This is a genomic window from Variovorax sp. CF313, from assembly GCF_000282635.1.
Taxonomy (GTDB): domain Bacteria; phylum Pseudomonadota; class Gammaproteobacteria; order Burkholderiales; family Burkholderiaceae_C; genus Variovorax.
Genome location: NZ_AKIW01000053.1, coordinates 1 through 112063, shown reverse-complemented (window position 1 = coordinate 112063; position 112063 = coordinate 1). Strand labels below are relative to the sequence as shown.

The 112063-nt window shown below is 68.0% G+C and carries 103 protein-coding genes (1 of these 103 cut by a window edge); 39 read left to right on the top strand and 64 right to left on the bottom strand.

Annotated elements, in window-relative coordinates; translation table 11 throughout:
- Both PMI12_RS14890 and PMI12_RS14885 read left to right on the top strand, forming a co-directional pair.
- Positions 1-215 carry the 3' portion of a nuclear transport factor 2 family protein gene (locus PMI12_RS14890; RefSeq protein ID WP_007833859.1) on the top strand. The gene continues 214 nt to the left of window position 1, outside the view, so only the last 215 of its 429 coding nucleotides appear in the window; its start codon lies beyond the left edge, outside the window; its stop codon occupies positions 213-215.
- On the top strand, positions 205-651 hold the full coding sequence (locus PMI12_RS14885) for a MerR family transcriptional regulator (RefSeq protein WP_007833858.1): 447 nt from the start codon (positions 205-207) through the stop codon (positions 649-651). Before PMI12_RS14890 ends, PMI12_RS14885 begins: the two co-directional genes overlap by 11 nt.
- 6 nt (positions 652-657) lie before the next feature.
- Here the strand turns inward: PMI12_RS14885 and PMI12_RS14880 are convergent, their stop codons facing one another.
- From PMI12_RS14880 to PMI12_RS14870, 3 genes are all read right to left on the bottom strand, one after another.
- Positions 658-1017 (bottom strand): HPF/RaiA family ribosome-associated protein, encoded by a 360-nt coding sequence (locus PMI12_RS14880; protein ID WP_007833857.1) that lies wholly within the window; start codon positions 1015-1017, stop codon positions 658-660.
- A gap of 124 nt (positions 1018-1141) precedes the next feature.
- On the bottom strand, positions 1142-1570 hold the full coding sequence (locus PMI12_RS14875; RefSeq protein WP_007833856.1) for a CBS domain-containing protein: 429 nt from the start codon (positions 1568-1570) through the stop codon (positions 1142-1144).
- Between the two features lie 145 nt (positions 1571-1715).
- Complete coding sequence (locus PMI12_RS14870) at positions 1716-2330, bottom strand: SmpA / OmlA family (RefSeq protein ID WP_007833854.1); 615 nt, start codon at positions 2328-2330, stop codon at positions 1716-1718.
- Positions 2331-2538: 208 nt separating this feature from the next.
- Between PMI12_RS14870 and ylqF the strand changes: the two genes are divergently transcribed.
- Together ylqF and PMI12_RS14860 are read left to right on the top strand one after the other, a co-directional pair.
- Complete coding sequence (gene ylqF, locus PMI12_RS14865) at positions 2539-3507, top strand: ribosome biogenesis GTPase YlqF (RefSeq protein ID WP_007833851.1); 969 nt, start codon at positions 2539-2541, stop codon at positions 3505-3507.
- Positions 3508-3673: 166 nt separating this feature from the next.
- The gene (locus PMI12_RS14860) at positions 3674-4108 is read left to right on the top strand and encodes a PaaI family thioesterase (RefSeq protein ID WP_007833850.1); all 435 of its coding nucleotides are present in this window, start codon (positions 3674-3676) and stop codon (positions 4106-4108) included.
- Here the strand turns inward: PMI12_RS14860 and PMI12_RS14855 are convergent.
- Positions 4038-5258: an acyltransferase family protein gene (locus tag PMI12_RS14855; protein ID WP_007833849.1), complete on the bottom strand. Its 1221-nt coding sequence runs from the start codon at positions 5256-5258 to the stop codon at positions 4038-4040. The genes PMI12_RS14860 and PMI12_RS14855 overlap by 71 nt on opposite strands.
- A gap of 157 nt (positions 5259-5415) precedes the next feature.
- Here PMI12_RS14855 and PMI12_RS14850 point away from each other — a divergent pair, with 157 nt between their 5' ends.
- The 4 genes from PMI12_RS14850 to PMI12_RS14835 all read left to right on the top strand — a co-directional run bounded on the left by PMI12_RS14850 (position 5416) and on the right by PMI12_RS14835 (position 9770).
- The gene (locus PMI12_RS14850; protein WP_007833848.1) at positions 5416-6321 is read left to right on the top strand and encodes a LytTR family DNA-binding domain-containing protein; all 906 of its coding nucleotides are present in this window, start codon (positions 5416-5418) and stop codon (positions 6319-6321) included.
- A gap of 151 nt (positions 6322-6472) precedes the next feature.
- Complete coding sequence (locus tag PMI12_RS14845) at positions 6473-7675, top strand: ammonium transporter (protein WP_007833846.1); 1203 nt, start codon at positions 6473-6475, stop codon at positions 7673-7675.
- A 76-nt stretch (positions 7676-7751) separates the two neighbouring features.
- Complete coding sequence (locus tag PMI12_RS14840) at positions 7752-8723, top strand: MBL fold metallo-hydrolase (RefSeq protein WP_007833844.1); 972 nt, start codon at positions 7752-7754, stop codon at positions 8721-8723.
- Between the two features lie 111 nt (positions 8724-8834).
- Positions 8835-9770 (top strand): succinylglutamate desuccinylase/aspartoacylase domain-containing protein, encoded by a 936-nt coding sequence (locus PMI12_RS14835; RefSeq protein ID WP_007833842.1) that lies wholly within the window; start codon positions 8835-8837, stop codon positions 9768-9770.
- An 84-nt stretch (positions 9771-9854) separates the two neighbouring features.
- Here PMI12_RS14835 and PMI12_RS14830 read toward each other — a convergent pair whose 3' ends face one another.
- From PMI12_RS14830 to PMI12_RS14820, 3 genes are read right to left on the bottom strand one after another with little or no spacing between them, the layout of a single operon-like run.
- Entirely contained in the window at positions 9855-10097 is a 243-nt protein-coding gene (locus PMI12_RS14830) for a nucleotidyltransferase family protein (protein WP_443260408.1), read from the bottom strand.
- 51 nt (positions 10098-10148) lie between these two features.
- Positions 10149-11054, bottom strand: coding sequence for a M23 family metallopeptidase (locus tag PMI12_RS14825; RefSeq protein ID WP_007833829.1), 906 nt, complete (start codon positions 11052-11054; stop codon positions 10149-10151).
- 37 nt (positions 11055-11091) lie between these two features.
- The gene (locus PMI12_RS14820) at positions 11092-11640 is read right to left on the bottom strand and encodes a pseudouridine synthase (RefSeq protein ID WP_157632203.1); all 549 of its coding nucleotides are present in this window, start codon (positions 11638-11640) and stop codon (positions 11092-11094) included.
- 86 nt (positions 11641-11726) lie between these two features.
- Between PMI12_RS14820 and PMI12_RS14815 the strand changes: the two genes are divergently transcribed.
- Positions 11727-12029 (top strand): hypothetical protein, encoded by a 303-nt coding sequence (locus PMI12_RS14815; RefSeq protein ID WP_007833827.1) that lies wholly within the window; start codon positions 11727-11729, stop codon positions 12027-12029.
- A gap of 11 nt (positions 12030-12040) precedes the next feature.
- On the opposite strand, the gene PMI12_RS14810 is transcribed toward PMI12_RS14815, so the two are convergent.
- Positions 12041-13855 (bottom strand): glutamine--tRNA ligase/YqeY domain fusion protein, encoded by a 1815-nt coding sequence (locus PMI12_RS14810; protein WP_007833826.1) that lies wholly within the window; start codon positions 13853-13855, stop codon positions 12041-12043.
- Positions 13856-14004: 149 nt separating this feature from the next.
- On the opposite strand from PMI12_RS14810, the gene PMI12_RS14805 reads away from it, so the two are divergent.
- Entirely contained in the window at positions 14005-14346 is a 342-nt protein-coding gene (locus PMI12_RS14805; protein ID WP_007833825.1) for a hypothetical protein, read from the top strand.
- 78 nt (positions 14347-14424) lie between these two features.
- Here the strand turns inward: PMI12_RS14805 and PMI12_RS14800 are convergent, their stop codons facing one another.
- From PMI12_RS14800 to PMI12_RS14780, 5 genes are read right to left on the bottom strand one after another with little or no spacing between them, the layout of a single operon-like run.
- Positions 14425-15255 (bottom strand): LytR/AlgR family response regulator transcription factor, encoded by an 831-nt coding sequence (locus PMI12_RS14800; RefSeq protein WP_007833823.1) that lies wholly within the window; start codon positions 15253-15255, stop codon positions 14425-14427.
- A gap of 26 nt (positions 15256-15281) precedes the next feature.
- Positions 15282-16295, bottom strand: a complete 1014-nt coding sequence (locus tag PMI12_RS14795; RefSeq protein ID WP_007833821.1) for a sensor histidine kinase — start codon at positions 16293-16295, stop codon at positions 15282-15284.
- Positions 16296-16348: 53 nt separating this feature from the next.
- On the bottom strand, positions 16349-16642 hold the full coding sequence (locus PMI12_RS14790; protein ID WP_007833819.1) for a 2TM domain-containing protein: 294 nt from the start codon (positions 16640-16642) through the stop codon (positions 16349-16351).
- On the bottom strand, positions 16639-17592 hold the full coding sequence (locus tag PMI12_RS14785) for a sterol desaturase family protein (protein ID WP_007833817.1): 954 nt from the start codon (positions 17590-17592) through the stop codon (positions 16639-16641). The genes PMI12_RS14790 and PMI12_RS14785 overlap by 4 nt, the downstream gene beginning before the upstream one ends.
- A gap of 35 nt (positions 17593-17627) precedes the next feature.
- A complete protein-coding gene (locus tag PMI12_RS14780; protein ID WP_007833815.1) occupies positions 17628-18149 on the bottom strand; it encodes a DUF6622 family protein in 522 nt (173 codons plus the stop codon).
- Between the two features lie 258 nt (positions 18150-18407).
- Between PMI12_RS14780 and PMI12_RS14775 the strand changes: the two genes are divergently transcribed.
- From PMI12_RS14775 to PMI12_RS14760, 4 genes are all read left to right on the top strand, one after another.
- Entirely contained in the window at positions 18408-20036 is a 1629-nt protein-coding gene (locus tag PMI12_RS14775) for an efflux RND transporter periplasmic adaptor subunit (protein ID WP_007833813.1), read from the top strand.
- 34 nt (positions 20037-20070) lie between these two features.
- Entirely contained in the window at positions 20071-23268 is a 3198-nt protein-coding gene (locus PMI12_RS14770; RefSeq protein ID WP_007833811.1) for an efflux RND transporter permease subunit, read from the top strand.
- Positions 23269-23344: 76 nt separating this feature from the next.
- Positions 23345-26617: an efflux RND transporter permease subunit gene (locus PMI12_RS14765; protein WP_007833809.1), complete on the top strand. Its 3273-nt coding sequence runs from the start codon at positions 23345-23347 to the stop codon at positions 26615-26617.
- 13 nt (positions 26618-26630) lie between these two features.
- A complete protein-coding gene (locus PMI12_RS14760; RefSeq protein WP_007833807.1) occupies positions 26631-28112 on the top strand; it encodes an efflux transporter outer membrane subunit in 1482 nt (493 codons plus the stop codon).
- Between the two features lie 100 nt (positions 28113-28212).
- Here the strand turns inward: PMI12_RS14760 and PMI12_RS14755 are convergent, their stop codons facing one another.
- Positions 28213-28578 carry an SPW repeat protein gene (locus PMI12_RS14755; RefSeq protein WP_007833805.1) on the bottom strand — a complete coding sequence of 122 codons (366 nt, stop codon included), beginning with the start codon at positions 28576-28578 and terminating at the stop codon, positions 28213-28215.
- 79 nt (positions 28579-28657) lie between these two features.
- A complete protein-coding gene (locus tag PMI12_RS14750) occupies positions 28658-29524 on the bottom strand; it encodes a MurR/RpiR family transcriptional regulator (RefSeq protein WP_007833803.1) in 867 nt (288 codons plus the stop codon).
- A gap of 192 nt (positions 29525-29716) precedes the next feature.
- Here PMI12_RS14750 and PMI12_RS14745 point away from each other — a divergent pair, with 192 nt between their 5' ends.
- The 3 genes from PMI12_RS14745 to PMI12_RS14735 are packed head-to-tail and all read left to right on the top strand — an operon-like array spanning position 29717 to position 32699.
- Complete coding sequence (locus PMI12_RS14745) at positions 29717-31060, top strand: aspartate aminotransferase family protein (protein ID WP_007833792.1); 1344 nt, start codon at positions 29717-29719, stop codon at positions 31058-31060.
- Positions 31061-31113: 53 nt separating this feature from the next.
- Entirely contained in the window at positions 31114-32028 is a 915-nt protein-coding gene (locus tag PMI12_RS14740; RefSeq protein WP_007833790.1) for a transporter substrate-binding domain-containing protein, read from the top strand.
- Positions 32029-32042: 14 nt separating this feature from the next.
- Entirely contained in the window at positions 32043-32699 is a 657-nt protein-coding gene (locus PMI12_RS14735; protein ID WP_007833783.1) for an aspartate/glutamate racemase family protein, read from the top strand.
- Here the strand turns inward: PMI12_RS14735 and PMI12_RS14730 are convergent.
- A complete protein-coding gene (locus PMI12_RS14730) occupies positions 32691-33572 on the bottom strand; it encodes a hypothetical protein (RefSeq protein WP_007833781.1) in 882 nt (293 codons plus the stop codon). The two genes, PMI12_RS14735 and PMI12_RS14730, sit on opposite strands and share 9 nt — an antisense overlap.
- Positions 33573-33719: 147 nt before the next feature.
- Between PMI12_RS14730 and PMI12_RS14725 the strand changes: the two genes are divergently transcribed.
- Complete coding sequence (locus PMI12_RS14725) at positions 33720-34544, top strand: undecaprenyl-diphosphate phosphatase (RefSeq protein ID WP_007833779.1); 825 nt, start codon at positions 33720-33722, stop codon at positions 34542-34544.
- A gap of 13 nt (positions 34545-34557) precedes the next feature.
- Here the strand turns inward: PMI12_RS14725 and PMI12_RS14720 are convergent, their stop codons facing one another.
- Positions 34558-36444 carry a sensor histidine kinase gene (locus tag PMI12_RS14720; RefSeq protein WP_007833777.1) on the bottom strand — a complete coding sequence of 629 codons (1887 nt, stop codon included), beginning with the start codon at positions 36442-36444 and terminating at the stop codon, positions 34558-34560.
- Between the two features lie 105 nt (positions 36445-36549).
- On the opposite strand from PMI12_RS14720, the gene PMI12_RS14715 reads away from it, so the two are divergent.
- The gene (locus PMI12_RS14715) at positions 36550-38526 is read left to right on the top strand and encodes a YadA family autotransporter adhesin (RefSeq protein ID WP_007833776.1); all 1977 of its coding nucleotides are present in this window, start codon (positions 36550-36552) and stop codon (positions 38524-38526) included.
- A 31-nt stretch (positions 38527-38557) separates the two neighbouring features.
- Here PMI12_RS14715 and PMI12_RS14710 read toward each other — a convergent pair whose 3' ends face one another.
- The 5 genes from PMI12_RS14710 to PMI12_RS14690 form a co-directional block, all read right to left on the bottom strand.
- Entirely contained in the window at positions 38558-39262 is a 705-nt protein-coding gene (locus PMI12_RS14710) for a response regulator transcription factor (RefSeq protein ID WP_007833775.1), read from the bottom strand.
- Between the two features lie 72 nt (positions 39263-39334).
- Entirely contained in the window at positions 39335-39931 is a 597-nt protein-coding gene (locus PMI12_RS14705; protein ID WP_007833774.1) for a GNAT family N-acetyltransferase, read from the bottom strand.
- Positions 39932-39993: 62 nt separating this feature from the next.
- Positions 39994-40797, bottom strand: a complete 804-nt coding sequence (locus PMI12_RS14700) for an SDR family NAD(P)-dependent oxidoreductase (protein WP_007833773.1) — start codon at positions 40795-40797, stop codon at positions 39994-39996.
- Positions 40798-40891: 94 nt separating this feature from the next.
- On the bottom strand, positions 40892-41272 hold the full coding sequence (locus tag PMI12_RS14695) for a YciI family protein (RefSeq protein WP_007833772.1): 381 nt from the start codon (positions 41270-41272) through the stop codon (positions 40892-40894).
- Positions 41273-41319: 47 nt separating this feature from the next.
- Complete coding sequence (locus tag PMI12_RS14690) at positions 41320-42573, bottom strand: RNA polymerase sigma factor (protein WP_007833771.1); 1254 nt, start codon at positions 42571-42573, stop codon at positions 41320-41322.
- 122 nt (positions 42574-42695) lie between these two features.
- On the opposite strand from PMI12_RS14690, the gene PMI12_RS14685 reads away from it, so the two are divergent.
- Positions 42696-44168 carry an amidase gene (locus tag PMI12_RS14685; RefSeq protein ID WP_042673446.1) on the top strand — a complete coding sequence of 491 codons (1473 nt, stop codon included), beginning with the start codon at positions 42696-42698 and terminating at the stop codon, positions 44166-44168.
- Between the two features lie 15 nt (positions 44169-44183).
- Here PMI12_RS14685 and PMI12_RS14680 read toward each other — a convergent pair whose 3' ends face one another.
- The 3 genes from PMI12_RS14680 to mutS are packed head-to-tail and all read right to left on the bottom strand — an operon-like array spanning position 44184 to position 48521.
- Positions 44184-44984: an alpha/beta fold hydrolase gene (locus PMI12_RS14680; RefSeq protein ID WP_007833765.1), complete on the bottom strand. Its 801-nt coding sequence runs from the start codon at positions 44982-44984 to the stop codon at positions 44184-44186.
- Positions 44985-45004: 20 nt separating this feature from the next.
- Positions 45005-45844: a proteasome-type protease gene (locus tag PMI12_RS14675; RefSeq protein ID WP_042673444.1), complete on the bottom strand. Its 840-nt coding sequence runs from the start codon at positions 45842-45844 to the stop codon at positions 45005-45007.
- Between the two features lie 28 nt (positions 45845-45872).
- On the bottom strand, positions 45873-48521 hold the full coding sequence (mutS, locus tag PMI12_RS14670) for a DNA mismatch repair protein MutS (RefSeq protein ID WP_007833760.1): 2649 nt from the start codon (positions 48519-48521) through the stop codon (positions 45873-45875).
- 18 nt (positions 48522-48539) lie between these two features.
- Here mutS and PMI12_RS28760 point away from each other — a divergent pair, with 18 nt between their 5' ends.
- Entirely contained in the window at positions 48540-48872 is a 333-nt protein-coding gene (locus PMI12_RS28760; protein ID WP_157632202.1) for a hypothetical protein, read from the top strand.
- A gap of 22 nt (positions 48873-48894) precedes the next feature.
- Complete coding sequence (locus PMI12_RS14665; protein WP_007833758.1) at positions 48895-49872, top strand: magnesium and cobalt transport protein CorA; 978 nt, start codon at positions 48895-48897, stop codon at positions 49870-49872.
- A 54-nt stretch (positions 49873-49926) separates the two neighbouring features.
- Here the strand turns inward: PMI12_RS14665 and PMI12_RS14660 are convergent, their stop codons facing one another.
- From PMI12_RS14660 to PMI12_RS14620, 9 genes are all read right to left on the bottom strand, one after another.
- Positions 49927-50760: a siderophore-interacting protein gene (locus PMI12_RS14660; protein ID WP_007833757.1), complete on the bottom strand. Its 834-nt coding sequence runs from the start codon at positions 50758-50760 to the stop codon at positions 49927-49929.
- 54 nt (positions 50761-50814) lie between these two features.
- The gene (locus PMI12_RS14655; RefSeq protein WP_007833756.1) at positions 50815-51390 is read right to left on the bottom strand and encodes a PadR family transcriptional regulator; all 576 of its coding nucleotides are present in this window, start codon (positions 51388-51390) and stop codon (positions 50815-50817) included.
- A gap of 107 nt (positions 51391-51497) precedes the next feature.
- Positions 51498-52388: a 2OG-Fe(II) oxygenase gene (locus tag PMI12_RS14650; protein WP_007833755.1), complete on the bottom strand. Its 891-nt coding sequence runs from the start codon at positions 52386-52388 to the stop codon at positions 51498-51500.
- 4 nt (positions 52389-52392) lie between these two features.
- A complete protein-coding gene (locus PMI12_RS14645; RefSeq protein WP_007833751.1) occupies positions 52393-53016 on the bottom strand; it encodes a hypothetical protein in 624 nt (207 codons plus the stop codon).
- A gap of 11 nt (positions 53017-53027) precedes the next feature.
- Entirely contained in the window at positions 53028-54464 is a 1437-nt protein-coding gene (locus tag PMI12_RS14640) for a cytochrome-c peroxidase (protein ID WP_007833750.1), read from the bottom strand.
- Entirely contained in the window at positions 54461-56764 is a 2304-nt protein-coding gene (locus PMI12_RS14635; RefSeq protein WP_007833749.1) for an alkaline phosphatase family protein, read from the bottom strand. The genes PMI12_RS14640 and PMI12_RS14635 overlap by 4 nt, the downstream gene beginning before the upstream one ends.
- A gap of 371 nt (positions 56765-57135) precedes the next feature.
- A complete protein-coding gene (locus PMI12_RS14630; protein ID WP_007833747.1) occupies positions 57136-57561 on the bottom strand; it encodes a DUF1801 domain-containing protein in 426 nt (141 codons plus the stop codon).
- The gene (locus PMI12_RS14625) at positions 57558-58745 is read right to left on the bottom strand and encodes a PrsW family intramembrane metalloprotease (RefSeq protein WP_007833745.1); all 1188 of its coding nucleotides are present in this window, start codon (positions 58743-58745) and stop codon (positions 57558-57560) included. Before PMI12_RS14625 ends, PMI12_RS14630 begins: the two co-directional genes overlap by 4 nt.
- Positions 58742-59302 carry a hypothetical protein gene (locus PMI12_RS14620; protein WP_007833740.1) on the bottom strand — a complete coding sequence of 187 codons (561 nt, stop codon included), beginning with the start codon at positions 59300-59302 and terminating at the stop codon, positions 58742-58744. Before PMI12_RS14620 ends, PMI12_RS14625 begins: the two co-directional genes overlap by 4 nt.
- A 94-nt stretch (positions 59303-59396) precedes the next feature.
- On the opposite strand from PMI12_RS14620, the gene PMI12_RS14615 reads away from it, so the two are divergent.
- The 3 genes from PMI12_RS14615 to arr all read left to right on the top strand — a co-directional run bounded on the left by PMI12_RS14615 (position 59397) and on the right by arr (position 61402).
- Positions 59397-60323, top strand: a complete 927-nt coding sequence (locus tag PMI12_RS14615) for a protein NO VEIN domain-containing protein (protein WP_007833737.1) — start codon at positions 59397-59399, stop codon at positions 60321-60323.
- 63 nt (positions 60324-60386) lie between these two features.
- Complete coding sequence (locus tag PMI12_RS14610; RefSeq protein WP_237726095.1) at positions 60387-60797, top strand: hypothetical protein; 411 nt, start codon at positions 60387-60389, stop codon at positions 60795-60797.
- 209 nt (positions 60798-61006) lie between these two features.
- Positions 61007-61402 carry an NAD(+)--rifampin ADP-ribosyltransferase gene (gene arr / locus PMI12_RS14605; protein WP_007833735.1) on the top strand — a complete coding sequence of 132 codons (396 nt, stop codon included), beginning with the start codon at positions 61007-61009 and terminating at the stop codon, positions 61400-61402.
- Between the two features lie 306 nt (positions 61403-61708).
- On the opposite strand, the gene PMI12_RS14600 is transcribed toward arr, so the two are convergent.
- The 3 genes from PMI12_RS14600 to PMI12_RS14590 are packed head-to-tail and all read right to left on the bottom strand — an operon-like array spanning position 61709 to position 65109.
- The gene (locus PMI12_RS14600) at positions 61709-63025 is read right to left on the bottom strand and encodes a sulfatase family protein (protein ID WP_007833734.1); all 1317 of its coding nucleotides are present in this window, start codon (positions 63023-63025) and stop codon (positions 61709-61711) included.
- Positions 63026-63078: 53 nt separating this feature from the next.
- Positions 63079-64071 (bottom strand): Bug family tripartite tricarboxylate transporter substrate binding protein, encoded by a 993-nt coding sequence (locus tag PMI12_RS14595; RefSeq protein WP_007833733.1) that lies wholly within the window; start codon positions 64069-64071, stop codon positions 63079-63081.
- Between the two features lie 39 nt (positions 64072-64110).
- Positions 64111-65109: a Bug family tripartite tricarboxylate transporter substrate binding protein gene (locus PMI12_RS14590; RefSeq protein ID WP_007833732.1), complete on the bottom strand. Its 999-nt coding sequence runs from the start codon at positions 65107-65109 to the stop codon at positions 64111-64113.
- Between the two features lie 105 nt (positions 65110-65214).
- On the opposite strand from PMI12_RS14590, the gene PMI12_RS14585 reads away from it, so the two are divergent.
- The gene (locus PMI12_RS14585; RefSeq protein WP_007833731.1) at positions 65215-65739 is read left to right on the top strand and encodes a MarR family winged helix-turn-helix transcriptional regulator; all 525 of its coding nucleotides are present in this window, start codon (positions 65215-65217) and stop codon (positions 65737-65739) included.
- An 82-nt stretch (positions 65740-65821) separates the two neighbouring features.
- Here the strand turns inward: PMI12_RS14585 and PMI12_RS14580 are convergent, their stop codons facing one another.
- From PMI12_RS14580 to PMI12_RS14570, 3 genes are read right to left on the bottom strand one after another with little or no spacing between them, the layout of a single operon-like run.
- Positions 65822-66901, bottom strand: a complete 1080-nt coding sequence (locus PMI12_RS14580; protein ID WP_007833730.1) for a mechanosensitive ion channel family protein — start codon at positions 66899-66901, stop codon at positions 65822-65824.
- Entirely contained in the window at positions 66901-69153 is a 2253-nt protein-coding gene (locus PMI12_RS14575; protein WP_007833729.1) for an FUSC family protein, read from the bottom strand. Before PMI12_RS14575 ends, PMI12_RS14580 begins: the two co-directional genes overlap by 1 nt.
- A 2-nt stretch (positions 69154-69155) precedes the next feature.
- Positions 69156-70211, bottom strand: coding sequence for an inositol monophosphatase family protein (locus PMI12_RS14570; protein WP_007833728.1), 1056 nt, complete (start codon positions 70209-70211; stop codon positions 69156-69158).
- Between the two features lie 109 nt (positions 70212-70320).
- Between PMI12_RS14570 and PMI12_RS14565 the strand changes: the two genes are divergently transcribed.
- Positions 70321-71061, top strand: a complete 741-nt coding sequence (locus PMI12_RS14565) for an RNA methyltransferase (RefSeq protein WP_007833727.1) — start codon at positions 70321-70323, stop codon at positions 71059-71061.
- An 89-nt stretch (positions 71062-71150) separates the two neighbouring features.
- Positions 71151-71921 carry a serine O-acetyltransferase gene (gene cysE / locus PMI12_RS14560; RefSeq protein ID WP_007833726.1) on the top strand — a complete coding sequence of 257 codons (771 nt, stop codon included), beginning with the start codon at positions 71151-71153 and terminating at the stop codon, positions 71919-71921.
- A gap of 9 nt (positions 71922-71930) precedes the next feature.
- Here cysE and cadR read toward each other — a convergent pair whose 3' ends face one another.
- Positions 71931-72401, bottom strand: a complete 471-nt coding sequence (cadR, locus tag PMI12_RS14555) for a Cd(II)/Pb(II)-responsive transcriptional regulator (protein WP_007833725.1) — start codon at positions 72399-72401, stop codon at positions 71931-71933.
- A gap of 70 nt (positions 72402-72471) precedes the next feature.
- On the opposite strand from cadR, the gene PMI12_RS14550 reads away from it, so the two are divergent.
- A complete protein-coding gene (locus tag PMI12_RS14550) occupies positions 72472-74763 on the top strand; it encodes a heavy metal translocating P-type ATPase (protein WP_007833724.1) in 2292 nt (763 codons plus the stop codon).
- 21 nt (positions 74764-74784) lie between these two features.
- Here PMI12_RS14550 and PMI12_RS14545 read toward each other — a convergent pair whose 3' ends face one another.
- The gene (locus PMI12_RS14545) at positions 74785-75357 is read right to left on the bottom strand and encodes a carboxymuconolactone decarboxylase family protein (protein WP_007833721.1); all 573 of its coding nucleotides are present in this window, start codon (positions 75355-75357) and stop codon (positions 74785-74787) included.
- Positions 75358-75487: 130 nt separating this feature from the next.
- Between PMI12_RS14545 and PMI12_RS14540 the strand changes: the two genes are divergently transcribed.
- Both PMI12_RS14540 and PMI12_RS14535 read left to right on the top strand, forming a co-directional pair.
- Positions 75488-75805 (top strand): winged helix-turn-helix transcriptional regulator, encoded by a 318-nt coding sequence (locus PMI12_RS14540; protein ID WP_007833720.1) that lies wholly within the window; start codon positions 75488-75490, stop codon positions 75803-75805.
- Positions 75806-75841: 36 nt separating this feature from the next.
- The gene (locus PMI12_RS14535) at positions 75842-77095 is read left to right on the top strand and encodes a cation:proton antiporter (protein WP_007833718.1); all 1254 of its coding nucleotides are present in this window, start codon (positions 75842-75844) and stop codon (positions 77093-77095) included.
- A gap of 7 nt (positions 77096-77102) precedes the next feature.
- Here PMI12_RS14535 and PMI12_RS14530 read toward each other — a convergent pair whose 3' ends face one another.
- Both PMI12_RS14530 and PMI12_RS14525 read right to left on the bottom strand, forming a co-directional pair.
- On the bottom strand, positions 77103-78431 hold the full coding sequence (locus PMI12_RS14530) for a heavy metal sensor histidine kinase (protein WP_007833717.1): 1329 nt from the start codon (positions 78429-78431) through the stop codon (positions 77103-77105).
- Positions 78428-79105, bottom strand: a complete 678-nt coding sequence (locus PMI12_RS14525) for a heavy metal response regulator transcription factor (protein ID WP_007833715.1) — start codon at positions 79103-79105, stop codon at positions 78428-78430. Before PMI12_RS14525 ends, PMI12_RS14530 begins: the two co-directional genes overlap by 4 nt.
- A gap of 159 nt (positions 79106-79264) precedes the next feature.
- Here PMI12_RS14525 and czcI point away from each other — a divergent pair, with 159 nt between their 5' ends.
- The 4 genes from czcI to PMI12_RS14505 all read left to right on the top strand — a co-directional run bounded on the left by czcI (position 79265) and on the right by PMI12_RS14505 (position 85633).
- Positions 79265-79639 (top strand): cation efflux protein, CzcI family, encoded by a 375-nt coding sequence (czcI, locus tag PMI12_RS14520; protein ID WP_007833713.1) that lies wholly within the window; start codon positions 79265-79267, stop codon positions 79637-79639.
- A 94-nt stretch (positions 79640-79733) separates the two neighbouring features.
- Positions 79734-81071 (top strand): TolC family protein, encoded by a 1338-nt coding sequence (locus tag PMI12_RS14515; protein ID WP_007833712.1) that lies wholly within the window; start codon positions 79734-79736, stop codon positions 81069-81071.
- Between the two features lie 22 nt (positions 81072-81093).
- Complete coding sequence (locus PMI12_RS14510) at positions 81094-82458, top strand: efflux RND transporter periplasmic adaptor subunit (protein ID WP_007833709.1); 1365 nt, start codon at positions 81094-81096, stop codon at positions 82456-82458.
- A 10-nt stretch (positions 82459-82468) separates the two neighbouring features.
- Positions 82469-85633 carry a CusA/CzcA family heavy metal efflux RND transporter gene (locus PMI12_RS14505; RefSeq protein ID WP_007833708.1) on the top strand — a complete coding sequence of 1055 codons (3165 nt, stop codon included), beginning with the start codon at positions 82469-82471 and terminating at the stop codon, positions 85631-85633.
- Here the strand turns inward: PMI12_RS14505 and mog are convergent.
- Both mog and yjgA read right to left on the bottom strand, forming a co-directional pair.
- Positions 85623-86207 carry a molybdopterin adenylyltransferase gene (gene mog, locus PMI12_RS14500; RefSeq protein ID WP_007833706.1) on the bottom strand — a complete coding sequence of 195 codons (585 nt, stop codon included), beginning with the start codon at positions 86205-86207 and terminating at the stop codon, positions 85623-85625. The two genes, PMI12_RS14505 and mog, sit on opposite strands and share 11 nt — an antisense overlap.
- Before the next feature lie 43 nt (positions 86208-86250).
- Entirely contained in the window at positions 86251-86907 is a 657-nt protein-coding gene (yjgA, locus tag PMI12_RS14495) for a ribosome biogenesis factor YjgA (RefSeq protein ID WP_007833704.1), read from the bottom strand.
- Between the two features lie 106 nt (positions 86908-87013).
- Here yjgA and pmbA point away from each other — a divergent pair, with 106 nt between their 5' ends.
- Positions 87014-88384 carry a metalloprotease PmbA gene (pmbA, locus tag PMI12_RS14490; RefSeq protein WP_007833703.1) on the top strand — a complete coding sequence of 457 codons (1371 nt, stop codon included), beginning with the start codon at positions 87014-87016 and terminating at the stop codon, positions 88382-88384.
- Between the two features lie 27 nt (positions 88385-88411).
- Here the strand turns inward: pmbA and PMI12_RS14485 are convergent, their stop codons facing one another.
- Positions 88412-89317, bottom strand: coding sequence for a LysR family transcriptional regulator (locus tag PMI12_RS14485; RefSeq protein WP_007833695.1), 906 nt, complete (start codon positions 89315-89317; stop codon positions 88412-88414).
- A gap of 101 nt (positions 89318-89418) precedes the next feature.
- Between PMI12_RS14485 and PMI12_RS14480 the strand changes: the two genes are divergently transcribed.
- Positions 89419-90174: a sulfite exporter TauE/SafE family protein gene (locus PMI12_RS14480; RefSeq protein WP_007833694.1), complete on the top strand. Its 756-nt coding sequence runs from the start codon at positions 89419-89421 to the stop codon at positions 90172-90174.
- Between the two features lie 6 nt (positions 90175-90180).
- Here PMI12_RS14480 and PMI12_RS14475 read toward each other — a convergent pair whose 3' ends face one another.
- The 16 genes from PMI12_RS14475 to nirB all read right to left on the bottom strand — a co-directional run bounded on the left by PMI12_RS14475 (position 90181) and on the right by nirB (position 107389).
- A complete protein-coding gene (locus PMI12_RS14475) occupies positions 90181-90651 on the bottom strand; it encodes an NUDIX domain-containing protein (RefSeq protein WP_007833693.1) in 471 nt (156 codons plus the stop codon).
- Positions 90651-91100, bottom strand: coding sequence for a GatB/YqeY domain-containing protein (locus tag PMI12_RS14470; protein WP_007833692.1), 450 nt, complete (start codon positions 91098-91100; stop codon positions 90651-90653). The genes PMI12_RS14475 and PMI12_RS14470 overlap by 1 nt, the downstream gene beginning before the upstream one ends.
- Before the next feature lie 109 nt (positions 91101-91209).
- Positions 91210-91422, bottom strand: a complete 213-nt coding sequence (gene rpsU / locus PMI12_RS14465) for a 30S ribosomal protein S21 (RefSeq protein ID WP_007833691.1) — start codon at positions 91420-91422, stop codon at positions 91210-91212.
- Between the two features lie 110 nt (positions 91423-91532).
- A complete protein-coding gene (locus PMI12_RS14460) occupies positions 91533-92750 on the bottom strand; it encodes an NAD(P)/FAD-dependent oxidoreductase (protein ID WP_007833686.1) in 1218 nt (405 codons plus the stop codon).
- The gene (locus PMI12_RS14455; RefSeq protein WP_007833685.1) at positions 92747-93535 is read right to left on the bottom strand and encodes a YaeF family permuted papain-like enzyme; all 789 of its coding nucleotides are present in this window, start codon (positions 93533-93535) and stop codon (positions 92747-92749) included. Before PMI12_RS14455 ends, PMI12_RS14460 begins: the two co-directional genes overlap by 4 nt.
- Positions 93535-94659 (bottom strand): sterol desaturase family protein, encoded by a 1125-nt coding sequence (locus PMI12_RS14450; protein ID WP_007833683.1) that lies wholly within the window; start codon positions 94657-94659, stop codon positions 93535-93537. Before PMI12_RS14450 ends, PMI12_RS14455 begins: the two co-directional genes overlap by 1 nt.
- Before the next feature lie 63 nt (positions 94660-94722).
- Positions 94723-95613 (bottom strand): ABC transporter permease, encoded by an 891-nt coding sequence (locus PMI12_RS14445; RefSeq protein WP_007833679.1) that lies wholly within the window; start codon positions 95611-95613, stop codon positions 94723-94725.
- 1 nt (position 95614) lies between these two features.
- Entirely contained in the window at positions 95615-96532 is a 918-nt protein-coding gene (locus PMI12_RS14440) for an ABC transporter permease (RefSeq protein WP_042673424.1), read from the bottom strand.
- Between the two features lie 4 nt (positions 96533-96536).
- The gene (locus tag PMI12_RS14435; protein ID WP_007833675.1) at positions 96537-97805 is read right to left on the bottom strand and encodes an ABC transporter substrate-binding protein; all 1269 of its coding nucleotides are present in this window, start codon (positions 97803-97805) and stop codon (positions 96537-96539) included.
- Positions 97806-97875: 70 nt separating this feature from the next.
- On the bottom strand, positions 97876-98991 hold the full coding sequence (locus PMI12_RS14430) for an ABC transporter ATP-binding protein (protein ID WP_007833674.1): 1116 nt from the start codon (positions 98989-98991) through the stop codon (positions 97876-97878).
- An 86-nt stretch (positions 98992-99077) separates the two neighbouring features.
- Entirely contained in the window at positions 99078-99881 is an 804-nt protein-coding gene (cobA, locus tag PMI12_RS14425) for a uroporphyrinogen-III C-methyltransferase (RefSeq protein WP_007833673.1), read from the bottom strand.
- Positions 99878-100783, bottom strand: a complete 906-nt coding sequence (gene ybiB, locus PMI12_RS14420) for a DNA-binding protein YbiB (protein WP_007833672.1) — start codon at positions 100781-100783, stop codon at positions 99878-99880. Before ybiB ends, cobA begins: the two co-directional genes overlap by 4 nt.
- A 100-nt stretch (positions 100784-100883) precedes the next feature.
- Positions 100884-103679 carry a nitrate reductase gene (locus PMI12_RS14415; protein WP_007833671.1) on the bottom strand — a complete coding sequence of 932 codons (2796 nt, stop codon included), beginning with the start codon at positions 103677-103679 and terminating at the stop codon, positions 100884-100886.
- 75 nt (positions 103680-103754) lie between these two features.
- Complete coding sequence (gene nirD, locus PMI12_RS14410; RefSeq protein ID WP_007833669.1) at positions 103755-104150, bottom strand: nitrite reductase small subunit NirD; 396 nt, start codon at positions 104148-104150, stop codon at positions 103755-103757.
- Between the two features lie 18 nt (positions 104151-104168).
- On the bottom strand, positions 104169-104960 hold the full coding sequence (locus tag PMI12_RS14405; RefSeq protein ID WP_007833667.1) for a type IV pili methyl-accepting chemotaxis transducer N-terminal domain-containing protein: 792 nt from the start codon (positions 104958-104960) through the stop codon (positions 104169-104171).
- Positions 104957-107389 carry a nitrite reductase large subunit NirB gene (nirB, locus tag PMI12_RS14400; RefSeq protein WP_007833664.1) on the bottom strand — a complete coding sequence of 811 codons (2433 nt, stop codon included), beginning with the start codon at positions 107387-107389 and terminating at the stop codon, positions 104957-104959. Before nirB ends, PMI12_RS14405 begins: the two co-directional genes overlap by 4 nt.
- A 63-nt stretch (positions 107390-107452) precedes the next feature.
- On the opposite strand from nirB, the gene PMI12_RS14395 reads away from it, so the two are divergent.
- Entirely contained in the window at positions 107453-109165 is a 1713-nt protein-coding gene (locus PMI12_RS14395; protein WP_007833663.1) for a bifunctional protein-serine/threonine kinase/phosphatase, read from the top strand.
- 20 nt (positions 109166-109185) lie between these two features.
- On the opposite strand, the gene PMI12_RS14390 is transcribed toward PMI12_RS14395, so the two are convergent.
- Positions 109186-110454 carry an MFS transporter gene (locus tag PMI12_RS14390; RefSeq protein WP_007833661.1) on the bottom strand — a complete coding sequence of 423 codons (1269 nt, stop codon included), beginning with the start codon at positions 110452-110454 and terminating at the stop codon, positions 109186-109188.
- Between the two features lie 263 nt (positions 110455-110717).
- Between PMI12_RS14390 and PMI12_RS14385 the strand changes: the two genes are divergently transcribed.
- Entirely contained in the window at positions 110718-111995 is a 1278-nt protein-coding gene (locus PMI12_RS14385; RefSeq protein ID WP_042673442.1) for an ANTAR domain-containing protein, read from the top strand.
- Positions 111996-112063 lie beyond the last annotated feature (68 nt).

Below are 112063 nucleotides of genomic sequence, written 5' to 3'. Positions count from 1 at the left end.
GGACCGAGCGCATCATCGCCGAGGGGGACCGCGTGGTGGTGCTGTTCAGCGGCGACGTGCCCACCAAGGCCGGCAAGCGCTACAACAACCACTATTGCTACGTCTACCGACTCGAAGGAGGCAAGGTGAAAGAGCTGACCGAGTACTTCGACACCGCACTGGTCCAGGAAGCGCTGCAGGCGCCCCCGGCCGCCGTTGCCGCCCATGCCGGCTGACGGCGGCACGCCTTTCCACATCGGCGAGCTGGCCACGCGCACCGGCCGCACGGTGCACGCCATCCGCTGGTACGAGACGCAGGGCCTGGTGCCCGGCGTGGCGCGCGACGAGGGCGGCCGGCGCCTCTACGTCGAGCTGCACGTCGGATGGCTCGACCTGATGGAGCGCCTGCGCCGCACCGGCATGTCGATTGCCGAGATGCGCGAATACACCGCGCTGGCAGTGCAGGGCAAGGTCACGCTGCGCCAGCGGCGCGACATGCTCGCCGCGCACCGGGAGCGCGTGACGCAGACCATTGCCGAGTGGAAGCGGGCGCTGTCGCTGGTCGACCGCAAGATCGGCTTCTACGACGAATGGATGGCCAGCGGCCGCCGCCCGCCGCTCGTTCCCGCCGAAACGCCCGGCCTGAAGCCGCCGAAGCGCAAGGGCAGGTGAGCGGACCTACTCGGCGATGAAGCCCGGGTCCGTGCGGATCGAGCCGCGGTCGCGGTGGTTGTGCAGGCGCCCCAGCGTGTTGTCCAGCAAGCGCTTGAGCTTGTCGGCCGCGCCGCGGAAGGCCTCGTCGAGGCTGGTAGCGTGCTGCGTCACCGCCAGCGGCTGGTGGTGCGCCAGGCGTGCCTCCATCACGCAGCACTTGTCGCCGCCGCCGGTCTTGTCGTGGTTCTCGTCGCTCAAGTGCACTTCGACGCGCGTCACGTCGTCGACGAAACGGCTCAGGTGCTGCTTGATCTCGGTGTCGGCCCAACGCTCCAGCGCGTCCTTGTTCGTGATGCCGTTGCTCGTGTTGACCTGGATCTGCATGCAATATTCCTGCTGGATAGATGGATGAACGAAGGCCCACTGTGCGCCCCCCTGTGCCCCGGCGTGCGTAGGCCTGTTCCCTACCCATGCGCCGGGCAGGGTCCGCAAAGCGGGCAACAGGGGTTCAGCTCTGGATGTACGTGGTCAGCTGCTCGATGGTGGCCTCGTGGTCCGAGATGATGTCGTCCATCAGGTCCTGGATGGAGATCATGCCGATCACCTTGTCGCCGTCGACCACCGGCAGGTGGCGGAACTTGCGCTGGCTCATCAGCGTCATGCAGGCGCGCGTGCGGGTCTGCGGGGTGACGGTCATCACGTCGGGCGTCATGATGTCGCGTACCTTCACTTCCTTCGAGTTCTTGCCCTGCAAGGCGACCTTGCGGGTGTAGTCGCGTTCGGACAGGAAGCCCACCAGCTTCTCGCCGTCCATCACCATCAGCGCGCCCACCTCGAAGCGCGCCAGGGTGGACAGCGCATCGAACACGCTGGTGTCGGGGGAGGTGCGCCATGCTGCGGAATCATGGCGCTTGAGCAGTTCGGAGACGGGTTTCATCGCAGGTAACTCCATCAAAGGGTTTCGATTCGACCGACGCTCGGGCGCCGCACTCGGTCAAATCATAGGGGCGATGACTGCCCCCGCGATGCAAACCCACTAGGGGATTGCGCGTGTTTGCAACGCACGCGCAATGCGAGAGGACTTAAGGCTGGGCGGGCGCTGCGGCCAGCACGCGGCTCAACGCCACGGGATCGCCCACCACCGTCTTCACGAGGCCCTTCTCGTCGAACTGCACCTGGAACTCCGACCAGCTGTCGCGCCAGTAGCGCCACACCGGTGCGTCGAGGCTGGGGTTCTCGCTGGCAACCGGATAGCCGATGGCCATCAGCACCTGCTCGCGCGTCATGCCGGGCATCACCTTCACGGCGAGGATGGCGTTGCGCACGGCGGGCGGGAAGGCCGCCATCTTCTGCTTCGGGTCTTCGGTCACCACATAGCGCTGCGCGAACGCAGGCAACGGGATGTTGCGGCTGTAGTCGTTCTTGATGCGCTGCGGCTTGCCGGCCAGATCCAGGTTGAACCAGCGGAAGTCGTACGCGGTGATGCGCGCCGGCGTGCCCACCGCGACGATGCTCGTGCCCTGCTCGTCGTAGTTGATGTCGCTGATCGAGTCGCCGTAGGTGCGCATGTTGCAGCACAGGTAGCCGTTGATCATGGGGCCGGGGGGAGGAGAAGGCCGCTGGGCATGGGCGACGGTGACGGTCGCGGGCACGACGATGGCTGCCAGCAAGGCGGCAGCGGCAAGGCGCTTGAACATGGATTTCCCTCGAAGTTGTTGGAGTGGCTGCGCGGGGCAGCGCGCGGATTCTAGGATCGAACAGGCCCGAAGCGAAGGCAGAATGCCCGCATCCAGCTATCGAAAGCGTAGCAACAAGGTCCCGTTCAGGTTCCCGGTTCACAATGCGCACCCGGCCCCCTTTCGGTGGCCACCCATTCCCAGACAGCGCGAAAGAAAGAGCCAACCGATGGCGATCCAGTGGTTCCCCGGTCACATGTATGCGACCCAGAAGGCCATCACCGAGCGGGTGAAGGACATCGACGTGGTCATCGAACTGCTCGATGCGCGCCTGCCCGGTTCCAGCGCCAACCCGATGCTGGCCGAGCTCACGGCCGGGCGGCCCACGCTGAAGGTGCTCAACAAGCAGGACCTGGCCGACCCCGTGCGCACCGCACTCTGGCTGGCGCACTACAACGCGCTGCCTGCCACGCGCGCCATCGGGCTCGATGCGAGCCAGACCACGCCCGCGCAACAACTGGTGAAGGCCTGCCATGAGCTTTCACCGAACCGCGGCGGCATGGCCAAGCCGATGCGCGTGCTGATCTGCGGCATTCCCAACGTGGGCAAGTCCACCCTCATCAACACGCTCACCGGCGGACGCAAGGCCAAGACCGGCGACGAGGCCGGCATCACCAAGCTCGAACAGCGCATCACGCTGGCCGACGACTTCTATCTGTGGGACACGCCCGGCATGCTGTGGCCGCGCATCATCGTGCCCAAGAGCGGCTACAACCTAGCGGCCAGCGGCGCGGTGGGGCGCAACGCCTTCGACGAGGAAGAGGTGGCGCTGGAGCTGCTCAACTACCTCAAGACGCACTACGCCGCGGGCGTGGCCGCGCGCTTCAAGCTCGTGGAGCTCGACACCGAGACCATGGCCGGCATGAAGGACGAGGCGCTGCTCGACACCATCGGCCGCAAGCGCGGCGCGCTGCTGGGCAAGGGCCGCGTCAACCTTCAGAAGGCAGCGGAGATCGTGATGCACGAGTTTCGCGCGGGCAACCTGGGGCGCATCACGCTCGAAACGCCGGAAGAGTTCACGCTGTGGCTGGCCGATGGCCAGCGTGCCGATGCCGAGCGCGCGGCGAAGAAGGCCGCGCGCAAGCACAAGCACAAGGGCAAGCCGAAGCCCGAGATCGCGCCCGAACAGGACGCCTGAGAGGCGCCCGACGCCCCGAGACTCGCCACTCCGGCGCGAAGAGCGCCGCTGTCGCCAATGCAATTGTTCACTGCCCCGCCCGTCACGCGCGTGACGGCGCCTGTCCTGCGTGGTTCGTAGAGTGGCCTGAACCGCTTCTCACACCCGCCCCCGCAAAGGACACGCCATGCTCGAAACCTTCAAGGCTCTCAACGAAACCGCATCCTTCAATCGCTGGGCCGGCATTGAGGCCACCCAGGCCGGCAACGGCGAGGCCGAGCTGCGCATGAAATGGCGCAAGGAAGACATGGGGCAGTACGCCGGCTTCCTCCACGCGGGGATGATCTCCGCACTGCTCGATACCGTGAGCGGCTACGCAGCCGCCTCGCTGGCCGGCCGCGTGATGACGTCGCACTTCTCGGTGAACTTCATGTCACCGGCCGTGGGTCAAGCCTTCGTGGCACGCGCGCGTGTGGCGAAGGCCGGGCGCAAGCAGGTGTTCGTTGCGTCCGAGCTTTATGCGCAACCCGAAGGCGGAGGCGACGATGCGCTCAAGCTCGTGGCGACGGGGAACGCCATCCTGGTTCCGGTGGAAGAGGCTGCGGCGAAGCCGGCTGCCTGAGCTTCAGCCCGAACAGCGGCCGAAGCCAGTTCACGCGGCGGATCAGACCGTCGGTCAGCGCCCAGCAGCCGAGCACCGTGAGCGCCACCAGCAGCGCGGGCTCCAGCACCGGGCCGAGCGCAAGCGGTGCCAGCGCGCTCGCGGCAGCGATGATCAGCGTCTGGTGCAGCACGTACCACGGGTACACCGACTCGTTGGCCCAGCGAAGCCAGGGCCATGGGCGGTTCAGGTGGCGGTGGGCATGGCCGAGGATGGCCGCGACGGCCAGCCACAGGTAGAGCATGCGCAGCGTGTCCATCGGCAGGCCGGACGCCGGGCCCTTCGCGCCGGCCCGCAGCGCGATGAAGGCGGCGATCACCGCGACCGCAAGCGTGAGCGACACCCGGCGCAGCCGCTCCAGTTCCCTCCACACGCCGGTGTCCACGCCCATCCAGTAGCCGTAGAGGAACATCGTGAAGTACAGGCTGTGCAGGTGGAAGTCGCGCACAAGGTTGTGCGTGGGGGGAAAGCGCGAGGCCAGCAGCGTGGTGAAGACGAGCAGCGGCACGGCAGGCAGCAACAGCAGTTTCCAGCCGCGCAGGCCGTTGAAGCCGCGTCGCAGCCACTGGCCGGCGGCGGAATTCCACAGCGGCAGTGTCAGCGCGACCAGCGCCGTGTAGGTGAACAGATAGGGCAGGTACCAGAGGTGGTTCCAGGTGATGCCGAACTCCGCGCCGTCGAAGGCCCGCTTCGGCCACGGTTCGGCCATCGACAGGTAGCGCAGCACGAAGGCACCGAAGCCCGGCGCGACCAGCCCGTTGGCCACCCCCTGCGCATAGGCCTGGTACGGCACGATCACCGCCATGCCGAAGGCCAGTGGCAGCATCAGCCGCAGCCCCCGGCTGCGCAGCAGGCCCCAGGTGCCCTGGCCCCGGCTCAGGAAGCCGAGCGACACGCCCGAGACCAGGAAGACGAGGTCCATGCGCCAGAGGTTCAGGACGCGCATCGGCCACTGCAGCCATTCGGCCGCGTGCGGGCTCTTCAGGTGCCAGGGCCAGTCGGCCACGTAGTACATGCCCACGTGATAGAGGATGACGAACAGGAAGGCCAGCGCGCGCAGGGCGTCGATGTCGTGGCGGCGATGGGCGGACGGGTCGGCGGCGGTGTTCATCGCAAGCTCCTCGAAGCAAAGAAGCCGCGATGCTCGGGCCCGTGTTCCCCGCGCGGCGCATCCGGGGGACGGATGCCCCCCGCTTTGTGACGAGCGGTGGTCTCGAGGGACGAAATTCACCGCCCCCAAAGGCCCGTTTTCGGGAGAATTCCGCCCCATGGGAGACCCACGCAGGAACCTCTACGAGCGCTACGAGCCGATCCGCCGTCCCGTGGAGGTGGCCTTCTGGATCGTGTTGATGACGCTGCAGGCCGTGTTCAGCACGATGGTCGCGATCGTCGACATGCGCGCGCGCGCCCTGCCGCGCGCCAACTGGGAGGTCGCGACCTGGGAAGGATCGAGCCACCTGGTGCTGTTGCTGCTGATCCCGGCGCTGGTCGCCGTCGAGCGCCGGCTGTCGCCGCTGGTGCGCGGGCACTGGGTGCGCTTCCTGGCCTGGCATGCGGTGGCGAGCGTGGCGTTCAGCGTGGTCCACGTGGTGGGCATGTTCGGGTTGCGCGCAGTCGTCTACGCGTTGGCCGGCGAACGCTACGAATTCGGCGGCTGGATCGACCAATGGGGCTACGAGTACCTGAAGGACGTGCGTGTGTACGCAAGCATCGTCTTCGGCATCTGGGCTTACCGGCTGTTCATGCTGCGGCTGCAGGGCGAGGCGCGGGTGCTCGATGCGCCGGAGGCTCCGGCGGAACAGGAGGGCGCCGCACCCGCCGAGCCCGAAGCCTTGTCGCCGCCCGTGCGCCCCGAGCGTTTCCTGGTGCGCAAGCTGCGCCGCGAATTCCTCATCGCCGCCACCGACATCGACTGGCTCCAGGCCGAGGGCAACTACGTCGGCCTGCACGTCAACGGCCATGACTACCTGCTGCGCGCCACGCTGACCGACTTCCTGGCGCAGCTCGACCCCGTCCGCTTCGTTCGGGTGCACCGAAGCCATGCGGTGAACCTGGGCCGCATCAAGGAAATCGAGCCGCTGGACGGCGGCGATGCCCGGCTGCACATGCACGACGGCACCACCGTGCCCTGCAGCCGCCGCCACCGGGACGCGTTGCGCGCCGGCGCGGGCTGATCCGGTGCGTGGCGGGCTCGTGGAAGTCCGTTTTGGTTCATTGCGCACCATCGAAGAGCCTTCGGGCACCATTTTTGCTTCATCGATCGACCGCTCCAGGTCATTCAGGTGCGACGCACCAATTCGAATCAAAAATCAGCAAGAAGCTTCAATGGACGCACTCAAACAGGGCGCAGATGCGCTGTTCATCCTTCTCGGCGCCATCATGGTCCTGGCCATGCACGCCGGTTTTGCCTTTCTCGAACTGGGCACCGTACGCAAGAAGAACCAGGTCAATGCGCTGGTGAAGATCCTGGTCGACTTCTCGGTGTCGACCATCGTGTATTTCCTCGTGGGTTACGGCGTGGCCTACGGCACGCACTTCTTCGTCGGTGCCACCGAGCTGGCGGAAAAGAGCGGCTACGAGCTGGTGAAGTTCTTCTTCCTGCTCACCTTCGCGGCAGCCATCCCGGCCATCATCTCGGGCGGTATTGCCGAGCGCGCCAAGTTCTGGCCGCAGCTGATCGCGACTGCGGTGATCGTCGGCTTCGTCTACCCGCTGTACGAGGGCATCGCATGGAACAAGCACTTCGGCATCCAGGGCTGGATCGCCTCGCTCACGGGCCACGAGTTCCATGACTTCGCGGGCTCGGTGGTGGTGCACGCGGTGGGCGGCTGGCTCGCGCTGCCGGCGGTGCTGCTGCTGGGCGCGCGGCGCAACCGCTACAGGGGCGACGGCTCGCTGAGCGCGCATCCGCCATCGAACATCCCGTTCCTCGCGCTCGGTGCGTGGGTGCTGTGCGTGGGCTGGTTCGGCTTCAACGTGATGAGCGCGCAGAGCATCGACAAGATCTCGGGCCTCGTGGCCGTCAACTCGCTGATGGCGATGGTCGGCGGCACGCTGGTCGCACTGGCCATGGGCAAAAACGACCCCGGCTTCGTCTACAACGGCCCGCTCGCCGGCCTGGTGGCCGTGTGCGCCGGCTCCGACCTGATGCATCCGCTGGGCGCGCTGGTGGTGGGCGGCGTGGCGGGCGCGATCTTCGTCTACATGTTCACGCTGGTGCAGAACAAATGGAAGATCGACGACGTGCTCGGCGTGTGGCCGCTGCACGGCCTGTGCGGCACCTGGGGCGGCATCGCGGCGGGCATCTTCGGCACGCAGGCGCTGGGAGGCATCGGCGGGGTGAACGTGTGGGCGCAGCTCATCGGCACCGTCATCGGCGTGGCCTGGGCCGCGCTGGCGGGTGCGGCGGTGTATGGCGCGCTCAAGGCTTCGGTGGGGCTGCGGCTGTCGCAGGAGGAGGAGTACGACGGCGCCGACCTGTCGATCCATCACATCTCGGCCACGCCGGAGCGCGAGGTCAACTGGTAATCGCCAGCCATCGCAGCAGGATGGGCCTGCTTGGGCTATTCTCGGCGCCCCTTACAACCGCCGAGGAGTAGAACCCATGACAAGAACACCCGCCCGCTGGCTGCGCCGCGGCATCGCCGCACTGGCCGGCAGCCTGTTGATGCTTTCGTTCGCGGCGCAGGCCGGCGCCCCTCAGGTCAAGACCCAGGCGCCCGGCTTCTACCGGATGATGCTCGGCGACTTCGAGGTGACTGCGCTGTTCGACGGCACTCTCGACCTCGAACCCAAGAAGCTGCTCACCAACACCACGCAGGCGCAGGTCGGCAAGCTGCTTGATCGCGGTTTCGAGAAGGATGCCGTGCCCACCTCGGTGAACGGCTACCTCATCAACACCGGCAGCAAGCTGGTGCTGGTCGACACCGGCGCCGGCGGCCTGTTCGGCCCCACCCTCGGCAGCCTGCAGGCCAACCTCAAGGCCGCGGGCTACCAGCCCGACCAGGTCGACGACGTGCTCATCACCCACATGCACGGCGACCACGTCGGCGGCCTCGTGCAGGACGGCAAGCTGGTGTTTCCCAACGCCACCATCCACGCCGGGCAGGAAGACGCCGACTTCTGGCTGAGCAAGGCCAACCTGGAGAAGGCCCCTGCCGAGATGAAGGACTTCTTCCGGGGCGCGATGGCGTCGCTGAACCCGTACGTGGAAGCCGGCAAGTTCAAGGGCATGAAGGGCGGCACCGACCTGCTGCCCGGCATCAGGGCCGTGCCCGCCCATGGCCACACGCCGGGCCACAACATCTACGTCGTCGAGTCCAAGGGCCAGAAGCTGGTGCTGTGGGGCGACCTGATGCACGTTGCCGCCGTGCAGTTCGCGCAGCCGCAGGTCACGATCTCGTTCGACGTCGACTCGAAGCCTGCCGCCGTGGAGCGCAAGAAGGCGTACGCCGACGCGGCCAAGGGGCGCTACCTCGTGGGCAGTGCCCACCTGCCGTTCCCGGGGCTGGGGCACCTGCGGGCCGAGGGCAAGGGCTACGTGTGGGTGCCGGTGGACTACCAGCAGGTGCGATAGCCGGCTGAATGGATGAAGCCCGAGCGGCACGGCCCGGTGTTGCTGCGCCCTCGGCGCGAATGCGCGTCCTGTAGCAAACTGGCCGACCGCTTCGCCTTAACCATTCGCCCCATGACCCAATCTCCCCCCGCCCTCGAAGTCCTCCCCCGCGACCTTTCTGCGTACCGCAAGGGCAACGTCGGCATCGACTACGTGCACCGCTTCGAGTCCGGCAAGCCCGGCCCGCACGTGCTGATCAACGCGCTGACGCATGGCAACGAGATCTGCGGCATGACGGCGGCCACGCACCTGCTCGACAACAACGTGCGCCCGAAGATCGGCACGCTTACCGTGAGTTTTGCCAACGTGGCCGCGTACGAGTCCTTCAACGAGGCGCTCCCCTTCGACAGCCGCCAGCTCGTGCACAACCTCAACCGCATCTGGTCGCCCGAGTGGCTGGACGGCAGCGAAGACAGCCCCGAGCTGAGCCGTGCGCGCATCCTGCGCCCAGTGGTCGATGCGGCCGACCACATCCTCGACATCCACTCGACCAGCCAGCCCGTCGTGCCGTTCTGGGTCTACCCGGCGTTCGAGCGCAACGCCAAGGTCGCGCTGGCCATCGGCCGTCCCTCGGTGCACCTCGTGATGCCCGACGGCCTGGGCTCGGGCACCCCGCTGATCCAGTACGGCAGCCACGGCGGGCCGGACGGCAAGGGCGTGGCGATGGTGGTCGAGTGCGGCCAGCACTTTCTGCGTTCGGCATCGGAACTGGCGACGGCCGTCACGTACGACTTCCTCGCGTACTTCGGCCTCGTCGACAAGGACCCGGCGAGCCCGCCGCCCGAGCCACAACGGCGCTTCCAGCTGCTGCAGACCTACGTCATCAAGTCGCCCGACTTCGCCTTCGTGCGCCCGCTCATCGGTTTCGAGACATTCGCCAAGGGCGAGCTGATCGCGACCAACGGCGACGAGGAAATCCGCGCGCTGTGCGACGACTGCACGATCTTCATGCCGGCGCAGCGCGTGATCGTCGGGCGCGAGGCGGTTTATCTGACCAAGCCGATCTGAGGCACTGAGGTTCAGGTCTCCAATAGCTTCGCGGCTTCACCGATTACTTCGAGGTTGCGCACCACGGCATCTTGCGTTTTCCGGTCATACCGGCACATCCTCGCGTAGTACTTGATCGCGAAACTTCGGAGGCAAACCGTTGGGCGTCAGCACGTCAACCTCCAAGCCAAGCAGGCTCTTCAATTCGAACCTGATCGCTCCAACGTTCATGAGGGTGGTTTGCGCGGTGGGTTCGACCAGCAGATCGAGGTCGCTGTCAGGCCCGTCCTCGCCGCGCGATCCAGAGCCGAACACCCACACGCCATTGACGTGGTGACTCAGTGCAATCTCGCGAATGCCGGCGCGATGTTGGAGTGTGGTGCGGCTGCTCGCTCGATCTCAAACCGCAATGAACAACGCCGGGTCCACCATCGCCCGGTTCAGCATCACCGACCAGTGCAGATGCGGCCCCGTCACGCGACCAGTCGCTCCGACGGCGGCCAATGGTTCGCCGGTCTTCATCACGTCGCCGACCTTCACGTCGACGCGGCTCAGGTGGCAGTACATGGTCAGCAGGCCGCCGCCGTGGTCGAGCCAGACGGTGCCGCCGTTGAAGAAATAGTCTCCCGTGTCGATCACCTTGCCGGGCAGGGGCGCGAGCACCGGCGTGCCGGTGCCGGCCGCGATGTCCATGCCGCTGTGCGGATTGCGCGACTGGCCGTTGAACACGCGGCGCAGGCCGAAGGAACTGGAGCGGCGGCCGGGGACGGGCACGCGCATCTGCAGAACGGTGTCGGGGCGCATGTCGGTGAGGGTGGCCATCACGCCGGTGAGGTGGTCGCGTTCCTTGACGTAGCGCGCCTCGTCCTCGGGCGACAGGTCGACGGTGCGCGGGGCCACGGTGAGGCGCTGTTCGCGGTATTGCTTCGGGGCCACGGTGTAGGCGATCTGGCGCTCGGGCTTGCCTTCGGCGCGCACGGTGATGCTCGCCTCGCCGGGTTCGGTCGCGAGGGGGATGCCGACGATCGCAGTCCATTCGATGGTGTCGCCCACCACGAGCAAGGGGATGTCGCCCGCGAAGGCCTGCGGCCGCTTGGCCGACGGGCCCAGCGACAGGCGGGCGATGCCACCGGGCACCTGCGAGGCGCGCGGCCATACGCCGGGTGCTGCGGCTGGCTGCTTCTTTGCCGCCGACTTGGTCGCGGCGTCGGCGTGCATCGTGGCGATGAGGCCGATGGTGCCGAGCACGGCGCTGCGGCGGTTGAGGGCGGTAGGGGCGGGGAAGGAAGAGGGCGTTTGCTTCATGTGAAGAGAAGGTGGGGAATGCGTTGGATGGAGGGCGCTATCCGCTCCAGGTTCCGGGCGCGAGGCCTTCGAGCGTGTGGGGCCCGATGGCAGCGCGGATCAGCCGCAGCGTCGGCAGCCCCACGGCCGCCGTCATGCGCCGCACCTGGCGGTTGCGGCCCTCGCGGATCGCCAGTTCGATCCACGCGGTGGGAATGCTCTTGCGCTCGCGGATGGGCGGTTGCCGCTCCCACACCTCGGGCGGCGGATCGAGCAGCCGGGCACGCGCGGGGCGCGTGGGGCCGTCGTTGAGCTGCACGCCCGAGCGCAGGGCGGTGAGCGCCGCTTCGGTCGGCTCGCCTTCCACCTGCACCCAGTAGATCTTCTCCATCTTGAAGCGCGGATCGGCGATGTGTGCCTGGAGCTTGCCGTCGTCGGTGAGCAGCAGCAGGCCCTCGCTGTCGGCATCGAGCCGGCCGGCGACGTAGACGCCGGGGATGTCGATGAAGTCTTTCAGGCCGCGCCAGCGGCCCTCGGGCGTGAACTGGCTGAGGACGCCGTAAGGTTTGTTGAAGCGGATCAGGCGGGAAGAGCTCGGAAAAGTCATGAGCGCACAGGATAGCCCGGGTCTGTCCTGCAGCATTCGGGCCGCCTTGGAGATTCCAATCGGCTTATCACACAGGAGAACCCGGCATGACGATGCGAAGCCACATCCATCTCGCGTGCGTGGCGGCGGCAGGCCTTTCGATGGCCGCCTGCAGCAGCTCATCCTTGCGCGTCGGCGGCGCGCCCGAGGCGAGCGTCAAGAACTGCGTCGCTGCGGCCGCGCGCGAACTGCGTGTGCCCCCGGGCAGCATCGTGGTGGACAGCGGCACGACGCCGCGCGACGGCGTCTACACGATCAACCTGAAGGTCGGGCCGCAGGGACGGTCCGCCGTTTGCACCACCGACGAGAACAGTGCGGTGCTGGGCGTGGTCTACAAGCGGCCCGAATAGCGGCGCAGGGCTTACTTGCCCCAGCTGTCCCGCATCCCCGCCGCGCGGTTGAACACGGGCTTGCCGTCCGCGCTGGCCTTCGCGTCGAGCACGAAGTACCCATGCCGCTCGAACTGAATGCCGACACCCGCTTCGGCCTTGGCCAGCGAAGGCTCGACGAACGCCGAGCACACCTCCAGGCTCGCCTTGTTCAGTTCCTCCAGCAGTTCGCCGCTGCCCGGATGGGCCGCGGCAAACAGCCGCTCGTACAGCCGCACCTCGGCCTGCACCGCATCCGCGGCCGCCACCCAGGTGATGTTGCCCTTTACCTTGATCGCATCCGCGCCGGGCGTACCGCTCTTGGTGTCCGGAACCAGCGTGGCCTGCACTTCGACGAGCTTGCCGCTCGCATCCTTGGTGCCGCCGGTGCATTCGATGACGTGGCCGTACTTGAGCCGCACCTTGTTGCCCGGGAACAGGCGGAAGAAGCCCTTGGGTTGCACTTCTTCGTAGTCGGTGCGTTCGATCCATACCTCGCGGCCGAGCTTGAACTCGCGATGGCCCATTTCCGGGTGATGGGGGTGAACCGGCGCCGAGCAGTCGTCGAGCGTGCCGTCGCCGCCCATCAGTTCGCCCCAGTTGGTGATTACGAGCTTGACCGGGTCGAGCACGGCCATCGCGCGCGGGGCGATCGGGTCCAAGGTGTCGCGCAGCGCGGCCTCGAGGCTGGCGTAATCGATCCAGCCGCCCGACTTGGTCGTGCCGCTGCGTTCGCAGAACAGCCGCAGCGCCTCGGGCGTGTAGCCGCGGCGGCGCAGGCCGGCGATGGTGGGCATGCGCGGATCGTCCCAGCCGTCGACGTATTTCTCTTCGACCAGCTGGCGCAGCTTGCGCTTGCTGGTGAGCACGTGGGTCACGTTGAGGCGGGCGAATTCGTACTGGCGCGGGTGCGGGCTGGCGACAAGGCCGCCTTCGGCGAGGCGATCGAGCAGCCAGTCGTAGAAGGGACGCTGGTCTTCGAACTCCAGCGTGCAGATGCTGTGGGTGATCTGTTCCAGCGCGTCCTCGATGGGGTGCGCGTAGGTGTACATCGGATAGATGCACCACTTGTCGCCGGTGTTGTGGTGGGTGGCCCGGCGCACGCGGTACAGCGCGGGGTCGCGCATGTTGATGTTGGTGCTGGCCATGTCGATCTTCGCGCGCAGGATGGCGGCGCCATCGGCGACCTGGCCGTCGCGCATGGCGCGAAAGCGCGCGAGGTTTTCCTCGGGCGTGCGGGTGCGGAAGGGGCTGTCGGTGCCGGGCGTGTTGAAGTCGCCGCGGTTCGCGCGCACCTCTTCGGCGGTCTGTTCGTCGACGTAGGCGAGGCCGGCGCCGATCAGGTATTCGGCCGCCTCGTACATGAAGTCGAAGTAGTTGCTCGCGAAGTACTCGTGCGGCTGCAGCGTGCCGGGGGCGCTGGGGCGGTCGGCCAGGTAGGTTTCGTAGCCGAGCCAGTTCACCGCGTCGCGGATCGAGTCGACGTATTCCTGGTCTTCTTTCTCGGGGTTGGTGTCGTCGAAGCGCAGGTGGCTCACGCCGCCGTATTCCTTGGCCAGCTCGAAGTTGAGCCAGATGCTCTTGGCATGGCCGATGTGCAGGTAGCCGTTGGGCTCGGGCGGAAAGCGCATGCGCACCCTGGCCGGGTCGGCCATGCCCTGGGCGTGGTGGGTGGCGTTGCCGGGCGATCCGCCCCATTTGCGGCCAGAATAAGCACCCTGTGCGAGATCGTTCTCGATCACGTGGCGCAGGAAATTGCTTGGTGCAGCGGTCGTTTTGGCGCCGTTTTTGTCGGTCGGGGAGGTCATTGCCTCATTCTAGAGGGCACCCCTTATAGGTTACCTTTGGCAACGTTCTTCACAATGCCCGGTGCACCCCCTTTGCATTTGCCGCGTTCAATACATCCATGGGCGGTTCAGATCCGAACGCAGCCCACCGAAACAAGGAGTCCAGGATCATGAGCCTCACACGTTCAACTTTCTTCAAATGGGCCACCGCAGGCGTGGTGGCAGCCGGTGCATTGTTTGCCGCCACTTCAGCCAGCGCCCGTAGCGACGTGAGCTGGTCGGTCGGTGTCGGCCTTCCCGGCGTGGCAGTGGGCGTGGGCGCTCCGGCCTACTACCCGGCGCCGGTCTATGCGCCGCCGGCACCCGTGTACTACGCACCCCCGGCCCCGGTCTACTACAACCCGCCGCCCGTGTACTACCGTCCGGCCCCTGTCTACTACGGCCCGCCGGCCTACTACGGCCCGCGCTACTACGGTCGAGGCTACTACCGCGGCCATGGCCACTGGCGCTAAATTGCAACGCCATTCGTGACTGAATGAAAAAGCCGGCCCCCGAAGGGCCGGCTTTTTCTTTGGGCGCGCCAGCCGATTTCACATGGCGCGAAAAAGATGGGCGTACAGGCGGCTGACCGGGATCTTCTCGGCCCTGCCGCGCAGCATCAGGTGCAGCTTGCCGGCCTCGTCGCGGTGCACCGATTCGATGGCCGAACTGCGCACCACCACCGCCCTATGCACCTGCCAGAAAGTGTCGGCGTCGAGCTGGGTCAGCAATTGCTTGAGCGGCGTGCGGATCAGGTATTCGTGCGAGGCGGTCAGCACGCGCAGGTATTTGTCGGCGGCTTCGAAGTACAGCACTTCATCGATGGGCACCATGCGCACGGTGCTGCCGCCGGCGTCGCTGGCGGCGATCATGCGCAGCGGGGTGGTGGCCGCTGCTGCCGCGCCGGCTCCAGCGGCCGTCAGCACCTGGCGCCACTGGGCGAGCGTTCGTTCGAGCGCTTCGTTGGCCACGGCCGATGTGGGCGCAGGTTGCCGTGCGGACAGCGCCTGCTGCAGCCGGCCTACGGTCTTGCGCAGGCGCCCGGGCTGCACGGGCTTGAGCACGTAGTCGAGGGCCTGGGCCTCGAAGGCGCGGGTGGCGTATTCGTCGTAGGCCGTCACGAACACCAGCTGGGGCATCGGCGCCTCGTCGATGGGCCAGCTGTCGGCCAGTTCGGCGGCGGCGCCCAGGCCGTCGAGGCCGGGCATGCGGATGTCGAAGAACAGCACCTGCGGCAGCAGGCGCAGCGCCTCGCGCACGGCGCTGCGGCCGTCGCCTGCCGTGGCGACGATCTGCAGTTCGGGCCATGCGGCGGCCAGTTCGGCCTTGAGGGCCTGAGCGAGCAGGGCTTCGTCTTCGGCAATGAGGGCGGTCGGGGTCATCTGGTTGTTGTTGTGGGTGAGGTTGTTCAGACGGGCGTGGGGAAGCTCAGCGTGGCGCAGGTGCCGCCGGCGGGCGAGGGCGAGAGGCTCATGCGGCCCTGGGCGCCGTATACCGTGGCCAGCCGCTCGCGCACCTGCTCGAGCCCGAAGCCGCTGCCTTCAGAAGGCGGTGCGGCATCGAGGCCCACGCCGGTGTCGCTCACCTCGACCACCAGCAGGCCGGCCTGCCTGCGGGCGCGCACGACGATCTCGCCGCCTTCCACCTTCGGCTCCAGTCCGTGGCGGATGCTGTTTTCCACCAGCGGCTGCAGCAGCAGCGGCGGCACCGGCGCATCGCGCAGATCCTGCGGCAGGTCGAGCCTGTAGTGCAGCCGGTCGCCCATGCGGACCGACATCAGTTCCAGGTAGTCGCCCAGCCGCTCGAACTCGGCCGACAACGGATGCGACAGCGCGCGCGAGCCGCTCAAGGTCATGCGCAGGTAGCTGTTGAGCCGGTCGAGCATGGCCACGGCGCGCGGCGGGTCGACGGTGATCAGCACGCGCAGATTGGCCAGCGTGTTGAACAGCATGTGCGGCTCGAGCTGCGTCTCGAGCAGCTTGAGCCGTGCCTCCGTGGCATTGCGCTGTGCCAGCTCGATCTGGCCTTGCATGTGCTTGCTTCTGCCGAGGCTGTAGAAGAAGAAGCACATGCCGACCGTCGCGATGATGGTGATCGTGGCGGCAGTGGCCAGCTTGTGGCCCTTGAGTTCGAGGAAGTCGAATCGGGGTGCGCCGAACCAGGCGTCACCGATGAGGTTGCCGACGAAGAAGCCGACGACCATGCCCATCGCGATCAGGAGAAAACCCGCCGGCCATCCTGGCCAGAGGGTTTCGCGGTGTCCGCTGATCAGCAGCCGGCCGAAGTCGATGAACAGCCAGCTCACGGTGCCGATCGCCAGCGAATAGACCAGGTGGCCGGCCCAGTTGCCACCGCCGGTGAGGGTCATCGCGGTGGCGATGAGGCAGCAGAAGACGGCGGTGATCAGGCCATGCCGCAGCATGCTCCTCAGGTTCTCGGGCGTGAACCTGTTGTTTGCAGCAGGCAGGCCTGGATTCACCCGCGGTCCCCGGCACCCAGTGCGCGGCGTTCGCGCTCCACGAGCCTGTCGTAGAAGCCGCCGCCGGCCACGAACCAGACCACGGCGCCATGGATCAGCAGGCCCAGGCCCCAGCCCATGAGCGGGTACATCGCCCAGTTGCGGCCATGGGCAGCCGAGAGCGCGACGAGGCCGAGGTTGACCAGCACGTAGACAAAAGCGTGGATGTACCAGCCCATCTTGGCGCCGGCGCGGCGGCGGGCGAGGCGCTCGACGTCGGAGCGGGTGGGATTCGATGCAATGTGGTTCATGACAACTCCTTGTATTGAACAGGAATGAAATCTGAGGCGGCCAGCGATGGCGGCGATGTCGCCTGCAAGGCCGCGCGCTCCCGCAGCTCCTCGGTCGTCTCGCCCGGCCCGTCGGGCTTCCAGCCCGGCGGCTTCACGAGGTAGCCGACGAAGGCGCGCACCGAGCGGGCCGAGGCCAGGTCGCGGAACAGCGCGCGCCAGTGCATGAACTCGATCTCGAAAAGGTTGTACGAGGTGACCGGGTTCACCAGCCCGTAGCGGCAGGGGATGTCGGCGCGCTCGGGAATGTAGGTGCCGAACAGGCGGTCGAACACGATCAGCACGCCGCCGTAGTTGCCGTCCAGGTATTCCAGGTTGGAGGCGTGGTGCACGCGGTGGGCCGAGGGGGTGTTCAGCACCCATTCGAGCGGCCCGAGGCGCGGGATCCAGGTCGCGTGGATCCAGAACTGGTACAGCAGGTTCAGCGTGAGCATCAGCAGGATCACCCGCGGCGGCATGCCCAGCAGCGGCGCCAGCATGAAGAACGCCAGTGTGCCGGTGAGGCGGCCGGTCCAGCCGAAGCGGTAGGCGGCCGACAGGTTCAGCTGGTTCGGCGAATGGTGGATGGCGTGGGTGCACCAGAACCAGCGCACCCGGTGCGCCGCGCGGTGGTACCAGTAGTAGCAGAACTCCTGGCCGATGAAGCAGGCGGCCCAGCCGGTCCAGTGGTCCATCGGCAGGGTGAAGAGGCGGTGGGCGTAGAACCAGTCCATCGCGCCGCTCCAGAAGGCCAGCGGCAGCAGCCAGCGCATTGGGTATTCGCGCACCAGGAAGTCGACCACCGAGATGCCGGACGCCTTCCAGTCGTAGCTGCGCCAGCCGTTGCGCCAGGACAGCACGAGCGCCTCGGCGATGGAGGCGGCGAGCACCACCGTGACGGAGATCTTGAGGATCAGCAGGAGTACGTTCATGGCGGTGCTTTCCTGGGGGGCTGCGGCTCGGGATCTTAGGCGGCGCCGACCGTGGCTGTCATGGCGTCAGTACGGATGGCCAGCTTCCACAGGCGCACCGCACGGGCCGCGAAGACACCGCTGAAGGCACCGTACAGCACCGGGATCACGAGGCCGAAGGCTGCCTGCTGGCGCAGTTCGGGGTGCATGGCCAGGGCCGCACCCACCACGTACTTGGTCAGGAAGATGCCCATCATGAGCATCAGTGGCACCGGGCTGCCGGCCACGTGGAAGCGGCGCGCTGCCGCGTCGTAGCGGGTGGTGGCGGGCAGCTGGCGCTGCAGCACCAGCGCCATCATCGCCACCGCCGCGGCGGCCCAGCCGAGCAGGGCGCCGAAGGAATCGCCGAAGACGGAAACCACGCCATAGACCGACAGCGCGCCCATCGCCACGGGCATCAGCGTGACGCGCGTCAGGCTCACGTTGTTGGCGAGCAGCTGCCTGGCGCCGAGCCACAGCAGCAGGAAGAACACGGCGAAGACCCACTTGGGCGTGTGAAGGATGATTTGCATCAGCATGGTTGCGCTCCGTTGAAAGTGGAAGGTCGAATCGATGCAGCGGACTGTGCCGACGCTCGCCCATTCCTGCCACGGGCGTGCGACGAAATGCATGCGGGCGGCGCGAACTGCGGCCCGAAGGCGTGAATTGCGCTTGATCGCGGATGTCGGCGGGCAGCTTTACCGTCGCTTTACGGCATAGCAAACAGCCGGACTACCATTCCGCGCTGTACTACGCTGGTCCGCACTCCTGCCCTGCATTTCCTGCACGCACCGTCCATGGAACAAGAAAAACCACCCGAGCCCCTGCCTCCCACCGTCTCGCCCACACATCCGACGGTGCGCAGGCGCCGCTGGGTCGGCGGGCTGCTGACGTTGCTGCTGCTCGTGGCACTGGGCGGGGGCGCCTGGTATCTGATCCAGCGGTCGAAGACGCCCGTTCCCGGTCCCGGTGGCGGCCCCGGTGCCGGCCGGCAGGGCGGGCCCGGTGGTCCGGGCGGCCCGGGTGGCCCGGGTGGGCGCGGCGGCGGTGGCGGGGCCTCCAGCACGGTGGGCGTCGCCACGGCCAGGCAGGCCGACATCCCCGTGCAACTCGAAGCGCTGGGCACCGTCACGCCGCTGGCCAACGTGATCGTCCAGCCGCAGGTGTCGGGCGTGCTCACGGCCGTGCTCTTCCAGGAAGGGCAGATGGTCAAGAAGGGCGACGTGCTCGCCACCATCGATCCGCAGCCGTTCCAGAACGCGCTGGCGCAGGCCTCCGGGGCGCGCCAGCGCGACGAGGCGCAGCTGGCGGCGGCGCGCGTCACGCTGCAGCGCTACCAGACTCTGCTGGGGCAGGACTCCATCGCCCGGCAGGACGTGGACACGCAGGCCGCGCTGGTCAAGCAGCTCGAAGGCACTGTGGCCATCGACCGCGCCAACGAGAACACGGCCAAGCTCAACCTTGCCTGGAGCCGCATCACCGCGCCGGCGAGCGGGCGCATCGGCCTGCGGCCGGTGGACGCGGGCAACTACATCTCGACCGGCAGTACCAACGGCGTGGCGACCATCACGCAGATCGCACCCATCGACGTCGAGTTCGCCATTCCGCAAGACCGCGTGCCCGAAGTGCAGGAGCGCCTCGCGCAGGGCGCCAAGCTCGATGCCACCGCCTTCGACCGCACGCGCACGCGCCGGCTCGCGAACGGTACCTTCGCCACCCTCGACAACCTGGTCGACACCGCGACCGGCACCGTCAAGGCCAAGGCCCGTTTCTCCAATGCCGACGATGCGCTGTTCCCGAACCAGTTCGTCAACCTGCGGCTGCTGCTGCGCACCGTGAGCAGCGCGGTGGTGGTGCCGGTCACGGCGCTGCGCCACGGCCCCAACGGCGACTATGTGTATGTGCTGAACGACGACAGCACGGTGTCGCAGCGGCCGGTGACGCGCGGTGAATCGAGCGTGGACAACGTGGCGGTCATGTCGGGCCTGAAGGCCGGCGAACAGGTCGTGACCGAAGGCGGCGACCGGCTGAAGGATGGCGCGCGGGTGCAGACCCAGGCCGAGCGCCCGGCCGGCGCGGCATCGGCGCCCGCGGGCGGCACGGCTCGTGGCGGGCGCCGCCAGGGTGGTGCCGGCGGCGGCGGCGCGGCGGCACCGAAGGGTGCCGCATCGGGCCCGGCCGCAGCGGTTCCTGCTACCCCTGCGGCCCCCGCCGCCCCCGCGGCGGAATCCGCGCCTCCCGCCAAGCTCCCGACCGCCGAGCAGCGCCAGCGCATGCTCGATTCGGTCAAGGACAACCCGGAACAGCTGGAGCGCCGCAAGCGCTTCCTCGAGGCGCTGGACCGCGGCGACCCGGCGGCGCTGGAGCGCTGGCAGCGCATGTCCGAAGGCCGCGGCGAGGGCGGACAGGGCAGGCGCGGCCCATGACAGGCAATAGCCGCTGCAGCGCGGAGACCTCCCGGTGAGCCCCTCACGCCCGTTCATTCTCCGGCCGGTGGCGACCTCGCTGCTGATGGTCGCCATCGTGCTGGCCGGCCTGGTGGCGTTCCGCTTCCTGCCGCTGTCGGCCTTGCCGCAGGTCGACTACCCGACCATCCAGGTGCAGACGCTTTACCCCGGGGGCAGCCCCGAGGTGATGAGCAACACCGTCACTGCGCCGCTGGAGCGCCAGTTCGGCCAGATGTCGGGGCTCGACCGCATGAGCTCGACCAGCGCCGCGGGTGTGTCGATCATCACGCTGCAGTTCTCGCTCGGCCAGACGCTCGACGTCGCTGAGCAGGAAGTGCAGGCCGCCATCAATGCCGGCGGCTCGCTGCTGCCGGCCGACCTGCCCGCGCCGCCGGTGTATGCCAAGGTCAATCCGGCCGATGCGCCGGTGCTCACGCTGGCCGTCACGTCCGACACGCTGCCGCTCACCGAGGTGCAGAACCTCGTCAACACGCGACTCGCACAGAAGATCAGCCAGGTCTCGGGCGTTGGGCTGGTGTCGCTCAGCGGGGGGCAGCGCCCGGCCGTGCGCATCCAGGCCAACACGCAGGCCCTCGCCGCCAACGGCATCGGGCTGGACACGCTGCGTACCGCCATCAGCGCGGCCAACTCGAACGGCGCCAAGGGCAGCTTCGACGGCCCCAAGCGCGCCTACACCATCAACTCGAACGACCAGCTGCTCACGGTCGAGGACTACAAGAACCTCATCGTCAGCTACAAGAAGGGCGCGCCGATCCGCATGGTCGACGTGGCGCAGGTGGTCAACAGCGCCGAGAACACGCAGCTCGGCGCATGGGCCGGGACAAAGTGCCCCCCCGAAGTTGCTTCGCAACCTCCCCCCAAGGGGGGCGACTGCCTTGGGACGGCCCGGCTCCAGCCCGGGACCGCCGAGGCCGGCGAGGGCAAGCTCACGCCGGCCATCATCCTGAACGTGCAGCGCCAGCCGGGCGCGAACGTGATCGCCACCGTCAACGCCATCAAGAAGCTGCTGCCCGAGCTGCAGGCCGGCTTTCCCGCGGGCCTGAAGATCGAAGTGCTCAGCGACCGCACCGCGGGCATCCGCGCTTCGGTGCAGCACGTGGAGATGGAACTGGTGCTGGCCGTGGTGCTGGTGGTGCTGGTGATCTTCGCCTTTCTCGGCAGCCTGCGCGCCACCGTCATTGCCAGTGTCGCGGTGCCCATCTCGCTCATCGGCACCTTCGGCCTGATGTACATGCTGGGCTACAGCCTGAACAACCTGAGCCTGATGGCGCTGACCATCGCCACCGGCTTCGTGGTGGACGACGCGATCGTGATGATCGAGAACATCGCGCGCTACATCGAGGAGGGCGAGAAGCCCCTGCAGGCGGCCTTCAAGGGCGCGACGCAGATCGGCTTCACCATCATCTCGCTGACGGTGTCGCTTATTGCCGTGCTGATCCCGCTGCTCTTCATGGGCGACGTGGTGGGGCGGCTGTTTCGCGAGTTCGCGGTGACGCTGGCCATCACCATCCTGATCTCGGCCGTGGTCTCGCTCACGCTCGTGCCGATGATGTCGGCGCGCTGGCTCAAGCACCAGCCGAAGAAAGAAGGCGGCACGGGCTTCGGCGCGCGTGCCCAGCGTTTCTTCGAAGGCGTGATGCTGCGCTACGACCGCTCGCTGCATTGGGTGATCGATCACCAGCCGCTCACGCTGCTGGTCGCCTTGCTCACCATGGTGCTGACCGTGGTGCTGTACCTCACGATCCCGAAGGGCCTGTTCCCCACGCAGGACACCGGCCAGCTGCAGGGCCGCATCCAGGCGGCGCAGGACGTGTCGTTCGACCGCATGTCGCAGCTGCAGCAGCAGGCGGCCCGCGCGATTCTGGACGACCCCGACGTGGAGAACCTCAGCTCCTTTGTCGGCGTGGACGCCGCCAACAACACCATGCTGCACACGGGCAGCATGCTCATCAACCTGAAGTCCGGCCACGACAGCCAGCAGAAGGTGATGGACCGGCTGCGCGAACGCGCGCGGCAGGTGGCCGGCGTCACGCTGTACCTGCAGCCCACGCAAGACCTGACCATCGACGCCGAGACCGGGCCGACCGAATACCGCGTCTCGCTCGAAGGCGTGGACAGCGCGACGATCACCGGGTGGATGAAGAAGCTCGTGGCGAAGCTGCAGGACTCCGACAAGGTGCGCAACGTGAGCAGCGATGCCGGGGCGCAAGGGCTGGCCGCCTTCGTGAACGTGAACCGCGATACGGCGGCCCGGCTGTCGATCACCGCGAGCACGGTGGACGATGCGCTCTACAGCGCCTTCGGCCAGCGCATCGTGTCGACGATCTTCACCGAGACGAACCAGTACCGCGTGATCCTCGAGGCGCAGCCCGGGATGGTGAACACGCCGCAGACGCTCGGGCAGCTGAGCCTGATCGCGGGCTCCGGCACCGCGACGCCGCTGTCCGCCATCGCCGACATCACCGAGCAGCAGGCACCGCTGCAGATCACGCACGTGGCGCAGTACCCGGCGAGCACGCTGAACTTCGATACCGCACCTGGGGTTTCGCTTGGCGCCTCGGTCGATGCGATTCGCGCGGCGGCCAAGGAGATCGGGCTGCCGGGCAGCGTGACGATGACTTTCCTGGGCGCTTCAGGGGCCTACGAGAGGTCGCTGTCGAACCAGCTGTGGCTGATTCTTGCCGCCGTGGTCTGCGTGTACATCGTGCTGGGGGTGCTGTACGAGAGCTACGTGCATCCGCTGACGATCCTGTCCACGCTGCCTTCTGCCGGGGTCGGTGCGTTGCTCGCGTTGATGATCACGGGCAACGACCTGGGGGTGATCGGGATCATCGGGATCATCCTGCTGATCGGCATCGTGAAGAAGAACGCGATCATGATGATCGACTTCGCTATCGATGCGGAGCGTACCCAGGGCAAGTCTGCGCGCGAAGCCATTCATCAGGCTGCCTTGCTGCGCTTCCGGCCCATCTTGATGACGACGCTGGCCGCCTTGTTTGCTGCCATTCCTTTGATGTTGAGTTTTGGGGAAGGCGCCGAGTTGCGCAGGCCTCTGGGCTTGGCGATCTTCGGCGGGCTGATCGTCAGCCAGTTGCTGACGCTGTTCACTACGCCTGTGATCTACCTGGCGTTTGACCGGCTGGGTGGGGGGAGCTCTCGACGGGTCGTGATCGAGGAGGAGGCGGTTTGATGCTGTCTGACTCCTGGTGCCTGGTTTGCTATCCGGGGCCGAGACCTGGCCTGCGCCCCGAGCAGGGGGCACAGCGATGAATCTCTCGCTGCCCTTCGTCCGCCGCCCCATAGGCACAGTCCTGCTGACCATCGGCGTCGCCCTCGCAGGCATCGCCGCGTTCTTCGTCCTCCCCGTCTCACCACTACCCCAGGTCGACTACCCGGTCATCTCGGTAAGAGCATCCATCCCGGGAGCAAGCCCCGAGACGATGGCAACCAGCGTGGCAACCCCGCTGGAGCGCCACCTGGGCACCATCGCTGGCGTCAACGAAATGACGTCCACCAGCTCGGTAGGCTCCTCAAGAGTCACCCTGCAGTTCGACCTGAGCCGCAACATCGACGGCGCGGCCCGCGAAGTGCAGGCCGCCATCAACGCCAGCCGCGTGGACCTTCCCGCCACGCTGCGCAGCAACCCGACCTACCGCAAGGCCAACCCGGCGGCCTCGCCGGTCATCATCCTGGCCCTCACGTCCAAGACCAAGACCCCGGGCCAGATCTACGACGCCGTCTCGAACATCGTGAGCCAGCGACTGTCGCAGGTGGACGGGGTGGGCGACGTGGAGATCGGCGGCGGCTCGCTTCCCGCGGTGCGCGTGGAACTGCTGCCTTTCGCGCTCAACCGCTACGGCATCAGCACCGAGGACGTGCGTGCCGCCATCCAGGCCTCCAACGCCAACCGCCCCAAGGGTATCGTGCAGGGCGAAGGCCGCAAGCTCCAGATCTACACGCAGACGCCGGCCCTGCGCGCCAGCGACTACGCCTCGATGGTGGTGGCCTGGCGAAACGGCGCGGCGGTGCGGCTGCAGGACGTGGCGGAGGTGCTCGACGGCGTGGAAGACACGCGCACGCTGGGCCTCTTCAATGGCCAGCCGGCGATCGTCATCCTCATCACGCGGCAGCCCTCGGCCAACATCATCGAAACCGTCGACAGCGTGCGCGCGCTGCTGCCCGAACTGCAGGCGCAACTGCCGCCCGACGTCACGCTGCAGGTCGCGTCGGACAGCACCAACTCCATCCGCGCCTCGTTGCGCGAGGTCGAGTTCACGCTGATCGCCGCGGTGCTGCTCGTGGTGCTGGTGGTCAGCCTGTTCCTGCGCAGCGTTCGCGCCACCATCGTGCCGGCGGTGGCCACGGTGGCGGCCCTGCTCGGCACCTTCGGGGTGATGTACCTGCTGGGCTTCAGCCTCAACAACCTGAGCCTGATGGCGCTCACGGTGGCGACGGGCTTCGTGGTGGACGACGCCATCGTCGTGCTCGAGAACACCAGCCGGCACATCGAGTCGGGCATGACGCGCATGAAGGCGGCGCTGCTGGGCGCGAAGGAAGTGGGCTTCACCGTGCTGTCGATCAGCGTGTCGCTGGTGGCGGTGTTCATTCCGCTGCTGTTCATGGGCGGGCAGGTGGGGCGGCTGTTCCGCGAGTTCGCGATCACGCTGTCGGCGGCGGTGATGATCTCGCTGGTCATCTCGCTCACCACCACGCCGATGATGTGCGCATGGCTCCTGAAGCCCGGCGGCGAGCACGACAAGAACAAGCCGCAGGGACGCCTCGGCCGCATGGCGGCGCGCAGCTACGACTGGGTGCTCAAGCGCTACGAGAACAGCCTCGACTGGGCGCTCGACAGCAAGGCGCTCGTCATGCTCATTCTGGTGGCAGTAGTCGGGCTCAACGTCTACCTGTTCAGCGCCGCGCCCAAGGGTTTCTTTCCGCAGCAGGACAGCGGCCAGCTCAATGGCGGGCTGCGCGCCGACCAGAGCATTTCGTCGCAGGCGCTGGCCGACAAGCTGCGGCAAGTGATCGATATCGTCCGCAAGGACCCCGCGGTTGACACGGTGATCGGCTTCACCGGCGGATCGCGTGCGGGTGGCGGCTTCATGTTCGTCAACCTGAAGCCGGCCAACCAGCGCACGGAAAGCGGCCTGGCCGTGATCGCGCGGCTGCGGCCGCAGCTCAACGAGGTGACCGGCCTGCGCGTTTTCCTCGGCCCCGTGCAGGACGTGCGCTCGGGCGGCCGCGCCAGCAATTCCACCTACCAGTACTCGCTCAAGAGCGACAGCCTGGCCGACCTGCGCACCTGGGCCGTCAAGCTGTCCGACGAACTGAAGCTGCAGCCGGTGCTGACCGACATCGACACCGACCAGGACCAGAACGGCGTGGAGACGGTGGCCAAGGTCGACCCGGACAGCGCGCGCCGGCTCGGCCTGACTTCCACCGCCATCGACAACGCGCTCTACAACGCCTTCGGCCAGCGGCAGGTGGCAACCATCTACACCGAGCTCAACCAGTACCACGTGGTGATGGAGTGGGCGCCGCGCTACACGCGCAGCCCCAATTCGCTGAGCGATGTGTACGTGCCGGCGACCAAGACCTCGGTGATCGGCGGGCAGACGGTGACCACGCAGGTGGCGGCGGCGACGGGTACCACGTCGTCCTCCGGCAGTTCGGCGGCATCGGCCACGGCCGCGAGCGCGACGGTGCCGGTCTCGGCCAACGCGGGCCTGCGCGGCGCGTCGACCGGCAACGTGCTCAGCAACACGCCCACCGCCCTGGTGCCGCTGTCGGCGGTGGCGAAGTTCGAGGAGCAATCCGTCGCAACCTCGGTAAGCCATGAAGACGGCGAGTTGGCGACCACGATCTCGTTCAACCTTGCCGAGGGCGCGAACCTCGGCGACGCGCGCGAGGCCATCGCCAAGGCCGAGGCCAACATCGCCATGCCCACCAACGTGCGCGGCGCGTTCGCCGGCACGGCAGCCAGTGCGCAGCAGTCGCAGGGGCAGCAGTTGATGCTGATCCTGGCGGCGCTGGTCGTGATCTACATCGTGCTGGGCATCCTCTATGAAAGCCTGGTGCATCCGATCACCGTGCTGTCGACGCTGCCGTCGGCCGGCGTGGGCGCGGTGCTGGCGCTGCTGATGTTCCGCATGGAGTTCTCGATCATTGCGCTGATCGGCGTGTTCCTGCTGATCGGCATCGTGAAGAAGAACGCCATCCTGATCATCGACTTTGCGCTGGAGGCGGAGCGCTCGCGCGGGCTCACGCCGCTCGAGGCGGTCCGCGAGGCCTGCCTGCTGCGCTTCCGACCGATCCTGATGACCACGCTGGCAGCCGCGTTGGGCGCGCTGCCGCTGGCCATCGGCTTCGGGGAGGGCGCCGAGCTGCGCCGGCCGCTGGGCGTGGCCATCATCGGCGGGCTGATCGCGAGCCAGCTGTTGACCCTGTTGACGACGCCAGTGGTCTACCTGTTGCTGGACAAGCTGCGCCGCCGAAGCAAACATGAACACGAATTGAGCCGTGCCACGCCCGTCTGAGAACAACACCGCCATGAACGCACTGCTTTCCACTTCGCGCTTTTCGCTCTCGGCGCTCGCGCTCGCCGCGGCCCTCGCCGGCTGCGCCGTCGGCCCGCGCTACGTGCAGCCCACCACCGCCGCGTCCATCGACTGGAAAGAGCAGAAAACCGCCGAAGGCTGGCTGCCCGCCGCGCCGGCCGATGCGCTCGACCGCGGCGAGTGGTGGAAGCTGTTCGCTGACCCCGCGCTCGACGAACTGGCTGGCCGCGTGCAGGTGTCGAACCAGAACATCGCCGCGGCGGTGGCCAACTACACGCAGGCCCAGGCGCTGGTGCGCGGCGAGCGGGCGGCACTGTTCCCGTCGGTGTCGCTCGACGGTTCGGGCAAGCGCTCCGGCACGGTGGGTGGCAGCAGCACGTCGAGCCCGGCGAACACTTTCTCGGTCACGCTCGGCGCGAGCTGGACGCCCGATGTGTGGGGCCGCCTGCGCGAAGCCGTGAGCAGCGCGCAGGCCAACGCGCAGGCGAGCGAGGCCGATCTTGCGGCCGCGCGGCTCTCGGCCATTGGCAGCCTCGCGACCAACTATTTTTCCCTGCGCGAGGCCGATGCCGAGATCGTGCTGCTCGACGAGACCATCCAGGGCTATCAGCGCGCCTTCGAGATCACGAGCAACCGCTATGCGGCCGGCATCGCCGCGCAGACCGATGTGCTGCAGGCGCAGACGCAGCTCGTCAATGCCAAGGCCGAGCGCGTGGGCCTGCAGCGCACGCGCTCCACCTACGAGCACGCCATTGCAATGCTGCTGGGCGTGGCGCCCGCCGACTTCAGCCTGCCGGCCGCGCAATGGACGCCCATGGTGCCCGGCGTGCCGCTCGGCGTGCCTTCCACGCTGCTGCAGCGCCGGCCCGACATCGCGGCGGCCGAGCGCTCGGTGGCGGCGGCCAATGCGCAGATCGGCATTGCGCGCGCGGCGTACTTCCCGAACATCGGCCTCACGGCCTCGGTGGGCAGCAACGCAAGCCGCGTGAAGGATCTGTTCGGTTCGGCCAACACACTGTGGGGGCTCGGGCTGTCGGTGGCACAGGTGATATTCGACGCGGGCGCGATTGCGGCCAATGTCGATTCCGCCAAGGCCGGCTACGAGTCCAGCGTGGCGCGCTACCGCCAGACAGTGCTCACCGCCTTCCAGGCCGTGGAAGACCAGCTCACCGCCAGCGCAACGCTCGCGCAGCAAGAGGGCCTGCGCCGCGAGGCATCCGCGGCGGCCGACAAGACCGAGCAGCAGCTGCTCAACCGCTACCGCGCCGCACAGGTGAGCTACACCGACGTGGTCACGGCACAGGCTGCCGCGCTCAGCGCGCGGCGCACGCTGGTGCAACTGCAGGTCAATCGCCAGAACACTGCCGTCGCGCTGATCCAGGCGATGGGTGGCGGATGGCAGGCCGGGTGGATGGAGGGCAACGCCAAGGCGGATGCGGCAGCACCGCACCCCGCCGCTTCCCGCACGCAGTAGAGCGGCGATGCCGGGGATGGGCGCGAGGCCCATCCGCAAGCCCGCGGGTCAGCGCAGGCGCTTCGCCGGGCCTGATTGCAATGTCACGACGTCCGGGCGGTCAATGCGCCGTACGGTCGATGGTGTGGCCCAGGTAGTCCTTGTCGGTCACCAGCACCCACAGCGCCAGCACCAGGATCACCGCGGCCACGAGCACCGCGTTGACCATGGCCATCTCGATGCCGCGGAAACCGAGCACCCAGGGCGAAACCGCGAGCCAGGCTGCCAGGCCCACCTCGGTCCATTCTTCCCACTGCCGGGGCACGAAGGTCGCACCGAGCGCCACCGCGCCGAGCAGGATGCCGGTCGCAACCATCGTCCACATGGCGGCCGTCGTGCCCGAAAAGCCCAGAACCCAGGGCGAGACGATCAGCCAGGCGCCGGCGACGGCGTTGACAGGGTCTTGCCAATGCTTCACTTGCTTCATGGTCATTACCTCCTGTCGCGACAAGGCGCCGCGACAACGGTTGGATACACCATCGCGGGCAGGGTTCCGCTGGAGGAAGCTAGCTGCCCCGCGCCGCCGGGGCCGTGAGGTAAGCCCCCGATTCGAACAGTTGCGCCTCCGCCTGGTCGATGCGCCGGATCACGGGCTTGCCGGCGCGGCTGGCCAGCAGCTCGACCAGCGCTTCCGTTACCGCCACCCCGGCCGCGACCGAGGGGAAGAACGAGGGGCTGTTGATCGTGAAGAGCAGGGTTTCGTCCGCCAGCAGCGACAGCGGCGAGGCCGCGCTGTCGGTGATGGCAACGATGCGGCAGCCCGCCGCCCGGGCCGCCTGCGCCACCTGCAGCGCCTCGCGCGAGTAGGGCGCAAAGCTCGCCACCACCAGCGCGTCGCCCTTGGCGAAAGCGCGCTGCTGCATCTCCAGCGAGCCGCCCTGGCCGTCGACCAGGTGCACGCTGGCGCGGAAGAGCCGGTACACGTAGACGAATGAAAAGGCGATCGGAAAGCACGCCCTGAAACCCGCGGCGTGCACGGCCGGCGCCTTCTCGATCAGCACGCAGGCCTTCTGCAGCGCCTGCTCGCTTTGCTGGTGGGTGGCCTCGAGGTTGCGGCGCTGCACCTCGAACATTTCGCCCGTCAGCGTCTGATCTTTCGCGCGGCCGACGAGCTGCTTGGCGCGCCCGCCGTAGGTTTCGGAGCCCAGGCCCATGTCGGCGGCAAATGCTTCCTTGAGCTGCGGCCAGCCTCCGAACCCCAGATGCTGGGCGAACCGCACGAGCGTGGCGGGCGTGCTCTGCGAACGCGTGCCGACGTTGCGCATCGAGCCCGTGACCACCTCGTTCGGATGGTCGAGCACGTAGCGCGCCACCTGCTGCAGTGCGGGGCTCAGTTCGTTGAAACGCTGGCGGATCTGCTCTCTGGTGTTCATTGGATGACCTCCGTGCTTCGCACTGCGGTGCGCGCTTGCTTGGGACGGCCCGGCGGCGGCGCTCATGGCTCCGTCTCTCTTCGGCTGCGGTTGGAACAAATGTACCGGAGGTGGAAGACGGGAACAGTTGACGAAACAAATGTTCCAAACAATAATCCGGGCGAAACGTTGGTTCCAAGCATCCGAAACACCATGACGCACGTCTTCCACCGCCACCTTCGCCAGACCCCGCCCGTAGCCGCCGGCTCCCACGGCATGTTCATCCGTGACGCCGAAGGCCGCGAATACCTCGACGCCTCGGGCGGCGCCGCGGTGTCGTCGCTGGGCCATGCGCACCCCGAGGTGCTGGCCGCCATGCACGCCCAGCTCGACAAGCTGGCCTATGCGCACACCAGCTTCTTCACGAGCGAGGTGGCCGAACAGCTGGCCGACGAGATGATCGGCTCCGCTCCCGAAGGCATGAGCCACGTTTACCTGGTGAGCGGTGGTTCGGAGGCGGTGGAGTCGGCGCTGAAGATGGCGCGGCAGTACTTCGTCGAAATTGGCCAGCCGCAGCGCACGCACTTCATCGCGCGCCGCCAGAGCTATCACGGCAATACGCTCGGCGCGCTGGCGGTGGGCGGCAACGCGTGGCGGCGCGAGCCCTTCGCGCCGATTCTCGTGCCGGCCACGCATGTGGCGCCGTGCTATCCGTACCGCGAGCAGCGCGCCGACGAAAGCGCCGAACAGTACGGCCTGCGCCTCGCTGCCGAACTCGAGGCGGCCATCCTCGCGCAGGGTGCCGATCGGGTGATCGCCTTCGTGGCCGAGACCGTCGGCGGTGCCACGGCCGGCGTGCTCACGCCCGTGCCGGGCTACTTCAAGGCGGTGCGCGCGGTGTGCGACAAGTACGGCGTGCTGCTGATCCTCGACGAGGTGATGTGCGGCATGGGCCGCACCGGCTCGCTGCACGCCTGCGAGCAGGAGGGCGTGGTGCCCGACCTGATGACCGTCGCCAAGGGCTTGGGCGGCGGCTACCAGCCCATCGGCGCGGTGCTGGCGCAGCGCAGCATCGTCGATGCCATGTCGAAGGGCAGCGGCTTCTTCCAGCACGGCCACACCTACCTCGGCCATCCGATGGCCTGTGCCGCCGCGCTCGCGGTGCAGCGGGTGATCCGGCGCGACGGGCTGGTGGCCAAGGTGCGCGAAGGCGGCATTGCGTTCGGCGCGATGCTGGCCGAGGCGCTGGGCGCGCACCCGCACGTGGGCGACATCCGTGGCCGCGGCTTCTTCTGGGGCATCGAGTTGGTGGCCGATCGTGCGAGCAAGGCGCCGTTCGATCCGGCGCTGAAGCTCAACGCCACCGTCAAGAAGGACGCTATGGCGCGTGGCCTGCTGTGCTACCCCTTCGGCGGCACGGTCGATGGCCGGCAGGGCGACCACGTGCTGCTGGCACCGCCCTTCATCGCCACGCGGCAGGACCTGCAGGAGATCACCGCGCGGCTCGCGGCCTCCATCGACGCTGTCACGCGCGCCGCTGCGGCAGCTGCGCGCTGAGCACCACTTTTTCAGTTCTCTTTTCCTTCAACCGTCCTTCCGAGGAGCGTTCCATGCCCAAGCTTCGTCTGCCGTTTCCCTTCGGTGCCACCGCGCTCGCGATGCTCTTCGCGGCCCTCATGCCGCTCACGGCCGCACAGGCCCAGGACAACGACACGCTTGCCAAGATCAAGGCCAGCGGCGCCATCACCTTCGGCTACCGGGAGTCGTCGTTCGGCTTCTCGTACCTCGACGGCAACCTCAAGCCCGTGGGCTACAGCATCGAGATCTGCAACCGCATCGTCGAGGCGGTGAAGGCCGAGCTGAAGCTGCCCGCCATCGAGATCAAGTACCAGGCTGTCACCTCCGCCAACCGCATGCCGCTGGTGCAGAACGGCACGGTCGACATCGAGTGCGGCTCCACCACCAACCTGGTCGAGCGCCAGAAGCAGGTGGCGTTCTCGCCGGACATCTTCCGCTACAACGTGCGCATGCTGGTGAAGGCCGATTCGGGCATCAAGGGCATCGCCGACCTGCAGGGCAAGACCGTGGCCACCACCACCGGCACCACCTCGTTCCGCCTGCTGCGCGAGGCCGACCGGGGCCGCAGCCTCGACGTGACCAACCTCGCGGGCAAGGACCACAGCGACTCCTTCCTGCTGGTGGAAAGCGGCCGCGCCCAGGCCTTCGTGCTCGACGACATCCTGCTGGCCGGGCGGATCGCGAATGCGCGCAACCCGAAGGACTTCCTCATCACCGGCGAGAGCCTTCGCACCGAGAACCAGTCGCTGATGTTCCGCAAGGACGACCCGGCCTTCAAGGCGCTGGTCGACCGCGTGGTGTCGGGCATGATGAAGTCGGGCGAGATGGAAAAGCTCTATGCCAAGTGGTTCATGTCGCCCATCCCGCCGAAGGGCATCAACATCAACTACCCGCTCAACGCCGAGACGAAGGACGCCTTCGCGAACCCCTCGTCGAAAGGCATCTGAACCCCCGTGACCCCATGACTCGCATTGCCCTGATCCACGCCCTGTCGCATTCGGTCGCGCCCATCAACGACGCCTTCGCGCGCGACTGGCCCGAGGCTCGGCGCATGAACCTGCTCGACGACAGCCTGTCGGCCGACCTCGCGCGCAACGGCAGCAAGGGGCTCGACGGCGCCATGCACGAGCGCTTCCAGCGGCTCGCGCAGTACGCGGTCGACACGGGCGCGCAGGGCATTCTCTTCACCTGCTCGGCCTTCGGGCCGTGCATCGAGGCGGTGGCGCGGCGCCATGCGGGCATTCCGGTGCTCAAGCCCAACGAGGCCATGATCGACGAGGTGGCGCAAGGGCAGGGGCGGCTCGGGCTGATCGCCACCTTCGCGCCGACGCTGGCCTCCATGCCGCCCGAGTTTCCGCGGGGTACGGCAATCGAACCCGCGCTGGCCGAAGGCGCGCTCGACGCATTGAATGCCGGCGACACGCAGCAGCACGACGCCCTGATCGCCGCGCAGGCCGTGGCCCTGAGCAAGCGCGGCTGCACGCGCATTGCCTTGGCCCAGTTCAGCATGGCGCAGGCGCGCGCCGCCTGCGAAACGGCCAGCGGCCTGCCGGTGCTGACTACGGTCGACAGCGCAGTGCGCGCACTGCGCCGGCGCATCGGGCCCGGGTCAGCGTGAGCGCGAGCCTTCGATGACCGAGAACAGCACCGTCATCGCGATCTGCGCCGCGTCGCTGCGCCCCAGGTAGCGGGGGATGCCGGTTTCGCGGTCGGTTGCGTCCAGGCCTTGCGACAGCCGCCGGTAGATGTCCGCCGAGGGCATGCACGCCGAGGTGCCCAACGCATCGCAATAGGTGTCGATGAGCACGCCCGCGAGCTGCTCGCTCTGCGCGTTCGACAGCTTCATCGGGGTGCCCGCGAACACGGCGGCGATGCAGTGCATCAGGTAGGCCTGCGTTTCGAGCGAGAACGACTGCTGCCGCACGTAGCACTCGACGGCTGCCCAGAACAGCGGCTCGGAGGTGCGGCGCCAGCTTTCCAGCACCTTGCGCGCCTTGGCCACCAGGTCGGCGTGCGCATCGCCGGGCTCGGTGGGGCGCAGCGCCAGGCCCTGCAGCGTGAGCGCGGCCTCGGGGCCGGCCGCACCGAGGATGAAGCTCCAGAACTTCCAGCGGGCGTACCACTTCTTGTCGCGCGCCGGGTCCAGCGTTTCGAGCAGCCGGAAATCGATGCTCTGCATGGCGTCGACCTGCTGTTCGGCCATGTTGCCGCCGCCGAGGTCCAGCACCGGCATGCCCGATTGCATGCGGTCGGCCGCGATATGGCCCTGCGCCACGATGCCGACACTCGTGCCCGAGCGGTCGATGTCGAGCAGCCGCTGCATCAGCTGCTGCAGCTCGCTGGCCGATGCGCCGGTGGCCTCGGCCACCCGCCGCATCGAGGCGCGCTGCTCGCGCTCGAGATCCTGCGCGTTCTTCCGGCGGTCTTCGCCGTGGTCGTCGGCGGTCGAGGCGTGTTCTTCGAGCCCATTGTTGGGCGTGAACGTTCGCATTGGTCAAGGCTCCTTCGGGCGCCACACATGCCCGAACATGACCGACTGTGTGCCAACGCACCGGGTCTGAACATCACCCGAACAGGGGAGCCTGAATGGCGCCTGACTGCTCCCTCGCGATAATGGCCGCTCTTCAAAGGAGTGCGCGTGGACATTGTTTTGCTGGTCAAGGCCGCCGTGATGGGCATCGTCGAAGGGCTGACCGAATTCCTGCCGATCTCGTCGACCGGCCACCTGATTCTTGCGGGCTCGCTGCTCGGTTTCGACGACGACAAGGCCAAGGTCTTCGACATCGCCATCCAGACCGGCGCGATCTTCGCGGTGATCCTGGTCTACTGGCACAAGATCAAGTCGACCGTCGTCGCGCTGCCCCGGCAGCCGAAGGCGCAGCGCCTGGCGCTGAACATCTTCATCGGCTTCCTGCCCGCGGTGGTGCTGGGCCTGCTGTTCGGCAAGGCCATCAAGGCGCACCTGTTCATCCCGACCGTGGTGGCGAGCACCTTCATCATCGGCGGCTTCATCATCCTCTGGGCCGAGAAGCGGCCGCCGGGTTCGGTGCGCGTGGAGCATGTCGACGACATGTCGCCCTGGGACGCACTCAAGGTCGGCCTGGTGCAATGCTTCGCGATGATCCCCGGCACCAGCCGCAGCGGCTCGACCATCATCGGCGGCATGCTGCTGGGGCTGTCGCGGCAGGCGGCGACCGATTTCTCGTTCTTCCTGGCCATTCCCACGCTGATCGGCGCCGGCGTGTACAGCCTCTACAAGGAGCGCGCGCTGCTGTCGGTGGCCGACCTCCCGCTGTTCGCGGTGGGGCTGGTGTTCTCGTTCATCAGCGCATGGTTGTGCGTGCGCTGGCTGCTGAAGTACATCAGCACCCACAACTTCATTCCGTTCGCCTGGTACCGCATCGCCTTCGGCATCGTGGTGCTGGCCACCGCGTGGAGCGGAGCGGTGGTCTGGGCGGAGTAACTTTGCGCGGCGCTCAGCTTGCCTTTGCCGCCAGCGGCACCTGAAGCGTCAGCCGCGTCTCGCCCGGGCGCGACTGCAGCCGCAGTTCGGCCCCGAGGCGCCGCGCCCGGGCGCGCAGGCTGCGCAGTCCGGCACCCGCGCCCTTGTCGGCGCCATCGACCACGAAGCCGCGGCCGTCGTCGCGCACGCTGAGCTGCAGACCCGCGCCGGTGCGGGTCACGGCCACGTCCACGTGCCGGCCTGCGCTGTGCTTGAGCGCGTTCGTCAGCGCTTCCTGCAGGAAGCGCAGCAGGTCGAGGCTCTGTGACGGCGGCAGCTCGAGCGTCTCGATGTTCGATACCTGCCAGCGGCAGTCGATGCCGTTCGCGTCGAGCAGCTGCGAGGTGCGATGGCGCAAGGGCGCGAGCAGCTCGCCGAATGCACGCGCCCCGTCGTGCTGGCCCGCGGCCTCGATGATCAGCCGCAGGTCGTCGCGCAGGCTCTTGAGCATCGCGAGCAGTGCGGGCGCGGAAAGCTCTTCGGGCCTGCGTTCCAGCGTCGCGATGCTGCCGACCAGCATGCCGCCCAGCCCGTCGTGCAGGTCGCTCGCGAGGTTCACCCGCTCGCCGATGCGCGCATGCGCCAGCTCCAGTGCATGCTGCTGCGCGAGCGTGGCGGCCAGTTCGGCCTTGGCGGTGTTCACCTCTTCGATGAGCTCGGTGTTGAAGTTCTCGATGCGCTTCAGGCTGCTCACGAAGCGCCCGGCCTGCGTCAGCGCCATGCCCAGCAGCAGCACGTACGACGACATGGTCGTGTAGTAGATGTTGCTGTGGATCACCTGCATGAACACCAGCAGGTCGTGCATTGCCGTTGCCGCCGACACGGCCATGAAGGGCGCGAGCGAACGCATCGGGCTCGCGCGGTGCCGCAGGGCGTGCACGATCGATGCGCTGTTCACCGCAATGACCGTGAGGCCACCCACCAGCGTCCAGATGGCGCGGTGAACCGGCAGGTCCAGGCCGCTCGCCAGCCACAGGTCGAGCACGCCGGCCAGCGCGACCAACAGTGCCGCCGCTTCAAGGCGCGGCATGCGCGATGCGCAGAAGCGCAGCGCAAAGACGATGTAGGACACGCCGAAAACCAGAAGCAGCGAAGTGTTGAGCGCCTGCCACCCGTGGTTGGAGGCAAACGGCCAGGGACTGGTGGCGATCTGGTTGTAGCCGAACAGCAGCCACAGCACCGACATCAGCGCGAACCATCCGTAGGCCGCCTCGCGCCGCCGCAGCAGCCACAGCGCGGCGAAGAACCCTGAGACCGCCGCGCTGACCGCGAGGCCCAGCACCTGCAGGTCGCGGCGCACGAACCGCTCCCGCTCGTAGGTCGCCTGCACGGCGGCGGGCCTGCCGAGACTGACCGGGCCCAGGCCGGCCTGGTAGGCAGACAGGCCCGAGACGCGGACCGTCAGCATGTTGGTGGCGCCCGGCTTCAGCAGCGGCGGCGCCAGCAGCCAGTAGCGCGGCATGTTCCAGGCGCGGGTCAGCGGTTCGACCAGGTTCTGGTCGCGCGAAATCGGCGTGCCGTTGAGCGAAACCTCGCCGGCCATGTTGAGGTAGTGCAGCAGCAGGCCCGTTTCGTTGGTCTGCGCGGGCTGGTCCCAGGTCAGCCGGTACCAGACCACGCCGTCGAAGCCGGGCCAGCGTTCGGCCCAGCTGTCGGGCAGCGTGACGCGCGTCCATCCGTCGGTCGGCGGGCTGGTCTCGTTCCAGCCCGTGCCTCGCACCGCTTCGACGCGGAGGTCGGGAGGTGGGGGCTGCTGCGCGAGCGTCCTCGCAGGGATGGAAACAAGGAGGAAGAAAAGAAGGGCGCCCATCAACGCGGCAAGCAATGCCTGTGCGGGCGATGCGGGCTGCCGGCTCCTCATCCGATCCAGATCCTTCATTTACCAGTTCTCGGGGATGGCCTCGATGAAAACGAAAAGACACACTTTGCCATGTTTTGTCTTGGTTGTTCATGGAGGGAGAAGTCGATGTCCATCCGGATCCACGCGCAGCTGCTGGCGATTGCCTTGTCTTTCGCGGGAAGCGCACATGCCGCCGGCTATGCCGCCGGTGGCGCGGGCAACGCAGGCCCCGCCCAACCCGGCTGGTCGTCGAGCGCCGGCGGCGCCGCGGCTACGGTCTCAGGAGACGGTTCCACTGCGATCGGCGCGGGTGGCGATGGCAGCAACGGAACTGCTGGCGGAATAGGTGGAACGGGCGGCGTTGGCGCCAGTGCGACCGCGAATGGTTCGACGGCCATCGGGGGCGGTGGAACCGCGGGGCAAGGTATCGCGGGCGGCACGGGCGGGGCAGGGGGAAGCGGCGCGCAGGCCACGTCTTCCGGCGCCATTGCCGTCGGCGCTGGCGGCGCCGGCGTTGACGGTTGCTGCGGCTTCCCCGGCCGCGCCGGCGGCAGCGGCGCGCAGGCCACGGGCAACTCGGCGGTCGCCATCGGGAGCGCCTCTGGCACCAGCCAAGGCGCAGTGGCGTCCGGCAATGGCAGCACGGCGATCGGCGGCGCGAACGGTGGCGCTTCGGGCGCGGCGGCGCTTGCGACAGGCGGTGTGGCGATCGGCTCGGGCAGTCGGGTCGAAAGCGGTGCGAGCGGCAGCGTGGCCATTGGCGCGAACTCCGTTGCCACGGCGGCCAATACGGTCTCCTTCGGGTCCACCGGCCAAACGCGCGGCCTGGTCAACGTCAGTGCGGGATCGGTGACCGCCACGAGCACCGACGCGGTCAACGGCGGCCAGCTGTACTCGGTGCGAGAGACCGCCGACACCGCCCTGGCAACCGCCAGCGGCGCAACGGCCATGGCTGGGCTTGCCCTGGCCGCAGCGACGGTGGCCGAGGGCACGGCGAACACCGCGCTTGCCAATGCAGGCACGGCACAGGCCATGGCGAACGGAGCCCAGACAGCGGCTGTTGCTGCCCAAGGAACGGCGAACACCGCGCTCGCCAACGCGAGCACGGCCCAGACCACGGCCAACGGAGCCCAGGCTGCGGCAGCAGCGGCCCAGGGCACGGCGAATACTGCCTTGGGCGTGGCGAACAACTCGGTCCAGTACGGTCCGGGTGGCGCGACCGTCAGCCTGAATGCCAACGGCGGCGCGGGAACCACGCTCAGCAACGTTCGCGCCGGCACGGCCATGACGGATGCCGCCAACGTCGGGCAGGTCCAGCAGGCCGAGCAAGGCGCCGTGGCGACCTCCAACAGCTTCACGGTGCAGCAGGTGGCCGCATTGCAGAGCGTCATGAATCAGGCCTTCGCCAACGGCCTGTGCAGCTTCAGCGGAGGCAGCGTGACCTGCGGCACGGGCAGCAAGGCCACCGGTGCGGGCGCCACGGCGATGGGCACCAATGCCACGGCCAACGGGGACAGCACCACCGCCGTCGGCAGCGGCGCCGAGGCCCGCCATGCCGGCTCGGTCGCCATCGGTGCAGGCGCCAGGGCGCTGGCCGATCCCACCACCGCCGTAGGCAACAACGCGGTGGCCACCGGCAACAACGCCGTGGCGGTCGGGGCCAACACGCTGGCTTCGGGCAGCAATGCGGTCGCGCTGGGCCAGGGCTCGGTGGCCGATCGCGACAACACCGTGTCGGTGGGCAACGCGGCCACCGGGCAGTTGCGCGGCATTGCGAATGTTGCGCCCGGCGTGCTAGGCACCGACGCCGTCAACGTCAACCAGATGCAGCAGGCGGTGAGCAGCGCGACCAGCCAGGCGAATGCCTTTGCCGCAAAGGGCATTGCAGCGGCGCTCGCCATGCCCTCCATGCCGACGCTTGCGGCAGGCAGGAAGTGGATGGGGGCCGCCGCGGGCAACTACGCCGGCGCATCCGCCATCGGCTTCGCTTTCGGCTACCAGGTCAACGACAACCTGAACCTGGGGCTGGGTGTGTCCACGGCCACCAGCAGCGGCAGCAGCAACCGAATTGCCGCCCGCGTTCAGGCGGGCTATGCATGGTGAAGGGCAGGGAAGAAGGCCGGCGCGGGTCAGGTCAGCGCAGCAAGCCGTGCCGCCGGCCCTCGAAGACGGCTTCGGTGCGCGAGCTGACGGCCAGCTTGCGGTAGATGTTCTTGGTGTGGCATTCCACGGTCAGCCTGGAGATCGACAGTGATTCGGCCATGTCGCGGTTGCTCAGGCCTTGCGAGACGAGCTCCAGTATCTTGCGCTCCCGGGGCGTGAGCGCGGCCGGTGCTTTGCCGGAGGCCTGCACCGCCGCTTCGGCCGGCGGCGGCTGGTGTGTCGCCAGCCAGGCGAGGATGTGGCGGGCGATGCTCGGGTCGATGGGCGCGCCGCCCTGTTCGATGCTGCGCAGCGCGATGCCCAGCTCGATGTCGTCACGCTCCTTGAGCAGGTAGCCGATGGCGCCTGCGCGCAGGGCTGCGAAGATGATTTCCTCCGTGCGCCAGGCCGAGATCACCACCGCCGGAACGCCCGGGTGGTGCGCCTGCAGCCAGCCGATGAGCTCGACCCCGCTGCCGTCGGGCAGGCCGATGTCCACCAGCACCACGCCGTAGCCCTGTTTGTCGAGCAGTTGCCGGGCGCCGGCGACGCTGTCGGTCACCGAAATGCGGTTCTCGTCGCAGCCGAGGGTGGACAGCACGTAGCGCAGACGCTCCTGCATGGCCGGCTCGTCCTCGACGATCAGCGTGGGGCTCAGCGAAACGGGTTCGGCGTCTTCGGTCGGAAAGGGGGGCATGCGGCGGATTCTTCGGCCAGGCCGGCGAGCCGGGCGCAAGGTATTTGCTTATTTTTCCAGACTTGCTGCCAACTATTGTCGGGTAGGTCTGCACATGATCAGGTAAGTCGAATTCGTGACCGGCTCCAGGTGCTCCGCCTCGCCGCGGAAGCCCAGCCGCTCGTAGAAGGCCACGCTACGCGGCGTGAAGGTTTCCAGGAAGCAGGGCACGCCCGCCGCGTCGGCCTCGGCCAGCGTAGGCGCCAGCAGCTTTGCGCCCAGCCCGCGCCCCTGTGCATCGGGCGAGATGCCGAGGATCGACAGGTACCAGGCATGCGCCGGCGCCATGTCCGGCGAGCGCGCGGCCATGAAATCGACGATGCGGCGGTAGTTGCCGAGGCCCCGCGCGCCCAGCGCGCTGGCGAGGTAGTCGCTCTTCGCCGCCGACTCGGCCGCATCGATCGCATCGGCGCGAGGCAGCAGCCAGGCCGCCGCCCCGAGCCGGGCGTCTTCGGCGGCGAGGTAGCGGCCAGTGCGCGCGGCCTCGCCCAGCGAGTAGGCGAAGTAGTTGGCGAGCACCGCCTTGCGCTGCGGCATGTCGTGCTCGAAATCGACGGAGATCGCGAGATAGAACGGGTCGACGATCAGTGCGTCGGCCAGCGCGGGCGCTGACGGAAATTCAGGCTGCATGCGGAATCGGCGAGGTTCGGGAATGACCCGGGCGATTCTAGGGAGCCCGCCCTGACCACACCTTAGTCCAGCGTGACACCCCCGCTCAGGTTCAGCACAGCGCCCGTCATCGCGCCCGCACCTTCGGAGGCCGCGAACAGTGCGGCGGCCGCCATCTGGTCGAGCGAGGGCAGACGCTGCACCAGCAGGCCGGGCGGCTTGGCCGCGAGCATCTGTTCCACCGTGAGCCCCATGCTCTCGGCGGCCGGGCGGAACACCTCGCGGGCGTGCGAGCCTGCCGTCACCGCCTCGGGAATGGCGTGCGAGCGGATGCACACGGTGCGGATGTTGAAGGCCGCCAGCTCGCCCGCCATGTGGCGCGAAAGCGCCTCCACGCCCGCGCAGGCCACCGCGTGGCCCAGGTAGCCCGGCCCCGGCAGGCGCGAGGCCGGCGTGGACACCGAAAGAACCACGCCCCCGCCGCGCTTCGCCATGTGCGGCGCCACGGCTTTGGCCGTGAGAAAGCAGCCGCGGGTGTAGGCCTGCACGGGCAGGAAGAAGTCTTCCAGCGCCAGCGCCGACAGGGGTGTGCCCTGCACGTGCGTCACGCCGATGGCGTTGAGCGCGATGTCGATGCCGCCTGCGCTTTCGGCCACCTCGGCGGCGTGGCGGATCATGGCCTGCTCGTCGAGCGCATCGACCATGGCGGCCTCGGCGCGCCCGCCCTCGGCCTCGATGGCCCGCACCGCCGCATCGAGCCTGGCCCGGTTTCGCCCGGTGATGAACACCCTGGCGCCTTCACGTGCGAAGGCGCGGGCCACCGCGCCGCCGATGGCACCGCTGCCACCGTGAACCACCACGCACTTGTTGCTGAACGTCTGCGACATCGCTTCTCCTCGGATTGCCGCCCGCGACATGCGGGCGTTCCAACCAAGGACGCGGACCGGCGGCCCGATCCGACATCGCCGATCAGTTTTTTTCTCAGACCTGCGGAATGCGCGCCGCGATCACCCCCGGGTCGTACCAGGTGACCGGCCTGATCTCGAACACCCCGCCCTCGAAGGCCAGCCGGTGCGCGGCGTGGGTCGCTTCCTCGACCGACTCGCACTCCACGATGTAGATGCCCATGAGCTGTTCCTTCGTCTCGGCGAAGGGCCCGTCGGTGACCAGCGGGTGCATGTCGCCTGCCTGGCGCACGGTGGTCGCCACGTTCGGCATCAGCCGCAGCACGGTGCCGAGCCGGCCCTGCGAGTGCAGGTCTTCGCGCAGGTCGGTGTGGCGTTCGAGCATTTCCTCTTCGACGCCGGGCTCCCAGGCGGCCACCGCGGATTCGGAGCCGTAGATGAGGATGGAATAGAGCATGGTCTTCCTTTTCTTTCCGTGGTTCGTGGCGGGTGGGATGGATGGAGTCAGCCGGGCGAGCCCAGGCGGTCGAGCATCGTGCGGATGTGCGCGGCCTCCGCTGCCGTGCGGGCCATGCCGAGGGCGCGTGCGAAGGCGGCGCGGGCTTCGTCGGCGCGCTCCAGCTGCATCAGCAGCGCGCCGTGCAGGCCGTGGAAGTGGAAGTAGCCGTCGAGCGCGCCGGCCAGCGGTTCGGTCAGCGCCAGCGCGGTCTGCGGCCCGTGCAGCTTGTGCACCGCCACCGCGCGGTTCAGCGTGACGACGGGCGATGGCTGCAGGGTTTCGAGCGCGGCGTAGAGGCGGTCGATCTCGGCCCAGTCCGTGTCCCCGGCGTGCGCGGCCTGCGCGTGGGTGGCGGCGATGGCGGCCTGCAGCTGGTAGGGGCCGGGCCTGCGCTGCCGCAGCGCGCCTTCGACCAGTGCCAGCCCCTCGGCGATGAGCGCACGGTTCCAGCGTGCGCGGTCCTGATCTTCGAGCAGCACGACCATACCGCCGGCATCCAGCCGCGCATCGGCGCGCGCATGCTGCAGCAGGAGCAGGGCGGCCAGGCCCATCAGCTCGGGCTCGCCGGGGAACAGTTCGAGCAGCAGCCGCGCAAGGCGTATCGCCTCCTCGCAGAGCGCGGTGCGCACGTGCTCCTCGCCGCCGCTGGCCGAATAGCCTTCGTTGAAGAGCAGGTAGACGGTGGTGCACACGGCCGCCAGCCGCTCGTCGCGTTCGCGCCGGCCCGGCGTGTCGAAGGGAATGCCGGCCGAGGCCACGCGCTTCTTGGCGCGGGTGATGCGCTGCTCCATCGCGCTTTCGCCGACCAGGAAGGCGCGCGCGATCTCCCGCACCGACAGGCCCGAGACGATGCGCAATGCCAGCGCGATCTGCTGCGTCAGCGGCAGCTCGGGGTGGCAGCAGACGAAGAGCAGGCGCAGCACGTCGTCGCGGTAGTGCGCCTGGTCGAGCCGCTCGACCAGGGCGGCCTCGGTGTCGTCGAGGTCGGAAACGAGCGCGTCGTCCTCGGGGAGCGGCTCGTGCTGGCCGCGCCGGCGCACCTCGTCGAGCGCCGCGTTGCGCCCGACGAAGATCAGCCAGGCCAGCGGATCGCGCGGCGGGCCGCTCGCGGGCCAGTGCCGCAGGGCGCGCAGGCTGGCTTCCTGGAAAGCTTCCTCGGCCATGTCGAGCTCGCGGAAGTAGCGCAGCAGCGCGGCCACCGCGCGCGGGCGCGAGGCGGTCAACGTGGTGGCGATCCAGGCGGTGTCGTCGTCGGTCATGCGGCGCGCTTGCTTGTCCTTCGTTCCTGCTCACCCAAGGACGCACGAGTATGCGTCGCGCCGACACGCTCGGCAAAATCGGACGCACTTTCCTCGACGAACAAGAAATGGAGCACCGCGAAATGACGTTGGCAATGAGCTGGAGCGAATGGGCTGATCACGACGGAATCGGTTTGGCCGAACGCGTGCGCAAGGGCGACGTGACGGCGGCGGAACTGGCCGCGCAGGCCGCAGCCGGCATCGCGAAGGTCAACCCGCAGCTGGACGCAGTCGTCGAGGTTTTCGACGACGTGGTAGCCGACCCGCTGAAGGACGGCATGAACCCCGAAGGTGTGTTCGCGGGCCTGCCCTACCTGATGAAGGACCTGGGCCCCACGCTGAAGGGCCGGCTGCAGGAGTTCGGCTCGATGATGATGCAGGGCCATCGCCCGGCGGCCGACAGCTTCCTCACGCAGCAGCTGCGCAGGGCGGGGCTGAACATCGTGGGCCGCAGCACCACGCCGGAGTTCGGCGTGTGCAGTTCGGCGGAGAACGCCTTCCACGTCACGCGCAACCCCTGGGACCTCGAATACACCACCTGCGGCTCGTCGGCCGGCACGGCGGCGATCGTGGCCGCCGGCGTGCTGCCGCTGTCGCATGCCACCGACGGCGGTGGCTCCATCCGCATTCCGGCGGGCGTGAACGGCAACATCGGGCTGAAGGTGTCGCGCGGCGTGTTCTCACTGGCGCCGGGGCTGTCCGATCTTTCGGGGCTGGTGTCGATCCAGGGCTGCCACAGCCGCACCGTGCGCGACACGGCCGCCTTCGTCGACCACTGCCGCGGCGGCGCGCCCGGCGAGTTCATGCCCTTCTGGTCGCCGGCCGAGCCGTACAGCGAGCTCATCCGGCGCGACCCGGGCCGGCTGCGCATCGCGCTGTCGCATGAGTGGGGCGACTTCCGCGCCACGCCGCATTTCGTGGCCGAGCTGGAGCGTGTCGGCAAGTTCCTCGAGGGGCTGGGCCATCACGTGGAATGGGTGCTGCCGGCGGTCGACTTCAAGGCCGCCTTCGACGCCCAGACCACCTGCTACATCAGCAACTTCGCGCAGGTCATCGACGGCCACCTGCACCGGCTGGGGCTGGAGCGCCCGCCGGCCGAGCTGCTGGAGCCGATCAACATCAAGATCTGGGAAGCCGGGCTGCACACTTCGTACACCGAGCGAGCGAAGATGCAGGCGGTGTTCAACACCACTTCGCGCGCCTTCGGCGACTTCTTCCAGCGTTGGGACATCATCCTCACGCCCATCACCGCGCTGCCCACGCCGAAGGTGGGCACCAGCGAGTACCTCACGACCAGCACGAACCCATCGGTATACGACTGGTTCGCCAACCTCTGGCAGAACTTCGCCTACACGCCGCTGGCCAATCTGTGCGGCATGCCGGGCATCTCGCTGCCGATGGCCGCGCAAGACAACGGCCTGCCGCTGGGCATCCAGGCACAGGCTGCCCAGGCGAACGACGGGCTGCTGCTGCAGCTGGCGGCGCAGGTCGAGCGGGCGCTCGGGGGCCAATGGAATTCGGGCAGGCGGCCCGGGGCGCACGTTGCCGAAGAGTGACGGCGCGGCGGCCGCTCAGAGCAGGTTGCGCAGCGCCGCCTCGATGGCAGCGGCGGTGGCCAGCGGCTTTTCCATGGGAAACAGATGGCCGCCGTCGAGCATCGCGATGCGTCCCTTGGTGACTTGCTCGGTCATCGCCATGCCTACCTGCCTCATCTCCACCGACTGGCGCCCGCCGATGAAGGCCACCTTGCACTTGGGCGGGTGGCGGCGCAGCAGGGCACCGAGGTTATGGGGCAAGGTGTTGTAGATGGCCGTTTCCACGTTGCGGTCGAAACTCAGCTCGCGCGTGTTTTCCCCCTCGAAGGTGCCGTGGTCGATGTAGTCGTGCAGCACCTGCTCGTCCCACTTGGCAAAAGCCTTCTTGCTGCGGAAGTGCTCGAACACCGCCTCCCGGTGTGCCCAGCTGTTCCTGCGCCGGTGGCTGATGGCGCCGGGCGACACGCTCTTCATGAGGGGCGTGCGCTTGACCACATTGAGCGTGTTCGCGCGCCAGCCGCTGAGGATCGGCGAATCGAGCAGCACCACGCCGCAAGCGAGCTGCGGGTGCAGCGCCGCGCACATCAGGCTCAGGATTCCGCCAAGCGAATGGCCGACCAGGAACACCGGTCTGCCGGCGCGGCCGGCGTGCTGCTGCGCGAAGTCGGCCAGCTGCTGCACGAGGTGCGGCCAGTTGTCGGTGACGGGATACTTCGGGTCGTGCCCGAACTTCTCGATGGCGTCGACCTCGAAGCCGCGGTCGCGCAGGCTGTCGAGAACGACGCGGTAGGTGCTCGCGGGAAAACTGTTGCCGTGCGAGAAGACGACGGGAGGCATCACCACAGCCGCACCGGGCTTCAGATGAGTTTTTCGTCGGGCGTGGAGATCTTGCGCAGCGCGCTGTGCCGCGTGGCGGGCATCTTCAGAGGATGCTCGGTATGGCTGTCGTCCCACACCGGATCTTCGATGCTGTCGAACACCTCGCGCAGCTTCTGGCCCCAGCTGTTGTGCATCATGCGGTAGTAGGGGTTGTCGGCGTCGATGCAGATCACGCGGTCGGTCTCGAGCTTGTTGGCCTCGTACACCACGAGGTCGAGCGGCAGGCCGACCGACAGGTTCGACTTCATGGTCGAGTCCATCGACACCAGCGCGCACTTGGCGGCCTCGTCGAGTGGGGTCTCTGGCGTGAGCACGCGGTCGAGCACGGGCTTGCCGTATTTCGATTCGCCGACCTGGAAGTAGGGCGTCTCGGTGGTCGCTTCGATGAAGTTGCCCGCCGCGTAGACCAGGAACAGGCGCATGCCCTCGCCCTTGACCTGCCCGCCGAAGATGAAGGACACGTTGAAGTCCAGCCCCGCATGCTTGAGCGCTTCGGCGTCGCGGTCGTACACGTGGCGCACCGCCGAGCCCAGCACGCGCGCGGCATCGAACATGCTCTTGGCGTTCCAGATGGTGATCGGGTCGCCCTGCGTGCCGTCCTCGCGGGTTTCGCGCAGTTCCTCGATCTGGAGGATTTCGCGCACCGACTGCGAGATGCTCAGGTTGCCCGCCGACAGCAGCACCATGACGCGGTCGCCCGGCTGCTCGTAGACGATCATCTTGCGGAAGGTGCTGATGTGGTCCACGCCCGCGTTGGTGCGCGAGTCGGAGAGAAACACCAGGCCGGCGTTGAGTTTGATGCCTACGCAGTAAGTCATGAGTTCATCTTGCATGAACGGTGCCCGGTCATGCGGCGCCGAGTTCACGTTTATTCAGTTTTTGAAGGGCATACAAGGCGTCGAGCGCCTCGCGCGGGCTCATGGTGTCGGGGTCGAGCGCAGCCAGCGCGGATTCTACGGCGCTGGCCAGCGGCGTTTCGGCTACCGGGGGCGGAGCGAACAGGTCGACCTGTGCACGAGTTTGCGCATGCTGCGATTCGAGTGCTTCCAGCGCTTGCCGCGCATGGTTGACCACCGCCGCGGGCATGCCCGCGAGCCGCGCCACCTGGATGCCGTAGCTCTTGCTGGCCGGGCCGGGCTGCATTTCATGCAGGAACACGATGTCGCGGCCCGCCTCGGTGGCGCTCACGTGCATGTTCACCGCACCATGGTGCGTGGCCGGAAACTCGGTCAGCTCGAAATAGTGCGTGGCGAACAGCGTGAAGGCCTTGCTGCGGTCGTGCAGCTGGGCCGCAATGCCCGCGGCCAGCGCCAGCCCGTCGAAGGTGCTGGTGCCGCGGCCGATCTCGTCCATCAACACCAGCGACTGGGCCGTGGCGCTGTGCAGGATCTGCGCGGCTTCGGTCATCTCGAGCATGAAGGTCGACTGCGCGTTGGCAAGGTCGTCGGCCGCGCCGATGCGGGTGTGGATCGCGTCGATCGGCCCGAGCCGGCAGGCGGCCGCCGGCACGTGCGAGCCGATGGAGGCCAGCAGCACGATGATGGCCACCTGCCGCATGTACGTCGACTTACCGCCCATGTTGGGACCGGTAATGACCTGCATGCGCTGCTGCGGCCCAAGCTGCGTGTCGTTGGCGATGAAGCCGCCCGACGACTTCTCTGCCAGCCGCGCCTCCACCACCGGGTGGCGGCCCTGCTGGATCTCGATGCACGGGTGCGCCACGAAGCTGGGCGCGCGCCAGTGCAGCGTGTGCGAGCGCTCGGCCAGTGCGCACAGCGCGTCGAGCGTGGCGATGCCGCCGGCCAGCTGCGTGAGCGCGGGCACCGAGGGCTGCAGCGCGTCGAGCAGCTGCTCGTACAGCCATTTCTCGCGGGCCAGCGCGCGGTCTTGCGCGCTCAGGGCCTTGTCCTCGAAGGCCTTCAGCTCGGGCGTGACGAAGCGCTCGGCATTTTTCAGCGTCTGGCGGCGGCGGTAGTTGTCGGGCACCTTGGAGAGCGCGCTTTGCGTCACCTCGATGTAGAAGCCGTGTACGCGGTTGAACTGCACCCGCAGGTTGCTGATGCCGGTGCGCTCGCGCTCGCTGATCTCGAGTTTCAGCAGGAAGTCGTCGCAGTTCTCGCTGATGGCGCGCAGCTCGTCGAGCTCGGCGTCGTGGCCGGTGGCGATCACGCCGCCGTCTCGCACCAGCGCGGATGGGTCGGGCTTGATGGCGCTGGCCAGCAGGTCGGCGCAGCCCGGTGGCGGGGCGAGGCGTTCGGCGATCCGGGCCAGCAGTGCGGCGGCGCCGGGCAGCAGCGGCGCGAGCTGTTCTGCCTTCGACAGCGCCAGGCGCAGCGCCAGCAGTTCGCGCGGTCGCACCTGGCGCAGCGCGATGCGCGCGGCGATGCGTTCCACGTCGCTCGTGTTCTTGAGCTGCTCGCGCAGCGTGCGCCAGGGTGCAGCCGTGCCTCCCAGCACCGTGGCCTGCAGTGCGCCAATGGCTTCGAGCCGGGCCTGCGCCTCGGAGCGGTCGCGCCGCGGCGAAAGCAGCCAGCGCTTCAGGAGCCGGCTGCCCATGCCCGTCATGCAGGTGTCGAGCAGCGAGAACATGGTGGGCGAGTCTTCGCCGCGCAGCGTCTGCACCAGTTCGAGGTTGCGCCGCGTGGTGGGCGGCAGCTCGATCAGGTCGCCGTCGCGCTCGACCGAGAGGCGTTGCACGTGCGAGAGCGCGCGGCCCTGCGTGTGCTCCGCATAGCCCAGCAGCGCGGCGGCCGCGGCGTGCGCGTTGGTGAGCGACTCCGCGTTCCAGGCGGCGAGGCTGTTGCTGCCCATTTGCTCGCTGAGCTTGCGTTCGCCCAGGCCACCGTCGAACTGCCACGCCGGTCGCAGCGACAGCGTGAACGGCGTGGTGGCGCGCGCGGCCTTCAGGCGTTGCTCGAAGGCGGGCGTCACTTCGGCGCTGTAGAGCAGCTCGCTCGGCGCGATGCGCGCGATCCAGGCTTCGAGCGCGTCGGCCGGGCATTCGGCCAGCCGCAGTTCGGCACCTGTCACGCTGAGCCAGGCCAGTCCGCAGAAATTGCGCGAGCCAGCATGCACCGCGAGCAGCAGCGATTCGCTCTTGTCGTTGAGCAGTTCGGAGTCGGTCAGCGTGCCGGGCGTGACCACCCGCACCACCTTGCGCTCCACCGGCCCCTTGCTGGCGCCGACCTCGCCCACCTGCTCGCAGATGGCCACCGATTCGCCCAGCTTGATGAGCCGCGCGAGGTAGGTGTCGACCGCATGGAAGGGCACGCCGCACATCACCACCGGCTGGCCGGCCGACTGGCCGCGCTGGGTGAGCGTGATGTCGAGCAGGCGCGCGGCCTTCTCGGCGTCGGCCCAGAAGAGTTCGTAAAAATCGCCCATCCGGTAGAACAGCAGGGTGTCCGGATGGTTGGCCTTGAGGCCGAGGTACTGCGCCATCATCGGCGTGTGGCCCGAAAGATCAGTTGCCGCCAACTGTGTTTTGTCCGTCATTGGTTGTCTGCATAAGCCATGGATGACATGGAGAAAAGAGGCTGTCCGGCGTTGCCCTGGGGGCAACGCGGCGAAAGATCAACCCATTATTGTGGCCTGCCCGGCGCCACCCTTTCGCAGGGCCATCAGGACACCCGGATTGTCTGCTCGCGCGTCAGAGCGATTCCCGGGGGGGCGATCTCGATTTCCAGCGTCCAGACCGCCTCGAGCCGGTTGCCCGAGTTCGACGACATGCCGGTCCGCCGTATGAGCCTGCTTTTCTCGGGTCTCGGCGTCTTCTCTGAAGCTGCCGTGGATCGCTTCCCCGAATGCGTACTCCTTCGCCCGCATGGCACCATTGGCAGCTTATGACTGCGAACTTTGTGGGGTACCGATGCTGATCAACTGCGTGGCCTATGAAAACGGTGCCAAGCTCGCCGACATTCCGGTCGAGGACATCAGCGAATACATCAGCCGGCCGGGGTGCTTTGTCTGGGTGGCACTGAGCGACGCCACGCCAGGGGAGCTGGCCGAGATGCAGCAGGAATTCGGCCTGCATCCGCTCGCGGTGGAAGACGCGCAGCATGGCCACCAGCGCCCCAAGGTGGAGGAGTACGGCGATTCGCTCTTCGTCGTCATGCACCTCGTGGAGCCTTCGCCCGAGGGCGAGCACTGCACGAACGTGGGCGAGGTCGACGTGTTCGTCGGCACCAACTACGTGCTGTCGGTGCGCAACCGCAGCAAGCAGGGCTTTCTGGGCGTGCGCGAGCGCTGCGAACGCGAGCCCGAGCTGCTGTGCAACGGCGCGGGCTTCGTGCTGTATGCGCTGATGGACGCGGTGGTCGACCGCTACTTCCCGGTGATCGACGCGCTGGAGGTGGAGCTCGAGGCCATCGAGCAGCAGATCTTCGGTCAGGGCGGCGTGGCGCGCGACAAGATCAAGCAGCTGTACGACCTGAAGCGGCGCAGCATGATCCTGAAGCGCGCGGTGGCGCCGCTGCTGGAGGCGGCCAGCAAGCTGCACGGCGGGCGGGTGCCCCAGATCTGCATGAGTTCCCAGGAGTACTTCCGCGACGTGGGCGACCACCTGGGGCGCATCAACGGCTCGATCGACGCCATGCGCGACACCATCGGCACGGCGGTCCAGGTGAACCTGTCGATGGTCACCATCGAGGAGAGCGAAGTCACCAAGCGCCTTGCATCCTGGGCCAGCATCTTCGCGGTGTGCACCGCCTACGCCGGCATCTGGGGCATGAACTTCGAGAACATGCCGGAGCTGAAATTCCGCTACGGCTATGCGGTGGCGCTGGGGCTGATCGCCGGCACCTGCGGCTATCTCTACTACCGGTTCAAGCGCGCCGGCTGGCTGTGAGGGCGGGGCTGCCCCGGTTTTTTTCCTTCCCCGGGGAGGGGAAGGAGCAAGACCTTACTCGTCGTGCGTGTCGTGCGTGGCGATCGCGCCGCGGCGCCAGTAGCCCGAGGCCCGTGTCCATTTCGGGTTCGCGCCTCGCTCGCCCACGAGGTGCGCGCGCAGCGCCTTGGCGATCGCCGATTCGCAACCCACCCATGCATGGAAGTCGCCGGCCGGCAGCTGCATCGCTTTCAGCGCGTCGAGCAGCACAGGACTCAGGCCCGGTTCGGTGCCGCGGCGGTGCACCCACCTGAGCGTGAGCTCGGCCTTCGTGTCGAACGGAATCTCGTCGGCTTCGCTGTCGACTTCCGCCAGCACCACCGCGCGCGCACCGGCCGGCAGCTCAGCCAAGCGGCGCGAGATGGCGGGCAGGGCGGTGTCGTCGCCGATCAGCAGGTGCCAGTCGAATTCGGTCGGCACGATGAACGAACCGCGCGGGCCGCCCACGCCGACGACGTCGCCGGGCCTGGCCTGCTCGGCCCATTGCGTGGCGGGGCCGGCTTCGTGCAGCGCGAAGTCGATTTCGAGCGTGCCGGCCGTGGCGTCATGGCGGCGCGGCGTGTAGTCGCGCATGGTCGGGCGGCCTTCGGGCCAGATCGGGCCCTCGGGGCCGGCCGTGGGCAGCGTGAGCTTGCCGGTGGCATCAGGAAAGAAGATCTTCGCGTGGTCGTCGAAGCCGGGGCTGGTGAAGCCCGCGAGGTCGTCGCCCGCGAGGGTGATGCGGATCAGGTGCGGCGTCACGCGCCGCGCGGTTTTCACCGTGAGCCGGCGAAAGCGCAGGTCGTGGCGCACCCGGCGCGGCATGCGGTCGGGCGCGGTGGAGGCGGATGAGTTACTGGAGTCAGTCATTGCAGGAATCCTGTGGTGAACAGGACGGGTTGAGATTCGGGGGAGGGCGCAGGCTCAGATCTTTTCGATCTGCTGGGCCGCGGCGTCGAGCACCGCGGCGAATTCATGCGCCTGCTGCTCGGTCATCGCGGCGCCCGACAGGCGCATGCGCATTGCGAGCTTGAGGTTCTCGATGGCGCGCGTGACCTGCGGCGGCCGTCCGCCGCGCGGGCCGGCGCCGTCCACGCCGCCGCTCATGCGGGCCATCATGGCGTCGGCCATCTCGCGGTTCGCAGCGAGGAATTCCTGGCCGCTGGCCGTGACGCTGTAGCGCTTGCGGCCGCTGCCGTCGCCGGCTTCCACGCTGAGGTAGCCCATTTCCTCGAGCAGCGTGAGCGTGGGGTAGACCACGCCGGGGCTCGGCGCGTAGCTGCCGCCGAGGCGGTCTTCGATGGCCTTGATCAGTTCGTAGCCGTGGGCCGGCTTGTCGGCAATGAGCTGCAGCAGCACGAAGCGCAGGCCGCCGTGGCCGAACACGCGTGCGCCGCCACGGCCACCGCCGCGGTGTTGTCCGCGCCCGCCGGAAAGGCCGTCTTCATGTTCGCCGCGGGCGGTGCGGCAGTGGTGATGGCTGGAGTGGAAATGTCTCATGGCGAGCATCCTTCATGATGTACATCGAAATTATTTTAGATATATCTAAAATAAAGTCAAACCGATACCCCAGACCACACGGAAGGCGGCTCGCCCATCGCCGCGAGTCAGCCGTCCGAAGCCTCTCCAGCGGCCACGAAGCGCCGCTGCCGCATCCACTTGGTCGCCACCCATTTCTCGCCGTGCAGCACGGGTCCGCCCGCATGCAGCGATGCATGGTCCACTTGCCCGAGGCTGTTGCAGTACTCGAAGTACACCGCGCTGCCGCGTCGTGGCGGCACCGACCAGCCGCATTCGGGAAATATGGTCTCGCCGCCTTCCTCCACCTCGTTGAGGTAGCTCACGAGCGTGCTCACCCGCTGGCCGCTGCGTGCCAGCGAGGCCTTGTTGGCTGCGTTCGACGGCACCAGGAAATCGAAGTGGGGCATGCTCTGCGCGCCGGCCGGGTAGCACAGCACCTGCAGGCCTTCGCCGTTTTCCACCGGCAGGTTCATGAGCTCCGACACGCGCTGATCGAGCCTGGCGATGAAGGCGTTTTCGCGCAGCCGGAAGAACATGCCCAGGCTGCTGCGCTGTTCACCGACAAGGTCGCGCCCGGACAGCGGATCGACGGTGGTCGATGGCGCCAGCCGGGGCCTCGCGAGCGCGATCAGCTCTTCGCATTCCTGCGGGTCGAACACGTCGTCGAGCACAGCCATGGCCGGCTGCGCCGCGCGCGCGGCCACGCGCACGAGCCGGTCCGTGGTGCGGATCGACGCGCCCGGCGGCAGCCGCGGCGGCTCGTACTGGTAGAGGGGCGCTACCGTTACCGAATCGACAGGCACCGGGCTTCCGGTGCGCAGCGCGAACACGAAGGCATCGACGATGGTCCTGGCGGCCTCGGGCGGCATGTCTTGCGCGCGCATGGCCTTGATCACGTTCGCGGGGGCGCAGCCCTGGCGCAGGTTGTGCAATACCCAGTCGCTCAGCGCGGGCGAGAAACGCAGCACCGCATCCATCGGCTCAGACTTCCGCCGGAACCCAGCCGTTGCCGGTGCGTTTGAAGTTCTGCTTCAGCTGCATGGTGCCGGCGCCGCGCACCACGCGGTCGACCATCGGAAAGGCCTTTTGCACGTCGGCATTGCCCGTCCAGGGCGCGGCATCGATCCTGTAGGTGTAGGTGACGACGACTTCGGCCGGGTCCTTGGCGTCCTTGCGCGCTTCCCAGCCGACGATCTTGTCGAGCGTCAGGTGAGCGGCGCAGAAGTCGCCCTGGCCGCTCTGGCCGCCTTGGTTCTTGCGCACCAGGAAGTACTTCTTTCCTTCGTCGGTCAGCGCGTAGCGGGTGACCTCGATTTCGCCGGCCTCCTTGTCGTTCTCGACCTTCGCCGTGGACGCACTCACCAGCCCGACATGTTCCAGCACCGGCATCTGCACCGCGTTGCGCGCGCGCGTGCCTGCCTCGCGCTGCGGCACGTCGATGGGCCATTGGGTCTTGCCCAGGCACAGGTCGCCTTTCTTCGCAAGGTAGGCGTTCATCGCGGCCGTGAGGTTCGGCAGGTCGGCTTCGGGCTGCTGCGGGCCGCAGCCCGTGAGTGCGGCCAGGGTGGCGGCGCCGATTGCCGCGCAAAGGATCTTGTTGTTCATGTGTAGGCAAATCAATTGACGCACGCCCCCGGCTTCGCGGGCGTGGCCGGTGCCGTGTCCGCATCGCTCAGGGTGTTCAGGAAGCAGAGCAGGTCCGCGATGTCCTGCTCGGACATGGGAGGCGCGGAGCCCGCGGCGCGGCCGTCCATCGGCAGTTGCGTGTCGATGTTGGCCGCGTAGGCAGCCGGCAGGTCGTCGTACTTCTGCACTTTGCCGCCCGTGTACTGCGTCGTGACGAGGCCGTACGCCGGAAAGCCGGGATCGTTCTTCGCCTTGGGCGTTCCGCCGACGGTGGGGTACCACAGCTCGGGCTGCGTGTCGCGCGTGTTGTAGAAGCGCACGACCTGCTCCAGCGAATGCATCACGCCGTTGTGGAAGAAGGCCTGCCGCGTCGCCACGTTGCGCATGGTCGGCGCCTTGAACATGCCGCAGAAGCCGTTCGCAGCGTTGGGTGCGGCCGGCGCGTGGTCGGTGCGCATCGGGCCGCACACGCCCATGTCGAAATACTTCAGGTCGCCGTTGGCCGGAATGCCCGCGTTGCGCGGCACGCTGATCGCCTCGTACGAGAAGTCGGTGAACAGCGCCGAGCTGCCGTTCAGGCCCGCGCCCTGGTAGTGGCACGAGGCGCAGTTGCCGGTGGCCGGGTTGGTGAACACCTTCAGCCCTCGCGTTTCCGCCGGCGTGAGCGTGCCGCCGATCTTGTTGGCCGCGTACAGGTCGAACTTGCTGCTGTACGGGTGAAAGCTCTTGTCCTCCAGCTGGTAGGCCTGCAGGGCCTGCAGCGCGCTGGCGAAGGCGGCGTCGCTGTCGTCGAACACCTTCGCGCCGAAGGCCTTGGCGACCAGCGGTGCGTAGTCGGCCGCCTGCAGTTTCTTCACTACGTCGGTGCTGCTCGCGTTGGCCATCTCCAGCGGATCGAGCAGCGGAAGGCGGGCCTGCGCGGCCAGCGTGTCGGCGCGGCCGTCCCAGGCGAAGCCGCCGCCGGGGCCGGGCGCGCTGATGCCGTCGGGGTTGTCCAGCAGATCGGCGTAGGGCGGCGTGATGTCCTTGTAGCGCAGCGAGGGCACTGCGCGCAGGCCGGCCTTGTCCATGCGCTCGCCGCCGAGCTGCACGGAGAGGTCGTTGGCCGGCGCGTACGCATGGGCCGGGTCGTGGCAGCTCGCGCACGACATGGCGCCGGAGCCCGAGAGGTTCTTGTCGAAGAACATCTTCTGGCCCACCTGCGCCGCGAGGCTCAGCGTGCTGGCGGAAGCGGGCGCCGCCGCGGGCGCGCTCGCCGCCGTGACGGGCGCGGAGGCGGTCGGCAGCGCGGCCGCCGATCCCCCGCCACCGCCGCCGCAGGAAACGAGCGCACCGCCCGCCGCGCCTGCTGCGGCCAGCACCGCCAGCCCGACCCAGCCGGCGCGCGTCACCGCCGGCCCCTTCGGGCCCGAACGGCGTTCGCTCATTGCTTCAGCGACCAGACGTTGAACTGGTTGGCATCCGGCCCGACCTGCGCGGCGGTCGACACGTCGCCCGACTGCTTCTGCGTGTAGCTCGCCGGGATCACGAAGGCGTGGTTGATCGGCCGCACGCTGTCGAAGTGCGTGTCCGCGCTGCCCGCGTACTCCGGCAGGTTCATGATGTTCTGGGCGATGAAGGCCTCGGTGTACTTCGAGCGGTTCATGTACGAGCCGTCGACCGCCGGGTCGGCCAGCTGGAACATGTCCTGCAGCGTGCGCACGAACGAGAAGTGGCTGTAGGCATCGCTGTCCGATACGCCCTTGGGCGCGTCGGGCTGGTTGGTCAGGATGCCGAAGATGCTCTCGCCGTGGCCGCGGTTGCCCTTGGTGTAGTTGTTGATCGTGGCATCGACCGACCAGGTACCGTCCGCGTTCTGCTTGATCGGGTTGGCAACGGTGCTGTTGGCCACGTTCCAGCCGCAGCAGGAATTGAAGCCGCTGGTGGCGCTGCCTTCGTCGAACATCAGCACGATCGCCACGCGCTTGTGCGTGTTCTTCCACAGCGGCGAAGCCTGGATGCGCTTGACCGTGAAGTCCACGTAGTTGTCGCCGCGCGTGATGATCGGCGAGACGGCCGTGGTCGACACGTTGTTCGCCACGCTGCTGCAGTCGCTCGCGGTGCCGGTGCCGCCGGCGCCCTTCACGCTGATGCCGTGCATGTCGTCGCACTGGTCGGGCACCAGGAAGTTCAGGTTGCCGACGTTGCCGCTGGCCAGGTCGGTGCCGAGCTGGTCGTAGTCGTAGCTTGCGGGAATGGCGTAGTCGGTGCTGTTCTTCAGCGCCGCATCCCATTGGCCGCCGCCCATGGTGCGGTTGCTGTACTTCCATTCGGGCGCGCTGCGCACGTTCTGGTAGGCCATGCCGGGGTGATGCTTGGTCTTGTACAGGCCCGCGGGCAGCGGCAGCGTGAGTGTGGCGTCGCCGATGGTCGCGTTGTTGCCGCCGAGCGTGCCGGGCGGGTAGACGTTGTCCTTCGCGGTGACGGCGGCGTCGGCCACGCTGTCGGTGCGGAAGTCCTGGCCCGGGTTCATTGACTCGCTGTAGGTGCGCCAGGTGAGGCCGGCGCTCGTGATCGCGTTGAAGAGGTTCGGCTTGCCGACGATGTTGTGGTTCACCGCGGCGGCCTGCGTGCAGGTGGCCGCGAATGGCGACTTGGCCAGGCCCGGTTGTGTGTTGTCGGGCACGGGCGTGTCCTGCACCGCATTGGCGCCGGTCGCGTCGCAGTTCCACTGGCTGTCGTCGCTGATGCCCCAGTCGTCCGCGCCGCCCAGCGCCGTGTAGTTGGGCTCGCTCGGGTTGCCGGTGGCGTAGTAGCTCACCAGCTGGTTTCCGGCCTTCAGGTAGCCGTTGATCTTGGGCGCGTAGGCCGAGTTCAGGATCGACATCGTGGCCTTGTTCTCCAGCATCACGATGAAGATGTTGTCGTAGCGCGGAATGCCCTCGACGTTGAATGCGGCCTGCTGCGCCTGCAGGAAGGTGATGGGCTTGCGGTTGTCCGCGACGCCTGCCGTCGCCACCGTCACGCCCGCCATGCCGCTCAGGCGCGGGTCGCCGCCGGGGTTGGCCAGCGCGTCGGGGTACAGGTCGCCGCGGTCAAGCTTGGTGGTCGCGTAGGCGAAGCGGTTGTTGAGCGCATTGGCCTCGCCGAGCAAGGCGGTCTGCACATTGGCGGCCGCGGCATTGAAGTCGGCAAGCAGGGCGTCGACCGGCACGCCCAGGCGCGTGGCCAAGTTCTGCTTCTCGACTGCGTAGCTCGTGCCGTTGGCTTCGATCAGGCGCGCGACCTCGGATGACAGCGGGCTCACCACCACGGCCGTGCCTTGCTCCTTCACCTGGTCGAGCGCCACGCGCAGCACTTCGCGCCTGGGCACGCTGGCGTTGGTGGCGGTGTTCTTCGCGTTGGTGCCGATGTCGGCAATGAGCGCGGACGCGGCGGACAGCGAGAGGCTGAACTTGCCGTTGGCATCGGTCACGGCGGCGGGCTCGCCGCTGTCGCAGCGGCCGTTGTTGTTGCTGTCGACGCAGACCGTGGCGCCTGCGTAGTAGCCGGCCGCAATCACTGGATCGGTGCTGCTGCCGGCCTTGAAGGCGGTGGCGGCGAGCACGCCGCTGAAGGTGGTGTTGCCGGAGCCCGCGGGCTGGCTCGCGGGCGGCGGGAGGAATGCAACCGGCCCCGAGCCGCCGCCTCCGCCTCCGCACGCAGCCAGCAGCGAAGCTGCGAGCACGGTCAGGGTGGGACACAGCAAGCCGGATCTGATTTTTTGAATGGCTTTCAATTTCTTCTTTCGAGCGTGGAGGGGAGCGTGAAGCAGCAGCGCAGCCGATGGCTGCGCTTGCACTGCGGATCGCGGATGAATCTAGGAGCGCCGCATGTCAGTCAAAAGGCAGAAGACTTAGCAGCGAATTAGCGAGGCCCCGCGACCTGACCACGTCGAAAGAAGCACAGGAAAAGCCGAAACGAACGGCGTGCAGGGAGGCCTGACTGCCACCTGACTTTTTGGCGCGCCGCGCACCTGAAATGCGGCCGTCGCGGGGCGAGCCGACACTGGCGGCGGCGTGATCGCGAGCCACCCACCCAGACCGTGGAAAGCCGGTCAGGGACGTCGCGCCGGAAGACTCAGGACTTCGCTTTCTTCGAAGACTTCGCCTTGCCCGCCCCATTGAGCGCGACCGCTTCGAGAACCAGCGCCTTGAACGCGGCCGCGTCCGGCTCTTCACCTTCATGGATGTCGATGGCGCGGCGCACGTTGCCGTCGAGGCTCGAATTGAAGAGTCGGGCCGGGTCCTTCAGCGACGCGCCCTTGGCGAAGGTCAGCTTCACCACGCTCTTGTACGACTCGCCCGTGCAGATGATGCCGTCGTGCGACCAGACCGGCGTGCCCATCCACTTCCACTCCTCGATCACCTGCGGGTCTGCCTCGGTGATGAGCTTGCGCATCCTGGCGAGTGTTGCGCCGCGCCAGTCGCCGAGTCCGGCGATTTTTTCAGAGATGAGTTCCGAGGCCGGCTGGCCCTGGTCTGCTTTCGTGTCCGACTGCTTCATGTTCGTACCTCGACGAGTGGATCCAGTTCGGCGCGGAGGCGTTTTACCGCCACTTCGTGCCGCAGCGTCTGCGCGCCGCGCCCGTAGGTCGCGGCCTTGCGAATCAGCCGCAACTGCTCACGCTGCAGCCGTGTCTTCAGGCGCCTTGCGCGCCAGCCGTAGGTCCAGCCCGTTTCCCTGCGGACCTTGTACCGCTGCATGGGCGCGCCCAGCCGCACCCATTCGTCGTCGCGGATCAGCTCGCGCTCCGGCACGAACCAGGCTGCCAGTGCGTGCAGGTACGTGCCGTTCTCGCGCGCGGCAACCTGCCAGAAGAGCCCCGCCACGATGATCGCGGGGAGCCCCTTGATCACCAGCATGATGGCCATTTCACCGTACCCGCCATCGAAGAGATCTTCGAGGAAAGGCGAGTTCCAGATGAAATGCATCGCCCATGCGAGCATGAAGCACAGCAGCGCGCATGCGATGCGCACCGCCATCGGCCGATGCGGATGCAGCAGGAACCACGCCACGCCGAAAGACGCGATCGCCGTGTAGGCCGCGTGGCTCCACAGCCCGCTCAGCAGCCCGCGCGTCAGCAGGTTGAGCAGCACCGGATACACCTGGTTCTCCAGCGGAAAGTGCATGGAGGCGTTGACCGTGTAGCTCAGGTTCTCGACCACCTGAAAGCCCAGCCCCGCCATCGCGCCGACGATCAGCACCGACAGGTAGGTCTGGAACTGGTTGCGCGCCACCAGCACCAGGAGGACGACCCCGGCAAGCTTCAGGAACTCTTCCGTGACCGGCCCCGCAACAGCCGGCCCCCACACCGCGACGAACTCCGGCGACACCAGCTTGGCGCACAGACTTTGGATGGCGATGTTGGCCGGCGCCGCGAAATAGACCGCGCCCATGCCGCCCCATGCGAAGGCCAGCACGTAGGCCTCCGGCGGGTGCTGCTCGAGCAGGTCCAGCGTACGAAAGGCCAGCACGAAAAGCAGCGTGTAGGCCCCCCACACCAGCAGCCCCAGGAATGCGGTGATGGGCACCACGCGAAACCCCATCGAGAACATCTGGACCGTGTAGAACAGCCCGTTGACGATCAGCGCCGCCAGCAGCCAGAAAGCGGCGCGCCCTGGCTGGAAGAACGAGTCGGTGCCGACCGGCCACTGGGCCCGGTCCTGGTCGAAGACGGGCGGCCTCACTGCGCGGCCTCCAGGTCCATCGAGTCCAGCATGCCGCGGGCTTCGGTCAGCGCGTCGTCCATGCCTTCGTTGGCGCCGTAGAAGTCGATCTGCACGAGCGATTTGCGCTGCAGGTCGACCACCTGCCAGAACCGGCCCGCCAGCTTGGAGCCGTAGTAGGCGAAGGTCTTGCCCTGCAGCCCCCACGACGTGACGAAGTCGGACACGTCGCCATCGATGCGCAGGCGCTGGCCGCGCTCCATCAGCCGCTGCTGCCGCACCAGCGAGCCATCCGGCCCGCCGGCCCAGGGCTGCGTCGTTACCAGGAACTTGTGGCTGCCCTTGAAAAGCATCAGCGACTGGCCTGCCTTCGAGCGGGAAACGTCCATCTCCCATCCCTCGGCGGGGACGAACCTGGCCTGGCCGGCGTCCACCGTCTGTCCCACGGGCAACGGCCGGTTGCCCGGCGTGTGACGGTTCCAGAAGGTGAGACCGCCCACATAGGCGGCAATGGCGAGGAGCACCGCCAGCGCGCCCGGCCAGGTGCGATACGGTATGCGGCGTGACGGCTCATGCATCCTTTGATCGTGCCATACGATCGCATGCGCCTGGCGGCCCCCGCAACCGATGCGGCATACTGCCAGCCCCTAAAAACTCCCAGAAGCCCGCCGAATGGAAAACGAAGTCGACCCCCAGGTACTCGCAGTCATCAATGAAAAGCGACTGTCCGGACCACGGCTCACGCCGGTCGAAATCGTTGCCAAGATGGGCGTGTTCGACGCGCGCGAAAAGCCGTTCGACCACGCCTGGCTCGCAACCGGCGACAACGTCATCGCCACCATCTGGGCCGAATGGGTGAACGTGGGGGCCGGCGGGCGCTGGTTCTGCCTGGAGTCGCTCGACATCCACCACCGCGCGGGCGGCGGCGAGCGCAACGCGCAACAAGTCCAGCGCGGCAAAGACCGCCTGGCCTTGCTCAAGCGCACCTTCGACGCCGGCCAGGGCTTCCGTGCCGTGGTGCAGACCAACCGCCTCGCCATCGTCGAAGTGGAAAGCAACAAGGACGCCAAGGTGTCCACCCGCGTGCGCGACGACGACGAATGGCACGTCGCCAGCTGGGAGCCCGAGCAGAAGCTGGCTGTGCTGGTTCGCGGCCCGCGCGGCTGGGTGCCGACCGAGGCCGAAGTGCAAACCGCCAGGGCGCGCAGCAACGTGCCGCAGCAGCTGGCCGCAGCCGCCGGTGCAGCCGATGGCGCCGCAAGCAAGGCGTCGCCCGAAGAAGTGCGGGCCGCCGCCATCGCGTACGTCATCAAGCATTTCACCGGCTACGGCTACAAGGCCGAGAACCTCGCCGACAAGAACATCGGCTACGACCTCGAAGTGTCGAACGCCAAGGGCCAGACGCTGCTGCGCGTCGTGGTCAAGGGCACCGCGCCGGGCGTGCCGAGCTTCAAGCTCAGCGAAGAAGAAAGCGCATGCTCCGTGCGCGAACCGCTCTGGCGTCTACTGGTGGTGACCGACGCGGGCAGCCCGACCGCGCAGCACAAGATCTACAAGCCCACCGAGATCAACTCGGCCCCGGGCCACGACCCGTCGTAAGCAGCGCGCCGGGGCCGGCGCATCTCAGGCCCACCGCATGGAGGAATCCAGATGCCTGTTGCAATGTTCGCCGCCCTGGGCTTTACGGTCGCGCTCCTCGTCACGACGGCCTACTTCATCATGGGTTCGATCCCGCTTCTGGTCCTGCAGCACGACACACCGCTCGACGCCCGCTTTGTGCGCGGCTTCTTCAACATCTACTACAACGCCGCGTTCATTACCGCGACTGCAACAGCCATCAGCTTTGCACTCGCAGGGCGCGCGGGGCTCGCCGCGGGTGCCGTGGTGTTGGCGCTGATCGCCGTCGCCCTGCGCAGGAAGATCATCCCCAGGATGGACTCGCTCGGGGCGCAGATCCAGGCGAACTACATGGACGCCATTCCGGGATTTCGCCGAACCCACGTCATTGCGATCCTGATCAACATCGCCCAGCTCGTGGCCATCGTGTGGAGCCTCATTTCGCTGGGCCGATAGTTCGAGCCGGGAGCCCGACTGTCTGCTGCGCGTCGGCGACTGCCAATGCCTCGCCCAAGGTGCCGGCGCACAGAACCCGCGCCTCGGGTCGCAGTGCGCGCAAGCCGAAAGCGAAACCGGCCTGGTACAGAGGGCGGGGGCGGGTGCTCGCGTGGAAATCGACCCGAGTAGACTCCGCGGCTTTCTGTTCTGCAGAGGAGCGACCCGCGATGGCTGTCTTCGGCGCCGGCCCTTACTTCCACGGTACGCGGGCGGACCTCCAGGTGGGCGACCTGCTCACCGCAGGCTTCCGCTCGAACTACGACGGCCGCGTCGTCATGAACCACATCTACTTCACCGCCTGGCCAAAGGGCGCCGGGCTGGCCGCCGAAATGGCGAAGGGCGAGGGCCGTCGCCGCGTCTACATCGTCGAACCCACGGGTGCCTTCGAGGATGACCCCAACGTCACCGACAAGAAGTTTCCGGGCAATCCCACACGCTCGTACCGCAGCCGGGAGCCGCTTCGGATCGTGGGCGAACTGGCGACCTGGGAGCTCTTTGACGCGGAGTACATCCTGCAGCTCAGGGAGCGCGTACGCGTGGGCATGGGGGAGATCATTAACTGAATCCGGCCTGCCATGCCGCGCTGGGTAGCGATCGGAAATGGACTGGGTCGCGGAGATCGCCCAGCGCGATGCCCGGCGTTGGATGATGGATTCGAGCGTCGGCCACAACCAGACTTTAGGAGTGCACCACGGATGGTCCGCGCAGCTCGAACAGTCATTCACCGACGGCGAGCGGCCGCACCACCCGCTCACCGCAGTTCCGGAAAAGACAGCCCCATCACATTTGCCGATTCAAGCCAGTGATCCCTGTGGCGCAGGAATTCGCATGCGCGCGTTTCCCACGGCAGCGGTCCTTCCCGCCGTTCATCACCTCTGCGGCATGTCCTTGATCGAATACCCCAGGCTCACAGTCGCATCCTCCGGAATCGCCGGCATCGTCGCATTCCAAGCCTGCCAATCCGCCCGCATCGCAGCCAGCCTTTCCGGCTCCTTCTTCGCCAGATTCGCCCGCTCGCGCTCATCCCCGGGAATGTTGAACAGGTACTCGTTCCCGTCCACCTTCAGGTACTTCCAGTCCCCATCGCGCATGGCTTCCTGCCCGCGGTGGTTCATGCGCCAGTGCAGCGGCCTGCGGAAGCTTTGCTTCGCATCCTTCAGCACGGGCATCAGCGAGACGCCATCCAGCGGATAGTCCGCATGCGCCGCCACGCCGGCCGCGTCGAGCATGGTGGCCGACCAGTCCATGGTCATGCACAGCTGCGTGCTCTCGCCGCCCTTGCCAATCACCGCAGGCCAGTGCGCGATCCATGGCACGCGGATGCCGCCTTCGGTCAGATCCATCTTGCCGCCCACCAGCGGCCAGTTGTCCGAGAAGCGCTCGCCGCCGTTGTCGCTGGTGAACACCACCAGCGTGTTGTCGGCCATGCCGTGCTTTTGCAGCGCGGCCATGATCCAGCCGATGCCTTCGTCCATGTGATGGATCATGCGGCGGTACACGTGGATGTTGCCGCCGGCCAGGTCGAACAGGTTGTCCTTCACGGCGGGTGCCTTGGCCGCGTCGTCGCGCGTTTCCCATGGCCAGTGCGGGGCGGTGTAGTGCAGGCTCAGGAAAAAGGGCGCTTCCTGTTTCGCCATGCGCTCCACGTACTCGACTGCGCGCTTCGAGAGGATGTCGGTGAGGTAGCCCTCCTCGACCTTGTCTTCCTCGCCGGACCACAGGTCGTGCCGTCCGGTGGAGTCGCAGTGGGTGAAGTAGTCGACCCCGCCCGACATCGGACCGAAGAATTCGTCGTATCCCGAGCGCAGCGGCCCGAAGCTGGGCGGGTAACCCAGGTGCCATTTGCCGATGAGCGCCGTGCTGTAGCCGCTGGCCTTCAGCAATGAAGGCAGCGTGGGATGGTCGGTCGGCAGGCCAAGCGTGGCGCTGCCGCGGCTCCTGCTGTTGATGGGCTCTTCGGCGGCGCCGCGCAGGCGGTACTGGTAGCGCCCGGTGATCATGCCGAAGCGGGTAGGCGAGCACACGGGCGAGTTGGCGTAGCCCTGCGTGAGCTTCAGGCCGTTGGCGGCCAGCCCGTCGAGCACGGGCGACACGGGGCCGAACACGGCGTCGCGGCCGCCGTAGCAGCCGAGATCGGCATAGCCGAGGTCGTCGGCCACGATGAAGATGATGTTGGGTCTTGCCATGTCTCTCTGGGGCTCTCTCGCTTGCTTGGTTCTTTGCTTCTGCTTGTCGGTGGTCAGGGCTGGTAGCCCGACTTCTGCACCACGGGCGCCCACTGGGTGCGGTAGGCCTTGAGCATCGCGGCGGTCTGCGCCTGGGTGCTCACCACGGGCGTCATGCCCGAGTCCTTGAACTTGCGTTGCGTGTCCGGGTCCTGCATGACTTCGCGGATCACGGTGGCGAGGCGTTCGACCTTTTCCTTCGGCATGGTGGCCGGTGCGAAGAAGGTGTTCCAGCCGGTGGCGGCAAGGTCGAGGCCCGCTTCCTTGAAGGTGGGCACGTCGGGCACGAAGGGCGAGCGCTTGGTGCCCGAAATGGCGAGGATGCGGACCTTGCCGGCGGTGTGCTGCGGCACGACCACGTCTTCGGTGTCGACGGCAATGGGCACCTGCCCGCCGATCAGGTCATTCAGCAGCGGCGCGGAGCCGCGGTAGCCGATCACCTGGGTCTGCACCTTGGCCTTCTCGCCCACCATGAGGCCGAAGAAGTGCGGCAGGCTGCCGGTGGCCGGCACGCCGACGTTGGCCTGGTTGGGGTTGGCGCGCATCCAGGCGAGCAGATGGTTGAGCTCGCGCACGGGCAGGGTGGGGGACACCGCCAGCGCGAAGTTGTAGTCGTTGACGTAAGACACGGGCACGAAGTCGCGCTCGGGGTCGTAGTTGTTGTCCTTGAAGACCAGCGGCGCCACCACCATCACGGCGGGGTTGGCGAGCATCAGCACGTTCTGGCTGGCCGGGGTGGTCTTCACCTGCTGCGCCGCGAGGCGGCCGCCCGCACCGGGCTTGTTGTCGACCACCACGGGCACGCCCAGGCGCGAGGAAAGCTTGTCGCCCACGATGCGCGCCACGCGGTCGGTGGCGCCGCCGGGGGCGTAGCCGACGACGATGTGCAGCGGGGTGTCGAACGTCTGCGCGCTCGCCGCGGGTGCCGTGGCGGCGATGGATGCCATGAAGCCGGCTGCGGCAAGCAGCGTGGCCAGGCGGCGGGTGATGGGGGTCGTATTCGGCATATCGGGGTTCCTCCTCGTTTCGGTCGTTCGTTTGGTTGTTCAGTCGTTGGCCTGGAAATTCACGGCTTTCATGATGCCCGCCCAGCGCGCGGTGTCCTCGCGCATGGTCTTCAGCAAGGCGTCGCTGCCGTCGCCGACCGGGTACATGCCGTTCTGCAGCAACTGTTGGCGCACCTCGCGCGAGTTGACGGCGCGGGCGAATTCCGCGCGCAGCTTGTCGACGGTGGCTTGTGGTGTCTTGAGCGGTGCGTAGTAGGCGAACCAGGCGGTGGCCACCACGTCCTTGTAGCCGGCTTCGACGAAGCATGGCAGGTTGGGCATGAGCGGCGAGCGCTTCTCGCCGCTGGTGGCCAGCACCTTCACGCGGCCCGAGGGCATCATCTGCTGCGCGCCGCCGACGGTGTCGAAGTACACGGGTATGGTGCCGCCCATCACGTCCTGCCGCGCGGGCGTGGAGCCGCGGTAGGGCACGTGCACCATCTTCAGCCCGGCGGTGCGGTTGAGCATCTCGCCTAGAAAGTGCGAAGGCGTGCCCGAGCCGTAGGAGCCGAAGCTCAGCTTGTCGCCCTGCGCCTTGGCCCAGGCGATGAACTCGGCCAGCGTGTTGGCGGGCACGTCCTTGTGCACGGTCAGCGCCAGCTCGAAGCGCGCCGCGTTGATGATCGGCACGAAATCCTTGAACGGGTCGTACGAGAGGCTGCGGTAGGCGCTCGGGTACATGGTCATCATGCTGGCCGTTCCCAGCAGCAGCGTGTGGCCGTCGGGGGCGGCCGTCTTGACGGTTTCCGCCGCAATGCGGCCCGCCGCGCCCGCGCGGTTGTCGACGATGAGCGGGCCCAGCGCCTCGCGCACCTGCTGCGCGATGGCGCGGGTCAGCACGTCCTGCGTGCCGCCGGCGGGCACGCCGATCAGCACCTTGATGGGCTGGCCGGGCCTGAAGGCCTGGGCCCGCGCATCGAGGGCGAGCGGCGCAAGGGCAAACCCGCCCAGGGCGGCGAGTGCGTGGCGGCGGTCGAACGAAGAAAGGGGCGTGGGCATGGGGCGGCGTCTCCGGGGTTTTCTCGGGGTTGGAGTTCGATCTCGAAGACTGTAGAGACGCTACAGTCGATTGATCTAATCAACCAACCCCCGGACTAACCCCCAATGACCACGCAGCACCGTTCGCTCGACGACCTGCTGCTGTACCGGCTGTCGCGGGTGGTCGGCGTGGCGGGTGGCATGGTGATCCGGCTGTGCGAGGGCCGCTTCGGCATCACGCGGCGCGAATGGCGGCTGATCGTGGTGCTCGCGCGCCGCGGCGAACTGGGCTCCTCCCAGCTGGCCGAGCATGCCCAGCTCGATCGCGCCCGCACCTCCAAGGCCGTCGGTTCGCTGGTCGAAAAACAGCTGGTCTCGCGCGTGGCCCGCGTGGGCGACCGGCGGCAGGTGCTGCTGGACCTGACCGAGGCGGGGCACGCGCTGTACGCGGAGCTTTTTCCGCTGGTCACCAGGATCAATGCCGAGCTGATAAGCGCCCTGAGCGGCGAAGACGCGGCGCGCCTGGACCAAATCCTGCACCTCCTGCAGGCGCAGGCCGAGCGCATGGTGGCAGTGGCCGTGCTGCCCAAGGCGGACCGGGGCCGCCGCGGGGCGGGCGGCATCAGGCCACCTTCATCACGGTCGCCTTGACGATGCCGCGGTGGCGCACCTGGTTGCTTGCCAGGCGGTGCGCTGCGGCGCCGCCTTCATCGGCGAGCGCCTCAACGCCGTATCAGGCCACGGCTCGTTGCTGCTGTTGTCCGTATTCCTGGTCGCCGTCGCTCGCGATGCGCATCTTCGGCAGGAACTGCGGGTGCTCGCGCTGCATGAAGTCGATCAGCCCTTCGCGCACGCTGCAGCGCAGGTCGAACGCAAGGCCCGATGTTGCCGCGGTGCACAGCACGCGGATCTGCATGGTGCGCTCGGTCGCATCGGTCACTCGCAGGTTGAAGAAGCGGCCGTCCCATTCGGGTGCGGCCTTCACGATGCGCTCGACCTCCGCGCGCAGCGGCGCGAGCGGCATGCCGTAGTCGACGTAGATGAACACGGCGCCCAGCAGCTGCGCCGAGTGCCGCGTCCAGTTCTGGAACGGCTTCTCGATGAAGTAGGTGAGTGGCAGGATCAGCCGGCGCTCGTCCCAGATCTTGAGGACGACGAAGGTGCCCGTGATCTCCTCGACGCGGCCCCATTCGCCCTCGACCACGAGCACGTCGTCGATGCGGATGGGCTGCGCCAGCGCGATCTGCAGGCCCGCAATGAGGTTGCTGAACACCGGCTTGGCCGCGAGGCCGGCCACGATGCCGATCACGCCGGCCGAGGCCAGCAGGCTCGCGCCCACCTGGCGCGCACCCGGAAAGGTCATGAGCATCATCGCGCCGCCGGCCACCAGCACCACCGTCATGGCGGTGCGCGCCAGCACGCGTGTCTGCGTGAGCACGCGGCGCGCCTGCAGATTGTCGTCGATGTCGGAGGGGTTCTGGGCGAGCACGCCTTCGGCGAAGCCGCTGATGGCCTTCACCGTGAGCCAGGTGGCGGCGGCGATGAGCAGCAGTCCGTTGAGGTGGCGAACGTTGCCGATGAAGCGAAGGTCGTCAGGCGCCGCCTGGAAGATGAGCAGCAGCGCCACCAGCGGCAGCACGAGCCGTGCCGGCGCGTTGCAGTTGATCACCATCGCGTGCACCGTGGGTACGGGGCGGGTGATGCGCTTCAGGACAAGGCCGCCGATGCGGTGAACCAGAAGAGCGAGCGGGATGGCGACGAGGATGGCAATCCATGTGCCGAACCAGGGGTGGGCAAGTATCTCTTTGGTCATCAGGCGGTGGTCGTCGTGGCTGCTGTTGTCTCGTTCAGGGGTTGAAGAATGCGCGCCGCGTCGTCGCGCAGCTGCGTGGCGAGTGCCGTGGCGAGGTCGAGCCGGCGCAGCAGCCAGGGGCTGATGTCGTTGTCGAACGGGTCGGGCAGGGGGATCGGGCCACCCACGGTGGTCGAGCCGGCGCTCTCGGGTTGAGAGGGGCCGGTGGTAGGAATGGTTCCGATGGCCGCTTCGATGCGCTGCGCGGTGCGGCTGATCGGGCCTTCGACCTCTGCGGGCGTGAGGCGGTCACGCCGCAGCACCAGCATCGACTTCACGGCGCTCAACTGCGCAAGCAGCTGGTAGCTGTGTGCCTGCAGGTGCTCGAGCGGCTCCAGCGGCGGCTGCACCGCGCGCGGCTCCGAGAGCGAGCGCTGCGTGGCCTGCACCAGCGCCGAGAGGCTGTCGTAGGCCTCGCGGCGCGCGAGCCGCCATTCGAGCTCGGGGCTGCTGTCGATGGCCTTGAGCTGGCCCAGGCCGAGCGCGAGCCGCGCATGCCGCGCCTGTGCGGTGAGCACGCGCGACACCAGCGCCGGAATCTGCGTGCGCTCCCACGAGGGCAGCACGTAGCAGAAGCCCCAGGCCAGCGCGGCGCCAATGAGCGTGTCGGCGATGCGCTCGAAGAGCGCGAAGATCGGCGCGATGCCCACGTTCAGCATGTGGGCCTGCACCAGGCCGAGCACGGTGGCGGCCACGGCGGTAATGAGGTAGCGCCGCACTGCGAAGCTGTGCGCGATGGCCTGCGCCACCGTGACGATGACCAGCAGCATCAGCGCCGACGGGTGCGCCGACAGCAGCCCCACCGCGAGCACGCAGCCCAGCAGCGTGCCGGCCACGCGCGCGTTGCGGCGCTCCAGCGTCTGCGACAGGCTGCCGCGCAGCACGACCACGATGGTCAGCAGGATCCAGTAGTCGTGCGAGCCCCAGGGCATCGACACCGCGATGGCGTAGCCGGCTGCGATGGCCAGCGCGGCGCGGATGGCGTGGCGCAGCGGCGGCTGGTCCCAGCTCCACAGCGTGAAGAAGGGGCGCAGCGACCAGTCGGTAGGGCTCACGAAGAGCTGCCAGTTGGCGCGCACCACGGCGAGGTTGGGCTCGGCGTCGCCGCGCGCCATGGCCGACAGGCGCAGCACCTCGTCGTTGATGTGGCCGATGCGGCTGGCCAGCCCGCGCGCGAGCATGGCGGCCGTGGGGCCGATGTGGCCGCCGCTGCCGCCGTGCATGTCGGCGCTGTCGTCGGCCGAGACGTGGATGGCCGCCAGGCGTGGGCGGCGGTCGGCTATGGCCTCGGGGTGGCGGCCCATCATGAGGGCGTCGGCCAGCGCGATGGTCTCGTCGGCGAGCTCTTCGAGCACGCGGCGCATCTCGATCAGCGCCTCGGCGTGCGCGGGGTGGGCGCGCAGGGTGTCGAGGTCGAGCTCGCTGGCCAGCAGCTGGTCGCGCATCTCGAGCACGATCACCAGCATGGCGGCCAGGCGCTGGCGGCGCGGAGTGCGCGGCGACTCGAGCACGATGTCGCGCGTGGCCTGCAACTGGTCGGCCAGCGCGGCCTGCTCGCGCAGCAGTTGGCCCAGCAAGGGCGCGGGAGTGTCGCGCACGTCGCGGGTCTCGTCCTGCGGCAGGAACTGGCTGGCCTCGGTTCGCATCAGCGCGGCCAGCGAATACAGCACGTCGGCCACCGACTGGGTGCGAAAGCGCCCGTTGAGCGCGAGGTTGGCCAGCGTGGCCCAGATCACGTAAAGGCCCGCGCCCAGTCCGAAGTGCCAGGTGCGCTCGATGGCGTCGGCCATGCCGGCGGGCGGCGGCGTGGCCATGGAGAACACCATCGAGAACATCACCGCGATGGCGATCGGGATGCCGCGCTTGCCCCAGGCCATGGCCAGGAAGGCGACGAAGGTGGCGGGCACCAGCACCAGCCCGAGCCGGATGGGGGCACTGTGCAGCATCTGCACCGCGAAGAAGAGCGGCAGCCCGATGAGCGGCGCCGGCAGCATCTGCAGGAACTTGCCGCGGCGTGGGCCGGGCAAGTCGGGCGGCGCGGTGACGATCACGCCGGTGGCGGCCGCAGAGGCCGCAATGGTGCCGAGCCAGAGGTGGATGCCGCCCGAGATGAACAGCAGGCCCAGCGCAACGGTGAGCCCGCTCGCGACGTAGTGGCTCAGCGCGATGCGCAGAGCGGCACGAACGCGGGGCGCGGCGTGGGGCCCCAGCATCGTCACTTGGCGGGCGTGTCGCCCTCGGAGGGGCCACTGGCGGCGGGTGCGTCGCGGCGGATGCGCGTGAGCTTGCGGGGGGCGGGTGCGGCGGCGGGTGCCGGGGCGGCGCCTTCGGCAGCTTCATCCGCGAAGTCGACCACGGTGCTGCGGGCGTACAGGTCGACCGAGGCGTCGGCGGCATTCGACTTGGTCGAGGCGGACACGGCGCGCACGCGGTCGCTGGCGCGCAGCTTGTCGTCCACGTTGGCAAACTTCGAATACTTGGCGAGCAGCGGCACCAGCTGGCCGTAGATGCGCGGGGCGCCGGCCAGGCATTCGCGCTGTTCGAGGAACTCGGGCTCGCCCGTGAAGTTGCCGATCAGGCCGCCGGCCTCGGTCACCAGCAGCGAACCCGCGGCCACGTCCCAGGGATTCAGGCCGGTCTCGAAGAAGGCGTCGGTGAAGCCGGCCGCCACGTAGGCGAGGTCGAGTGCGGCGGCGCCGGGGCGGCGCAGGCCGGCCGCGCGGGGCATCATGTCCGCCATGATGGCCAGGTACTGCTTGAAGTTGTCGCCGGTGCGGAACGGGAAGCCGGTGGAGATCAGGCACTCGTTGAGGCGGGTGCGCTTGGAGACGCGGATGCGGCGCTCGTTCATGTAGGCGCCGCGGCCCTTGGTGGCGGTGAACAGGTCGTTGCGGGTGGGGTCGTACACCACGGCCTGCTCGATCTTGCCGCGCACCGACAGCGCGATGGACACGCAGTACACCGGGAAGCCGTGGATGAAATTGGTGGTGCCGTCGAGCGGATCGATGATCCAGACGTAGTCGGAGTCCTTGGCGCCGTGTTCGGTGCCCGATTCTTCGGCCAGGATGCCGTGCCCCGGGTACGCGCCAAGCAGCGTCTCGATGATCGCTTTTTCGCTGGCGTGATCGACTTCGGTGACGAAGTCGTTGACCTGCTTCTGGGAGATGCGAACGGCCTCGACGTCGAGGGCGGCGCGGTTGATGATCGCGCCGGCGGCGCGTGCGGCCTTGACGGCCACGTTGAGCATGGGATGCAGGTTGGGGGACGACATTGGATTGTGGGAAGAACGGTGGGGAGGCCCCCGGAGGCGGCCCGGCGATGCGGGCAGCGAGAATCGGGGGATTTTACCGGCTCCGCCGTTTCGTGTCTCCAAATCCGCCATGCGCACCCGTTTCATCCTGATCCAGACCAGCCACGCCGGCAACGTGGGCGCCGCCGCCCGCGCCATGAAAACCATGGGTTTTTCCGACCTCGTACTGGTGGCGCCGCGCTGGGCTAACGTGCTGCGGCGCGAGGAAACCATCCAGCGCGCGAGCGGCGCGCTCGACGTGCTGACCAACGCCCGCATCGTAGAAACGCTGGACGAAGCCCTCGACGGCGTCACCCACCTGTGCGCCACGGCCATGATCCCGCGCGACTTCGGCCCGCCCACGCGCACGCCCCGGGAGCACCTGGAACCCCTGGCCAAACAGGGCGACCAGCACGTGGCCTTCCTGTTCGGCTCCGAGCGATTTGGCATGCGCAACGAGGACGTCTACCGCTGCAACGTGGCCCTGAGCATCCCGACCGATCCGAAGTTCGGCTCGCTCAACCTGGGCGCGGCGATCCAGGTGGTGGCCTACGAGTGGCGGCTCGCGCTCGGTGGCTACGAGGTGCGCGAAGCCATCAACCCCGTGCAGGCGGCCGATGCGCAGGCGGTGGCCGGCATGCTCGACCACTGGGAGCGCTCGCTCGTGGAGATCGGTTTCCTCGATCCCGAAGCGCCCAAGAAGCTGATGCCGCGGCTGCAGCAGCTTTTCAACCGCGCCCAGCCTACGCCGGAGGAAATCCACATCCTGCGTGGCATCGCCAAGGCCATGGCCGACGCCGCCAAGGCACCCAAGGCCGGCAAAAGCTCCTGAATAAAAAACCCCTTCGGCCCTACGCGAAGACCCCCGGCCTTAGACTGCTTCGCCCCTATCGATATAACGACAACAGACAGAAGGCAGCGATGTTCACTCGACTGCGCGCCGACATCCGGTGCATCCTCGAACGCGACCCGGCCGCCCGCAGCGCATGGGAAGTGATCACGGTCTACCCCGGCTTCCATGCCGTGGTGCTGCATCGCTGGGCGCACGCCTGTTGGACGCATGGCTTCAAGTGGCCCGCGCGCTTCATCGCGCACTGGGCGCGCTGGCTCACCGGCATCGAGATCCATCCGGCCGCCAAGCTCGGCGAGCGCGTGTTCTTCGACCACGCCATGGGCGTGGTGGTCGGCGAGACGGCCGAGATCGGCGACGGCTGCACCATCTACCAGGGCGTGACGCTGGGCGGCACCTCGCTCTACAAGGGCGCCAAGCGGCACCCGACGCTGGGGCGTGATGTGGTGGTGAGCGCGGGGGCCAAGGTGCTGGGCGGCTTCGTCGTGGGCGATGGCGCCAAGATCGGCAGCAACGCGGTGGTCATCAAGCCGGTGCCGGCGGGGGCGACCGCGGTGGGCATTCCCGCACGCATCATTCCGTCGAAGACCGGCGAAAGCGCCGATGTGGCCGCGCCGCAGAAGTTCTCCGCCTACGGCATCACGCAGGAAGACGACCCGCTGAGCCAGGCGCTGCGCGGGCTGATCGACAGCGCATCGAGCCAGGAGCACCAGATCGCGCTGCTGTGGCAGGCCATCGAGAAGCTGTCGGCGCAGCCGGGCACCAAGGATTGCGTGCCGGGCGATGCGGCGCGCGACGAGAACTTCGAGGCGGACAAGCTCACGCAGCTGGTGGGCAAGTAAGAAGCCCGATCAGCCGCCCCGCTTGGCCGGCGCGTGCAGCGCCCCGTGCACATGGCCTGCGTGCTGGCCGAAGGTCTCAGGAGCGAGGGAGGCGGTGTCCAGTTCCTGCAGGATGCCGCAGGCGTTGGCCGATTCGGGGCCGCAGCATTGTTGGCGCAGCGCCTTCAGTTGCTTCTCCAGCATCTTGAGTTCGGCGATGCGCGTGGCCACGTGGCCGATGTGGTCGTCCAGCAACTGGTTGACCTCGCCGCAGTCGTCCTGTGGCGCGTCGCGGAATTTCAGCAGGCTGCGGATCTCGTCGAGCGTCATGTCGAGCGAGCGGCAGCGGCGGATGAAGCCCAGGCGCTGGGCATGGTCTTCGTCGTAGATGCGGTAGTTGCCATCGGTGCGCGCGGGCTCGGGCAGCAGTTGCTCGCGCTCGTAGTACCGGATGGTTTCGACCGGCGTGTTCGCGACCTTGGCCAGTTCCCCGATTTTCATGATGCGGCAAATGAACGAGTGGGAATGAGCGTTTGACTCTACACCTGCTTCAGGGTTTCCAATCGATGCCATGACGAATCAGAACGCCCTGAAGCCGGTGACGCCGGCCCTTCATCCGCACGACCACGACCACGATCATGGTCACGACCACGCGCCCGGGCATGCGCATTCCCCTGCCGCAACATCCTGCTGCGGCGATCCGGTCTGCGGCTCGTCGCCCGCCATCGACGCGGCCGATATTCCCAAGGGCGCCTTGCTCTTTCGCATTCCCACGATGGATTGCGCCGTCGAGGAATCCGAGATCCGCCGTGCGCTCGAGCCGGTCGCGGGGGTCAAGGGCCTGCGCTTCCGGCTTGGCGAACGCACCATGGCCATCACCACCGACGACGGCGTGCTGCCCCAGGCGCTCGCCGCGATCCGCAAGGCCGGCTTCAAGCCCGAGCCGCTGAACGCAGAGGGTGCCGCGGCAGCCGCGCCCGCGAAGATCGCCGGCATGAGCATCGGGCTTGCACGCCTGGTGGCTGCACTGCTGCTGGCCATCGCGGCCGAATCGATCTCCTTCATGGGGTTCGAGAGCAAGGGCTTCATGGCGGCCGAGATGGTGCTGGCGCTGGGCGCGATCGGCCTCGCCGGTCTCGACACCTACAAGAAGGGCTTTGCCGCATTGGTGCGCGGGCGCCTGAACATCAACGCGCTGATGGCCGTGGCCGTCACCGGTGCTTTCATCATCGGCCAGTGGCCCGAAGCCGCGATGGTGATGGCGCTCTATGCCATCGCGGAACTGATCGAAGCGCGCGCCGTGGACCGCGCGCGCAATGCCATCCAGAGCCTGCTGGCGCTCGCGCCCGAGCAGGCCGAGGTGAAGCAGGCCGACGGCAGCTGGCGCACCGTGATGGCCAGCGAGGTGGTGCTGGATGCCATTGCGCGCATCCGCCCCGGCGAGCGCGTGCCGCTGGACGGTGTCGTCACCGAAGGCACCAGCGCCATCGACCAGGCGCCGGTCACGGGCGAGAGCATTCCGGTCGACAAGACCGTCGGCGACCCGGTGTTCGCGGGCACCATCAACCAGACCGCCGGGCTGGAGTTCCGCGTGACGGCGGTGGCGGCCAACACCACCTTGGCGCGCATCATCCACGCGGTCGAGGAGGCGCAGGGTTCGCGCGCGCCGACGCAGCGCTTCGTCGACAGGTTCGCCGCCATCTATACGCCCACCGTCTTTGTGCTGGCGCTGGCCGTGGCTGTGCTCACGCCGCTGTTCATGGACTGGACGTGGCTGCAGGCCATCTACAAGGCGTTGGTGCTGCTGGTCATCGCCTGCCCGTGCGCGCTGGTGATCTCGACGCCCGTCACCGTGGTGAGCGCGCTGGCCGCGGCCGCGCGGCGCGGCATTCTCATCAAGGGCGGCACGTACCTCGAAGAGGCGCGCAGGCTCAAGGCGGTTGCGCTCGACAAGACCGGCACCGTCACCGAAGGCAAGCCGAAGCTGGTCGATTCGGTGCTGGTCGACACCTCGGGCAACGAGGCCACGGTGTTCACCATAGCTGCCAGCATCGCGGGCCGTTCGGACCACCCGGTGTCGAAGGCCATCGCCGAAGGCCTGAAGGGGCCGCAAGGCGAAGTCGGCGACTTCGCCGCGCTGCCCGGCCGCGGCGTGCAGGCCACGCACGCGGGGCAGGCCTACGTGCTCGGCAACCACCGCCTGATCGAGGAGCGAGGCCTGTGCACGCCGTCGCTCGAAGCCGAACTGAAGCGCCATGAAGAGGCGGGCCGCACCGTCACGCTGCTGGCATCGGACAAGGCCGTGCTCGCGCTGTTCGCCGTGGCCGACACCATCAAGGAATCGTCGCAGGCCGCGGTGGCGGAACTGCGTGCGCTCGGCGTCGTGCCCGTGATGCTCACCGGCGACAACGCCGCCACCGCGAAGGCCATCGGCGCCCACGCCGGCATCGACGACGTGCGCGGCAACCTGCTGCCCGAGGAGAAGCTCAACGCCGTCAAGGCCATGCAGCAGCGCTACGGCGCCGCCGCGATGACCGGCGACGGCATCAACGACGCCCCCGCGCTCGCGCAGGCCGACATCGGTTTCGCGATGGGCGGGGCCGGCACCGACACCGCGATGGAGGCGGCCGACGTGGTCATCATGAACGACGACCTGCGCCGCATCCCCGAGACCATCCGCCTGTCGCGCCGGGCGCATTCGGTACTGTGGCAGAACATCACGCTGGCGCTGGGCATCAAGGCCGTGTTCTTCGTGCTCGCGGTGTTCGGCAGCGCGACCATGTGGATGGCGGTGTTCGCGGACATGGGGGCGAGCCTGCTGGTGGTGGCGAACGGGCTGCGTCTGATGCGCGCGCAAAGGTAGAGTAGAAGCCACGGCTTCACTTCACCAGCGTGCAGCCCACGCCTCCAGCGGCACCCGCGCCGCATTGCACACATAGCTCACGGAGTGATACCACCCCGCGAGCATCATCAGCTCGATCAGCTGCGCATGGCTCCAGTGCGCGCCCAGGGCCTCCCACAGTGCATCGTCCACATTGCTCGTGTCGTGCAACTGGTCGACCATCGATACCAGAAGCCGGTCGCGCGGTGCGAGCAATGAAAGATCGCCATCGGCCGATGCCATCACTCGCCGGTCGGTTTCGCTGAAGCCGGCCGCGTCGGCGAAACCGGCCCAGTGCACGCCCCATTCGTATTCGGCACCGCAGCGGACACAGACCCGCAGGATGACGATCTCGCGTTCGCGCAGGCCGATGGCCGCCTTGCGGCCCAGCAGGTAGCGGCCCAGGTCGAGCGTGCGTTCGGCCAGCGCAGGGTTCACGGCCATCACGCGGAACAGCGCGAGGATTTCGGGCGCCTGCGGCGGCGTCATGCGCTGGAGCAGTTCGCCGATGGGCTCGGGATAGGGCGCTTCGAGCGGGGGAATCCTCGGCGTGGGGTTTGCGGCTGTGTCGGCCATGGACGGTTCCTTCAATGCAATGATGGAAATCGCTACGAAAAGCGTAGCGATTCGCTGCAGTCTATCGCTACGAAATGCGTAGCGCAAGCGCGTACACTCGCCGAACGACCGATCAACCGAAGGACCCGGCATGGAAGACGCACAACCCACGGCATCGCGCCGGCCCATCATGCGGCTGCTGGAGCAGCTCGGCCGCAAGGGCACGCTGCGCATCCTGTGGGAGCTGCGCGACGGGCTGCCGCAGAGCTTCAGGGCGTTGCGCACCAGCACGGACGACATGTCGCCCTCGGTGCTGAACGACCGGCTCAAGGAGCTGCGCGCTGTCGGCGTGGTCGAGCTTGCCGATGCAGGCTATGCGCTCACCGAGTCGGGCGGCGAACTCGTCAAGCGCCTCGCGCCGCTGAACCAATGGGCCAACCGCTGGCTCGACGACACGGCTTCGAACTAACATCCGCCGCATTGCCTTCCGTACTCCCGTCTCCCGATGTCTGTCACTTCGCTCCTGCTGCAACTCATCGTCATCCTGATCACCGCGCGCCTGTGCGGATGGATTCTTCGCCACGTGGGCCAGCCGGGCGTCGTCGGCGAGATGGCGGCGGGGCTGATGCTCGGGCCGGTCGTGATGGGGGCGCTGTTTCCCTCGCTGCATGCGCAGCTGTTCTCCAAGGAGTCGCTGCAGGGGCTTTCGTCGCTGTCGACGCTGGGGCTGGTGCTGTTCATGTTCGTGGTCGGCCTGGAGCTGCGGGCGTCGCAGGGCGTGCGTGAGCAGCTTCGCTCGGCGGGCTACGTGGGCGTGCTGAGCGTGGCCGTGCCGATGGCGCTGGGCCTGGCGATCGCGCCGGCGCTGCATCCGGCGCTCGCGCCGGCCGGGGTCGCGTTCTGGCCGTTCGCGCTGTTCATCGCGGCGGCGCTGTCGATCACCGCCTTTCCCGTGATGGCGCGCATCCTGAAAGACCGCGGCATGACGCGCACGCCCTTCGGCCAACTGTCGCTGGGTGCCGCGGCCGTGGTCGACGTGTTCGCCTGGATCCTGTTGGCCGTCGTGGTCGCGCTGGTCGGCGCGGGCGAGGGCTACCGGGGCCTGCTCAAGACCACGCTGGGCATGGCGGTGGTGCTGCTGGCGCTGTTCTTCGGGCTCAAGCCAGCCTTCGCGCGGCTGCTGCGCGCCAAGGCGCCCGAGGGCGAGCCCTCGACCACGGTGATGGCGGCGCTGATGATCGGCCTGCTGGCGACGGCGCTGGTCACCGAGTGGCTGCACCTGCATGCGGTGTTCGGTGCCTTCCTGTTCGGCGCCTGCCTGCCGCGCGACGACCGGCTGCTGAAGTCGCTCACCGAGCGCATCGAGCCGATTTCCATCGTCGTGCTGATGCCGCTGTTCTTCGCGCTGGCGGGACTGGGCACCACGGCCAATGCCTTCTCGGGCGCGAGCCTTGGCGCAATGCTGCTGATCGTGGGCGTGGCCACCGTGGGCAAGATCGCAGGCGGCGCGGCCGGCGCACGCATGGCGGGCTACGGCTGGCGCGACAGCCTCGCCACGGGCTCGCTGATGAATGCGCGCGGTCTGATGGAACTCATCGTGATGAAGATCGGCCTCGATGCCGGGCTGATCGGCCCCGAGCTGTTCACGATGCTGCTGGTGATGGCGCTCGTGACCACGGCAATGACGGGGCCGCTGATCAACCTGTTCATCGGCCGCAAGGCAGCAGTCGCGTCGGACGGCGCTCACGCCAAGTCCTGACGGCGGTTCAGCCGTCGCGGCGCACTGTGAAGCCGATGCGCGTCTCGCCGCCCTGGCTCGCCGCGAACACGCGCCCGCCGTGCATGCGCGCGATGGCTTCCACGATGGACAGGCCCAGGCCGTGGTGCCGAGGCGAGCCGTCGCGGGCCGGTGCCGCGCGATAGAAGCGCTCGAACAGGCGAGGCAACGCGGCGGGGTCGATCGGCTCGCCCCGATTGACCACCGCCAAGGTGACCTCGCTGTGGTTCTTCTCGCTCCCGATCTCGATGCGGATCATCGAGGCAGGCGCCGCGAAACGGATGGCATTGCCCAGCAGGTTGAAGAGGGCGCGCCGGACCAGCGCGGCGTCCACGTCGGCCATGGCGTGGCCCTTCACCTCGGCGCGCAGGCCGGCTTCTTCCAGCATGGCGTCGTAGAAGTCGATCACGTCGCCCGCCTGCGCCGCCAGGCTGGCCGCCGCCCGTGTGCGCACCGGCATGCCGCGTTCGGCCTGCGAGAGAAACAGCATGTCGGTGACGATGCCCGCGAGCCGCCCGATCTCTTCGAGGTTGGACGCGAGCACGGCCTGCAGCTCCTCGTTGCCGCGCGGACGCGTGAGCGCGAGTTCGGTGGCGCCGATCAGGTTGGCCAGCGGCGTGCGCAACTCGTGCGCCACGTCGGCATTGAAGGATTCGAGCTGCACATAGGCGCGCTGCACCCGCAGCAGCAGCGCGTTGAACTGGGTGATCCAGGGGCGCAGCTCTTCGGCGAAGTCCATCGCATCGATGGGGCAGTTGGCCTTGTCGGGCGCCATTGCAGCGGTGCGCTCGGCCAGCGCCTTGAGCGGGCGCAGGCCGCGCCGCACCAGCCACATGCCCGTGAGCGAGACCAGCGCCGTGCCCAGCACGACGGCGCCCAGCAGTGTCCATCCGAGTCGCTCCAGCAGGCGGTCTTCCTGCGCCGTGTTCACGCCGAGCTGAACCTGCAACTGCGTCGTCAGGCCACTCTGCTGCCAGGGCACCAAGAGGTTGCGCCGCATCCAGCGGCTGCCGGCTGTGGGACTGGACTGGAAAAGCTGCTTGCCCGCATGCGAGATCGACAGGCTCACGTCGTCCTGCATCGAGAAGAAGTCGTCGAGCTTGTGCCGCAGGAAGACGAGGTCGCCGCCTTTGTCGGCCTCCTTGAGCAGGTGCTCCACCAGCACTGCCTTCTGGTTGAGCTCCTCTTCCTGTTTCTGCCCGAAGCTCCAGGCCGTGACGAGGTAGATGGCGAAGCAGATCACGCTGAGCCCGAACAGGGTCTGCGCGGCGAACCAGAGCGACAACCGGCTCTGGAGTGAGTGCGGCCGGGCGGTCAAGACCAGGAGCGGTCTTCGAGGACGTAGCCCATGCCGCGCACGGTGTGCAGCAGCTTCACCTCGAACGGATCGTCGAGCTTGCTGCGCAGGCGCCGAATGGCCACTTCCACCACGTTGGTGTCGCTGTCGAAGTTCATGTCCCACACCTGCTCGGCGAGCGTGGTGCGCGACAGGATCTGGCCGCGCCGGCGCAGCAGCACCAGCAGCAGCGTGAACTCCTTGGCCGTGAGGTCGAGCCGCGTGCGGTTGCGCATGCACTTGCGGCTGACGAGATCGACCTCCAGGTCGGCCAGCCGCAGCACGGTGGATTCCTGCTGCTTGCCGCGGCGCAGCAGCGCCTGCACGCGCGCCAGCAGTTCGGAGAAGGAGAAGGGCTTGACGAGGTAGTCGTCCGCGCCCTGCTGCAGCCCCTGCACGCGGTCCTCGACCTTGTCGCGCGCCGTCAGCACCAGCACGGGCACGTTCTTCGTGCGGCGGATGGCCTGCAGCACGGCAAAGCCGTCGATGCCGGGCAGCATCACGTCGAGCAGGACGAGGGCGTAGTCGCCCTCGGTGGCGAGGTACCTCCCCTCGATGCCGTCGCGAGCGATATCCACGACGTAGCCGTTCTCCTCGAGCCCCTTTTTCAGGTAGTCGCCCAGTTTGGGTTCGTCTTCTATGACAAGGATCCGCATTCACGCATGGTATCGAAGCGCTTTTGATACGGGGATTACGATTTGGTAATCCTATTGACGGACGAAGCCTTCACCCGGTGTCATACATTGCGCCGGGCCCGCGGGCCGCAAGGCCTTTGCCCGAGCCTGCCGCGCGCCGCCGATATACTTTTTGCTCCCATGCGCCGCTGGTTTCTCATCTTCCTGCTCGTCCTGTTGCCGTTCCAGTTCAGCTGGGCGTCGGCATCGGCGTACTGCCAGCATGAGCGCGACACGCAGCCCGAGCACTGGGGCCATCACGAAAGCGAAACCCGCGGCACCGACCGCAGCCACAGCGGGGAGGGCGCGCAGAAGAACTCCAGCACCCAGCCGAATGCCGTGGTCGGCGACTGCGCGGTCTGCCATTCCGGCAGCGTGCAGCATGCAGAAGCTTCGGCGGAGCCGGCGAAGGCCGTGGCGCGCGTGGCCCCGGCCCTGCGCGCGACGTCCGCCGAGCGCTTCGCCTCGCACATCTCCGACGTTCCAGTCCGTCCCGACTGGTCTCTCGCCCTTTGATTCGGCGAGAGAACACCCCCTTTTCTGATTTCCACCATCAGCTGAGCTCTCGCCGAATTCGTCTGTCCGTTGTTTCGCAACCCAGGAGAATTCGATGCGCACGCTCTTCGTGCCGCTGGCCGCGTTGGCCATGGCGGCGCCCCCGGCTTTTTCACAGGTCACACCGACCGCTGCCGGCTCCCCGTATTCACAGCCATCCGGCGCGGCGGCCCGCACGCTGGAGCCCTCAGGCCCGCTGACGCTGGGCAACGCCGTCGCGATGGCGTTGCAGGCCAACCCCGGCCTGTCCGCGGCATCCCGCGAGCAGGACGCCACCGAGGCCGCCATCGTCCAGGCCGGCGCCTGGCCCAACCCCACGCTCGATGCGCAGGTGGAAGACCTGCGCCGCGACAACCGCACCACCACGCTGCAGCTGAGCCAGCCGCTCGAACTGGGCGGCAAGCGCGCCGCCCGCGTGACGGCGGCCGAGCGCGCGAGAGACCAGGCCGTCTCTGCGCTGGCCGGCCGCCGCGCGGAGATCCGCGCGGCGACGGTCACCGCCTTCTTCGACGTGCTGACCTCGCAGGAGCGCCTGCGGCTCGCGCAGGATTCCGCCGGACTCGCGCAGACGGCCACCCGCGCAGCGGCCAACCGCGTGGCAGCTGGCAAGGTCTCGCCGCTGGAAGAAACCAGGGCGCGCGTGGCCGAGGCCGGCATCCGCGTCGAGCTGCAGCAGGCGGAGGGCGCGCTGCGCTCGGCGCGCCGGCAGCTGGCCGCGCTGTGGGGCAACCCGAGCCCGCGCTTCACGCAGGTGGAAGGCGCGGTCGACCAACTGCCGGCGATGGTGCCGGCGCAAGAGGTGGAAAGCCGCCTGGGTGCCGCGCCCGCGGTGCGGCAGGCGCGGCTCGAAGTCGAGCGGCGCAAGGCGCTGTCCGAACTGGAGCGGGCCAGGCGCATTCCCGACCTGACTGTGTCGCTCGGTGCCAAGCGCGTGCCGTCCTCCGAGGGCGAGACCGGTGGCAGCCGCCGCAACCAGGTGGTCGTGGGCCTGTCGGTTCCGTTGCCGATCTTCGACACCAACCGCGGCAACGTCGCCGAGGCCCTGAGCCGCGAAGAGAAGGCCCGCGACGACCTCGCCGCCGCCGAGTTGCAGCTGGGCGCAGACGTTATGCAGGCTTCGGAGCGGCTGCGCTCCGCGCGCGCCACCGCGCAGACGCTGCAACGCGATGCGCTGCCTGGCGCCGAAGCCGCCTACAAGGCCGCGACCAAGGGCTTCGAGCTCGGCAAGTTCAGCTTTCTTGAAGCGCTCGATGCGCAGCGCACGCTGTTCCAGGTGCGTGCGCAGTACCTGCTCGCACTGGCCGACGCGCACCGCGCGGCCGGCGACCTCGACCGGCTGCTCGGCAACGATGCCAGCGACTTCTCTCCCGCGACGGCGCCCATTGCGCGCTGACAAGCAAGGAATTCCAAAGATCATGAACACCGAAGAACGCAAACCTTTCGCTGAAAAAAGCGGGGGCAGGAAGCAGTGGATCGCCATCGCGGTCGTCGTGGTGCTGGGCCTTGGCGCAGGCGCGATGATTCTGCGCCCCGCACCCGCCAAGCCCGAAGCGGCAGGCCATTCGGAGGCCACGGGGCACGGCGACGGCGAGCATCACGAAGAAGAAGGCCAAGAAGGCCACAAGGAAGCCGGGGCGCAGGGCAAGGACCACGATCACAGCCATGGCGAAGCCTCGGGCCATATCGACAAGGAGCACCACGAAGAGGGCAAGCGGGAAGCCAGCCACGAGCCTGCCGGCCACAAGGAAGACGAAGAGAAGATCGCCTTCACGGACGAGCAGATCAAGGCGGCCGACGTGAGCATCGAGAGCGCCGGCCCCGCGCGCATCAAGACGTCGCTGCAGCTGCCCGGCGAGATCAAGTTCAACCAGGACCGCACGGCCCACGTGGTGCCGCGCGTGGCGGGCGTGGTCGACAGCGTGCCGGCCAACCTGGGGCAGGAAGTGAAGCGTGGCCAGGTGCTCGCGGTGCTGTCGAGCCCGGGTCTTTCGGAGCAGCGCAGCGAATTGCAGTCGGCGCAGCGCCGGCTGCAGCTGGCCCGCACCACCTACGAGCGCGAGAAGAAGCTGTGGGAAGAAAAGATCTCCGCGCAGCAGGACTACCTGCAAGCCCAGCAGGCGATGCAGGAGGCGCAGATCGCAGTGGCCAACGCCAACCAGAAGCTGCTGGCGCTCGGCGCCACGCCCGGCTCGTCGGCGCTGGGCCGATACGAGCTGCGCGCGCCCTTCGACGGCATGGTGGTCGAGAAGCACATCTCGCTCGGCGAGTCGGTGGGAGAAGCCGTCAACGTTTTCACCATCTCCGACCTGTCGACCGTGTGGGCCGAGATCAGCGTGGCCGCCAACAACCTGAACCTGGTGCGCATCGGCGAGCGTGTGACCATCCGCTCGACCTCGTTCGACCAGACGGCCAGTGGCACGGTGTCGTACGTGGGCTCGCTGATCGGCGCGCAGACGCGCACCGCCACCGCGCGCGTCACGCTCACCAACCCGCAGCGCATCTGGCGCCCGGGCCTGTTCGTGAACGTCGAGCTCGTGGCCTCCGAGATGGATGCGCCCGTGACCGTCTCGGCCGAGGCGGTGCAGACGGTGGAGGACAAGCCGACTGTGTTCCTCAGGGTGCCCGGCGGCTTCGTGCCGCAGCATGTGCAGACCGGGCGCAGCGACGGCAAGCGTATCGAGATCGTGAGCGGACTGGAGCCCGGCGCGGCCCATGCCGCCAGCGGCAGCTTCGTCGTGAAGTCGCAGCAGGGCAAGAGCTCGGCCACGCACACCCACTGAGGACGCCTGCATGTTCGAACGCATCATTCGCTTTTCCATCGAACAGCGCTGGCTGATCCTGCTCGCCGTGCTCGGCATGGCCGCACTCGGCATCTTCAGCTACCAGAAGCTGCCCATCGACGCGGTACCCGACATCACCAACGTGCAGGTGCAGATCAACACTGCCGCACCCGGCTATTCGCCGCTTGAGGCCGAGCAGCGCGTGACCTACCCGATCGAGACGGTGATGGCCGGGCTGCCGGGCTTGCAGCAGACCCGTTCGCTGTCGCGCTACGGCCTGTCGCAGGTCACGGTGATCTTCAAGGACGGCATCGACATCTACTTCGCGCGGCAGCTCGTCAACGAGCGCATCCAGTCTGCGCGGGAAAGCATGCCGAGCGGCATTTCGCCGGTGGTCGGGCCGATCTCGACCGGCCTCGGCGAGATCTACCTCTGGACCGTCGAGGCGCTGGAGGGGGCGAAGAAGGCCGACGGCAAGCCGTACTCGCCCACCGACCTGCGCGAGATCCAGGACTGGATCATCAAGCCGCAGTTGCGCAACGTGGCGGGCGTGACCGAGATCAACTCCATCGGCGGTTACGCCAAGGAGTTCCAGATCGCGCCCGACCCCGCCAAGCTGCTGGCCCACGGCCTCACGATGACCGACTTGGTCACCGCGCTGGAGCGCAACAACGCCAACGTGGGCGCGGGCTACATCGAGAAGCGCGGCGAGCAGTACCTCATTCGCGCGCCGGGGCAGGTGAAGTCGGTGGAAGACATCGGCAACGTGATCCTCGGCAACGCAGGCGGCATTCCGCTGCGCGTGCAGGACGTGGCCGAGGTCGGCATCGGCAAGGAACTGCGCACCGGCGCGGCCACCGACAACGGCCGCGAAGTGGTGCTCGGAACCGTGTTCATGCTGATCGGCGAGAACAGCCGCACCGTGTCGCAGGCTGTCGACAAGAAGATGCGGGAGATCAACCGCACGCTGCCCGCTGGCGTGAAGGTCGTGACGGTGTACGACCGCACGGTGCTGGTCGACAAGGCCATCACTACGGTGAAGAAGAACCTGTTCGAGGGCGCGGTGCTGGTCATCGCCATCCTGTTCCTGTTCCTCGGCAACATCCGTGCGGCGCTGATCACTGCGCTGGTGATTCCGCTGTCGATGCTCTTCACCTTCACCGGCATGGTGAACCAGAAGGTCAGCGCCAACCTCATGAGCCTGGGCGCGCTGGACTTCGGCATCATCATCGACGGCGCGGTGGTGATCGTGGAGAACTGCGTGCGAAGGCTGGCCCATGCGCAGTCACACAAGGGGCGGCCGCTGACGCGCAGCGAGCGCTTCCACGAAGTGTTCGCGGCCTCGCAGGAGGCGAGGCGCCCGCTGCTGTTCGGCCAGCTGATCATCATGATCGTGTACCTGCCGATCTTTGCGCTCACGGGCGTCGAGGGCAAGCTGTTCCACCCGATGGCTTTCACCGTGGTGATTGCCCTGCTGGGCGCGATGATCCTGTCGATCACCTTCATCCCCGCGGCCGTGGCGCTGTTCATTGGCAGCAAGGTCAGCGAGAAGGAGAACCGCCTGATGGTGTGGGCCAAGCGCGGCTACGAGCCGCTGCTCGCGCGCGTCATGTCGGCCAAGCCGCTGGTCATTACCCTGGCCGCGGTGGCGGTGGTGCTGTCGGGTCTGCTGGCGACGCGCCTGGGCACGGAGTTCGTGCCGAGCCTGAGCGAGGGAGATTTCGCGATCCAGGCGCTTCGCATCCCGGGCACGAGCCTCACGCAGTCGGTCGAGATGCAGAAGCAGCTCGAACGCACGCTGAAGGCGAGGTTTCCGGAGATCGAGCGCGTGTTCGCGCGCACGGGCACGGCCGAGATTGCATCGGACCCGATGCCACCGAACATCTCCGACGGCTACATCATGCTCAAGCCCGAGAGCGAGTGGCCCAAGCCGAAGCGCACGCGGGAAGAGCTGCTGGCCGCCGTGCAGGAAGAGGTGGAAAAGCTGCCGGGCAACAACTACGAGTTTTCGCAGCCGATCCAGCTGCGCTTCAACGAACTGATCTCAGGCGTGCGCAGCGACGTGGCCGTGAAGATCTTCGGCGACGACATGGACGTGCTGAACAAGACCGCGGCCGAGGTATCGGGCGTGCTGGGCAAGATCGCCGGCGCGGCCGAGGTGAAGGTCGAGCAGACCACCGGCCTGCCGATGCTCACGGTGAACATCGACCGCAACAAGACCGCGCGTTACGGCCTCAACGTGGGCGACGTGCAGGACGCGATCTCGGCGGCGGTCGGCGGGCGCGAGGCGGGCACGCTGTTCGACGGCGACCGGCGCTTCGACATCATCGTGCGACTGCCCGAGGAACTTCGCACCGACCTGGAAGCCATCAAGCGCCTGCCCGTGGCGCTGCCCAAGGGCGCGGGCGCCGAGGGCCTGCGCACCAGCTTCATCCCGCTGGGCGAGGTGGCAACGCTGGACATCGCGCCCGGCCCCAACCAGGTGAGCCGAGAGGACGGCAAGCGCCGAATCGTGGTCAGCGCCAACGTGCGCGGCCGCGACCTCGGCTCCTTCGTGGCCGAGGCCGAGGAGGCGATGGGCAAGGTGAAGATCCCCGCCGGCTACTGGACCGTGTGGGGCGGCCAGTACGAGAACCTCGCCTCGGCCACCGAACGGCTGCAGGTGGTGGTGCCGGTGTCGCTGCTGCTGGTGTTCACGCTGCTGTTCGCGATGTTCGGCAACCTCAAGGACGGCCTGCTGGTGTTCACAGGCATCCCCTTCGCGCTCACGGGCGGCATCGTGGCACTGTGGATGCGCGGCATTCCGCTGTCGATCTCGGCGGCGGTGGGCTTCATCGCGCTGTCGGGCGTGGCGGTGCTCAACGGGCTGGTGATGATCTCGTTCATCCGCAACCTGCGCGAAGGCGGCCTGCCGCTGGACGCCGCGATCCGCGAAGGCGCGCTCACGCGGCTGCGGCCGGTGCTGATGACGGCGCTGGTCGCTTCGCTGGGTTTCGTGCCGATGGCCATCGCCACCGGTACCGGTGCCGAGGTGCAGCGGCCGCTGGCGACGGTGGTGATCGGCGGTATTCTTTCGTCGACCGCGCTGACGCTGCTGGTGCTGCCGCTGCTCTACCGCATCGCGCATCGGCGGGAGGAGGAAGGCGAGCGCGAGGCCTGGCGCCTCAGCGCCTGATGGCGGATTTCGGCCTGAACGCCTTGCAGACCGAATCGTCCGTCTCGAGGTACGGCCCGCCGATCAGGTCGATGCAATAAGGCACCGCTGCAAAGATGCCGGGTACGACCTGCACGCCTTCTGTGTCCTTGAGCCCTTCGAGCGTCTCCGCAATCGACTTCGGCTGCCCCGGCAGGTTGATGATCAGGCTCTTGCCACGGATCACCGCCACCTGCCGCGACAGGATCGCCGTCGGCACAAAGCGCAGGCTGATCTGGCGCATCTGTTCGCCGAAGCCGGGCATTTCCTTGTGGGCCACGGCCAGCGTGGCCTCTGGGGTCACGTCGCGCAGGGCGGGGCCGGTGCCGCCGGTGGTCAGCACCAGCGAGCAGCCGGCGTCGACCAGTTCGATCAGCGTCGCGCTGATGCGGTCGGCCTCGTCGGGGATCAGTCGGGGCTCGAATTCGATGGGGTTCTTCAGTGCCCGGCCGAGCCACTCCTTCAGCGCAGGCAGGCCCTTGTCTTCGTAGGTGCCGCTGGAGGCGCGGTCGCTGATCGAGACGATGCCGATGCGAACAGAGTCCGGTGCGCTCATGGTGTTGCTCCTTCCCGGGAGGGGAGGGAGAAAGACAAGGGGCTCATGCGTCGTCTTCCCGGTCTTGTGCGGCGGCGGCCGCCGCATGGTCCGCGCCTCCGTGCACTGCCAGTTGCGCGCGCACGAGCTGAAAGATTTCGCGATAGGCCTTGCCCTGGCGCGGCGCTTCGCCGGCCGGGCCGGACTTCATGTCCTTGCGGGCCTGGCGCACCAGCGCGCGCAGCTGTTGCGAGTCGGTGGCGGGATGGGTTTCGATCCAGCCGCCCAGGGCGTCGTCGTCGGCAATCAGCCGGTCGCGCCACCGTTCGGCCTCGTGCAGGGCGGCGGTTTCGGCGGCCGGCACGCTGTTCTGTTCGCTCAGGGCGAGCTTCACGGCCTCGAGCACTTCGGGCTCCAGCTTGCGCATGAGCTTGCCGATGAACTGCATCTGGCGGCGCTTGCCCTCGAAATTGGTGATGCGCCTGGCCTCGGCGATGGCGTCGACCAGTTTCTCGTCGAGCTGGAGTGCGTCGAACAGGCCGGCGCGCAGTGTGAGCAGCTCGGTGCCGAGCTTCTGCAGTTCGTCGCTTTCGCGCTTGAGATCGGTGCGGCTGGCTTCGTCGGAGCCCTTGAGCTCGCGCTTGAGCTCAAGGTCGAGTTCGCTGCCTTCGGCTACGAACTGGCCACGGACGAAATAGCCTTTTTTGGGTTTGCGGGACATGAGGTGGATTCTGGGCCGCACCGTGCGGCGTTGCAACGCGTGCAATGCGCAGTGGGAAGCTGGGGGGAAAACGGGAAATGGGGGGCGCAAGTATCATAGCCACCACATGACGACATCCTCCTCGCGCGCCGATTCCGGCTTCGCCTACAGCCGCTCCTTCTTCGAAAACCTGGTCGACTCGGCCTTGGCCCATGCCAAGAAGCTCGGCGCCACCGACGCCGGGGCCGAGGCCTCCGAGGGCTGCGGCCTGAGCGTCTCGGTACGCAAGGGCGAGCTGGAAAACGTCGAGCGCAACCGCGACAAGTCGCTGGGCATCACGGTCTACGTGGGCCACCGCCGCGGCAACGCCAGCACCTCCGACTTCTCCGACGCCGCCATCAAGCAGACCGTGCAGGCGGCCTACGACATCGCCCGCTTCACGGCCGAAGACCCCGTCAGCGGCCTGCCGGACGAAGAGGACATCGCCAAGGTGCACCCCGAACTCGACCTGTTCCATCCCTGGGACGTGACGAGCGAGCAGGCCGCCAGGCTGGCGCTGGAATGCGAAGAGGCGGCCCTGACGACCGACAAGCGCATCACCAACAGCGAAGGCGCGGGCGTCTCGGCGCAGCAGAGCCACTTCTTCAGCGCCCACACGCACGGCTTTCGCGGCGGCTATGCCAGCTCGCGGCACTCGATCTCGGTGGCGCCCATCGCCGGCAAGGGCGACGACATGCAGCGCGATGCCTGGTACAGCTCCATGCGCTCGGCCGGCGAACTGGCCAGCCCGCAGGCCGTGGGCCGCTACGCCGCCGAACGGGCGCTGAGCCGCCTGAAGTCGCGCAAGATCAAGACCACCGAATGCCCGGTGCTGTTCGAGTCGCCGCTGGCCGTGGGCCTGCTGGGCGGGCTGGTGCAGGCCGTGAGCGGCGGTGCGCTGTACCGCAAGAGCAGCTTCCTGCTCGACTCGCTGGGAAAGCCAGTGCTGCCCAAGCACGTCGATGTGGCCGAAGACCCGCACCTCATTCGCGGCAAGGGCAGTTCGCCCTTTGACGACGAAGGCGTGACCACGCGGGCGCGCAAGGTGGTCGATGCCGGCCGCCTCGAAGGCTACTTTCTCTCGACCTACTCGGCCCGCAAGCTGGGTATGAAGACCACCGGCAACGCCGGCGGTTCGCACAACCTGACGCTGAGCTCGCGCCTCACCAAGCACGGCGACGACCTCGACGCCATGCTCGCCAAGCTCGGCACCGGCCTGTTCGTGATCGAGCTGATGGGCCAGGGCGTGAACTACGTGACCGGCGACTACTCGCGCGGCGCCAGTGGCTTCTGGGTTGAGAAGGGCCGCATCGCCTTCCCGGTGCAGGAGATCACCATCGCCGGCAACCTGAAGGACATGCTCATGGGCATCGAGGCCATCGGGGCCGATGCCTACACCTTCGGCGCCAAGACCACGGGGTCGGTCCTGGTGAACCGCATGAAGATCGCGGGCAGCTGAGCCCCTGGGCGGGCGCCCGCCCACCGGTCACTTCTTTGCAGTTTCTGCGGGCGGTGCGATCAGGTGCTCGAGCATGCGCCGCGCATTGAGCGGCAGGTCTTCCGACGAACGCACGCAAGCCATCAGCGTGCGTTCCGCCCAGGTGTCGGAGAGCGAGGCGCGCGCAATCTTCATCGAACGCGCGCAGCGTTCGGCCGCGGTCTGGGGCACGATGCCGACGCCGATGCCGTACTCCACCATGCGGCACACGGCCTCGAAGTTGCGCACGCGCACCCGGTAGGCCAGGTGCTTGCCGAGCGCGCGCACATGCTGGGTGATCAGCTGCTGCAGCGCACTGTTCGCAGGCAGGCCTACGAATTCGCTGTCGACCACGTCGGCCAGCCGCAGGCGCCGGCGTCCGGCCAGCGCGTGGCCGCGGGGCATCACGAGCACGAGGTCGTCGCGGCGAAAGGGGTGGCATTCCAGGCCTTCGCTGTCGATGGCGTCCGAGACGATGCCGATGTCGCACAGGCCGCCGCGTAGCGCTTCCACAGTGTCCGGACTGGCGCGCTCCTCGAGGTCGACCGAAATGCGCGGATGCTCGGCGAGAAAGCGGCTCAGCACCTCGGGAAGGTGCTCGGTCAGCGCCGAGGTGCCGCACATGAAGCGCACGTGGCCCTTGAGGCCCTGGCCGTATTCGCCGAGCTCGCCGCGCAGGCGTTCCATCTGCTGCAGAACGACGCGCGCATGGTGCAGCAGCGTGCGGCCGGCTTCGGTGGCGCGCACGCCCTGCGCGTGGCGCGTGAGCAGCGGGCTGCCGAGGGCGTCTTCCATGCCGCGCACGCGCTGGCTCGCGGAGGCCAGCGTCATGTGCGAACGCCCGGCGCCGCTGGTGAGGCTGCCGGCTTCGACCACGTTGAGAAAAAGCCGAAGGTCGGTGAGATCGAATCGCATGGTTCGGCGGAGTGTGCATCAAGAGCCTCAGTCCCAGCCTGAGGCCGGCTCTGCGAACACCGCATTTCCCGGTGCGGCATTGCCCGGCAGACTCGGCCGCGATGATGCATTCGAACGACTTGACGGGCTTCTGGGTTGCCGCAGCGGCCGTGTTCCTGCTGGCCGGGGTGATCAAGGGCGTGATCGGGCTGGGGCTGCCCACGGTGTCGATGGCGCTGCTCGCGCTGTGGATGCCGCCAGTGCAGGCGGCGGCACTGCTGGTCGTGCCCTCGCTGGTCACCAACGTCTGGCAGACCGGGCCGCGCGCGAGCTTCCTGCCGGTGCTCGAGCGTATCGGCGGCATGCAGGCGGGGATCGTCGTCGGCACGCTGGGCGGCGCGTTGTGGCTGGGCGTGCCGTCGGGGGCATGGGCGACGGTGGCGCTCGGCGTGGCGCTGGTGCTCTATGCGGGCTGGGGGCTGACGGGGCGGCAGCTGCACGTGGCCGAGGGGCAGGCGCGCTGGCTGGGGCCTGTGGCGGGCATCGCCACGGGGCTGGTGACGGCCGTGACCGGTGTGTTCGTGGTGCCGGCCGTGCCGTACCTGCAGGCGCTGGGGTTCCAGCGCGACTCGCTGATCCAGGCGATGGGGATTTCGTTCACCACCTCGACCGTGGTGCTGGCCATGGGGCTGGCCGGAAATGGGAGCTATCCGGCGTCTGCGGTGGGCGGGTCGATCGCGATGCTGGTGCCGGCCATCGGCGGCATGGTGCTCGGGACTTGGCTGCGGCGGCGGCTTTCGGTGGCGGTGTTCCGGCGCTGCTTCCTGGTCGGGCTGGCGCTGCTGGGCGTGTACATGGTCACGCGCGCCGCGGGCTGAAAAGGCTCAGGCCGCGAGCAGCAGGGCCGTGCGCACGCGCTCGATGGTCTGGCGGTAGGGCAGGGCGAAGTCGTCGATGGCATCGCCGGGTTCGAGCCAGCTGAACAGGAAGATGAGGCCTTCTTCTTCGGGACTGCCGGTGGCGGTGTGCATGAAGGTCTCGGGCAGCCCGCCCTCGGCGCGCATCAGGAACAGGTGCCACAGCTGCGGATGGCGGTGCGTGTTGCCCTCGACGCCGGCTTCGCATTCGCGGTCGAGCGTGCCGAGCGACTGCAGCGGGCCGGCGTAGTCGATGCCCGATTCTTCGAGCAGCTCGCGGCACACCGCGATCTCGGGCGACTCGCCGGGCTCGATGGTGCCCTTGGGGAGCTGCATGTTGCCATCCTCGGGATGGCGAAACACCAGCAGCCGGCCCTGCGCGTCGACCAGGCAGGCACAGGCCTTGAGGATCGGGGCGCGGGGGCTGCCGGTGCTCATCAGGCGCCTGTCAGGGCCGCTTTGACGGCAGCGCTGACCTGGCCCATGTCGGCCTTGCCGGCGAGGCGGGTCTTGACCACGCCCATCACCTTGCCCATGTCGCCGGGGCCGCTGGCGCCCAGTTCGGCCACGATGGCCTTCACTGCGGCCACCGTTTCATCGGCGCTCATGCGCTGGGGCAGGTAGACCTCGAGCACCTTGATCTCGGCAGCTTCCTTGTCGGCCAGGTCGATGCGGCCGCCGGTGGTGAAGGCGGCGATCGAGTCCTTGCGCTGCTTGACCATCTTGTCGACGATGGCGACGACCATAGCGTCGTCGAGCTCCACGCGCTCGTCGACTTCCTTCTGCTTCAAGGCTGCAAGCAGCAGGCGGATGGTGGCGAGGCGCTCGGAGTCCTTGGCGCGCATCGCCGTCTTCATGTCTTCGGTGATCTGTTCTTTGAGAGTCATTCGGCAACCTTTGGCAAAAACAAAAGCCGCGGCAGGTTTCCCTGGCGCGGCTGAGGCAACTGGGCGACGGCGCCGACTTTCGTCGAGGCCTGCCGCCCGTGGGCGTTGCTTAGTACAGCTTCTTGGGCAGCTGCATGCTGCGCACGCGCTTGTAGTGGCGCTTGACCGCGGCGGCCTTCTTGCGCTTGCGCTCGGCGGTCGGCTTTTCGTAGAACTCGCGGGCGCGCAGGTCGGTCAGCAGGCCGAGCTTTTCGATGGTGCGCTTGAAACGGCGCAGTGCGACGTCGAAGGGCTCGTTTTCTTTAACGCGGATGGTGGTCATTGATGAATCGTTGAACTGAAGTTGGCTCGGGGAGATCGAGGCCCAAAGCCGGGGTTCCTCAACTGAAATCTTTGGTGGCCGTTGAGGGGAGGCCAGAAGTTAGCCCGAGATTATAGCGCGCTTGCGCAGGCATGCGCGCTCGCCCAGGCCCATTGGAAGTTGTATCCGCCCAACCAACCCGTCACATCGACCACTTCGCCGATGAAATACAGGCCCGGCTGCTTCGATTCCATGGTCTGGGACGACAGGTCGCGGGTGTCGACACCGCCGGCCGTCACCTCGGCCTTCTTGTAGCCTTCGGTGCCGCTGGGCGTGATCTGCCAGCGGGCGATGCGCTCCGACAGGGCGGCCAGCGCCTTGTCGGCGGCCTCGTTGACGGGGCGCTGCAGGGCCGGGTCCTGGCCGACCCAGGCGTCGGCCAGCCGGGAGGGCACCAGCGTGGCCAGTTCGTTGGCGATGCGCTTCTTCGAGCGCAGCTTGGCTTCGCCGAGCGCCTCGGCCACGTTCGTGCCCGGCGCGAAATCGAGCGTCAGCGGGGTGCCGGGCTTCCAGTAGCTCGAAATCTGCAGCACGGCCGGGCCCGACAGGCCTCGGTGGGTGAACAGCAGGTCTTCGAGGAATGCCGTCTTCTCTTTCCTGGCACCGGTCTCGATGCGCACCGGCAGCGCGAGCCCGGCCAGTTCGGCATACGGCGCCCAGGCCTCGCCGCCGAAGGTCAGCGGCACCAGCGCTGGCCGGGGCGCGACGAGGCGCAGGCCGAACTGCTCGGCGATGCGGTAGCCGAAGTCGCTGGCGCCGATCTGGGGAATCGACAGGCCGCCGGTGGCAACCACGATCTTCGGCGTCTCGATGGCACCGCGGCTGCTCTCGATTCGATAGCTGCCAGAGCCCGTCAGCGTGATGTTTCCGGCCTTGCACGGCTGCCAGCGCTCGACTCCGCCCGCCTCGCATTCCGCCAGCAGCATGTCGACGATCTGCTGTGAGGAGCCATCGCAGAACAGCTGCCCCTTGTGCTTCTCGTGGAAGGCGATGCCGTGCCTCTGTACCAGTTCGATGAACTGCTGCGGCGCGTAGCGCGACAGCGCCGAGCGGCAGAAATTGGGGTTGTCGCCGATGAAGTGGCGCTGCGGCGCGCGCACATCGAGATCACGGTTGGTGAAGTTGGCACGGCCGCCGCCCGAGATGCGGATCTTCTCGCCCACCTTCTCGCTGTGGTCCACCACCAGCACCTTGAGCCCGCGCTGGCCTGCGATGCCGGCGCAGAACAGCCCGGCGGCCCCGGCGCCGATCACGACGACGTCGAAGCGGGAAGACGCGGGCGCGCTCAAGGGCCGTCTGCCGCGAGCAGCGGCGGCGGGTTGTATTTCAGGTGGCCCACATAACGCAGCGGCTGCGTGGCGGCGATGGAGGGCACGTCGCCTTCGCGCATGTGCAGCAGGTCGGCCGGGCTCACCCAGCGCGGATCGGCGCTGGTGATCGGCAGGCCGGCCTGCCGGTAGGCCTCGAGCACGAACTGCGAGCAGAAGAACTGGTCGTCGCGGCTCGCGCCCAACTGAACCATCGCCATGCCGCTCATGCAGTAGTGGCTGACTGCGCCCGGCATCAGCGGCAGCTCGCACAGGCGTCGGTTCAGCACGAAAGGCGCGTTCAGCAGCACGCCCACGGTGTTGTAGCGCGCGCCGACCTGCGACAGCGCCCATTCGCGCATGCGCCCGGCGCCGGCTTCGTCCACGCCCGGCACGCGGAAGGCCACCACCATCTGCTCTTCATCGACCACCTCGGCCAGCGGCCGTGCGCGCACGCCGGTGCCCACGGCTTCGGCGATCTGGCCGTCGCCGAGGTAGAGCACCGCATGGCTCACTGGCGAGAAGGTGCCCAGCCGGATGCCGAAGGAGTTCAACGTGGCGATGGAGGTCAGCAGGATGTCGCCCGGCGCCAGCGCGTCGGCGGCGATGAGCTCGCCGCCGTTGCCCGGTGCGATGACCGAGCTCTGCACCCGCACGCGCAGGCCGGCGTCCTTGGTCGGCAGGTCGACGCGGGTGGCGCAGGCCGTGAGCAGCAAGGCGGCGCCCGCGGCAGCGAGGGCCGCGAAAGTCCGGAAGCGGAAGTGCATCAGCCTTTCCAGACGAAGGGGAACTTCAGCTGCTTGAAGAAGCCGTTGGGCACGTAGTCGCCCAGCACGCCGTATTTCTCGGGCCAGAGCTTGGTGCTCTTCACCGCGGTGCCGAAGAGGTAGTCGAGGAAGGCGTAGTGCGCCGCATAGTTCTTGTCGAGCGCCTCGATGTCCTGGCTGTGGTGCCAGTGGTGGAAGTTGGGCGTCACGATCAGGTAGCGCAGCGGGCCGAGCCGTACGCTCACGTTGCAGTGGTTGAACACCGCCTGGAAGCCCACCACCACGATGTAGGCGTCGATCACTTCCTTGCTGAAGCCCAGCACGTAGATGGGCGCGAGCACCAGCGTGCGCGTGATCAGCAGTTCGAGGATGTGCTGGCGAGAGCCCGCCATCCAGTCCATGCTCTTCACGCTGTGGTGCACCGCGTGCAGGCGCCACAGCACCGGCACTTCGTGGTACGCGCGGTGCGTCCAGTACTGCACGAGGTCGGCCACCAGGATGATCAGCAGGATGCCGGCCCAGAACGGCAGGTTGCCCACCCAGCCGCGGATGCCGTCGTTGGCGGCCCAGCCGAAGAACTTGTGCACCATCAGGTTGGTGGCCAGCAGCACGAAGCCCACGATCATGTGGTTCACCACGAAGTGGTGGAAGTCGGTCTGCCACTCCTCGCGGAACACGGGTTGGTCTTTGCGCAGCGCAAAGAGCTTCTCGATGAAGATGAAGATCAGCGACGAGCCCAGCAGGTCGAGGATGAACCAGTCCAGCCCGATGTACGGCGTGTTGTCCGCGAAGTCGTGCACCGGCACCTTGTGCCCGCCCAGCAGCGCCGAGGCCACTACCAGCAGGAACGCGGCCGACGACAGCCAGCGCGAGCGGTTGAAGATGATGTTGACCAGCGACAGCCCGCCCGAGATCACCATGGCCGCCAGCAGGATGAAGCGCATCACGTCGACGTTGTAGCTCTTGCGCAGCTCGGGCGTGGTGAGGTACTGCGGAAAGTGGAAGGCCAGCACACCGAGGAAGCACAGAATGCCGAGGCTCAGTGCGATGGTTCCAGTGACCAGGCCTCGGCCGCGGCGCAATTCGCCGTGGCTTTCCGTGAATTCATTGAGTTTCTCGAGCATTTCCGCCTCTTTCTTGCTTGCGCTTTTGTTGGGGCGCGATTTTAGGCGGCTGTAGGAAAACGCTCACGCCTTCCGCACGGAGCGCCGGCGCAGCAGGGCAGCCGCGCCCAGCGCCACCGCCATCACCAGCAGCGACACCACGGTGGTCACCGTGCCGAGCGCATAGATCGAAGGCGTGGTCACCGTCGAGGTCAACCCCTGCAGTTCGAGCGGCAGCGTGTTGACGTCGCCGATGGCCTGCGAGGTGCGGGCAATCTCGTCCCACGACAGCGTGAAGCCGAACATGCCGATGCCAACGATCGATGGGCCGATCAGCGGCAGCACCACGAAGCGGAAGGTCTGCCACGGCGTTGCGCCGAGGTCGCGCGCGGCTTCCTCGTAGGCCGGGTTGAAGCGGTTGAACACCGCGAACATGATGAGCAGCCCGAATGGCAGCGTCCACGTCAGGTGCGCGCCGAGGGCGGAGCTGAACAGGCCGAGCGCGGTGCCGTAGCCCTCGAGCAGCGTGGTTGCGTCCACGGCCGTGAGCAGGCTCTTGATGCCCGTGTCGAGCAGCCGGAACTGCAGGCCGATGCCCAGCGAGATGATGATGGACGGCATGATGAGGCTGGCGACCGTGACGAAGAACAGGGCGTTGCTGCCCGCGAGCTTCTTGCGGAATGCGAGCCCGGCGAGCACCGACAGCACGACGGTGAAAGCCATCACCACCGCACCCAGCGCCAGCGAGCGCCGGAAGGCCGCGCCGATATCGACGGTGCCCAGGCCTTCGGCCAGCTTGTAGAACCAGTGCAGCGACAGCCCGCGCAGCGGAAAGGTCAGGCCGCCTTCAGGGCCCTGGAAGCTCAGAACGAAGATCGTGATCATCGGGCCGTAAAGGAACAGCACGAAGAGCCCGAACACGGTGGCCAGCGGCCAGAAACCGGGCGCGCGCTGGGCGCCGATGGGTGTCTGCATCTCAGAGCTCCTTGCGGATGTCGACCATCCGGGTCAGGCCCCAGATGATCATCAGCACCACCGCCAGCAGGATCATGGCGTTGGCCGCAGCCAGCGGAAACTGCAGGTACGAGGTCTGCACCTGGATGATCTTGCCGATCGACGCGATCTGCTGGCCGCCCATCACGCCGATGGTGACGAAGTCACCCATGACGATCGTGATGACGAAGATCGATCCGATCAGGATGCCGGTGCGCGACAGCGGCACCACCACGTTCCACAGCGTCTGCCAGCCCGAGGCGCCCGCGTCGCTGGCCGCTTCGAGCAGCGAGCGGTCGATGCGCATCATGCTGTTGAAGATCGGCACGATCATGAACATCGTGTACAGGTGCACGAAGGCCAGCACCACCGAGAAGTCGGAGAACAGCAGCCACTCGACCGGCTGGTTCACGAGGCCCATGCCCATCAGCGCCTGGTTGACCAGTCCGTTGCGTCCCAGCAGCGGCACCCACGAGATCATGCGGATCACGTTGGAGGTCCAGAAGGGCACGGTGCACAGCACGAACAGCACCGTCTGCATGGTCGACGAGCGCACGTGGAATGCCAGGAAGTAGGCCACCGAAAAGCCGACGAGCAGCGTGATGCCCCACACCAGCACGCAGAACTTGAAGGTGCTCAGGTAGGTGTTCAGCGTGACGCAGAGGTCGCCGTTGTCGGTGAGCCGCGAGCAGCCCTCGAACAGGCTCAGGTAGTTGCGCAGCGTGACGGCCGGGATCAGCTCGTACTCGTTGAAATTCCACAGGCTGACCATCGCGACCAGCGCCAGCGGGATCAGGAAGAACAGCAGGAACACCAGCGCGAACGGCGCCGCCTGCCACCACGCCTTCACGGCGTGAACGGGGGCAGTGGCGACGGGCGCGCGGGTGGTGGGAGCGCTCACAGGCTCAGGCCGCAACGAACTCGTTCCACTTGCGGACCATGTATTCGTTCTCGTCCATCACCGCGTTCCAGCACGCGATGCCTCCCATGCGCTGCTCGTAGCTGCCACCGTCGCGCACTGCGCCGGCCTTGGCGATCACGTCGCCCTGGGGGCTCTTGATGTCCTGGGCCGCGGGCTTGCCTTCCATCCAGTAGGCCCATTCGTAGGCTTCCATCTTGGCCTTCGCGGTGTCGAGCACGGCGCTGTAGTAACCCTGGCGGTTGAGGTAAGCACCGGCCCAGCCATCGAGGAACCAGTTGATGAATTCATAGGCACCGTCGAGCTTCTTGCCCGAAAGCGTGGCCGGCAGGCCGAAGCCCGAGGCCCAGGCGCGATAGCCTTCCTTGAGCGGCTGGAAGGTGCAGTCGATGCCCTTGCTGCGCACGGCCGTGACCGCGGGCGACCACATCGACTGGATCACCACCTCGCCCGAGGCCATCAGGTTCACCGACTCGTTGAAGTCCTTCCACAGCGCGCGGAACTGGCCGGCCTTCTTGGCCTCGATCAGGGCCTTGATCGTCAGGTCGATCTCGGCCTTGGTCATGTTGCCCTTGTCGGCGTACTTGTGCAGGCCCTTGGCCTCCACCACCATCGCGGCGTCCATGATGCCGATCGAGGGAATGTTCAGGATCGCGGCCTTGCCCTTGAACTCGGGGTTCAGCAACTCGGCCCAGGAGCCGATCGGGCGCTTGATCAGGTCCGGGCGGATGCCCAGCGTGTCGGCGTTGTAGGTGGTCGGGATCAGCGACATGAACTGCGTGGCCGACTTGGCGAAGGCCTTGCTCTTCTCGCCTTCGAGGTAGATCACCTTGACCGGCGCCGTGCCCTGGCTGCCGACCTTCTTGCCCGCCACTTCGCCCTTGGTGAAGAGCGAGGTGATCTTGTCGGCGTTCTTCACGCGCTTGGTGTCGATGCCCTTGAGGTTGCCGGTCGGCACGATCTTCTTGAGCGAGAAGAACTCGGTGTCGATCAGGTCGAAGCTGTTGGGCGCGGTGACGGCGCGCTTGGTCACGTCGTCGGTGGTCACGGCCACGTACTGGATCTCGATGCCGGTGTCGGCCTTGAACTTCTCGGCGATGGCCTTGTCCTGGTTCACGGCGGTGCCGAGGTAGCGCAGCACGACCTTCTCCTGCGCATGCACGAAGGGCGCGACGCCCGCAGCCAGGATGCCGGCCGTGCCTTGCAGAAGGGTGCGGCGCTTGACGCCGGTGGACGAGTCGATGGGGTCGGTCATGGCTAGGTCTCCAGAAAAAAAGTGGAAGGGGACGAACGCGGGAAAAAGAGAAAGTGGGCTACTGGAGCGCTCACAGGGTCAGGGCGAGTGCGGCCGTGTCGTCGCGCAGGGCGTTTGCGTCGACGGGCGCCGGCACGCGCTCGCCCGGCGGCCTGGCGCCGGGGCCGAGCACGCGAGCGTCGGCCTCGGCCCACGAAAGGCGCACCGCCTCGCCTTGCGCATAGGGGCGCGAAAGAAAGGCGGCCTCGCCCAGAAGCACCGAAACGTTCTGGCGCCCCGGCGCGACGGCGTCGAGCGCCAGGCCGAGCAGCACGTAGGTGCCCTGGTACTCGACGTCGGTGACGGTGGCGGGCAAGCCGGCCGCCGTGGCGGCATCCGTTGCCGCGGCGATCCGCATGTGGTCGTTGCGCACCGCGATCGGGCCGGCCGGCGTATCGAACACGTTGTGGCCGCCCATGAAGCGTGCCACGAATTCGCTCGCCGGATGGTTGTAGACCGCGTGCGGCGAGCCGACCTGCTCGATCACGCCGTGGTTCATGACCACCATGGTGTCGGCCAGCGCCATCGCCTCCTCCTGCGAGTGCGTGACGTGCACGAAGGTCAGGCCCAGTTCCTTCTGCCAGCGCCGCAGCTCGGCGCGCATCTGGATGCGCAGGAAGGGGTCGAGCGCCGAGAGCGGCTCGTCGAGCAGCAGCACGCGCGGTTCGGTGATGAGCGCCCGCGCCAGCGCCACGCGCTGCTGCTGGCCGCCCGAAAGTTCACCGGGCTTGCGCGCGGCCAGGTGGCCCATGGCGACGCGCGCGAGCAGGTCGTTGGCGCGCCGATGGCGCTCGGCCTTGCCGACGCCTTTCATCTTGAGGCTGAAGGCCACATTGTCGGTGGCCGAGAGATGCGGGAAGAGGGCGAAGCTCTGGAACATCATCGCGGTGCCGCGCGCGGCGGCGGGCAGGTTCGTGATGTTGCGGTTGTCCAGCAGGATGTCGCCGCTGGTGACGGACTCGTGGCCCGCGATCATGCGCAACGTGGTGCTCTTGCCGCAGCCCGACGGGCCGAGCAGGCAGCAGTAGCTGCCGCTGGCAATGCGCAGGTCTATCCGGTCGACGGCGGCCGGTGTGCCGGGGGCATAGCGCTTGGTGAGCGCGACGATCTCGACTGCGGCGGGTTCGGGCGTGGCGACGGCATTCATTGCCGATGGCTCAGCACGATCCATGCCACGTTGTGGTGCGCGGCGCCCGTGCCGCTCGTGCTGTCCTCGCCCTGGTCAGGTGCCGATCAGGTACCGAACTTGTCCGCGTCCACCGGTACCTCAGCGGCTGCCAGCCCGCGCAGCACGTCGCCTACCACGATCACCGCCGGGCTGGCCAGGCCGGCCTTGGCGATACCGTTCTGCAGGTTGCCCAGCGTGGTCGCGATGTGCCGCTGGTGCGGCAGGCTCGCATGCTGGATGACCGCCACCGGCGTGTCGCCCGGCAGGCCTTGCAGCAGCTCGCGTTCGATGTGCGCGGCACCCGACACGCCCATGTAGATCACCAGCGTCAGGCGTGCGTTGTAGGCCGTCGCGGCCAGCGCGCGCCAGTCGGTCGGGTCTTCGCCCGCGCCCGCGCCGGTCTTGGCGTGGCCGGTGACGAACACCACGCCCTGCGCATGGTCGCGGTGCGTGAGCGGCACCCCCAGCGAGGTCACGGCCGCGAGGCCCGCGGTGATGCCGTTGACCACGGCGCATTCGATGCCGGCTTCGCGCAGGTGCTCCACCTCTTCGCCGCCGCGGCCGAAGATGAACGGGTCGCCGCCCTTGAGCCGGACCACGGTCTCGCCTTCGCGCACCGCGGTGATCATCAGTCGCTCGATGAATGCCTGCGGCGTGCTCTTGCAGCCGCCGCGCTTGCCCACGTGCACGATGCGCGCGCCGGGGCGGGCGTAGGCCTGCACGATCTGGTCGCTCACGAGGTCGTCGACCAGCAGCACCGTCGCGGCCTGGATCGCCTTCACGGCCTTGACGGTCAGCAGTTCCGGGTCGCCCGGGCCGGCGCCGACCAGGGTGCAGTGGCCGGTGATGAGAGTGGATGCGTTGTTCATGCGTGGGATGCCAGTTGCGTGACGTGCCTGACTTGCGTTGCGATGGCCTCGGGCACGGGAAGCTCGCCGGCCAGCACGCGGCGCGTGTAGTCGGCGGTGGTCGCGACGTCGATTTCCTTCGGCAGGCCCGGCACTTCGGCGGCGGTGCCGGCCTGCTGCGCCTGCAGCTCGGTGCGCACGCCGCGCACGAAGCCGTCGATCTGCGCGGTGCGGCGCGGGTCGGACACCACTTCGCCTTCGAGGCCGCGCGAGAGCAGGGCGGTCATGCCCGTGAGCTCGAAGGTCTCGCCCATGGTGCGCGCGTATTCGGGGTGCGTGTAGCTCGCGATCACCACGCAGGGGCCGGCGGTGGGCTGCATCAGCTTGACCACGCTGTGGCCGGGGTTGCGCAGGCCGACCACGCGGCGCACGTCGAGCAGGCGCTTGAGCGCGGGGTTCAGCAGCTCGGTGGGCGCAAAGGCCGCTTCGCCGTTGGCGATGGGGCGGATTTCGGCCATCGGCGGCAGCCCGAGTGCCGTGAGCACGTTCGATGCGAGCACGCGCGAGGTTTCGCTTGCGCTGCCATGCACTAGCACCGGCAGGCCTTCGCGGGCCAGCAGCAGCGCCAGCAGCGGCGTGAGCACCGGCAGCTTGCGCGCGCCGTTGTAGCTCGGCAGCACGACCAGCGGGCGGTCACCGGCCGGGATGCGGTTCAGCCGCGCATGGGTCGCATCGAGGAAGCCGGCCATCTCCTCGGGCGTTTCGCCCTTGATGCGCATGGCCAGGCAGAAGCCGCCGATCTCGAGGTCGGTGACGGTGCCGTCCAGCACCTGGCCGAACAGGTCGGTGGCCTGTTCGCGCGTGAGCGGCTTGGCGCCTCGCGCGCCGCGGCCGATTTCCTTGATGTATTGGCTGATTCCCATGGGTGGATGGATTGTCCTGCAAGGCTTATGCCGGAATGCGAGATGGCTTATGCCTTGGATTGGCTCCTTCCCCCAGCGGGGGAGGGAGCAAGACGGGGAATCATGGGGTGACTGCTTCGGCCTCGGCCGGCGTCGCCCGCACCATCCGCTTGAGTTCCGGAATGCACGATCCGCAGTTCGTGCCGCACTTCAGGGCCCCCTGCAGCTTGGCCAGCCGCTCGTCGGCCGTGCCGCTGCAGCGCCCCAGCTCGGTCTGGATCGCCACGTCCGCGACGTTGAAGCATGTGCACACCGTCTTGCCGCGCGACTGCACCGCCACCGGTGCCTTCGAGCCCGGCGACAGCAGCAGGCGGCCATAGCTCTGCGCCGGCAGCTCTTCCCGCAGCAGCGTGGCGATCCAGGCTTCCGCGCTGGTGTCGCCGCCCAGCAGGAAGGCCTCGAGGCCGGCGCTGCCGTCGGCGCGGCGCACCAGCCGCGCGGAGCGTCGCTGGCCGCGGCGGCGGTCGGCGTAGCGCAGGGTGTCGGCGGTCTGCAGGCCGAGCAGGGCTTCGATCTTCTCGACCAGCGCCTCGTCGGGCGCGTCGTGCGCGGCGGCGCGGAACAGGATGCCGCTGCGCTCTTGGCCTTGGGTGTTGCCCGCGAACGGCACGCAGGTCGCAAAAGGAAACAGCGCCATCAGCGGCTGCAGCGCGCGGTGCGCGGCCAGTGCCGCGTCGGCGGGCAGCCAGGCCATGGCCAGCAGCGACCATGGCAGTTCGGCCTTGAGGATCTTCACCGGCGTGTGCTTCAGCTCGGGCTGCTTCGAGGTCGGGCAATAGGCCGGCGTGGTGAGCGCGTTGATGCCCGCCAGCCGCACGCCGGTCGACGAGCAACCGCTCAGGTATTCCTCGCCCCAGTGCATGGCGACGAAGGCCTGGCTCAGGCCGATCTCGGCGCTGGCGCGCGCGGGCAGCATGATCGAGCCCCGCTTCGAGGTCAGGTGCACGAGGTCGCCTTCGCCGATCTGGCGGCGCGCCATGTCCTGCGCGTTCATCTGCACGACGGGCTCCGGCACGTGCCCGAACAGCCGGCCGGCCGTGCCGGTGCGGCTCATGCCGTGCCACTGGTCGCGCAGGCGGCCGGTGTTCAGCGAGAAGGGGTAGCGCGCCTCGCGGGCCTCGGCCACCGGCTTGTAGACGGTGTCGACAAAACGGGCGCGGCCGTCGGGCGTGGGGAACACGCCGTCTTCGTAGAGGCGAACGCGGCCGGTGCTTTCGCCTTCCTTCAGCGGCCATTGCTGCGGGCCCGCGGTTTCCAGCATCGCGTAGCTCAGGCCGGTGATGTCGAGGTCGCGCCCACGCGTCGATTCGCGGTGTTCGTTCCAGACCGATTCGGCCGTCTCGTACGGGAACAGCGTGGACGCGCGGCCGAGCTGCCGTTCGAGCCGGTGCGCGAAGGCCACCGCGATCGACCAGTCGTTGCGCGCCTCGCCGGGTGCGGCAACGGCCGGGCGCACGCGCGAGATGCGGCGCTCGCTGTTGGTCACGGTGCCTTCCTTCTCGCCCCAGGTGGTGGCGGGCAGCAGCAGGTCGGCGAAGGCGCAGGTGGCGGTGGTGGCGAAGGCTTCCTGCACCACCACGAACTCGGCGCGCTCCAGCGCGCGGCGCACCGTCGCCTGGTCGGGCATCGATTGCGCGGGGTTGGTGCAGGCGATCCACAGCGCGCGGATCTCGCCGTCGGCCGCGGCCTGGAACATCTCGACCGCCGTCTTGCCCGGCTTCTCGGGCACCGAGGGCACGCCCCACAGCGCGGCCACTTCGGCGCGGTGATCGGGGTTCGCCAGGTCGCGGTGCGCGCTCAGCAGGTTGGCCAGGCCGCCGACCTCGCGTCCGCCCATCGCATTGGGCTGGCCGGTCAGCGAGAACGGGCCCGCGCCGGGCCGGCCGATCTGCGCGGTCGCCAGGTGCAGGTTGATGAGCGCGGCATTCTTCGCCGTGCCGCTCGACGACTGGTTCAGGCCCTGGCAGTACAGGCTCAGCGTGGCAGGCGATGTGGCAAACAGCCGTGCGGCCGCGAGCAGGTCGTCCTTCGAGATGCCGCAGACCTGCGCCACCTTGTCGGGCGTGCATTCGCGCACGATGGCCTTCAGCGCGTCGAAACCGCTGGTGTGGGCGGCGATGTACTTCGCATCGATCCAGCCTTCCCACAGCATCAGGTGCAGCATGCCGTTGAACAGCATCACATCGGTGCCGGGCTGGATCGGCAGGAACAGGTCGGCGATCTCGACCGTGTCGGTACGGCGCGGGTCGGCCACGATGATCTTGAGCGCGGGGTTCGCGGCCTTCGCGTCCTCGATGCGGCGGAAAAGAATGGGGTGTGCCCACGCCGTGTTGCTGCCCACGATGAACAGGCAGTCGGCATGCTTCAGGTCGTCGTAGCAGGCCGGCGGCGCATCGGCGCCCAGCGTCTGCTTGTAGCCGGCGACCGCGCTGCTCATGCACAGGCGCGAATTGGTGTCGACGTTGTTGGTGCCGACCAGGCCCTTGGCGAGCTTGTTGAAGACGTAGTAGTCCTCGGTGAGCAGCTGGCCCGACACATAGAAGCCGACCGCGTCGGGGCCATGGTCGCGGATCACCTGCGCGAACTTGCCCGCGGCGTTGTCGAGCGCGGTGTCCCACGCAACCGCCATGGGCGCTTCCGCGCGCACCAGGCGCTGCATGGGCTGCAGCAGCCGCGTCTGGCGCGTGACCGTCGCGCTGGCCGTGAGGTGCAGCGTCGAGCCCTTGGTGCACAGGCGGCCGAAATTCGCCGGATGGTCGGGGTCGCCGCGCACACCGGTGATCTCGTCGCCACTCGATTCGATGATGACGCCACAGCCTACGCCGCAGTAGGGGCAGGTGGAGCGGGTTTCCCGCATTGCACCCGCTCCCTCCGGGAGCGAGCGGGGGTGAGGGTTGACGGCGCTCACGAAGGTCACGCTGCTGCCCTCACCCTAGCCCTCTCCCAGAGGGAGAGGGGACAACACCTTGGGACCGGCAATGGGGCGTGGCAGGTCGATGGCGTGCGTGGCCAGTTCGCCCGCGTCGAGATGCACCACGCCGTCTTCCACCTTCACGGCGAACTTCGGCGTGCAGCCTTCGTCGGGCGACTTGGCGCAGCCGTCGTCCAGCCCGATCGCCCAGTTGTGCAGCGGGCAGGCCACGCTGGTGCCGAACACGATGCCCTGGCTGAGCGGGCCGCCCTTGTGCGGGCAGCGGTCGAGCAGCGCGAACACCTGGTCCTCGGCATTGCGGAACACGGCGACGTCCACGCCGGCAGGCCGCGCCACGCGGCGGGCGCCGAGCACGGGGATGTCGTCGATGCGGCAGATGACTTTCCAATCGCTCATGGTGGGCTCTCTTTTCGTCTACGTCTTGATTTCTGAGTACAGGCCGGTGACGCGGTCCATGATCGCCAGCAGGTTCTCGCTGGCGACGAACACGTCGGACATCAGGGCGGGCGACGCACCGGCGCCTTCGAGGTGCTGCAGGCCCCGGTTGAAGAACATCCACTGCGCATCGGCCAGCACCAGCTCCTGCCTGATCTGCGCGGTGGCCTCGGGCGCGTTGCGCAGCACTTCGAGCGCGGCCAGGAATTCGGCGCGCGACTTGCCGATCTCGGCCGTGCTGCCCGCCGGGTCGATCTGCATTGCCGTGGCCAGGTAGAACTTGGCCATGCGCTGCGACAGCATGCGCTGGCGGCCCGCGATGTTCACGAGCTTGCCCACCGGCCTGCCCGAGGCGGCTTCGTACTGCGCGGTGCCCTGGTTGGCCAGCGCGAGCACGGCGGCGTCGAGCTTCACGACTCGGGTGGCTTCCTCCTTGCCGGGCGTCATGCCCGTGAGTGCGCGCTTGAACTCGCTCCAGGCGTTGTCGAGCGACTCGTAGGTGCCGCGAATGGTCGGGCTGGGCGCGAAGGCTTTCAGCTCGCCGAGCTGGCGCTCGAACAGCGCGATCGACTTGTCGAGCACCAGCTGCGCGTTGCGCGATTCGACGTTCTGCACCAGTGCCAGATATGCCTTGCTCGCGCGCTGCGACAGCATGCGCTGGCGGCCCGCCTTGTTGATCGCATCGTTCAGGTCGGTGACCTGGGCATTTGCGCCCAGCCCGGCGCCCATGCCGGCGGCGGCCGCGGATGCGAGGAAAGCCCTGCGCTTCATGCGGTCAGCGGCGTGAACTGCCGCACGTCCACCGAGGCCTGCGCCGACTCGAACCACGGATCCGGCTCGCCGTCGAGCGCGAACTGCAGGCGCTCCCACAGCGTCTTGCGGGCCTCCGCGTCTTCGAGGATCCGCTTCTTCACGTAGTCCAGGCCCACACGGCCGATGTAGTGCACCGTGCGTTCCAGGTACCAGCCCTCTTCGCGGTACAGCTGCAGGAACGCGCCCGCGTACTCCATCACCTCTTCGCTGGTCTTCACCTTGACGAGGAATTCGGCCACCTCGGTCTTGATGCCGCCGTTGCCGCCGACGTAGATTTCCCAGCCCGAATCGACGCCGATCACACCCACATCCTTGATGCCGGCCTCCGCGCAGTTGCGCGGGCAGCCCGACACGGCCAGCTTGACCTTGTGCGGCGAGTACATGGCCCACAGCGCGCGCTCCAGGTCCTTGCCCATCTGCGTGGAGTCTTGCGTGCCGAAGCGGCACCACTCGCTGCCCACGCAGGTCTTCACCGTGCGCAGCGACTTGGCGTAGGCAAAGCCGCTGGGCATGCCGATGTCCTTCCAGACGTTCTCCAGGTCTTCCTTCTTCACGCCCAGCAGGTCGATGCGCTGGCCGCCCGTGACCTTGACGGTCGGAATCTTGTACTTGTCGGCCGCGTCGGCGATGCGGCGCAGCTCGTCGGGCGTGGTGTGGCCGCCCCACATGCGCGGAATGACGGAGTAGGTGCCGTCCTTCTGGATGTTGGCGTGGCTGCGCTCGTTGATGAAGCGGCTCTGCGGATCGTCCTTCGCTTCTTTCGGCCAGGTGCTGATCAGGTAGTAGTTGACCGCCGGGCGGCAGGTGGCGCAGCCGTTGGGCGTGCGCCAGCCGAGGTTGCGGTACACCTCGTCGTGCGTGAGGTAGTGCTGCTTGCGGATCGCGTCGCGCACGTCCTGGTGGCTCACGTCGGTGCAGCCGCACACGGCCTTCTTCTTCGGCGTGGCCGAGTAGTCGCCGCCGGCCGTGAACATCAGGATCTGCTCGACCAGCCCGGTGCACGAGCCGCAGCTCGCGCTGGCCTTGGTGTGCTTCTTCACTTCGTCGAGCGTGAACAGGCCCTTGTCCTTGATGGCCTTGCAGATCGTGCCCTTGCTCACGCCGTTGCAGCCGCACACCTCGGCGTCGTCGGGCATGCTCGCGGCCTTGCTGTGGCCCTCGTGGCCGGTGTCGCCGATGTTGGATTCGCCGAACATCAGCTTGTCGCGAATGTCGTGCACGCTGCGGCCATCGCGCAGCAGCTTGAAGTACCAGCTGCCGTCCACCGTGTCGCCGTACAGGCAGGCGCCGACCAGCTTGTCGTCCTTGAGCACCAGCTTCTTGTAGACGCCGCCGAAGGGGTCGCTCATGACGATCTCTTCGGTACCTTCGCCGCCCATGAACTCGCCGGCGCTGAACAGGTCGATGCCAGTCACCTTGAGCTTGGTGGAGGTGAGCGACCCGAGGTAGCGGCCGATGCCGAACTGGGCGAGATGGTTGGCCGCCACCTTGGCCTGCTCGAACAGCGGCGCGACCAGGCCGTAGGCGATGCCGCGGTGCGCCGCGCATTCGCCCACCGAATAGATGCGCGCGTCGGTCACGGTCTGCATCGTGTCGGTGACGACGATGCCGCGGTTGCAGTGCAGGCGCATCTTCTCGGCCAGCTCCACGTTGGGGCGGATGCCGACCGCCATCACCACCAGGTCGGCCGCGACCTCTGTGCCGTCCTTGAAGCGGATGGCTTTGACGCGGCCCTCTTCATTGCCGACCATGTCCTGCGTCTGCGCACCCATCAGGAACTTGAGTCCTCGGTCTTCCAGCGACTTCTGCAGCAGCTTGCCCGCCACGTCGTCGAGCTGGCGTTCCATCAGCCAGGGCATCACGTGCACCACCGTCACGTTCATGCCGCGCAGCATCAGGCCGTTGGCGGCTTCCAGGCCCAGCAGGCCGCCGCCGATGACCACCGCGTTCTTGTGGGTGCGCGCGGTCTCGATCATGTAGTCGGTGTCGGCGATGTCGCGGTAGGCGATCACGCCCTTCAGGTCCTTGCCTGGCACCGGCAGCATGAAGGGGTTGGAGCCGGTGCACATCAGCAGGCGGTCGTAGGCGGCTTCGGTGCCATCTTCCGCGCGCACGATGCGCTTCACGCGGTCGACCTCGACCACCTTCTTGCCGGCATGCAGCGTGATGTGGTTGTCGCTGTACCACTCCCAGCTGTTGAGCACGATTTCGTCGACCGTCTGCTCGCCGGCCAGCACGGGCGACAGCAGGATGCGGTTGTAATTGGGATGCGGCTCCGCGCCGAAGACGGTGATGTCGTACAGGTCGGGCGCGATCTTCAGCAGCTCTTCGAGCGTGCGCACGCCGGCCATGCCGTTGCCGACCATCACGAGTTTCATTTTCTTCATGGGGCCCTACCTTTCGTCGAATCAAGCAAGCGAGTGCCCGCGGCGCGCGAGGAGAATCGCGCCATGAGCTTTGAAGTGGACATCGGCTACAGCAGCCAGCGCGGACCGCGCGAGCTGAATGAAGACTTCGCCGGCGCGGTGCATGCGCCGCGGGGCGACGAGGCGCGCGGCCTCATCGCGGCCATTGCCGATGGCGTGTCCAGCGGCGGGCACGGCCGCGAGGCGGCGCAGACCACGGTGATGGGCCTGCTGGCCGACTACTTCGCCACGCCCGATACCTGGGAGCCGACCGCCGCGCTCGACCGCCTGATCGGCGCGCAGAACGGCTGGCTGGCCGACCACAACCGCCGGCGCCAGGGCAAGGACGGCGGCGGCACGGCGCTCACCACGCTCACCGCGCTGGTGCTGCATGGCCAGGGCTACACGCTGGCGCACGTGGGCGACACGCGCGCCTGGCGCGTTCGCGCGGGCGGCGAGCCGGCCGTGCCGCTCACGCAGGACCATGCCTTCGACCATCCCGACATGCGCAGCCGCCTGACGCGCGCCATCGGCCTGGACGACCAGGTGCGCGTCGACTACGTGCAGGGCGACGTGCGCGTGGGCGACTGCTTCGTGCTGAGCTCCGACGGCGTGCATGGCGTGCTCAGGCCGCAGCAGGTGGCCGCGCTCGCCTTGCAGGGCGACGCCGAGGCGGCCAGCGAGGCGCTGGTGCGCGCGGCGCTGGAGGCCGGCACGCGCGACAACGCGACGGCGCTGGTCATTCGCGTGGTGGGGCTCGACGCGCGGCAGCTCGACGACGAACTCGGCGACGGCCGCCGGCTCGCACCACCGCCCGCGCTGAAGGTGGGCGACGTGCTCGACGGCTACGCCATCACCGCGCTGGTGGCCGACACCGGCGTGCACCTGCTGTACCAGGCCAGGCATCCGGCCACGCGCGAGCTGGTCGCGCTGAAGACGCTGCACCCCTCGCGCGCCGGCGACCCGCAGGAGCGCGCGATGCTGGCGCACGAGGCGTGGCTCGGTTTGCGCGTCGGCGGCAACGGCTTCGTGCGCGTGCACGAGCGCGCCGCGGATGCGAGCGCGCTGTACATCGTGTTCGACTGGCACGGCGGCCGCACGCTGGAGCAGCTGCGCAAGGCGAACGCGCGGGGCGCGGTGGGCGAGGTCGTTGCCGCCGCCATCGCACTGAGCCGAGCGCTCGGCCGGCTGCACCGCCAGGGCGTGGTGCACCGCGACATCAAGCCGGGCAACCTGCACCTGGGCGAGGACGGCCGCTGGCGCATCATCGACCTGGGCGTGGCGCTGTCCGGCCGCGAAAGCGCGGCGCAGCGCGAGCTGCATGCCGGCACGCCGAGCTACATCAACCCCGAGCAATGGGAGGAGGGTGGCGTCGCCGATGCGGGCAGCGACCTGTTCGCGCTCGGCGTCACGCTGTACCAGTGGCTCACCGGCCACCTGCCTTACGGCGAGATCGAGCCCTACCAGGTGGCGCGCTACCGGCGAGACCCGGTCGCGCTCTCGCGCCTGCGGCCCGACGTGCCGATCTGGCTCGACCATCTGGTGCGCAAGGCCGTCGCCCGCGATCCCCGCGAGCGCTTCGAAACCGCCGAGGAGCTGCTGCTCGCGCTCGAACGCGGTGCATCCCGCCCCGTGAGCGCGCCCGCCGCCACGCCGCTGATCCGCCGCGACCCACTTGCGCTCTACCAGCTGGCGCTGGGCGTGTCGATGCTGTTCAACCTCTTGCTGATCGTGTGGCTCCTGTTCCTGCCACGTTGAACGGAGGTCGGCGGGGCGGTTCATGACCGGGCAGCTTTCCGCGAGTTGTTGTTGACTGCGGGCGAAGCATGTACTGGTGCAACGCGCGCTCGGCCACCCTTCTCGGCCCAGGTGCGGGTCCAGCGGATCTGCATCACGCGCATCACGCCCAGCATCGCTAGCGACAGCATCGCGAAGAACACGAAGCCCCACAGGTAGCTGCCCAGATACTGCTTCGACAGGCCCATGGCGTTGGGCACGAGGCCACCGCCCAGCGCGCCGATCTCGCCGATCATCGAACCGGCCACTGCCGTGCTTGCGGGCCAGCGCAGCGGCACCAGCTGGAACAGCGCGCCGTTGCCCGCGCCCAGCGCGGCGAAGCACACGATCAGCACCAGCGTGGTGACGGCCAGCGAGCCCGACGAGACGCCCACCAGCACGAGGCTCACGGCCACCACCAGCAGCACAACGGTCAGCGTGTTCACACCGCCCCAGCGGTCGGAAAGCCAGCCGCCCACGATGCGCACCGCCGCGCCCATGAAGGCCGCGAGCATGGTCAGCTGGCCGGCCTGCACCTTGCTCACGCCGAACTGGTCGTAGTAGTAGGAGGGCAGGAAGGTCGTCAGGCCGATGAAGCCGCCGAAGGTCACGCCGTAGATCAGGCTGAACACCCAGCCGTCCTTCTCGAACAGGCAGGCGATGTGCTCGCGGAAGCTCGAATGGGCGTTCACGTCCGGCGGTTCCTTGGCGAACACCACCATCACCACCATGGGAACCAGGATGGCGACCGCGGCCACGCCGTACACCGCCTGCCAGCCCAGCCATAGTGCGAGCGGCGGCGCCACCAGCACCGACACCGCGGTGCCCACGTTGCCAGCGCCCACCAGACCCATGGCCAGGCCCTTGTGCTGCGGCGGGAACCAGCCCGAGCCCAGTGACAGCGCCACGCCGAAGCTCGCGCCCGCGATGCCCAGCAGCACGCCCATGGCGAGCAGGTTGTTGAAGCTCTTCACGAAGAAGAAGCCGAACAGCATCGCCACTGCGATCAGGCCCATCTCGACCAGCGTGGCCTTCTTGCGGCCGATGTACTGCGAGAGGATGCCGAGTGGAAAACGCATCAGCGCGCCCGCGATGATCGGCACCGACAGCATCAGGCCCTTCTGCGCCGGCGAGAGGTTGAAGGTTTCGCCGATGAAGGGCGCCATGGCGCCGTTGAGCACCCAGATGCAGCAGGAGAACGAGAAGTACAGGAAGGCCGCGAACAGCGTCGGACTGTGGCCTGACTGCAAGAAGTTCTTGAAACTGGACATGGCGTTCAAAGGTGCAAAAAGCCGCGGCCTGACCCTGGATGGGCCGTGTCGACGGACGGGGTTGGAGACGGAGTGCCGGCAGCGGACGCTGTCGGCGTGGGGGTGCGCTCGGCATGTGCGTTGCCGAGCCGGATGCAGGAGCCTGCAGCCTCACCAAAGCGGTGCTTCGTTACACCGCGGTCCGTTCCATGCAAGAGGCATGCCTGCGAATTCGCGCGGGCGTGGCCTATGCTCGCGGTGCGCTCCCACACCGCTTTTCCAAGATGCCCCTTCTCGTTGTCCTGCCCGATGAAACTGCTGGCCCCGTGCTGCCGGAGGCGCTTGCACAGGCGCTGTCCGACGCCAGTCTCGAGGTGGTCGGCTGCGCGGATGCGGGCACCTTCGCGCGGCAGGTCGAGGCGCTGGCCCCGGCCCAGGCCTTGATCTGCCTGCCTTTGCCCACGCCCGCATTGCTCGACGCGCTGCGCGCGTGGTCCGGCGTGCCGCCGTGTGCGCTGAGCTTCGTCGGCGAGCCGTTGAGCGGTGCGCAGCACGAAGAGCTGGTGCAGCTCGGCGTGCAGGCGTGGATGCAGAACGATGCCGTCGATGCCGCATCGCTCGCCGCGCTGGCCGCTCGTGCCCAGGCCCGCTGGCAGCGCGAGAGCGTCTTGCGCACCGAACTGGAGAGCCTGCGCACCCGCATGGACGAGCGCAAGTGGGTCGACCGCGCCAAGGGCCTGCTGATGTCCGCGCGCGGCATCGGCGAGGACGAAGCCTTCGGCCTGCTGCGCGGCGCCGCGATGCACGCCAACCTGCGGCTCGGCGAGGTGTCGCGCTCGGTCATCGAGGCGGCGCAGTGGGCCGACGCGATCAACCGCGCCGGGCAGTTGCGCATGCTCTCGCAGCGGCTGGTGCGCGTGGCGGCGCAGCTGCTGGGCAGCATCGATGCGCAGCGGGCGCGGGTGCTGCGCACGCAGTCCGCCGAGCGGGTGCAGCAGAACCTCGATCACCTGGCGGCCCTCGGGCTCGATGCGGCCGGCGCGCGGGCGCTCGTACAGGCGCAAGCCGCCTGGAGCGGGCTGGCTCCGGCCTTGACGGCGCGGCCCACGGCGGCAGGACTGGCCGACGTCGACCAGCGCGCCGAAGTGCTGCTCTCGGCCGCGGAGGCGCTGACCGAGGCGCTCGAAGCCTCGGGCGCGCGGCGTGCGCTGCGCATCGTCAACATATGCGGACGGCAGCGCATGCGTGCGCAGCGGTTGGCGAAAGACGCGCTGCTCGCTGCCACGCTGAAAGAGAAAGCCGCGAACGCGCGGCTGTTGCCCACCATGGCCGAGTTCGAGGCCGCCTTGCTCGAACTCGAGCGCGCCCCGCTCAGCACCACGGAGATCCGCACCGCGCTGGCCAGCGCCCGCGACGAATGGCTGCGGCTGGTCGGCGGCGTGCACGCGCTCGACAGCGCCGATGGCCGCGCCACGCTCGTTCGCTCCAGCGACGCGCTGGTCGACACCTTCGAGCGCCTCACGGCGTCGTACGAGCACAGCCTCCAGGTGATCATGTCGTGAACCTGGCACACCCCCAGGCTTCGCGCACTGCGTGTCGCTACGCCAAGCCCCTTGCAGGGGGCAACACC

Coding starts and splice junctions, on each gene's coding strand:
- PMI12_RS14470 (WP_007833692.1), bottom strand. CDS start 91,100: ATGACTCTCAAAGAACAGATCACCGAAGACATGAAGACGGCGATGCGC.
- PMI12_RS14645 (WP_007833751.1), bottom strand. CDS start 53,016: ATGAACAACAAGATCCTTTGCGCGGCAATCGGCGCCGCCACCCTGGCC.
- PMI12_RS14430 (WP_007833674.1), bottom strand. CDS start 98,991: ATGAATGCCGTCGCCACGCCCGAACCCGCCGCAGTCGAGATCGTCGCG.
- PMI12_RS14720 (WP_007833777.1), bottom strand. CDS start 36,444: ATGAGGAGCCGGCAGCCCGCATCGCCCGCACAGGCATTGCTTGCCGCG.
- ybiB (WP_007833672.1), bottom strand. CDS start 100,783: ATGGGAATCAGCCAATACATCAAGGAAATCGGCCGCGGCGCGCGAGGC.
- PMI12_RS14505 (WP_007833708.1), top strand. CDS start 82,469: ATGTTCGAACGCATCATTCGCTTTTCCATCGAACAGCGCTGGCTGATC.
- PMI12_RS14740 (WP_007833790.1), top strand. CDS start 31,114: ATGCCCAAGCTTCGTCTGCCGTTTCCCTTCGGTGCCACCGCGCTCGCG.
- PMI12_RS14610 (WP_237726095.1), top strand. CDS start 60,387: ATGTTCGCCGCCCTGGGCTTTACGGTCGCGCTCCTCGTCACGACGGCC.
- PMI12_RS14885 (WP_007833858.1), top strand. CDS start 205: ATGCCGGCTGACGGCGGCACGCCTTTCCACATCGGCGAGCTGGCCACG.
- yjgA (WP_007833704.1), bottom strand. CDS start 86,907: ATGTCCCGCAAACCCAAAAAAGGCTATTTCGTCCGTGGCCAGTTCGTA.
- PMI12_RS14800 (WP_007833823.1), bottom strand. CDS start 15,255: ATGACCCCGACCGCCCTCATTGCCGAAGACGAAGCCCTGCTCGCTCAG.
- PMI12_RS14450 (WP_007833683.1), bottom strand. CDS start 94,659: ATGCTCGAGAAACTCAATGAATTCACGGAAAGCCACGGCGAATTGCGC.
- PMI12_RS14790 (WP_007833819.1), bottom strand. CDS start 16,642: ATGAACCACATTGCATCGAATCCCACCCGCTCCGACGTCGAGCGCCTC.
- nirD (WP_007833669.1), bottom strand. CDS start 104,150: ATGAGCGATTGGAAAGTCATCTGCCGCATCGACGACATCCCCGTGCTC.
- PMI12_RS14710 (WP_007833775.1), bottom strand. CDS start 39,262: ATGCCCCCCTTTCCGACCGAAGACGCCGAACCCGTTTCGCTGAGCCCC.
- PMI12_RS14630 (WP_007833747.1), bottom strand. CDS start 57,561: ATGAAGCAGTCGGACACGAAAGCAGACCAGGGCCAGCCGGCCTCGGAA.
- PMI12_RS14535 (WP_007833718.1), top strand. CDS start 75,842: ATGTCTGTCACTTCGCTCCTGCTGCAACTCATCGTCATCCTGATCACC.
- PMI12_RS14850 (WP_007833848.1), top strand. CDS start 5,416: ATGGGAGACCCACGCAGGAACCTCTACGAGCGCTACGAGCCGATCCGC.
- PMI12_RS14715 (WP_007833776.1), top strand. CDS start 36,550: ATGTCCATCCGGATCCACGCGCAGCTGCTGGCGATTGCCTTGTCTTTC.
- PMI12_RS14485 (WP_007833695.1), bottom strand. CDS start 89,317: ATGCGATTCGATCTCACCGACCTTCGGCTTTTTCTCAACGTGGTCGAA.
- rpsU (WP_007833691.1), bottom strand. CDS start 91,422: ATGACCACCATCCGCGTTAAAGAAAACGAGCCCTTCGACGTCGCACTG.
- PMI12_RS14475 (WP_007833693.1), bottom strand. CDS start 90,651: ATGAGCACCGGCAGCCCCCGCGCCCCGATCCTCAAGGCCTGTGCCTGC.
- cadR (WP_007833725.1), bottom strand. CDS start 72,401: ATGAAAATCGGGGAACTGGCCAAGGTCGCGAACACGCCGGTCGAAACC.
- pmbA (WP_007833703.1), top strand. CDS start 87,014: ATGACGACATCCTCCTCGCGCGCCGATTCCGGCTTCGCCTACAGCCGC.
- PMI12_RS14455 (WP_007833685.1), bottom strand. CDS start 93,535: ATGCACTTCCGCTTCCGGACTTTCGCGGCCCTCGCTGCCGCGGGCGCC.
- PMI12_RS14705 (WP_007833774.1), bottom strand. CDS start 39,931: ATGCAGCCTGAATTTCCGTCAGCGCCCGCGCTGGCCGACGCACTGATC.
- PMI12_RS14835 (WP_007833842.1), top strand. CDS start 8,835: ATGACCCAATCTCCCCCCGCCCTCGAAGTCCTCCCCCGCGACCTTTCT.
- mutS (WP_007833760.1), bottom strand. CDS start 48,521: ATGACGGACAAAACACAGTTGGCGGCAACTGATCTTTCGGGCCACACG.
- PMI12_RS14655 (WP_007833756.1), bottom strand. CDS start 51,390: ATGAGACATTTCCACTCCAGCCATCACCACTGCCGCACCGCCCGCGGC.
- PMI12_RS14480 (WP_007833694.1), top strand. CDS start 89,419: ATGATGCATTCGAACGACTTGACGGGCTTCTGGGTTGCCGCAGCGGCC.
- ylqF (WP_007833851.1), top strand. CDS start 2,539: ATGGCGATCCAGTGGTTCCCCGGTCACATGTATGCGACCCAGAAGGCC.
- PMI12_RS14780 (WP_007833815.1), bottom strand. CDS start 18,149: ATGCTGATGCAAATCATCCTTCACACGCCCAAGTGGGTCTTCGCCGTG.
- PMI12_RS14775 (WP_007833813.1), top strand. CDS start 18,408: ATGGAACAAGAAAAACCACCCGAGCCCCTGCCTCCCACCGTCTCGCCC.
- PMI12_RS14730 (WP_007833781.1), bottom strand. CDS start 33,572: ATGCGAACGTTCACGCCCAACAATGGGCTCGAAGAACACGCCTCGACC.
- PMI12_RS14785 (WP_007833817.1), bottom strand. CDS start 17,592: ATGAACGTACTCCTGCTGATCCTCAAGATCTCCGTCACGGTGGTGCTC.
- PMI12_RS14515 (WP_007833712.1), top strand. CDS start 79,734: ATGCGCACGCTCTTCGTGCCGCTGGCCGCGTTGGCCATGGCGGCGCCC.
- PMI12_RS14695 (WP_007833772.1), bottom strand. CDS start 41,272: ATGCTCTATTCCATCCTCATCTACGGCTCCGAATCCGCGGTGGCCGCC.
- PMI12_RS14595 (WP_007833733.1), bottom strand. CDS start 64,071: ATGCCGAATACGACCCCCATCACCCGCCGCCTGGCCACGCTGCTTGCC.
- PMI12_RS14755 (WP_007833805.1), bottom strand. CDS start 28,578: ATGAAGCAAGTGAAGCATTGGCAAGACCCTGTCAACGCCGTCGCCGGC.
- mog (WP_007833706.1), bottom strand. CDS start 86,207: ATGAGCGCACCGGACTCTGTTCGCATCGGCATCGTCTCGATCAGCGAC.
- PMI12_RS14565 (WP_007833727.1), top strand. CDS start 70,321: ATGCGCACCCGTTTCATCCTGATCCAGACCAGCCACGCCGGCAACGTG.
- czcI (WP_007833713.1), top strand. CDS start 79,265: ATGCGCCGCTGGTTTCTCATCTTCCTGCTCGTCCTGTTGCCGTTCCAG.
- PMI12_RS14805 (WP_007833825.1), top strand. CDS start 14,005: ATGAGCCTCACACGTTCAACTTTCTTCAAATGGGCCACCGCAGGCGTG.
- PMI12_RS14685 (WP_042673446.1), top strand. CDS start 42,696: ATGACGTTGGCAATGAGCTGGAGCGAATGGGCTGATCACGACGGAATC.
- PMI12_RS14620 (WP_007833740.1), bottom strand. CDS start 59,302: ATGCATGAGCCGTCACGCCGCATACCGTATCGCACCTGGCCGGGCGCG.
- PMI12_RS14680 (WP_007833765.1), bottom strand. CDS start 44,984: ATGCCTCCCGTCGTCTTCTCGCACGGCAACAGTTTTCCCGCGAGCACC.
- PMI12_RS14650 (WP_007833755.1), bottom strand. CDS start 52,388: ATGGATGCGGTGCTGCGTTTCTCGCCCGCGCTGAGCGACTGGGTATTG.
- PMI12_RS14820 (WP_157632203.1), bottom strand. CDS start 11,640: ATGACTTTTCCGAGCTCTTCCCGCCTGATCCGCTTCAACAAACCTTAC.
- PMI12_RS14880 (WP_007833857.1), bottom strand. CDS start 1,017: ATGCAGATCCAGGTCAACACGAGCAACGGCATCACGAACAAGGACGCG.
- PMI12_RS14840 (WP_007833844.1), top strand. CDS start 7,752: ATGACAAGAACACCCGCCCGCTGGCTGCGCCGCGGCATCGCCGCACTG.
- PMI12_RS14575 (WP_007833729.1), bottom strand. CDS start 69,153: ATGCTGGGGCCCCACGCCGCGCCCCGCGTTCGTGCCGCTCTGCGCATC.
- PMI12_RS14580 (WP_007833730.1), bottom strand. CDS start 66,901: ATGACCAAAGAGATACTTGCCCACCCCTGGTTCGGCACATGGATTGCC.
- PMI12_RS14395 (WP_007833663.1), top strand. CDS start 107,453: ATGAGCTTTGAAGTGGACATCGGCTACAGCAGCCAGCGCGGACCGCGC.
- PMI12_RS14545 (WP_007833721.1), bottom strand. CDS start 75,357: ATGGCCGACACAGCCGCAAACCCCACGCCGAGGATTCCCCCGCTCGAA.
- PMI12_RS14735 (WP_007833783.1), top strand. CDS start 32,043: ATGACTCGCATTGCCCTGATCCACGCCCTGTCGCATTCGGTCGCGCCC.
- PMI12_RS14810 (WP_007833826.1), bottom strand. CDS start 13,855: ATGACCTCCCCGACCGACAAAAACGGCGCCAAAACGACCGCTGCACCA.
- PMI12_RS14600 (WP_007833734.1), bottom strand. CDS start 63,025: ATGGCAAGACCCAACATCATCTTCATCGTGGCCGACGACCTCGGCTAT.
- PMI12_RS14405 (WP_007833667.1), bottom strand. CDS start 104,960: ATGAAGCGCAGGGCTTTCCTCGCATCCGCGGCCGCCGCCGGCATGGGC.
- cysE (WP_007833726.1), top strand. CDS start 71,151: ATGTTCACTCGACTGCGCGCCGACATCCGGTGCATCCTCGAACGCGAC.
- PMI12_RS14760 (WP_007833807.1), top strand. CDS start 26,631: ATGAACGCACTGCTTTCCACTTCGCGCTTTTCGCTCTCGGCGCTCGCG.
- PMI12_RS14870 (WP_007833854.1), bottom strand. CDS start 2,330: ATGTTCAAGCGCCTTGCCGCTGCCGCCTTGCTGGCAGCCATCGTCGTG.
- PMI12_RS14540 (WP_007833720.1), top strand. CDS start 75,488: ATGGAAGACGCACAACCCACGGCATCGCGCCGGCCCATCATGCGGCTG.
- PMI12_RS14570 (WP_007833728.1), bottom strand. CDS start 70,211: ATGTCGTCCCCCAACCTGCATCCCATGCTCAACGTGGCCGTCAAGGCC.
- PMI12_RS14690 (WP_007833771.1), bottom strand. CDS start 42,573: ATGACCGACGACGACACCGCCTGGATCGCCACCACGTTGACCGCCTCG.
- arr (WP_007833735.1), top strand. CDS start 61,007: ATGGCTGTCTTCGGCGCCGGCCCTTACTTCCACGGTACGCGGGCGGAC.
- PMI12_RS14700 (WP_007833773.1), bottom strand. CDS start 40,797: ATGTCGCAGACGTTCAGCAACAAGTGCGTGGTGGTTCACGGTGGCAGC.
- PMI12_RS14435 (WP_007833675.1), bottom strand. CDS start 97,805: ATGACCGACCCCATCGACTCGTCCACCGGCGTCAAGCGCCGCACCCTT.
- PMI12_RS14795 (WP_007833821.1), bottom strand. CDS start 16,295: ATGCTGCGGCATGGCCTGATCACCGCCGTCTTCTGCTGCCTCATCGCC.
- PMI12_RS14615 (WP_007833737.1), top strand. CDS start 59,397: ATGGAAAACGAAGTCGACCCCCAGGTACTCGCAGTCATCAATGAAAAG.
- PMI12_RS14675 (WP_042673444.1), bottom strand. CDS start 45,844: ATGACTTACTGCGTAGGCATCAAACTCAACGCCGGCCTGGTGTTTCTC.
- PMI12_RS14390 (WP_007833661.1), bottom strand. CDS start 110,454: ATGTCCAGTTTCAAGAACTTCTTGCAGTCAGGCCACAGTCCGACGCTG.
- PMI12_RS14385 (WP_042673442.1), top strand. CDS start 110,718: ATGCCCCTTCTCGTTGTCCTGCCCGATGAAACTGCTGGCCCCGTGCTG.
- PMI12_RS14640 (WP_007833750.1), bottom strand. CDS start 54,464: ATGAGCGAACGCCGTTCGGGCCCGAAGGGGCCGGCGGTGACGCGCGCC.
- nirB (WP_007833664.1), bottom strand. CDS start 107,389: ATGAAGAAAATGAAACTCGTGATGGTCGGCAACGGCATGGCCGGCGTG.
- PMI12_RS14585 (WP_007833731.1), top strand. CDS start 65,215: ATGACCACGCAGCACCGTTCGCTCGACGACCTGCTGCTGTACCGGCTG.
- PMI12_RS14525 (WP_007833715.1), bottom strand. CDS start 79,105: ATGCGGATCCTTGTCATAGAAGACGAACCCAAACTGGGCGACTACCTG.
- PMI12_RS14855 (WP_007833849.1), bottom strand. CDS start 5,258: ATGAACACCGCCGCCGACCCGTCCGCCCATCGCCGCCACGACATCGAC.
- PMI12_RS14745 (WP_007833792.1), top strand. CDS start 29,717: ATGACGCACGTCTTCCACCGCCACCTTCGCCAGACCCCGCCCGTAGCC.
- PMI12_RS28760 (WP_157632202.1), top strand. CDS start 48,540: ATGGATGACATGGAGAAAAGAGGCTGTCCGGCGTTGCCCTGGGGGCAA.
- PMI12_RS14415 (WP_007833671.1), bottom strand. CDS start 103,679: ATGCGGGAAACCCGCTCCACCTGCCCCTACTGCGGCGTAGGCTGTGGC.
- cobA (WP_007833673.1), bottom strand. CDS start 99,881: ATGAACAACGCATCCACTCTCATCACCGGCCACTGCACCCTGGTCGGC.
- PMI12_RS14660 (WP_007833757.1), bottom strand. CDS start 50,760: ATGACTGACTCCAGTAACTCATCCGCCTCCACCGCGCCCGACCGCATG.
- PMI12_RS14845 (WP_007833846.1), top strand. CDS start 6,473: ATGGACGCACTCAAACAGGGCGCAGATGCGCTGTTCATCCTTCTCGGC.
- PMI12_RS14875 (WP_007833856.1), bottom strand. CDS start 1,570: ATGAAACCCGTCTCCGAACTGCTCAAGCGCCATGATTCCGCAGCATGG.
- PMI12_RS14750 (WP_007833803.1), bottom strand. CDS start 29,524: ATGAACACCAGAGAGCAGATCCGCCAGCGTTTCAACGAACTGAGCCCC.
- PMI12_RS14510 (WP_007833709.1), top strand. CDS start 81,094: ATGAACACCGAAGAACGCAAACCTTTCGCTGAAAAAAGCGGGGGCAGG.
- PMI12_RS14550 (WP_007833724.1), top strand. CDS start 72,472: ATGACGAATCAGAACGCCCTGAAGCCGGTGACGCCGGCCCTTCATCCG.
- PMI12_RS14765 (WP_007833809.1), top strand. CDS start 23,345: ATGAATCTCTCGCTGCCCTTCGTCCGCCGCCCCATAGGCACAGTCCTG.
- PMI12_RS14860 (WP_007833850.1), top strand. CDS start 3,674: ATGCTCGAAACCTTCAAGGCTCTCAACGAAACCGCATCCTTCAATCGC.
- PMI12_RS14445 (WP_007833679.1), bottom strand. CDS start 95,613: ATGCAGACACCCATCGGCGCCCAGCGCGCGCCCGGTTTCTGGCCGCTG.
- PMI12_RS14815 (WP_007833827.1), top strand. CDS start 11,727: ATGACGATGCGAAGCCACATCCATCTCGCGTGCGTGGCGGCGGCAGGC.
- PMI12_RS14665 (WP_007833758.1), top strand. CDS start 48,895: ATGCTGATCAACTGCGTGGCCTATGAAAACGGTGCCAAGCTCGCCGAC.
- PMI12_RS14825 (WP_007833829.1), bottom strand. CDS start 11,054: ATGAAGCAAACGCCCTCTTCCTTCCCCGCCCCTACCGCCCTCAACCGC.
- PMI12_RS14590 (WP_007833732.1), bottom strand. CDS start 65,109: ATGCCCACGCCCCTTTCTTCGTTCGACCGCCGCCACGCACTCGCCGCC.